The organism is Limnobacter humi (genome assembly GCF_024518835.1).
In the GTDB taxonomy this organism is placed as follows: domain Bacteria; phylum Pseudomonadota; class Gammaproteobacteria; order Burkholderiales; family Burkholderiaceae_B; genus Limnobacter; species Limnobacter humi.
Window position 1 is genome coordinate 626,940 of sequence record NZ_JANIGO010000001.1, and the last position, 115,343, is coordinate 742,282.

The 115,343-nt window shown below is 57.1% G+C and carries 100 protein-coding genes (2 of these 100 cut by a window edge); 38 read left to right on the forward strand and 62 right to left on the reverse strand.

Going from position 1 to position 115,343, the window contains the following annotated elements:
- Both NQT62_RS03040 and NQT62_RS03045 read right to left on the reverse strand, forming a co-directional pair.
- Positions 1-927: the 5' end (the start) of a response regulator gene (locus NQT62_RS03040; RefSeq protein ID WP_256763092.1), read on the reverse strand. 2,190 nt of this gene lie to the left of the window's left edge; only the first 927 of its 3,117 coding nucleotides appear in the window; it begins with the start codon at positions 925-927; the stop codon falls past the left edge of the window.
- Positions 927-1,265: an STAS domain-containing protein gene (locus NQT62_RS03045; protein ID WP_256763093.1), complete on the reverse strand. Its 339-nt coding sequence runs from the start codon at positions 1,263-1,265 to the stop codon at positions 927-929. Before NQT62_RS03045 ends, NQT62_RS03040 begins: the two co-directional genes overlap by 1 nt.
- A gap of 243 nt (positions 1,266-1,508) precedes the next feature.
- Between NQT62_RS03045 and bcsB the strand changes: the two genes are divergently transcribed.
- The 9 genes from bcsB to bcsR are packed head-to-tail and all read left to right on the forward strand — an operon-like array spanning position 1,509 to position 14,114.
- Positions 1,509-3,773 (forward strand): cellulose biosynthesis cyclic di-GMP-binding regulatory protein BcsB, encoded by a 2,265-nt coding sequence (gene bcsB, locus NQT62_RS03050; protein ID WP_256763094.1) that lies wholly within the window; start codon positions 1,509-1,511, stop codon positions 3,771-3,773.
- A gap of 3 nt (positions 3,774-3,776) precedes the next feature.
- Positions 3,777-4,922 (forward strand): cellulose synthase complex periplasmic endoglucanase BcsZ, encoded by a 1,146-nt coding sequence (gene bcsZ / locus NQT62_RS03055; protein ID WP_256763095.1) that lies wholly within the window; start codon positions 3,777-3,779, stop codon positions 4,920-4,922.
- Positions 4,913-7,312, forward strand: coding sequence for a cellulose synthase subunit BcsC-related outer membrane protein (locus tag NQT62_RS03060; protein WP_256763096.1), 2,400 nt, complete (start codon positions 4,913-4,915; stop codon positions 7,310-7,312). Before bcsZ ends, NQT62_RS03060 begins: the two co-directional genes overlap by 10 nt.
- Before the next feature lie 11 nt (positions 7,313-7,323).
- On the forward strand, positions 7,324-8,718 hold the full coding sequence (locus NQT62_RS03065; RefSeq protein ID WP_256763097.1) for a hypothetical protein: 1,395 nt from the start codon (positions 7,324-7,326) through the stop codon (positions 8,716-8,718).
- A complete protein-coding gene (locus NQT62_RS03070) occupies positions 8,715-8,927 on the forward strand; it encodes a hypothetical protein (protein WP_256763098.1) in 213 nt (70 codons plus the stop codon). The genes NQT62_RS03065 and NQT62_RS03070 overlap by 4 nt, the downstream gene beginning before the upstream one ends.
- Positions 8,924-9,661, forward strand: a complete 738-nt coding sequence (gene bcsQ, locus NQT62_RS03075) for a cellulose biosynthesis protein BcsQ (protein ID WP_256763099.1) — start codon at positions 8,924-8,926, stop codon at positions 9,659-9,661. The genes NQT62_RS03070 and bcsQ overlap by 4 nt, the downstream gene beginning before the upstream one ends.
- Positions 9,658-12,159 (forward strand): UDP-forming cellulose synthase catalytic subunit, encoded by a 2,502-nt coding sequence (gene bcsA, locus NQT62_RS03080; RefSeq protein WP_256763100.1) that lies wholly within the window; start codon positions 9,658-9,660, stop codon positions 12,157-12,159. Before bcsQ ends, bcsA begins: the two co-directional genes overlap by 4 nt.
- Positions 12,160-13,893, forward strand: coding sequence for a cellulose biosynthesis protein BcsG (gene bcsG / locus NQT62_RS03085; protein WP_256763101.1), 1,734 nt, complete (start codon positions 12,160-12,162; stop codon positions 13,891-13,893).
- A gap of 17 nt (positions 13,894-13,910) precedes the next feature.
- The gene (gene bcsR, locus NQT62_RS03090; protein WP_256763102.1) at positions 13,911-14,114 is read left to right on the forward strand and encodes a BcsR/BcsP family cellulose biosynthesis protein; all 204 of its coding nucleotides are present in this window, start codon (positions 13,911-13,913) and stop codon (positions 14,112-14,114) included.
- A 22-nt stretch (positions 14,115-14,136) separates the two neighbouring features.
- Here the strand turns inward: bcsR and NQT62_RS03095 are convergent, their stop codons facing one another.
- On the reverse strand, positions 14,137-15,567 hold the full coding sequence (locus NQT62_RS03095; protein WP_256763103.1) for a WS/DGAT/MGAT family O-acyltransferase: 1,431 nt from the start codon (positions 15,565-15,567) through the stop codon (positions 14,137-14,139).
- A gap of 82 nt (positions 15,568-15,649) precedes the next feature.
- Positions 15,650-16,459, reverse strand: a complete 810-nt coding sequence (locus NQT62_RS03100; RefSeq protein ID WP_256763104.1) for a crotonase/enoyl-CoA hydratase family protein — start codon at positions 16,457-16,459, stop codon at positions 15,650-15,652.
- A 92-nt stretch (positions 16,460-16,551) separates the two neighbouring features.
- On the opposite strand from NQT62_RS03100, the gene NQT62_RS03105 reads away from it, so the two are divergent.
- From NQT62_RS03105 to NQT62_RS03115, 3 genes are all read left to right on the forward strand, one after another.
- Entirely contained in the window at positions 16,552-17,166 is a 615-nt protein-coding gene (locus NQT62_RS03105) for a thermonuclease family protein (protein WP_256763105.1), read from the forward strand.
- Between the two features lie 17 nt (positions 17,167-17,183).
- Complete coding sequence (locus NQT62_RS03110) at positions 17,184-17,615, forward strand: acyl-CoA thioesterase (RefSeq protein WP_256763106.1); 432 nt, start codon at positions 17,184-17,186, stop codon at positions 17,613-17,615.
- Positions 17,616-17,733: 118 nt separating this feature from the next.
- Positions 17,734-18,645 (forward strand): metal-dependent hydrolase, encoded by a 912-nt coding sequence (locus NQT62_RS03115; protein WP_370569133.1) that lies wholly within the window; start codon positions 17,734-17,736, stop codon positions 18,643-18,645.
- 34 nt (positions 18,646-18,679) lie between these two features.
- Here NQT62_RS03115 and NQT62_RS03120 read toward each other — a convergent pair whose 3' ends face one another.
- Both NQT62_RS03120 and NQT62_RS03125 read right to left on the reverse strand, forming a co-directional pair.
- The gene (locus tag NQT62_RS03120) at positions 18,680-19,807 is read right to left on the reverse strand and encodes an AI-2E family transporter (RefSeq protein WP_256763108.1); all 1,128 of its coding nucleotides are present in this window, start codon (positions 19,805-19,807) and stop codon (positions 18,680-18,682) included.
- Positions 19,808-19,835: 28 nt separating this feature from the next.
- Positions 19,836-20,720, reverse strand: a complete 885-nt coding sequence (locus tag NQT62_RS03125; RefSeq protein WP_256763109.1) for a DMT family transporter — start codon at positions 20,718-20,720, stop codon at positions 19,836-19,838.
- A gap of 56 nt (positions 20,721-20,776) precedes the next feature.
- Here NQT62_RS03125 and NQT62_RS03130 point away from each other — a divergent pair, with 56 nt between their 5' ends.
- Positions 20,777-22,015, forward strand: a complete 1,239-nt coding sequence (locus NQT62_RS03130) for an NADH:flavin oxidoreductase/NADH oxidase family protein (RefSeq protein ID WP_256763110.1) — start codon at positions 20,777-20,779, stop codon at positions 22,013-22,015.
- 481 nt (positions 22,016-22,496) lie between these two features.
- On the opposite strand, the gene NQT62_RS03135 is transcribed toward NQT62_RS03130, so the two are convergent.
- On the reverse strand, positions 22,497-23,270 hold the full coding sequence (locus NQT62_RS03135; RefSeq protein WP_256763111.1) for a class II aldolase/adducin family protein: 774 nt from the start codon (positions 23,268-23,270) through the stop codon (positions 22,497-22,499).
- Positions 23,271-23,423: 153 nt separating this feature from the next.
- Between NQT62_RS03135 and NQT62_RS03140 the strand changes: the two genes are divergently transcribed.
- Positions 23,424-24,104 carry a fatty acid hydroxylase family protein gene (locus tag NQT62_RS03140; protein ID WP_256763112.1) on the forward strand — a complete coding sequence of 227 codons (681 nt, stop codon included), beginning with the start codon at positions 23,424-23,426 and terminating at the stop codon, positions 24,102-24,104.
- A gap of 18 nt (positions 24,105-24,122) precedes the next feature.
- Here NQT62_RS03140 and NQT62_RS03145 read toward each other — a convergent pair whose 3' ends face one another.
- From NQT62_RS03145 to NQT62_RS03155, 3 genes are all read right to left on the reverse strand, one after another.
- Entirely contained in the window at positions 24,123-24,647 is a 525-nt protein-coding gene (locus NQT62_RS03145) for a porin family protein (protein ID WP_256763113.1), read from the reverse strand.
- Positions 24,648-24,744: 97 nt separating this feature from the next.
- Positions 24,745-25,629: a DMT family transporter gene (locus NQT62_RS03150; protein ID WP_256763114.1), complete on the reverse strand. Its 885-nt coding sequence runs from the start codon at positions 25,627-25,629 to the stop codon at positions 24,745-24,747.
- A 16-nt stretch (positions 25,630-25,645) separates the two neighbouring features.
- A complete protein-coding gene (locus tag NQT62_RS03155) occupies positions 25,646-26,656 on the reverse strand; it encodes an MDR family oxidoreductase (RefSeq protein WP_256763115.1) in 1,011 nt (336 codons plus the stop codon).
- A 113-nt stretch (positions 26,657-26,769) separates the two neighbouring features.
- On the opposite strand from NQT62_RS03155, the gene NQT62_RS03160 reads away from it, so the two are divergent.
- Complete coding sequence (locus NQT62_RS03160) at positions 26,770-27,561, forward strand: PaaX family transcriptional regulator C-terminal domain-containing protein (protein ID WP_256763116.1); 792 nt, start codon at positions 26,770-26,772, stop codon at positions 27,559-27,561.
- Between the two features lie 84 nt (positions 27,562-27,645).
- Positions 27,646-28,893 carry an alpha/beta fold hydrolase gene (locus NQT62_RS03165; RefSeq protein ID WP_256763117.1) on the forward strand — a complete coding sequence of 416 codons (1,248 nt, stop codon included), beginning with the start codon at positions 27,646-27,648 and terminating at the stop codon, positions 28,891-28,893.
- Between the two features lie 509 nt (positions 28,894-29,402).
- On the opposite strand, the gene pstS is transcribed toward NQT62_RS03165, so the two are convergent.
- The 7 genes from pstS to NQT62_RS03200 form a co-directional block, all read right to left on the reverse strand.
- Complete coding sequence (pstS, locus tag NQT62_RS03170; RefSeq protein ID WP_370569134.1) at positions 29,403-30,434, reverse strand: phosphate ABC transporter substrate-binding protein PstS; 1,032 nt, start codon at positions 30,432-30,434, stop codon at positions 29,403-29,405.
- A gap of 167 nt (positions 30,435-30,601) precedes the next feature.
- Positions 30,602-31,378 (reverse strand): phosphate ABC transporter ATP-binding protein PstB, encoded by a 777-nt coding sequence (pstB, locus tag NQT62_RS03175; protein ID WP_256763120.1) that lies wholly within the window; start codon positions 31,376-31,378, stop codon positions 30,602-30,604.
- 21 nt (positions 31,379-31,399) lie between these two features.
- A complete protein-coding gene (gene pstA / locus NQT62_RS03180) occupies positions 31,400-32,266 on the reverse strand; it encodes a phosphate ABC transporter permease PstA (protein ID WP_370569135.1) in 867 nt (288 codons plus the stop codon).
- Positions 32,267-32,320: 54 nt separating this feature from the next.
- Complete coding sequence (gene pstC / locus NQT62_RS03185; RefSeq protein WP_256763121.1) at positions 32,321-33,271, reverse strand: phosphate ABC transporter permease PstC; 951 nt, start codon at positions 33,269-33,271, stop codon at positions 32,321-32,323.
- A 115-nt stretch (positions 33,272-33,386) separates the two neighbouring features.
- Entirely contained in the window at positions 33,387-35,399 is a 2,013-nt protein-coding gene (locus NQT62_RS03190) for a peptidase U32 family protein (RefSeq protein ID WP_256763122.1), read from the reverse strand.
- Between the two features lie 96 nt (positions 35,400-35,495).
- Positions 35,496-36,368, reverse strand: a complete 873-nt coding sequence (locus NQT62_RS03195) for an AEC family transporter (RefSeq protein ID WP_256763123.1) — start codon at positions 36,366-36,368, stop codon at positions 35,496-35,498.
- Between the two features lie 109 nt (positions 36,369-36,477).
- Positions 36,478-37,368, reverse strand: coding sequence for a LysR family transcriptional regulator (locus NQT62_RS03200; RefSeq protein ID WP_256763124.1), 891 nt, complete (start codon positions 37,366-37,368; stop codon positions 36,478-36,480).
- Between the two features lie 119 nt (positions 37,369-37,487).
- On the opposite strand from NQT62_RS03200, the gene htpX reads away from it, so the two are divergent.
- On the forward strand, positions 37,488-38,360 hold the full coding sequence (gene htpX / locus NQT62_RS03205) for a protease HtpX (RefSeq protein ID WP_256763125.1): 873 nt from the start codon (positions 37,488-37,490) through the stop codon (positions 38,358-38,360).
- Positions 38,361-38,453: 93 nt separating this feature from the next.
- Here the strand turns inward: htpX and NQT62_RS03210 are convergent, their stop codons facing one another.
- A complete protein-coding gene (locus tag NQT62_RS03210; RefSeq protein ID WP_256763126.1) occupies positions 38,454-38,960 on the reverse strand; it encodes an NlpC/P60 family protein in 507 nt (168 codons plus the stop codon).
- Positions 38,961-39,004: 44 nt separating this feature from the next.
- On the reverse strand, positions 39,005-39,352 hold the full coding sequence (locus NQT62_RS03215) for a DUF4870 family protein (RefSeq protein ID WP_256763127.1): 348 nt from the start codon (positions 39,350-39,352) through the stop codon (positions 39,005-39,007).
- A 438-nt stretch (positions 39,353-39,790) separates the two neighbouring features.
- Here NQT62_RS03215 and NQT62_RS03220 point away from each other — a divergent pair, with 438 nt between their 5' ends.
- The 6 genes from NQT62_RS03220 (at position 39,791) to NQT62_RS03245 (ending at position 47,582) form a co-directional block, all read left to right on the forward strand.
- Positions 39,791-42,262 (forward strand): hypothetical protein, encoded by a 2,472-nt coding sequence (locus NQT62_RS03220; RefSeq protein ID WP_256763128.1) that lies wholly within the window; start codon positions 39,791-39,793, stop codon positions 42,260-42,262.
- 2 nt (positions 42,263-42,264) lie between these two features.
- The gene (locus NQT62_RS03225) at positions 42,265-44,043 is read left to right on the forward strand and encodes a hypothetical protein (protein ID WP_256763129.1); all 1,779 of its coding nucleotides are present in this window, start codon (positions 42,265-42,267) and stop codon (positions 44,041-44,043) included.
- A gap of 19 nt (positions 44,044-44,062) precedes the next feature.
- Complete coding sequence (locus NQT62_RS03230) at positions 44,063-44,851, forward strand: hypothetical protein (protein ID WP_256763130.1); 789 nt, start codon at positions 44,063-44,065, stop codon at positions 44,849-44,851.
- A 22-nt stretch (positions 44,852-44,873) separates the two neighbouring features.
- Positions 44,874-45,794 carry an Aq_1264-related membrane protein gene (locus NQT62_RS03235; RefSeq protein WP_256763131.1) on the forward strand — a complete coding sequence of 307 codons (921 nt, stop codon included), beginning with the start codon at positions 44,874-44,876 and terminating at the stop codon, positions 45,792-45,794.
- An 89-nt stretch (positions 45,795-45,883) separates the two neighbouring features.
- Positions 45,884-46,402 carry a DUF6795 domain-containing protein gene (locus tag NQT62_RS03240; RefSeq protein WP_256763132.1) on the forward strand — a complete coding sequence of 173 codons (519 nt, stop codon included), beginning with the start codon at positions 45,884-45,886 and terminating at the stop codon, positions 46,400-46,402.
- Complete coding sequence (locus tag NQT62_RS03245; protein ID WP_256763133.1) at positions 46,395-47,582, forward strand: lipase family protein; 1,188 nt, start codon at positions 46,395-46,397, stop codon at positions 47,580-47,582. Before NQT62_RS03240 ends, NQT62_RS03245 begins: the two co-directional genes overlap by 8 nt.
- Before the next feature lie 17 nt (positions 47,583-47,599).
- Here NQT62_RS03245 and NQT62_RS03250 read toward each other — a convergent pair whose 3' ends face one another.
- The 9 genes from NQT62_RS03250 to NQT62_RS03290 all read right to left on the reverse strand — a co-directional run bounded on the left by NQT62_RS03250 (position 47,600) and on the right by NQT62_RS03290 (position 61,522).
- Positions 47,600-48,013, reverse strand: a complete 414-nt coding sequence (locus NQT62_RS03250) for an MAPEG family protein (protein WP_256763134.1) — start codon at positions 48,011-48,013, stop codon at positions 47,600-47,602.
- A 55-nt stretch (positions 48,014-48,068) separates the two neighbouring features.
- Positions 48,069-52,565 (reverse strand): two-partner secretion domain-containing protein, encoded by a 4,497-nt coding sequence (locus NQT62_RS03255; RefSeq protein WP_256763135.1) that lies wholly within the window; start codon positions 52,563-52,565, stop codon positions 48,069-48,071.
- Positions 52,566-52,580: 15 nt separating this feature from the next.
- Positions 52,581-54,284: a ShlB/FhaC/HecB family hemolysin secretion/activation protein gene (locus NQT62_RS03260; RefSeq protein ID WP_256763136.1), complete on the reverse strand. Its 1,704-nt coding sequence runs from the start codon at positions 54,282-54,284 to the stop codon at positions 52,581-52,583.
- A 108-nt stretch (positions 54,285-54,392) separates the two neighbouring features.
- Positions 54,393-55,160, reverse strand: coding sequence for a PP2C family protein-serine/threonine phosphatase (locus NQT62_RS03265; RefSeq protein WP_256763137.1), 768 nt, complete (start codon positions 55,158-55,160; stop codon positions 54,393-54,395).
- Entirely contained in the window at positions 55,161-56,315 is a 1,155-nt protein-coding gene (locus NQT62_RS03270; RefSeq protein WP_256763138.1) for a type VI secretion system-associated FHA domain protein, read from the reverse strand. It abuts the gene before it with no gap.
- 4 nt (positions 56,316-56,319) lie between these two features.
- Positions 56,320-57,090, reverse strand: coding sequence for a hypothetical protein (locus NQT62_RS03275; protein ID WP_256763139.1), 771 nt, complete (start codon positions 57,088-57,090; stop codon positions 56,320-56,322).
- Positions 57,083-58,957 carry a hypothetical protein gene (locus NQT62_RS03280; protein ID WP_256763140.1) on the reverse strand — a complete coding sequence of 625 codons (1,875 nt, stop codon included), beginning with the start codon at positions 58,955-58,957 and terminating at the stop codon, positions 57,083-57,085. Before NQT62_RS03280 ends, NQT62_RS03275 begins: the two co-directional genes overlap by 8 nt.
- Positions 58,954-61,023, reverse strand: a complete 2,070-nt coding sequence (locus tag NQT62_RS03285) for a type VI secretion system Vgr family protein (protein WP_256763141.1) — start codon at positions 61,021-61,023, stop codon at positions 58,954-58,956. Before NQT62_RS03285 ends, NQT62_RS03280 begins: the two co-directional genes overlap by 4 nt.
- Before the next feature lie 4 nt (positions 61,024-61,027).
- The gene (locus NQT62_RS03290) at positions 61,028-61,522 is read right to left on the reverse strand and encodes an OmpA family protein (RefSeq protein WP_256763535.1); all 495 of its coding nucleotides are present in this window, start codon (positions 61,520-61,522) and stop codon (positions 61,028-61,030) included.
- Positions 61,523-61,724: 202 nt separating this feature from the next.
- On the opposite strand from NQT62_RS03290, the gene tssK reads away from it, so the two are divergent.
- The 6 genes from tssK (at position 61,725) to NQT62_RS03320 (ending at position 70,983) form a co-directional block, all read left to right on the forward strand.
- The gene (tssK, locus tag NQT62_RS03295) at positions 61,725-63,068 is read left to right on the forward strand and encodes a type VI secretion system baseplate subunit TssK (RefSeq protein WP_256763142.1); all 1,344 of its coding nucleotides are present in this window, start codon (positions 61,725-61,727) and stop codon (positions 63,066-63,068) included.
- A complete protein-coding gene (gene tssL / locus NQT62_RS03300) occupies positions 63,065-64,441 on the forward strand; it encodes a type VI secretion system protein TssL, long form (RefSeq protein ID WP_256763143.1) in 1,377 nt (458 codons plus the stop codon). Before tssK ends, tssL begins: the two co-directional genes overlap by 4 nt.
- A 7-nt stretch (positions 64,442-64,448) precedes the next feature.
- On the forward strand, positions 64,449-67,925 hold the full coding sequence (gene tssM / locus NQT62_RS03305; RefSeq protein ID WP_256763144.1) for a type VI secretion system membrane subunit TssM: 3,477 nt from the start codon (positions 64,449-64,451) through the stop codon (positions 67,923-67,925).
- A gap of 8 nt (positions 67,926-67,933) precedes the next feature.
- Positions 67,934-68,461 (forward strand): type VI secretion system-associated protein TagF, encoded by a 528-nt coding sequence (gene tagF / locus NQT62_RS03310; protein WP_256763536.1) that lies wholly within the window; start codon positions 67,934-67,936, stop codon positions 68,459-68,461.
- Positions 68,452-70,095, forward strand: coding sequence for a serine/threonine protein kinase (locus NQT62_RS03315; protein ID WP_256763145.1), 1,644 nt, complete (start codon positions 68,452-68,454; stop codon positions 70,093-70,095). Before tagF ends, NQT62_RS03315 begins: the two co-directional genes overlap by 10 nt.
- A gap of 66 nt (positions 70,096-70,161) precedes the next feature.
- Complete coding sequence (locus tag NQT62_RS03320; protein WP_256763146.1) at positions 70,162-70,983, forward strand: MBL fold metallo-hydrolase; 822 nt, start codon at positions 70,162-70,164, stop codon at positions 70,981-70,983.
- A 14-nt stretch (positions 70,984-70,997) separates the two neighbouring features.
- Here the strand turns inward: NQT62_RS03320 and lipA are convergent, their stop codons facing one another.
- Positions 70,998-71,945 carry a lipoyl synthase gene (lipA, locus tag NQT62_RS03325; protein WP_256763537.1) on the reverse strand — a complete coding sequence of 316 codons (948 nt, stop codon included), beginning with the start codon at positions 71,943-71,945 and terminating at the stop codon, positions 70,998-71,000.
- Positions 71,946-72,016: 71 nt separating this feature from the next.
- Positions 72,017-72,673 (reverse strand): lipoyl(octanoyl) transferase LipB, encoded by a 657-nt coding sequence (gene lipB / locus NQT62_RS03330; protein WP_256763147.1) that lies wholly within the window; start codon positions 72,671-72,673, stop codon positions 72,017-72,019.
- A gap of 71 nt (positions 72,674-72,744) precedes the next feature.
- Between lipB and NQT62_RS03335 the strand changes: the two genes are divergently transcribed.
- Both NQT62_RS03335 and NQT62_RS03340 read left to right on the forward strand, forming a co-directional pair.
- Entirely contained in the window at positions 72,745-73,446 is a 702-nt protein-coding gene (locus NQT62_RS03335; RefSeq protein WP_256763148.1) for a GNAT family N-acetyltransferase, read from the forward strand.
- Complete coding sequence (locus tag NQT62_RS03340; protein WP_256763149.1) at positions 73,446-74,114, forward strand: cupin domain-containing protein; 669 nt, start codon at positions 73,446-73,448, stop codon at positions 74,112-74,114. The genes NQT62_RS03335 and NQT62_RS03340 overlap by 1 nt, the downstream gene beginning before the upstream one ends.
- On the opposite strand, the gene icmF is transcribed toward NQT62_RS03340, so the two are convergent.
- From icmF to NQT62_RS03400, 12 genes are all read right to left on the reverse strand, one after another.
- On the reverse strand, positions 74,107-77,421 hold the full coding sequence (gene icmF, locus NQT62_RS03345) for a fused isobutyryl-CoA mutase/GTPase IcmF (protein WP_256763150.1): 3,315 nt from the start codon (positions 77,419-77,421) through the stop codon (positions 74,107-74,109). The genes NQT62_RS03340 and icmF overlap by 8 nt on opposite strands.
- Positions 77,381-77,728 (reverse strand): DUF4212 domain-containing protein, encoded by a 348-nt coding sequence (locus tag NQT62_RS03350; RefSeq protein WP_256763151.1) that lies wholly within the window; start codon positions 77,726-77,728, stop codon positions 77,381-77,383. Before NQT62_RS03350 ends, icmF begins: the two co-directional genes overlap by 41 nt.
- Positions 77,729-77,740: 12 nt before the next feature.
- Complete coding sequence (metW, locus tag NQT62_RS03355; protein WP_256763152.1) at positions 77,741-78,358, reverse strand: methionine biosynthesis protein MetW; 618 nt, start codon at positions 78,356-78,358, stop codon at positions 77,741-77,743.
- Entirely contained in the window at positions 78,355-79,512 is a 1,158-nt protein-coding gene (gene metX / locus NQT62_RS03360; RefSeq protein ID WP_256763538.1) for a homoserine O-succinyltransferase MetX, read from the reverse strand. Before metX ends, metW begins: the two co-directional genes overlap by 4 nt.
- A 67-nt stretch (positions 79,513-79,579) precedes the next feature.
- Positions 79,580-81,328: a phosphoenolpyruvate--protein phosphotransferase gene (gene ptsP / locus NQT62_RS03365; RefSeq protein ID WP_256763153.1), complete on the reverse strand. Its 1,749-nt coding sequence runs from the start codon at positions 81,326-81,328 to the stop codon at positions 79,580-79,582.
- Positions 81,329-81,381: 53 nt separating this feature from the next.
- Positions 81,382-81,651, reverse strand: a complete 270-nt coding sequence (locus NQT62_RS03370; RefSeq protein ID WP_256763154.1) for an HPr family phosphocarrier protein — start codon at positions 81,649-81,651, stop codon at positions 81,382-81,384.
- A complete protein-coding gene (locus tag NQT62_RS03375) occupies positions 81,620-82,081 on the reverse strand; it encodes a PTS sugar transporter subunit IIA (protein ID WP_256763155.1) in 462 nt (153 codons plus the stop codon). Before NQT62_RS03375 ends, NQT62_RS03370 begins: the two co-directional genes overlap by 32 nt.
- Complete coding sequence (gene gshB, locus NQT62_RS03380) at positions 82,075-83,040, reverse strand: glutathione synthase (protein WP_256763156.1); 966 nt, start codon at positions 83,038-83,040, stop codon at positions 82,075-82,077. Before gshB ends, NQT62_RS03375 begins: the two co-directional genes overlap by 7 nt.
- Positions 83,037-84,326, reverse strand: a complete 1,290-nt coding sequence (gshA, locus tag NQT62_RS03385; RefSeq protein ID WP_256763157.1) for a glutamate--cysteine ligase — start codon at positions 84,324-84,326, stop codon at positions 83,037-83,039. Before gshA ends, gshB begins: the two co-directional genes overlap by 4 nt.
- A gap of 560 nt (positions 84,327-84,886) precedes the next feature.
- Positions 84,887-86,440 (reverse strand): ammonium transporter, encoded by a 1,554-nt coding sequence (locus NQT62_RS03390; protein WP_256763158.1) that lies wholly within the window; start codon positions 86,438-86,440, stop codon positions 84,887-84,889.
- Positions 86,441-86,455: 15 nt separating this feature from the next.
- Positions 86,456-86,794, reverse strand: a complete 339-nt coding sequence (locus tag NQT62_RS03395) for a P-II family nitrogen regulator (RefSeq protein ID WP_256763159.1) — start codon at positions 86,792-86,794, stop codon at positions 86,456-86,458.
- A 72-nt stretch (positions 86,795-86,866) separates the two neighbouring features.
- On the reverse strand, positions 86,867-87,664 hold the full coding sequence (locus NQT62_RS03400) for a TorF family putative porin (protein ID WP_256763160.1): 798 nt from the start codon (positions 87,662-87,664) through the stop codon (positions 86,867-86,869).
- 207 nt (positions 87,665-87,871) lie between these two features.
- Here NQT62_RS03400 and NQT62_RS03405 point away from each other — a divergent pair, with 207 nt between their 5' ends.
- Positions 87,872-88,105, forward strand: coding sequence for an accessory factor UbiK family protein (locus NQT62_RS03405; RefSeq protein WP_256763161.1), 234 nt, complete (start codon positions 87,872-87,874; stop codon positions 88,103-88,105).
- A 128-nt stretch (positions 88,106-88,233) separates the two neighbouring features.
- Positions 88,234-89,826: a YifB family Mg chelatase-like AAA ATPase gene (locus NQT62_RS03410; protein ID WP_256763162.1), complete on the forward strand. Its 1,593-nt coding sequence runs from the start codon at positions 88,234-88,236 to the stop codon at positions 89,824-89,826.
- Here the strand turns inward: NQT62_RS03410 and NQT62_RS03415 are convergent.
- The 5 genes from NQT62_RS03415 to NQT62_RS03435 all read right to left on the reverse strand — a co-directional run bounded on the left by NQT62_RS03415 (position 89,823) and on the right by NQT62_RS03435 (position 94,357).
- On the reverse strand, positions 89,823-90,407 hold the full coding sequence (locus tag NQT62_RS03415) for a DUF3501 family protein (protein WP_256763539.1): 585 nt from the start codon (positions 90,405-90,407) through the stop codon (positions 89,823-89,825). The genes NQT62_RS03410 and NQT62_RS03415 overlap by 4 nt on opposite strands.
- A gap of 29 nt (positions 90,408-90,436) precedes the next feature.
- Positions 90,437-91,819 carry a heterodisulfide reductase-related iron-sulfur binding cluster gene (locus NQT62_RS03420; RefSeq protein ID WP_256763163.1) on the reverse strand — a complete coding sequence of 461 codons (1,383 nt, stop codon included), beginning with the start codon at positions 91,817-91,819 and terminating at the stop codon, positions 90,437-90,439.
- Positions 91,820-91,915: 96 nt separating this feature from the next.
- Positions 91,916-92,335, reverse strand: a complete 420-nt coding sequence (locus NQT62_RS03425; RefSeq protein WP_256763164.1) for a rubrerythrin family protein — start codon at positions 92,333-92,335, stop codon at positions 91,916-91,918.
- A gap of 168 nt (positions 92,336-92,503) precedes the next feature.
- A complete protein-coding gene (locus tag NQT62_RS03430) occupies positions 92,504-93,793 on the reverse strand; it encodes an MFS transporter (protein WP_256763165.1) in 1,290 nt (429 codons plus the stop codon).
- Between the two features lie 3 nt (positions 93,794-93,796).
- Complete coding sequence (locus NQT62_RS03435; RefSeq protein ID WP_256763166.1) at positions 93,797-94,357, reverse strand: hypothetical protein; 561 nt, start codon at positions 94,355-94,357, stop codon at positions 93,797-93,799.
- Between the two features lie 109 nt (positions 94,358-94,466).
- On the opposite strand from NQT62_RS03435, the gene NQT62_RS03440 reads away from it, so the two are divergent.
- A complete protein-coding gene (locus NQT62_RS03440; protein WP_256763167.1) occupies positions 94,467-94,802 on the forward strand; it encodes a DUF1840 domain-containing protein in 336 nt (111 codons plus the stop codon).
- Positions 94,803-94,818: 16 nt separating this feature from the next.
- Here the strand turns inward: NQT62_RS03440 and NQT62_RS03445 are convergent, their stop codons facing one another.
- Positions 94,819-95,337 (reverse strand): Mpo1 family 2-hydroxy fatty acid dioxygenase, encoded by a 519-nt coding sequence (locus NQT62_RS03445; RefSeq protein ID WP_256763168.1) that lies wholly within the window; start codon positions 95,335-95,337, stop codon positions 94,819-94,821.
- 150 nt (positions 95,338-95,487) lie between these two features.
- Between NQT62_RS03445 and NQT62_RS03450 the strand changes: the two genes are divergently transcribed.
- Positions 95,488-96,198 (forward strand): Crp/Fnr family transcriptional regulator, encoded by a 711-nt coding sequence (locus NQT62_RS03450; protein WP_256763169.1) that lies wholly within the window; start codon positions 95,488-95,490, stop codon positions 96,196-96,198.
- Positions 96,199-96,201: 3 nt separating this feature from the next.
- On the opposite strand, the gene NQT62_RS03455 is transcribed toward NQT62_RS03450, so the two are convergent.
- From NQT62_RS03455 to NQT62_RS03470, 4 genes are all read right to left on the reverse strand, one after another.
- Positions 96,202-96,915 (reverse strand): anti-sigma factor, encoded by a 714-nt coding sequence (locus tag NQT62_RS03455; protein WP_256763171.1) that lies wholly within the window; start codon positions 96,913-96,915, stop codon positions 96,202-96,204.
- Complete coding sequence (locus NQT62_RS03460; RefSeq protein ID WP_256763172.1) at positions 96,912-97,457, reverse strand: sigma-70 family RNA polymerase sigma factor; 546 nt, start codon at positions 97,455-97,457, stop codon at positions 96,912-96,914. Before NQT62_RS03460 ends, NQT62_RS03455 begins: the two co-directional genes overlap by 4 nt.
- A gap of 87 nt (positions 97,458-97,544) precedes the next feature.
- Entirely contained in the window at positions 97,545-98,078 is a 534-nt protein-coding gene (locus tag NQT62_RS03465; RefSeq protein ID WP_370569119.1) for a Dps family protein, read from the reverse strand.
- Positions 98,079-98,091: 13 nt separating this feature from the next.
- Positions 98,092-99,279, reverse strand: a complete 1,188-nt coding sequence (locus NQT62_RS03470) for an SMP-30/gluconolactonase/LRE family protein (protein WP_256763173.1) — start codon at positions 99,277-99,279, stop codon at positions 98,092-98,094.
- 31 nt (positions 99,280-99,310) lie between these two features.
- Between NQT62_RS03470 and NQT62_RS03475 the strand changes: the two genes are divergently transcribed.
- The 3 genes from NQT62_RS03475 to NQT62_RS03485 are packed head-to-tail and all read left to right on the forward strand — an operon-like array spanning position 99,311 to position 102,374.
- Positions 99,311-100,543, forward strand: coding sequence for an acyl-CoA dehydrogenase family protein (locus NQT62_RS03475; RefSeq protein WP_256763175.1), 1,233 nt, complete (start codon positions 99,311-99,313; stop codon positions 100,541-100,543).
- Positions 100,540-101,604 carry a phosphotransferase family protein gene (locus tag NQT62_RS03480; protein WP_256763176.1) on the forward strand — a complete coding sequence of 355 codons (1,065 nt, stop codon included), beginning with the start codon at positions 100,540-100,542 and terminating at the stop codon, positions 101,602-101,604. Before NQT62_RS03475 ends, NQT62_RS03480 begins: the two co-directional genes overlap by 4 nt.
- A gap of 2 nt (positions 101,605-101,606) precedes the next feature.
- The gene (locus NQT62_RS03485; protein ID WP_256763178.1) at positions 101,607-102,374 is read left to right on the forward strand and encodes a histidine phosphatase family protein; all 768 of its coding nucleotides are present in this window, start codon (positions 101,607-101,609) and stop codon (positions 102,372-102,374) included.
- A 19-nt stretch (positions 102,375-102,393) separates the two neighbouring features.
- Here the strand turns inward: NQT62_RS03485 and NQT62_RS03490 are convergent, their stop codons facing one another.
- The 10 genes from NQT62_RS03490 to NQT62_RS03535 form a co-directional block, all read right to left on the reverse strand.
- Positions 102,394-102,744, reverse strand: a complete 351-nt coding sequence (locus tag NQT62_RS03490) for a copper-binding protein (RefSeq protein ID WP_256763179.1) — start codon at positions 102,742-102,744, stop codon at positions 102,394-102,396.
- A gap of 33 nt (positions 102,745-102,777) precedes the next feature.
- Entirely contained in the window at positions 102,778-104,208 is a 1,431-nt protein-coding gene (locus tag NQT62_RS03495; RefSeq protein ID WP_256763180.1) for a multicopper oxidase family protein, read from the reverse strand.
- A 21-nt stretch (positions 104,209-104,229) separates the two neighbouring features.
- Positions 104,230-105,666 (reverse strand): TolC family protein, encoded by a 1,437-nt coding sequence (locus tag NQT62_RS03500; protein WP_256763181.1) that lies wholly within the window; start codon positions 105,664-105,666, stop codon positions 104,230-104,232.
- Positions 105,663-105,974, reverse strand: coding sequence for a hypothetical protein (locus tag NQT62_RS03505; RefSeq protein WP_256763182.1), 312 nt, complete (start codon positions 105,972-105,974; stop codon positions 105,663-105,665). Before NQT62_RS03505 ends, NQT62_RS03500 begins: the two co-directional genes overlap by 4 nt.
- A gap of 80 nt (positions 105,975-106,054) precedes the next feature.
- Positions 106,055-106,417, reverse strand: a complete 363-nt coding sequence (locus NQT62_RS03510) for a hypothetical protein (protein ID WP_256763184.1) — start codon at positions 106,415-106,417, stop codon at positions 106,055-106,057.
- Positions 106,418-106,449: 32 nt separating this feature from the next.
- Positions 106,450-108,615, reverse strand: coding sequence for an acetyl-CoA hydrolase/transferase C-terminal domain-containing protein (locus NQT62_RS03515; RefSeq protein WP_256763185.1), 2,166 nt, complete (start codon positions 108,613-108,615; stop codon positions 106,450-106,452).
- On the reverse strand, positions 108,615-109,628 hold the full coding sequence (locus NQT62_RS03520) for a metal-dependent hydrolase (RefSeq protein WP_256763186.1): 1,014 nt from the start codon (positions 109,626-109,628) through the stop codon (positions 108,615-108,617). The genes NQT62_RS03515 and NQT62_RS03520 overlap by 1 nt, the downstream gene beginning before the upstream one ends.
- Positions 109,629-109,834: 206 nt before the next feature.
- Positions 109,835-111,286: an efflux transporter outer membrane subunit gene (locus NQT62_RS03525; RefSeq protein ID WP_256763188.1), complete on the reverse strand. Its 1,452-nt coding sequence runs from the start codon at positions 111,284-111,286 to the stop codon at positions 109,835-109,837.
- 21 nt (positions 111,287-111,307) lie between these two features.
- A complete protein-coding gene (locus NQT62_RS03530; RefSeq protein WP_256763189.1) occupies positions 111,308-114,436 on the reverse strand; it encodes an efflux RND transporter permease subunit in 3,129 nt (1,042 codons plus the stop codon).
- Positions 114,437-114,461: 25 nt separating this feature from the next.
- Positions 114,462-115,343, reverse strand: the 3' portion of a protein-coding gene (locus NQT62_RS03535) for an efflux RND transporter periplasmic adaptor subunit (protein WP_256763190.1). It continues 276 nt past the right edge of the window; 882 of the gene's 1,158 nt are visible here — the last part of the coding sequence; the start codon falls outside the window, past its right edge; its stop codon occupies positions 114,462-114,464.

Sequence of the window (115,343 nt, forward strand, 5' to 3'; positions counted from 1 at the left end):
GACTCGGCCATCCGATTTGATCAACAGCGGCGAAGGGTGTCCTGCCTGACACAGGGAAACCTTGCGGGTTCGACTGTCCATCAGGCCATAAATCATGGTGAAGTAGGACAGGTCAGTGTCTGTCTGCTGGAAGAGGCGGTTCAAACGGGCAACCACCCGTGACGGTTGAGCCACGGTGCGGGCAGTGGCGTGTCCGCCACCCTGGTCATAGAGCAAACTGGATGCAGATTGATCCGCAAACATTTGAACCAGTTGCATCGATTTGACCGCAGCTGGCACCCCATGGCCCGACACATCCAGCAGGTAAAAGCCATAAACGTCCGGCTCCAGCTGAAACACATGCAGGTGGTCCCCAGACACATACATGGATGGCGCTGACAGCCATTGATAATGCAGTTGGGGAAACGGCGACACCGCCGGGGGCAGATAACTGCGCTGCAAGACCGAGACTGTTTTGAGGTCGTCGGCAATGGCCTTGTGCGCCTGTGCCAAAGCGTCGGTTTGGTGCTTCAGTTGGGCCTGCAATTCAATGCGGCGAACAGCCGATTGCAAACGGGCTTCCAGCTCATTGCCATCAATCGGCTTGCTGAGAACGTCATCGGCTCCGGCATCCAGCGCTTTGATGAGAAACTCCTCATCCGACTGGGCCGACATCAAAATAACGTAGGTGTATTGTTCCAGCGCCATGTCGCGAAGCTGCTGGCACAGTTCCGTGCCCTGCATGCCCGGCATTTGCCAGTCTGCAAGCACCAGTTGGAATTTGTCGTGTTGAATGCGAGAGAGTGCTTCTTGGCCACTGGAGGCCACTTCAACGCCGTAACCCCATTTGGAGACCATGTGGACAAACAAGCTCCGCTCCACCACGGAGTCGTCCACCACCAGTATTCGGGGAAGTGCCCGGTCAACCATCGGGCTGTTTGCAGACATCAGCTTTTGCGCAGCGCTTCCAGCGCTTTGGGGATGTCATCCACCAACAGGAATTGGCGGTCCATCCGGGAGAGTTCAAACATCATTCGAACCGATTTGTGCATGCCCACCAACGCCAGTTTGCCTTGATGGCTCATGACGTTTTTCAGCAGCGCCACCAATGCACCCAGGCCACCGGAATCCACCAATTTAACTTGGCTGATGTCAACAGCAATTTTATTTTGGACGTCAATCTTGGACACCACGGTGTTGCGAATGATGGTGCCCACCGCGCTGTCCAGCCGGACGGCTTCAACCCGTACCACCAGTGCGCCATCCAGCTCTTCAGTTGAAATCATGATTATTGTTCCTTGATGAAGGCCCGCCCATGTGCGTTGCCAGAATCATCCAAACGCCTGCTTTGTCATGAATAAATGACATTTGAACCTTAGCATACGGCGAATATTAAGATATCGTGTGAAAAGAGGGTTAAATTGCGGTGTAGTTTTCAGAAACATCGACAAAAACAGTGGGTTTCCGGCCTGTGCATGCCTGTCAACCCCACAAAAAAACCCATCCGCTTGACCAACCGATTGAACGCTATGCGCCCATTGCTCCCGATTGCCTTGTTCACAGTAACCGCTTTCGCTGTTTCAGCCCAGGCTCAACCCGTGACCCTGCAACCCGCTGCAACCGCAACAGCGGTCATCAACGCTGCAGCCACATTGCCGCCCACGGCACCAGCGGGTTCTGAGCGTACCTTAACACTGGCCAACATGGGTCAGCCAGGCGGCATCAAGCTCACGGGCGTGAACAAATCGATTGAATTGAATTCAGGTGTTCGACTGGATGAACTGGTCAAACGGGCCAGCCTGAACCTGAAAATGATGTACCCGTCGGGCATGCGGCACGACCAGTCATTCATTCGGGTGTATGTGAACAACCAGTTGGCCGCCATCTCCCCCTTGACCGAGAGCAAGGCTGGCGTTTTGCACGCCACACGCATCGACCTGGACCCCACGCTGTTCACGGATTTCTCAGGCATCCGGATTGAACTGGACGCAACCTACGACACGACTTGCCGCGACCCCAACAACCCCACCTTGCGGGTGGACATTCGCCCCGACAGCACATTGACCCTGGCCACAGACCCGCTGACCCTGGTGGACGACCTGGCAGTGCTGCCGGCGCCTTTCTTTGACCCGCGTGACAACCGGAAACTGAGCTTGCCCCTGGTACTGCCTTCGACCATTGATGCCAACAGCCTGAAAGCTGCTGGCATATTGGCGTCCTGGATGGGGGCACAGGCCTTTTATCGCCAAGCCGAGTTTGAGGTGCTGACTGCACCCGATGACAGCCGCCACAGCGTGATCCTGAATGTGACGGATCGGCTGCCAGAGTCGCTGGGTGGTCAGGCCCTCCAAGGGCCGACCCTGGCCATGGGGTCCACCGCTGAGAAACCCTGGGTCAAACAATTGTATGTGTTGGGTCGCACCGACGATGAGCTGCTGCAGGCGGTGTATGGCTTGGTGGTTGAGGGCCAGGTGCTCAGTGGCAAGGTGGCTGTGGTGAAACAGGTGAACCTGGGTGCGCCGCGCAGGGCTTACGATGCGCCGCGTTATGTGGCGACTGACCGCCCCGTGCGCTTTGCAGAACTCATGGACTACCCCACGCAACTGGAAGCCAGTGTGGAAAATCCAAAAGTTCGGCTGAACCTTCGCCTGCCGCCAGACTTGTTTAGCTGGGCGGGTCGCAACGTGCCCATGGCGTTGAAATATCGCTACACGGCCCCCTCCAAATGGAATGACTCCCTGCTGAATGTGGAAATCAACAACGCGCTGGTGCAGTCATTCAGGCTGGCCCCCCGCTCGGAACAGGGCCAAAACAGGCTGAACATTGACTTGCTGGGCCAGGCGGAACTGGCCAGCGAAACCGCCTTCCAGATTCCTGCATTCCGGGTTGGCGGCAACAATGAATTGTCATTCGGGTTTGGCTTCATGCCGGAGGGCGGAAGCGCCTGTGTGACGCAAAACCAGACGGCTCGCGGTGCCATCGACCCGGAATCCACGGTGGACTTTTCCGAATTGCCGCACTACACCAAAATGCCCAACCTGACCGCATTTGCCAACGGCGGCTACCCCTTTTCCATCTTTGCCGACCTGTCCGACAGCGCCGTGGTGCTGCCCCAGCAGCCCAACAGCGCGGAAATTCGGGCTTATCTCAACCTGATGGGTTTGTTTGGCCAGTGGACTGGTTTGCCGGCCAACCGGGTGGCGGTGATCACCGGCGATCCGAAAGTCTCGGTGGGCACCAAGCACTGGATTGCACTGGGCCGCAGCGACCGCTTGCCGTGGCTGGCGGCTCAGCAGATGAGCCTGCCGATGGTGCTGAGCGACACAGAACGCAGCCTGGGGCTGTCGCCTGTGCTGGGCTGGTTCGACCGGATTTGGTCCAACCGCGAGGACATGCCACCGTCTGAGCAGACTCGCGCGTTGATTCAAAGCGGCGGCAGTCTGGGGGCCATTGTGGGCTTTGAGTCCCCCTGGGGCAGTCAGAAAACTGGCTTGGTGATTACCGGAACGGACGAAACCGGCTTTGAGCGGGCTGTGTCGGCGTTTGGAAACTACACCGACATTGCCAAGGTGCGGGGCAGCGTCACCCTGGTGCGGGGAGAGGAGCTGCAGGCTTATCACATCGGAAAAACCTTTGTGAGTGGCAACCTGCCCTGGTGGCTGCGGATTCGCATCGCCTTCTCGGAGCACCCGGTGCTCATTGCCCTGGGCGGCGCACTGGCTGGCATGGCCTTGGCTCTGATTGCTTACGGCTGGCTGTCTCGAAGGGCGTCGCGTCGCATCAAAGGCGGTTAAGGCATGGGCATTCGGCGCTTTCTGGGCTTGGTGTGCGGATTGACCACGGTTTGTGCACTGACCACGGCCTGTCAGGCGGCCAACCGCTGGCCAGCCTGGGAGGGCTACCAGGCGGCATTCATCAGCGACGATGGGCGTGTCATCGACCGCAGCCAGGAGGACCTCCGCACGGTGTCTGAAGGGCAGGCCTATGCTATGTTCTTTGCACTGGTGGCTGGCGACCAAACGCGATTCAACCAGTTGCTGAAATGGACAGAGGACAACCTGGCCAAAGGAGATATCCGCCGCAACCTGCCAGCCTGGATTTGGGGACGGCAGGCCGAACAGTGGGGGGTGTTGGATGCCAACAGTGCCTCGGATGCTGATTTGTGGATTACTTACGTGCTCTGGGAAGCAGGCCGGCTGTGGTGCAACCCGGGTTATCAAGCCAAAGCGCAGGCTTTGGGCCAGCGCATTCTCCAACAAGAAACCTTGACCGTGGAAGGCCTGGGTTTGAGTGTTTTGCCGGGTCCCCAGGGCTTTGTGGCTGACAATGGCACCGTTCGACTCAACCCCAGCTATGTGCCTCCTTTCCTGATGATGCGTCTGGCACAAGTCTGGCCCGATGATGCACGCTGGGCGCAACTCTACCTGGGCAGCCAGCAACTGCTGCTGGCGTCGGTTCGACAAGGGGCTTTCCCAGACTGGGCCGAGGTTCGACAGGGGCAAGTGGTGTGGGCAGGCGATGATCTGCGAGGGGATTACGATGCCATTCGAACCTACCTGTGGATCGGCTTGACCCCAGCCACGGACCCCATACAAGGCACGCTGAAACAGCAAACTCGACCAGTCCTGAACCTGGTCAAGGCACGTGGCAATATGCCGGAGTGGTTTACCGGGACTGACACGGTGTTGCCAGCCGATCATCCCGGCCCAGCCGGATTTCAAGTGGCCACAGCCCCGTTTGCAGCCAGCCAGGGAGAACCTGCATTGGCCCAGGCCCTGTTGAAACAGGGGCTGCAACAAGCGCCCCGTGAACAATGGGTGGCTTACGGTTATTACAATGCATCATTGACCCTGTTTGGGGAAGCCGCCATGAACAAGCGCTTCAATATTGGACCGCAAGGCGAATTGTTGCCCGCCTGGAAGGGGAACCAGTCATGCAGCTGACACCGACACGGAAAAAGCCAGTCCTGATCGCCGTGCATTGCCTGCTGACGGCCATGGCCTGGTCGCCCAGTGCTCAGGCTGCACCGGCCACCGCCGCTGTTGAGCCCAGCAATTTGCAGGTGCTGGAAGACAAAGGCCAGTACTGGTTGGCCCGCAACCGTTACGACCTGGCCAGCCAGATGTTCAACAAAATGTTGCTGGTGGACCCCGACAATGCGGCTGCCCTGCGGTGGCAAGGGTTGGTGGAACTGCGAAAAGGGGAAGTCCAAGCCGCTGGCATCTGGGCCAAACGGCTTCAGGGCCTGGTGGGTGCCAACCACCCCCTGGCACTGGAGTTAAACCAGGCCATTGAACTGGCTGGCAACAAGCGACAGGCCTTCGCCGAACTGAAATATTTGGCCAATAGCGAACGGGTGCCAGCCGACCTGCCCACCCGACTTCAAGGCCTGTTGGACAAACCACCCGTGGGGGAAGCTGCGCTGCAGATTTATGGTCAGATGGCCAGAACGCCCGAAGGTCGGGCCTTGGCCCGCCAGCGCCTGAACAGCCTGAGTCTTCAGTTTCCGAACGACCAGCGTTACCGCGCCGCATTGGCCGAGTTGGGGGGTGGTGGAGCAGCCGTGGCTGCAAACCCGGCCGCAACACCATCCAGCCGCGCCACGGCCAAACCTGGGGCATTGCCCGTCAACAAGGCCAACGGTGGTGATGCCCCGGGTGAGCTTGCCGCTGGCAACACGGTGGTGGCCCCCGTCAACACCCTCGGTAATTTTGAGCAAGGCCAACAACTCAGCGACCAGGCTCAGCAGGCCAGGCAGCAGGGTGATTTGGCCAGCGCCATGGCCCTGCTGAAAAAAGCGATTTCGCTGAACCCAGACTACGCCTGGTTCCGGTTTGAGCTGGCTGGCCTGCAAAATGATTTGGAGACCCGGGAAGGACGGATCGCTGCACAGCAGACGATGCAGGACGGCTTGGCAATTAAAGCGGACCCCGACATGCGCTTTGCGTCAGCACTCATTGCAGCCCGCCAAAACCGAAACACCGACGCGCTGACCTTGCTGGAGCCCATCGCCCCAGCCGATCGAACCGACGGCATGAACGCCTTGGTTCAGCGCATTCAGCTGGGCGAGTTCCGGGCTCAAATGGCGAGCCTGGAAGACGCCGGGCGGTACAACGACCTCGCCACCCTGCTGAGCCAACCCAACCCCTGGCGTGCCGAACCCACGGTATTTGCCAAACAGGAAGAACTCCAGGAGCGGCTTCGCCCGCGTGTGCGCATGGGCTATGAAGACAGCGCCATTGACGGCAGCCCGGGGGTGTCGGGCATTCGAAGCACCGAAGTGCCCATCCAGGTGGACCTGCCACTGGATTTTGAAAAACGGCTGTTTGTCCGCTTGGACCAATTGCAGGCCAAGGCCGGGCAAGTGGATGTGCCCAATGCCACCAATTTCGCCCAATTGGGCACCACGGTGGCCAACGACCCGGCGATCCAGTCACGTTTTCTGACTCAAAACTACCGCGGACAAGTGCTGGGCGTGGGTCTGCAGACAGACACCTGGCGAGTCGACCTGGGCAGCACGGCGGGTGATCTGCCCGTGAACAGTTGGGTGGGTGGCCTGCAATGGAAAACCCCCGTGGGGGACAATGGATCACTGCGCCTGGATATTGCCCGCCGCATGGTCGGCGGCAGCGTACTGTCCTCCACAGGTGCCATCGACCCGCTCACCGGCCAACGGTGGGGTGCTGCACGTCGCAATGGGGTTTCAGCGGTGTATTACACGCCGCTGTCACCCACGGTTGATTTTGTCGGCATCGGCAAGGCCAATCTGATCACCGGTGAGCACATGCCCGACAACACGGAACTCAATCTGCAAGGCATTCTGAGCAAAGCGGTGTACCAAAACCAGGGCCAGAAAGTTGAAGTGGGCGCCTCCTTGTACCTGTGGTCTTTCCAGAAAAATCTGCGCTTCTATACCTACGGGCAGGGCGGCTACTACAGCCCACAAGCCTTTGGCTCATTCACCATTCCGGTGACCTGGACGGGTCGACGCAACCACTGGTCATGGCGCTTACAAGCCAGCATTGGTGCCAGCGAATCGAAAGAAGATGCCACCGATCTTTATCCATTGGACCCCCAATTGGCCGCAGCCGCCGCAGCGCGCGGCAACGCCACACGGGACGCCGGCGGGCCTGGTGGTGGCACCAGCACAGGGCTGCGAGCCCAAATCGAGCATCGGTTGATGCGCAACCTGGTGGTTGGTGCCTTGCTGGAAATTGACCGCTCTGAAGGCTACAACCCAGACCGGGCACAGGTTTACCTCAAGTACTCGTTCGGTGGTCTGTTTGATCTGAGTGTGCCACCCGAGGGCATCACGCCCTACTCGAGATTCTGAGCGGGGCTGGCATGCTACAGGCAACACTTGCGGGCGTTTACGCCATTCGCTCCGCCAACGCACAAGGAACAGCCCAGGCCATGGTACAAAGCTGGCTGCGACAGGACGCACTGTGGACCGACATCCGTGGTTGCCTCTGGATGACGGCCAGCCCCCAAAGCCATGTTCGTCAATTTCTACAGCCCTACCTGCAGCGCCGCGCTGCCGCACCGAAGGGTCTGGATGTGGTGTCCGTGCGGCATTTGTGGTCACGCGGTGGCGGTGAGGATGGCGTTCAGCAACTTTGCCGCTCACTCCATGGCCTGGTGGTGTTAAAGCCGGGCTTGGTGATTCTGGAACACCCGTCTTTGTGGTTTGATCATGGCCAAGCCGCGCTGTCCGAACTGAACCCGTTGTTTCAGATGCGCCTGATGCAACGCTGGGCCCGGTATGCCAACTGTCGGGTGTTGTTGTGTATCGAAGGCGAAATTCCCCACTGGTGCGCATTTGCCGATGGCCTTGCTGAACTGGATGAACGCGGAGAGCCCGAGTTTCTGCCCTGGTGGCCAAGTGCCAGTGAAACCTTGAAATCGGCACTGTGGAACCCCAGCGAGCCTGCTGAGGATCTACCCAGCCTGCAGGTTCGTGAGCGAGATTGCGGCAGCCTTCAACAATTGGGGCATACAGTGCACAGCGCACGGTTCAACGCCCATCATGCCCTGCGGATTGTGGTTTACCTGAACAATCCGGAGACCCTGGCCGACGCGTCGGTATTGCTCAGGCTCGGTGCCGATGAAGTGCGTCTGGTACAGACCGTGTCGCCCAGCGAGGATGCTGCAGCCACACTGGTAACGCCTGCATTGGTGGACGATGCGCAGGGCCTGTTGTTCAGTCGAGATCTGCATGAGATTTTCATGCCGGGGCAGCTTTCTCTGCTGTCAAACCATGCATTTGCCAGACTGGGGCTCATGATGCTGGAAGTGGCCACCCATTGGGGCATGCAGTGCACGATCACGCGGTTGTCCTTGCAGGGGCATGTCACGGCACAAACCGCCATGAAGCTGGTCAATTTCGGCGACGCGGCCTGTATGTTCACCGCCACCCGGGAAGCGATTTACCTCATGAAGCTATGGTCCCACAAGCCCACAGACGGCAGTCTGGATGAATGGCTGGCACAGTGCTTCCGGGAGCGGATTCCCGTCATTGCCAGTGGCCATGTTCATGTGCAGGACAACGACAGCCAGGCCGATCTGCTGATGGATCTGGAGGGAGAACTGGAGCCGATTGCGCCGGAAGTCCTCATGACGGACCCGCTGCATGCACCAGCACAACTGGCAGAGGTTTGGTTTGACCCAGAGGCCATCGGCCATCAACGCCCCTGGGGACAACGATTGCAGGGATGGTCACAAAAACAGGTGAATGCATGATGAATTGGCTGATCTTGGGCGGTTTGGGCCTGCTGTTGGGTATCCTGCTGTCGGTTTGGCTCATCAACCGATTGTTGAAGGTGCCCACCACCCGCGTGTGGTTGTCGGATTGGGCCAATTGGAGCAACAACCAGATTCCGGACGGTTGCTACCAAATGGTTCGACACGGCAAGTGGGTAGCCCACGCCGATCACAGCGAGGATGCATGATCACCATTGCCCTCATTTCCAGTGTGGGTGGCGCAGGCCGAACCAGTTTGGCCACCGCACTTGCACACCACCTGAGCCAATTGGGTCGCCCAGTTCGGTTGGTGCAACTCGACCCGAAAAACAATTTGCCTTTTCAACTGGGTTTGAACACGGCGGCTGACCGTGGCGTGTTTCAAGCTGCACAGCAACAACTGTCCATGCTGGACATTCAGTTGCCGCTGAACGCACCGTTTCAGGCAGTGCCTTTCGGCAGTGCGGTGTTGTCGCAGCTCTGCGGATTTGAACATCAGTTGGTAGACAACCCACAGACCTTGACCACCACCCTGTTTCGGGACGCCCAAGCCGGCCTGATTCAACTGCTGGATCTACCAGCCTGGCCCAGCGCCTTGGCCAATGCAGCCCTTTCTTTCACCGACCTGAACCTGGTTTTGCTCACCCCGGATACCCATGCTGTGCTGGGCATTGACCCCTTGCTGCCCCAGTTGTTGCGCAGCCGCGGTGCCTCCTATTTTTTAATGAATCGCTTCGATTCCACCAAGGTGTTGCACCTGGACCTGTGGACACTGTGCAAAACCAAGCTGGGCCACCGCCTGTTGCCCTTTTATCTGCATGAAGACCAGGGCTTGCCGGAAAGCACGGCTGCCGGTGTCTCGCTGGGTGAATACGCCCCCAAATCGCAGTTGCTGGAGGACCACCAGAAACTGGCGAACTGGATTGATGCGGAGCTGTCATGAAGGCCGTGCACCACCCGCTAGAACGGCTCCTGGTTCAGATTGAACGTCTGCTGGACCTGCGGACCTATCCCAATCTGGGCGCGCCACAGCGTTTCAAACGCATATTTCTGTCCATGTGGCTTCGCCCAAACAGCCTGAATGCGTTGCCAGGTCATGTTGGCAGCACCAGAACACCCCAAGCCGACCAGTTAGTCAGGCGTGTGGTGAACGCGGCCATTCATGATTTGTTTTCACCGGGCATCCAGCTGTTCAACACCCTGCTTCGACAGCCGTACCGCTTTTTGCGCAACAAAACCGGGCGTGGGGTGGACTGGTTGGCCGAAAAAATTCAGATCGAGCGGCGAGTTGACAACATCAGCGCTGTTGTCCAAACCTCTGGGCCCATCCGCTGGTTGCTGGGCTTCAGCGCGCTGGTGTCCTTCCTGTTCACAGCGCAGGCTTCGCTGCCTTTGGCCGGGCAGTGGATGTTCATTCTGGTGTGTTACCTGTTGGCCATGGCATTCAAGCGTTTGCCAGAACGCTTCTCACACCTGTGCCTAATGGCACTGACCATTCTGGTGTTGGCGCGCTATGTGTTTTGGCGCTTTACCAGTTCGCTCGACCTCAACAGCGGCGTGGAGCTGTTTTTGGGGTACACACTGGTGGCGGCGGAAGCCTACACCTGGATCATCCTGATTTTTGGATTCATCCAGACAGCCTGGCCCTTGAAGCGCCGCCCCTTGCCATTGGACCTGAATTTTGCGGAATGGCCCACGGTGGACATTTACATTCCGACGTACAACGAACCACTGTCCGTGGTGCGTCCCACCGTGTACGCCGCCAAAGGCATCGACTGGCCAGTGGACAAAGTGACGGTCTACATTCTGGATGATGGCCACCGCCCCGCCTTTGAAGAATTTGCACGACAGGCTGGGGTGGAATACATTTCACGGCCCGATAATTCGCATGCCAAAGCAGGGAATATCAACTATGCACTGCGCCAAACCCACGGCCAGTACATCGCCATTTTCGACTGCGATCACATACCCACCCGCTCCTTCCTGCAGACCAGCATGGGCTGGTTTCGCCGCGATCCAAAGTGCGTGCTGGTGCAAACACCCCACCATTTTTTCTCAGCCGACCCCTTCGAACGCAATTTCAATTTCTTCCGGCAAATGCCCAATGAAGGCTCGTTGTTTTACGGCTTGATCCAAGACGGCAACGACTACTGGAATGCCTCGTTTTTTTGCGGCAGCTGCGCCGTGATTGAGCGCAAAGCCCTGTTGGAAGTGGGTGGCATTGCAGTGGAGACAGTTACCGAAGATGCGCACACAGCCCTCAAGCTGCACTCGCTGGGTTACCACAGCGTGTACCTCAACAACATTCAGGCGGCTGGCTTGGCCACCGAAACCCTGTCGGGGCACATTGGCCAGCGCATCCGCTGGGCGCGTGGCATGGCGCAAATCTTCAGGCTGGACAACCCGATGTTCAAGAAAGGGCTCAGCTTTTTCCAGCGCATCTGTTACTCCAATGCCATGCTGCATTTTTTCTATGGCATCCCGCGGCTGATCTTCCTCATCATGCCGCTGGCCTATTTGTTCTTTGAGTTTCACCTCATCAATTCCGCAGCAGTGACCATCCTCAGCTATGCGCTACCCCAGTTGATGATTGCCAGTTACACCAATTCAATTATTCAAGGCAAATACCGGCGCAGCTTTTGGTCGGAAGTGTATGAAACCGTGCTGTCGTATTACATTGTGCTGCCCACCACGTTGGCCTTCATCAACCCACGCTTGGGCAAATTCAACGTGACAGCCAAAGGCGGTCTCATCGACAAAAGCTACTTCGACGCCAACATTGCAAAACCCTATCTGGTGCTGCTGCTGCTCAACCTGATCGGATTTGCAGTCGGTTTGGTGCGACTGTTCTTTTTCAACACCCATGAAGTGGGTACCGTGCTGATGAACCTGTTGTGGTGCGGCTTCAACCTCGCCATTTTGGGTGCAGCAGTGGGCGTGGCCACCGAGTCCATCCAAAAGCATGTTCACCACCGGGTGCGCATGATCATGCCAGCCTTTTTGCGCTTGCCTGGCGGGTACACCTTAAGCTGCCACACCGAGGAGTATTCGGCGGCAGGCCTGACCCTGGCTGTGGGTGAAACCGGCAGCCTTCGGGCATTCAGCGATGTGCAAGTGGGCCTGCACCGTGGTGATCGCGAATTTCTATTTCCTGCCAAGCTGATTCCAGTCGACGACTCACGGGTGGAAGCCCAGTTCAGCAACTTGACCCCGGAACAAGAGGCCCAACTGATCCAGTGCACCTTTGGGCGGGCTGATGCATGGCTCAACTGGCAGGAAGACGAAACACGAGACCGCGCCTTGGGTGGGTTGAAAGATGTATTGAAGAAAGGGGGCATTGGGTATGTGCGCCTGTTTACCTGGCTCCATGAAATTGGTCGCATGGTCACCAACCGACTACTGGGCAACAAAGACCAGGCTGAACACTGGGAGCGACGTTAAATGCTGCCGTGGAACCTGTACTTTCTGATTAAACTGGGCCTGCACTTGGGCAGCGTGCTGCAGTTGGAGGGCTGGTTGAACCTGGCCCTGTTTGCAGCCTTGGTGCTCACCAACCCACTCAAACGGTTTGCTGGCCGATGGATGGGGTTGCTGCGGGACATCCTGTTTGCAGGCCCGGCCATTGCACTGCTGCTGCATGAATTGGGTTTGGTGGTGTCGTGGGCTTTGCTGGACCAAATCCGACAACTGTTTGGCTTCTCGGTGGGGTATCTGTGGGAACTGGTTCGGCGGTCGATTGCGCCGTGGATGTTGTGGGGCGCCTTGGGTGCCTATCTGGCTGTGCGTGTGCTGGATCGATACATCCGCACCAGCACCTGGGTATTTTGTGGATTGATCGCCATCAGTGCCCACCAGGTGCTGTGGCTGGGGAACGACGGCGACGATGGCACGGACGGCTCACAGACCGTGAAAGCTGGCAGCTGGCTGGCCCGTGAAAACCTGTCACCCGCTGAACTACTGGCTTTGGGCCAATTGGATTACCAGCGCCTGAAAGTAGCCCGACATGAAGAACGCATTGCAAAAATGCGGGACAGCACGAACAACGCCGATGGGCCTGACGCGATCCTGAATGGTTTTTTTGAACGGCAAAAAGCCCTGTTGCCTGGGGCACTGAGTGCAACACCGGTACCGCCCGACTTCGATTTGGTGTTCCTGCAAATCTGCTCACTCTCCTGGGCCGACATGCAAGTGGCCCGCCAAACCCAGCATCCGGCCTTGCGAAATGCGGACTTCATTTTCGAGAACTTCAACTCGGCCACCAGCTATTCAGGACCGGCAGCCATTCGCCTGCTGCGGGGCCGCTGTGGGCAGCCCCGTCACGATGCGCTGTATCAACCAACCGAGGACAGTTGCTACCTCTTTGGTCAGCTTCGCAACGCCGGTTTCTCCATTGAAGTGGGCTTTAACCACAACGCCCTGTTTGAGAATTTCAGCAAGGTGGTGTTGAACAACCTGGGTAGCCAGGCCGACCAGCCCGTGCCTTACAACAGTGTGCCCACCGGCGTGGTGGCGTTTGACGGCAGCAGCGTGGGGCGGGATGTCGACTACCTGCGAACGTGGTGGATGAAACGGCAGGAAAGCGGGAAACCCGCCGTTGCGCTGTATTACAACACCATCACGCTGCACGATGGCAACCGCATCCCTGGCAACGACCAAAACAGCCTGGCCACCTATCCACTTCGGCTGGAGCGTTTGTTGAACGACATACAAAGCATGGTGGGCGACATTCGCAAAAGTGGCCGAAAAGCCTTGGTGATGGTGGTGCCAGAACACGGTGCCGGTTTATCCGGCGAATACGGTCAACTGGTGGGGCTGCGTGAACTGCCCACACCGGCCATTACCAAAGTGCCTGTGTTTGGCTATTGGGTTGCCCCCAAGACAGGCGGCGACATTCCCCAAAAAACAGCCGACCCCACGGCCCCCCGGGGCCCCGCACTGGTGCGCCAGCCATCCAGTTACACCGCGCTCAGCGAGTTGCTCAACCGCTGGGTCAACGCCACGCCGGAGCAACGGCAAAACCCGAACTGGGGTTTGTTAACCGCGGATTTGCCCACAACCCGCCTGGTGTCCCAACAAGGCAACATCACGGTGATGGAAAGCAAAGACAGCTATTGGCTGAAAGCACCGGGCGTTGAATGGCGCACACTGGGCCCGGTCAACAGGCTCACACCGTGAGCCCGAGGAAAATCACCATGGCGGAATTTGACCCCGATTCACCCCCAGCGCTGTTCATGCCCCCAGTGGACATGGCCCATGACATTTACGCCTTGTCGGCCCAATTGGAAGGCTTTGACCACAACCTGTACCAGGACATTCAGCAGGATCAAGCCGTGTACGATTCCTTTCAGCGTTGGCCCTACCTGTTCACGCTGGCGCTGGCCAACCGGGACGAATAAAGCCCCGGTGGCCCCGGCTTGATCAAGCCGCTTGTTGGCGCCCCACCGGTTGTGGCACCCTGCTGGGAATGCCGGCAGCCACCTCCAACTCCACCAACCCCTGTTCCAGAAAGTGCAGCAACCGCTGCATCGAGGGCATGGTGCGCCGGCAGGCAATCAAACCGAACTCCAGCTTGCCGTTGTAGCTGTTGAGCGTGATGTTCAGCGCATGGCCGTCCAGCACAATCGACACCGGGTAAACGCCATCCACCTCGGCGCCGTTGTAATACAGGGTGTGCTTGGGGCCCGGTACATTCGAAATCACGATGTTGAACGCCTGCAATTTGGGCGCAATCCCGGTCAGCAGGTTCACACCGCTGATGCCCATCATGGTGGCCACATAATTCATGATTTCGGTTTGCGTCATGTTGGCAAACCGCTCCTTGGAGTGGTTCACCGAGCGTGCAATTTTTTCAATGCGCTCCACCGGGTCTTCGGTGTCCGTCCCCAGGTTGGCCAACAGCAGGGCAACGTGGTTACCGGTGGCGGAATCGTCCTTGCGCAGCGACACCGGCACCATGGCCACCAATGGGCGGGCCGGCAGGGCATTCAGTTCGCTGAGGTAAGCGCGCAACGCCGAGCCACACATGGCCAGCACCACATCATTCAAGGTCATGCTCAGGCCTTCCGCACAGGCCTTGATGCGTTCCATCGACCAACTTTGCGCGGCAAAGCGGCGCGACGCCGTGATTCGCCGGTTCAGTACACTGCGCGGGGCCTGAATCACCGAGACGAAATCGGGATCGGCCACACTGGTTTGCCACAGCGAACGGCCCACTTCCTTCAGCACTTTGGGCAAGCTGCCCAATTGCGAGGTGGCACCTTGCAGGGCTTGCCGCGCAGCCGTCAGCAGATTTTCAGTCGAAGCGGATCGGTTGCCCTGCGTTCCATGAGGTCTCAAATTGCCATTGGCCCAAAATGGCGGCAAATCCATGATTTCCGCATTCTCTGCCATAGAGCGTTGCAGCATCTTCATGCAGGCCACCCCATCCACCAGGGCATGGTGCACCTTCATGTAAAACGCCACGCGGCCATCTTCCAGACCATCAATCACGTAGGCCTCCCACAGAGGTTTGGCCCGGTCCATCATGTTGGCATGCAGCTTAGACACCAATTCCAGCAACTCGCGAATGCGGCCTGGTTTGGGCAGCGACATGTGAATGAAGTGCGCCTCCAGGTCGAAGTCTTCGTCCTCGGTCCAGAACCACATGCCCAGCCGGCTCACCAAACGCTGGTTGAACGGCGCCACCGGCTGGGTGTGCTCACGCATGCCAGCCACCACCCGCGCCACATAGTCCGATGCTTTTTCGGTCTTGGGGGGTTTGAGCAAAATCAGTCCACCCACATGCATGGGTTGGTTGCGGCGTTCCAGCCACAAAAAGAGCTGGTCGTTGGGGGTGAGGGCTTTCATCATGTCTCCGCGCAAATCGTTGTTGTTGTCGGTTTAATGGGGTACTTCACCGGGGGGCGGTTTGGATGCAAGCACCCCACCAGCCTCAACGAATTTGGCGCTGCGCAAACGGCATGGCGGCAGCCTCGCGCTTGCTGTGTTTGGCCACCGAAATGCGCTGGTTTTTGAATCCCAGCAATCGGCGTTGCCAACGGCGCTCTTGCGTCAGGTTAGCCGCTTGGTCGATGCCCCAAATGCGCTGCAGCATGAACTTGCTCGCCGCCACCGAATCGGGTGAGCGGCTCAAAATTTCTGCAATCAGTGCGTCTGCTCGGGCTTGGGGATCCGCCTCCACATGGGTGACCAAGCCCAGTTTTTTTGCATCATCGCCGTTGAGCATTCGCCCGGTCATGGTCAATTCCTTGGCCACATCCAGGGGCAGCAACTCCCGCAGCAGAGCACCACCGCCCATGTCGGGCACCAAACCCCACTTGGCTTCCAGAATCGACAACACCGCATCGGGCTGGCACACCCGAATGTCAGCCCCCAAGGCCAGTTGCAAACCGGCTCCAAAACAGTTGCCGTGGATGACTGCAATCACCGGCACACCGAGGTCGCGCCAACCCGTGCTCCAGCTTTGGAAAATGTTGCGGGTGGGAAGCCACAGGTTGGCGTACATCACCGCCGCTGTTTTGGGGTCGGAAATCACCGACTTCACATCCAGGCCCGCGCAAAACGACGGGCCTTCGCCCTTCAGCACAATGGCCCGCAAGGTTTTCACGGCGGCCAAATCCTTCTGTGCCTTGCGCATGGCCTTGAGCATGGGCCAGTCCACGCCATTGTGTTTCTCGGGCCGGTTGAGCAGCACCGTTGCCACGGTGCGTTCGGCGTTAAAATTGATCAGAATTCGGTCCATGCGGCTGTTGGCTCCTCGGTTTTGTCGTAGGCTTGCTGCCCTTTGTTGTTGAGCACAGTTTAACCCTGGCCTTGCCCGCCTTCCAGCCTCTCATGAAGTCACCCCTGAAACAATTTGCCACCCCAGCCAATGCAGCCAAACTGATCGCCATCGTCCTGGCCTTGGCGGGCTATTCCATCAGCCCCATCGGCCCGCTGTCGGGTGCACAGGCTCAACGAGAGCAAGCCGACAAAGGCACGGTGTATGAGGGCCGGGTGGTGCGTGTGGCTGACGGCGACACGCTGAGCGTGGTGGACACCCATGGCGCCCAGCACAAAATCCGACTGTTCGCGGTTGATGCTCCGGAGTTGAAACAGGCCCATGGCATTCAGTCTCAGGGCTGGCTTGCCGATCAGGTATTAAACGAGACTGTCAAGGTGAAGGTGATGGACCGCGACCGCTATGGCCGCGAGGTGGGAACACTATTCAAGGTCACGGAGCCCTGTGATAATCCACTGTGCCCTGGCGACATCGACCTCAACCTGCAACTGGTTCAAGAAGGCCATGCCTGGTGGTACCGCGATTACGCCAAACACCAAACCCGGGAGGACCGGCAGCGGTACAATCGCGCAGAAGACGACGCCCGAGAACAACACCTGGGCCTTTGGGCAAGGCCCAACCCCCAGGAGCCCTGGACTTGGCGCGCTGAACACCGCCGAACCGATTGACGACCAACCCATTGACCATGACCACCCCACGCCACACCGATGCCCACGGACGCCCCTTGCTGTACACCAGCCAAATACAACTGCGCTGGGGCGATGTGGACCAACTGGGCCACATCAACAACACGGTGTACTTCCGGTGTTATGAGCAAGCCCGGGTGGAGTGGATCGACCTGTATCCGCAAGCCTTGGACGGCAACCCCGCCTATGTGGTCATCGTGCACACCGAGTGCAGCTTCCTGAAAGAGCTTAAAGCACCGGGCACGGCCGAAGTCCGCATTTTTGCAGGCGACTTGGGGCGCAGCAGCCTGCTTCAACACTACGAACTGCGCCGCACGGACGACCCCGCCACGGTATACGCCACCGGCAGCGCCAAAATGGTGTGGGTCAGCCCCGAAACGGGCCGCTCAACCCCGGTGCCCGAGCGCTTCCGCCAACTCATTACAACTTAGAACGCATCTTCAGTTTTGTGTATTGTCACCTGCCGCTTTTATTGTTACATTGAAAACTGTCACCTTTAACCGTGGCAAACAACAAAAGAACATGTGTAGGAGTCAAACCATGAAGAACATCATCCCTGTACGCCGCGACGTGAAGGTCAACCTGCCGGAAGACAAAGTGACCGACTGGCACGAGAAAGGTCGCCACGTGACCCATTTCATGAATGCCCTGTCGATCTTTTTCCCAGCCGGTGAACGCATGTTCATGGACGCCGTGCGCGCCTACCGCGACGACATCACCGACCCCGAACTGAAAAAAGCCGTGGTGGCCTTCATCGGCCAGGAAGCCATGCACAGCCGCGAACATGTGGAATACAACGAAATTCTGGACCGTGCCGGCTTGCCAGCCTCCAAGCTCGACAGCTTCCTGTGGAGCTTCCTGGCCTTCATCAAAAAACGCCTGGGCCGCAAACTGACATTGGCTGGCACCATTGCCCTGGAGCACTACACCGCGCTGATGGCAGACCAGTTGCTGCGCAACCCCGAAGTATTGGGTACGAAGTCTGAACAGGCTTACAAAGACATGTGGACCTGGCATGCCCTGGAAGAGACTGAACACAAGGCCGTGGCCTATGACGTGTGGAACCATGTGATTCCCAACACCGTGTTCAACCGCTTCCTGCGCCGCTTTGCCATGGTGCTGGCCACCGCCATCTTCTGGCCCTTGGTGGGCTACTTCCACACTCGCCTCGTGTTTGCCGACAAGGCCACCAAAGGCACTCACCTGAAAGGTTTCTGGACGGTAACCACCATGCTGTGGGGCAAACGGATTGGCGTGTTGCGCAACCCGGTGACCAGTGGTGAGTTCACTGACTACTTCAAGGCAGACTTCCACCCCTGGATGCACGACAACAGCCAGTTCCTGGAGCGCATCGACGGCTTCGTGAAACAGGTGGAAGGCTCAGGCCGTGCGCCCAATGAAGAACTGCAACAGGCCATTCGCAGCCGGATGAACAGCCAGTTGAAGGCCAGCGCAGCCTAATCGTCGAGCAGGCAGGCGCAACAGGGGCGAAGGTTCATCGTCCCTGTTCGTCTTTGTTCAAACCCTGCTGGTAATAGGCACTGGCTTGATAGGCCGCCAGTGTGTGCTGATAAACCACCTTGGCAATGGCCGCCAATGGCAGGGCCAAAAATACCCCCACCAAGCCAAACAGCGCGCCGAAAAACGCCAAGGCGAAAATGACCGCCAAGGCCGACAGCCCGATTTTATCGCCCACCACCATGGGTGTGAGCACAAAACCTTCAATCAGCTGGCCTGACACAAACACCAGCAGCACCCAGGCGATTGGCCACACCCCCTGCAACTCCAGCGCGGACGTCAACACCGCCACCACCATGGCCACGGTTAAACCCAGGTAAGGCACGATCGACAACAGGCCCGCCAAGATGCCAATCGCCCAACCGCTTTTCAAACCCGCCAGGCTCAAACCCACCGAGTAATACACGCTCAGGAAGGCAATCACAATCACCACACCCTTCACGTATTCACCCAACACCTCATCCATTTCCCGCAGCAGCGGCGAGAACCGTTTCCACACATGGGGCGGAAAAAATTGCTTGGCATTGCTCGACATTTGCAACCAGCCCGGCAAGATAAAGAGGGTGGAAATCACCGTCAACGACACAAAGCCGGTAATACCCAACACCGAGGCAGAGCCTGAACGCACCAGCGCCGTACTCAATTCCGCCAGCGAATCCCGGTTTTCTTTCATCAGCAAGGCCACTTTGGCGCGGAAGGTTTCGGAATCCATGGCCCAATTCCATCCAAAGGTTTGCTGCAACCAAGGCAACACGGTTTGCTTGATGTTCAACAGCAACTGCGGCAGGTTGTTTTCAATCAATTCCAGCTGCGTGTTCACCACCGGGATGAAGAGCAAACCAAAGCTGAGCAACACCACCACCAACAGCACAAAAGTGAGCACCGCACACAACGACAACGGCAACCGCCCACGCAGTTTTTTGTAAACCCACCGGCTGGGGTTGGCCATAAGGTAAGCCAGAAAGAAGGCCGCCACAAAAGGCGCCAGCACACTCCACAAGGCAACCAACCCAGCCAGCACCAAGGCAAGGGTCAGCAACAGGCCCCAGTGGCGCTGGTAAAACTGCCGCACCAAGTCAGACAGGGCAATCTTGGGGTTTGTCATGCACGCGGCTCCATCATCGGAAAGTTATTCAGGCCCTGGCCCGCAGCACCAGGCCGATTCCGGCCAGGGTCAACACCATGGCCACCCACACATGGGCTTCAAAAGGCTCGTTCAACAACACAATGCCCGCCACGGCAGCCAACACGGGCACCGAGAGCTGCACGCTGGCCGCTGAGCTGGTGGGCAAACGGGGCAATACCTTGTACCACACCGCATAGCCTACACCGCTGGCCAGGCAACCCGATGCCAGCGCCAGCACCAGTCCGCCCCAGGTGGGCGGCAGACCACTGGAAACGGATCCTGCATCATGCAAGGCCCACAACAGCGCCACCAACAAGGCCGACCGCCAAAAATTTCCACCCGTGTCGGCCAAGGGGAAACGCGAGCCCCGGCCGACGATGGAATACACTCCCCAGCACAGGCCAGCGCCTGCCATGGACAGCACAGCCCACACCGAGTCGGGGTGCTGGGCCTTGGGTGCCAGCAACACCACCAAACCGACCGCAGCCAAGCCAGCCCCCACCGCGCGCCAACCCCGAAGGCGGTCACCGTAGAACGCCGCATACACCAACATGCAAAACTGCACCGCGGCAAACTGAATCAACGCGCCAGTGGCCGTGTTCAATTGAACATAGGCCAGAGAAAACAGAACGGCATACGCAAACAGCGACACTGCACCAGCCCAGGAGCCTGCCCGCCACACCGTTGGCGCAGCCGGTGAACCACCAGGCACGCCCCACAGACCCAGCAACACCACCAGCGTGACGGCACCACTAATCAAGCGGACGGCGGTAAACGTGAACGGATCAATCTGACCCATGCCCAAGGCAGCGCGGCACAACAAGGAATTGGAGGCAAAGGCCAGCAGAACAAACAGCAGCCAGATTAGTGTGGATACTTCAATTTTTTTCATGCCCACAAGTTACCATCCTTTCACACAATTCCAACATCGAGACTGAAGGATTTCCCATGCAGATTCAATTGCGCGACCCCCTGGTGTTGCCCTGTGGTTCAACCCTGCCCAACCGCCTGGTGAAGGCTGCCATGAGCGAAGCCCTGGGCACCACCGACAACCGGGTGACCGAGAAACTGGTGCGCGTGTATGAACGCTGGTCTGCTGGTGGCATTGGCATGAACATCACCGGCAACGTGATGATTGACCGCCGCGCGCGCGCTGAACCGGGTAACGTCGTGATTGAAGACGACCGCGACATGCCCCTATTGAAAGCCTGGGCCAAAGCCGGCCAGTCCCACGGCGGGAAAATCTGGGTGCAAATCAACCACCCGGGCAAGCAGTGCCCCAAGGGCATGAACAAAGAGACCGTGTCTCCATCTGCGGTGCCCTTTCGCAAAGACCTGCAAATGATGTTTGCCACCCCGCGGGCGCTGGAAGAGTCTGAAATCCTGGACTTGATTCAACGCTGGGGCCGCACCGCCCGCATTTGCAAGGAGGCGGGTTTTGACGGCGTGCAAATTCACGGCGCTCACGGCTACCTCATCAGCCAGTTTTTGAGCCCGCTCACCAACCAGCGCACCGATGCCTGGGGTGGCAGTTCTGAAAACCGCCGCCGTTTTGTTTTGGCCGTGTATGACGAAGTTCGCAAACAAGTGGGCCCCGACTTCCCCGTGGGCATCAAGTTAAACTCTGCCGACTTTCAGCGCGGTGGCTTTAGCGAAAAAGAATCGCTGGCGGTGATCGAAGAACTGACCGAACGCGGCATCGACCTGGTGGAAGTATCTGGTGGCACCTATGAGGCGCCTGTAATGACCGGTGCCACGCAACCCAAAAAAGACAGCACGGTACAACGCGAAGCCTATTTCATCGACTTCACCGAAAAAGTGCGGGCGCGCTGCAGAGTGCCGCTCATGCTGACCGGTGGATTCCGCACAGTGGGCGGCATGAAGCAAGCCCTGAACACCGGTGCAGTGGATGTGATTGGCTTAGCCCGGTCCATCGCCATTGAACCCGAACTGCCCAACCGCTTGCTGGCCGATCAAGAGGCGCAATACCCAGTCAAGCCGCTGATTACCGGGGTGAAAGCCGTGGACAATTCTGGCCTGCTGGAAATTCAATGGTACACCCGCCAGATTCACCGCATGGGCAAAGGCAAAAACCCCGTACCCAACGAGCATCCACTGAAGGTGCTGTTTTTCTACTTGATTGAGAGCAGCTGGGGATTGTTCAAATCCCGTCGCTTACGGGCTTGATGTGGTTGACCGGGCTCACAGCGTGAGCCTGGTTTTAATCATTTCTCCCTAGCAACGCAGTTAGTCATTGCCTGCTTGAGGCTGCCGGCAACACCGGTCGGCCGATTTTCTATTGCCCCTCGCAACACCGGCAGCCCGGTCCGAACGCCCCCCGAAGAGTAAAGGTTGCCCCGCGCCTTCGAACGGTCCCGAGAACTCGCCACTGCGTGGCTCAAACATCTCGGTCCGTGTGTTCGAATGCTGTGCGGTTCAAACCGATCGGGTGGCTGACTGTTCGGTGCCGGACATGCCGGTATTGCTAGGTGCGCGGCCTGCGCGGTTCACCTCTCCGGCAGCGACATTCAGGGCCATTGGCCCGAGCGTGCTGAACAGGCGCAGTGGGCTCAGCGAGGGAAACACCAATGGACCGTCGCAAAGGGGTGTGGCCGCGCAGTTTCGCGAGAAGACGCATCAAAAAGATCTGTGAGGCTAAACAACGACTTCAATCCTTGTAATCTGCCGCCACCCGATCCAGTTTCCGCAGCAACGCAGGCCATGCAATATTGCCGCCGGCCTGCAGGGTTACTTTGTCGGCTGCCGCCTGAATACCCGCCACAATCCGTGGGTCCACCTGAATCAATGCACCGCCACTGCTTTGTGCTTTCACCTGGATTTCACAGGACCGCTGCAGGAAAAACATGCGCAAAAATGCATCGGCCACCGTGTGTGCGCAAGTCAGTAAACCGTGGTTGCGCAAGATCATGCTGCAGGTCTTGCCCAAATCTGCCACCAATCGGACCTTTTCTTCCGGGTTCAAGGCCACACCTTCGTAGTCGTGGTAACTCAGGCCTGACATGGGAAACAGCGAGTGTTGGGAAATCGGCAGCAAGCCATCCTTTTGCGTGGACACCGCCACGCCATCCACCGTGTGGAGGTGGATCACGCAATTGGCATCTTCACGGGCCTCGTGAATGGCGCTGTGGATGGTGAAACCGGCTGGGTTGATCTCATAGGGGCTGTCCATCACCTTCTGGCCCTGCAGGTCCACCTTCACCAGGCTACTGGCAGTGATTTCTTCAAACAACAAACCATATGGATTGATCAGGAAATGGTGCTCGGGCCCAGGCACCCGCGCTGAGATGTGCGTGAACACCAGGTCATCCCAACCATACATCGCCACCAAGCGATAGCAGGCCGCCAGATCTACCCGCATGCGCCATTCATCGGCGCTCACACGCTCACGAAGTGAAGCAGAATTGGGCATTGGTGCGTTCATGGTGTCTCCTGATTCATGGGTTTGATGTCAGTGTACCAGCCCTCCACAAACCCAAAAACCGGTCAGGTGACACACCAAACTTTTCGGATTGATTCTGTGACCAATTCAGCGCAATCTTGGCATCACAGGTTTCATCCACACGAGGTCCACCGCATGCATGCCAAGGTCAAGCAATTTCCCAGCGACCGTGCAGTCGACAATGCGCGACAACAGTTCAGAAACGATCAGATTTCCCCCACCTATCGAGGTGAATGGCACCTGGCCTTTACCTGCACACTGGCCCTGGCGGTGATCATCGGCAGCAGCATGGCATTGCATGCTGTGCAGGCACTGGAATGGCTCGCTGTACCGGTCACCTGGTTGTACGCAAATTTCGCAGAATGGGCTGGCCATCGCTTTGTCATGCACCGCCCGGTCAAGGGCTTGGGGCTGGTTTACCGGCGTCATGCCTTGCAGCACCACCGGTTTTTCACCCACGACCACATGGAAATCGACGATGCGCGCGACTTCAAGGCGGTGCTGTTCCCGCCGGTGCTGGTGAGCTTTTTCGTGTGTGCGTTTTTTGCACCCATTTTCGCAGTGCTCGCCTGGTCCATCAGCTTGAATGTGGCGCTGCTGTTTTTGCTCACTGGCATGGTGTATTTCGTGAACTATGAATTGTTCCACCTGGCCTACCACTTGAAAGAAGACCACTGGGTGCACCGCTTGCCCGGGTTTCACCGACTGGCCCAGTTGCACACCACCCACCACGACCCGCGGTTGATGGCGCACAAAAACTTCAACATCAGCTACCCGTTTACGGACTGGCTGATGCGAACCTGGGACAGACGGTGAAAATTGACCGCGAGAGAATCAGAACGCGTAGGTGGCGGTGAGTGCAAAACCATCGGCCTGGCTGTTGCCGCGGTCATACAGCGCCTCATAGCCAGCACGTACACTGTAGGGTCCGGTTGAATACATCACGCCGGCACCGTAATTCAGCGATCCCTTGTCATCTTTGAAACCCACGCCATTGGCGCGCCCCTTGAATGAGGCATAGCCGTAACCCAGGGTGCCGTACAGTGACCAGTTGTGGGCGCTCAGCGGTAGCGTACCCAGCACATTGGCACCCATGTAAGAGTCGACTTCCAGGCTTGAAGCACCGAAGGTGTCGTCATTCACGCCAGCACCAATGCGGCCTTCAACAGCCAGGTTCGGGTTGATCTTGTAACCGAGAATGGCCGACAACAGGTCCACATTGGCTTTAAAGCCGGGGGCAGACTCGGAGGTGAGGTCGAGGTTGTTGTAGCCAACGCCGGCGTAAATGCCGTCGGCCATGGACGGTGTGCTGAAAGCCATGGTCGCCAGCGCAGCCGTGCACAGTGCAATCTTCTTCATGCGTGCTCCTTGAAGTGGATGATTGGAGCACTGACAACGTGATACACCGGGATCGGTTTACAAGTCAGGGGATTTCCACACCGTGACCAGCAACCGATCAGGTGTGGCCGGCCGAGTCATCCAGCGCACTGAAACCAGCCGCCAGCAAAATGAGAGCACCGCCAGCAGCCACTTGCAGGGTCAGGCTTTCGCCTGCAAAAAGAATGGCGCTGGCCGTGGCAAACACCACTTCCGACAACATCACCACGGCCGACACATTGGCGGGCAGTCGGGAGGCACCATACTGCAAACCATGGTTGGCCAACAGCAGGGAAGCCGCAAAGCCCAGCAACACCCACAGCCCGCTGACACCGGGCCACTGCGGGGCAGGAATGGCTGCCACAGACCCGCTGGGCAACAGGCCCAGGCCCATGGCCACTGCGGCTGGCACCAAAACACCACCGACAAACATGCCCAGCAAACGGGCCTGTGCACTGGCGGCCTGCTGATGGCGCAACAGAGTATTGTTCAGCGCAAAGGCAGCACCCCCCATCAAACCCAACCATTCGCCCAATGTGCTTGGCCAGGGAAAACCAATTTGCCCAGGTGGACTGAGCACCAGGGCAGCACCGGCCAAGGCCATGCCAATTCGCAACACCACGCGCAGGGTTAACGGTTCATCCAACACGAAACGGGCTAGCAGAGCGGCCCACACCGGCATGAGGTAAAACAGCAGCACCACCCGGATAACCTCGGCAATGGTGACGCCCCAATTAAAGCCCACCATGGTGGTACCCGCCGCCACACCCAACAACCACAGGGCCGGGTTGCCTGCATATTCTTTCAACACAGTCGGTGACACCATCGCGATGGCAACGGTTCCCAACAGATACGTGGCAGCCGATGCCCACAGTGCATGCAAACCCAAGTCTTGCAGGGTGCGCAAGGGCCACCAGGAGCAACCCCACACCAACGCATTCAATACCAAGGCCAAGTACGGCATGGCACTGCGCCGGTGTTCAACCACAGTTCACCACCACGCGCCCCTGCAACTGGTTGGCCAGCACCTGGCGGGCACTGTCCATGGCATGGTGCAAGCTCACTTCCCGAATCATGAAGTCCAGGTCATGTTCACCCAAGGCCTCGGCCAGCAAACTCCAGGCGCGGTCACGTTCAGCATGGGTCCGGTATACACAATTGATGCCACGCAGCGTTATTCCACGCAGAATGAACGGGGCCACCGTTGCATTGAAGTCCATGCCTTGGGCCAAACCACAAGCAGCCACCACGCCCCCATACCGGGTTTGCGCGCAGGCATTCACCAAGGTGTGGCTGCCCACGCTGTCCACCACAGCGGCAAATTGCTCTTTCTGCAGGGGTTTGCCCGGGCGGGACATGGACTCCCGATGAATCAAATGGGTGGAATTCAGGCCCAGGCGGGCAAAGTGTGCCGCCGCAGAGTCGGAGACCGGCGCACCGGTGGCATCAATAGACCCCGTCAGCCCCACCACCTCATAGCCCAGGTGATTCAGCAACAGCGTGGCCACGGTGCCCACACCGCCACTGACGCCGGTCACCAGCACCGGCCCATCGCCAGGTTTCACCGGATGGTCCTGCAACGCCATGACGCACAAAGCGGCGGTGTAACCCGCCGTGCCCAGCGCGGCCGCCCAGCGGGCACTGCGCCCCTCGGGGATGGGGGATATCCAGGCGGCTGGCACGGCCAACCGCTCGGCCAAACCACCCCAGTGGGTCTCCCCAAGCCCCCAGTCGTTGACCTGGCAAATGGTGCCCACGGGCCATTGCGGCGTGGTTGATTCCACGACACGGCCCACCGCGTCAATGCCATGCACCATGGGGTAGGTGCGGGCAATCGGCGCTGTGTGGGTCAAGGCCAAGGCATCTTTGTAGTTCAGGCAGCTGTACAACACCTCCAGCACCACCTCCTGGCCGGCCAGCATTGCATCATCCAACGCCAACAATTCTGCTTCGGTTTGTTCTTTGTTGTGAGATATCCAACCTCGGGTCATGCCGTTTGTCTCCTTGCGCAAGCACCGCAATGATCGCACAAACCCGACCCCTCATTTGCAGGCTGCGGCCAGCTTCAATACACTGGCGGTTTATCCAGATCCAACCTGCAGCCGTGCGCAAACCCACTGCCAAAAGCCTTATTCTCGACCTTCTCCTGGCCAATCAGGGCAAACCGATTTCCGCCAAACAGGCCATTGCTGCATGCGGTATTTTTGACATCAGCGTGAACAACACCCGGGTTGCCCTGGTGCGCCTGTCGGCCGAAGGCTTGGTGGAGTCGGCTGGCAGGGCCATGTACCAGCTCACGGAAGATGCACACACCCTGGCCGATGATGTGGCCACCTGGCGCACGCGGTCCAAGCGCATCAGGGCCTGGGACGGCAGTTTTATCGTGGTGCAAGCCGATAAGCTGTCGCGCAACGAGGCCAAACAACAGCGGGCCCGTGCGCGGGCGCTGCTCATGCTGGGCTTCCAGCCCCTGAACGAGCACTTGTTCATTCGCCCCAACAACATCGAAGACAGCCTGGCCGCTGTGCGGAAAAGGCTTTACAAGCTGGGCCTGGAAAAAGATGCGCCCGTGTTTGGTGCCCAACAATTTGACGCCGACACTGCGAAACGAATCACCAAGCTCTGGAATCCGCGGGAACTTGAGCAAACCTACAGCGCTCAAACCAAGAAAATACGCACCTGGCTGGACCGTTACCAAGACCTGGAAACCGAAGAAGCCGCTCGCGAAAGCTTCTTGTTGGGTGGGGCCGCCATCAAGCACGTGGTCTATGATCCGTTTTTGCCGGCTGAATGGCTGGACACCAGCGCCCGGGAGGAGTTTCTGGCCACGGTGGACGAACTGGACCGGGTTGGCATGGGCATTTGGACAACCCTGTGGGACAGCCAGTCGATCTAGAGTAAATGCTCATCCGAAAACCAGCCCTGGGCGTATAAACTCCATCCACACCATTTACTGCTACGCAACATCGGGCCGGGCATCGTGAAACAGCTTTTTAAAACAGCACTCAAGATCAATGAAATTGCTGCCAACACCGCAACCAATGCTGCGGACTGGCTGTTTCGCAAAGACATTCTGATCCAGTCAGGCAAAACCGAATACCAGGTGATCGCTGAAGAAATGCCCATGCGAGTGCGCTATTACGCGCCCGATGCCAACACACCGCACGCCAGCCTGGTGGACGGCGAAGAAGAAACACCACCACAACGGCAACACCCCATTCCATTGGTGCTGGTGCCGCCACTGGGCGTAACCACCGAAACCTTCGACCTGATGCCCGACCGCAGCCTGGTCAAGCACATGGTGCAGGCGGGCTTCCGGGTCTACCTCATCGACTGGGGCAAGCCAGAGCGCAAACATGCTCACCTGGGCCTGTACGACTACAGCCACGACATGATGGGCTCGGCCCTGCAACGCATTCGCCAGCACAGCGGCTCAGAGGAAGTGTCCCTGTTTGGCTGGTGCATGGGCGGCCTGCTGTGCTTGCTGTATGCGGGTTACGGTGAAGACAAGGCCATTCGCAACCTGGTGACGGTGGCCAGCCCCATCGACCTGCGCAACGGCAAAAACATCATGAGCTATGCCTCCAACACGCTCAATGTGATTGCACGCTTTATCCGCAAATACAGCGAATTCCGCTTGGACAATATCAACCCCGCCCTGTTCAGTCCACCCGGCTGGATGGTCAGCCTCGGTTTCAAGCTCACCGCACCGGTGGCCAGCATCACCACCTACTGGGACTTGCTGACCCGCCTGTCCGACCGAGATTATGTGGAGCAGCACACCACCACGGCCGACTACCTGAACAACATGATGCTGTACCCAGGCGGCGTGGTGCGCGACTTCATGGTCCGATTCACCGTGGACAACAAACTGGCCAAAGGCGCCATGAAAATTGGTGACAAGCAGACCGGTTTGTCCAACATTCAATCCAATTTTTTGGTGTTTGCAGGGGAAACCGACCATTTGGTGCCTGCCAGCATGGCCAAGCAAAGTCTGAAACTGGTGGCGTCCAAAGACAAAACCTTCATGTTGGCCCCGGGTGGGCACATGGGGGTTATTTTGGGCAGCAAGGCTGTTTCGCATGTGTGGCAACTGTCTGCTGAGTGGCTGCGCGCCCGGTCGCAGGTGCCCTTGGCGGCGGTCAAAACTGCCCCGGCTGCAGATGCTGTTTCAGCGAAGGCAAAACCCAAAAGCCGCAAGCGGGCAGACAGTCAAAAAGCGGCTTGAGCGACCCCTGTGGTATTGGCACCCGGTGCTTGTTGAATACCCCCAGCAACACCGGTAGCCCGGATTCGCTGATCGCCCCCAGCAACACCGGTAGCCCGGTCCGAACGCCCCCCGAAAGCAAAGGTTGCCCCGCGCATGTCGAACCGTCCCGAGAACTCGCCACTGCGTGGCTCAAACATCTCGGTCCGTGTGTTCGAATGCTGTGCGGTTCACCTCCCCTGCTGCGACAGTCAGGGCCATTGGCCCGAGCGTGCCAAACAGGCACGGTGGGCACAGCCGGTAGGCTGGCCCAGAGGTCGATCCCGACTCGCTTTTTGGAGGGGCGGCCTCAGCGATCGTGAGGCTCAGCGAGGGGAATACCAATGGACCGTCGCCAAGGGGAGTGACCGTGCAGTGCCGCAGTCAACTTACTCGCTAATCTGGACGCAACTCCAATAGTGACAAAACCACGCGCAAAAAAACAAAACCCTCCACGTGGGAGGGTTTTGTACTTCAGCATTACTGACCGATTATTTCACAGCAATCGCCTTGCCATCCGCTGTTTTGATGCCTTTCCAGGAATCATGAATCAGCTTCACAGTGGCGTCCGGCAGTGGAACGTAGTCCAGTTCTGCAGCCAGCTTGTCGCCCTTGGCGTAAGCCCAGTTGAAGAACTTCAGCACTTCAGCCGCCTTGGCACCATCGGTCTGCACTTTGTGCATCAGGATGAAAGTCGCACCGCTGATGGGCCAGGCGCTTTTACCAGGCTGGTTGGTCAGGATTTCGTAGAACTGCTTGCTCCAGTCGGCACCCGCAGCAGCGGCCTTGAAGTGCTCGTCATCTGGCTGCAGGTACACGCCATCCTTGTTCTGCATTTGTGTGAATGTCAGCTTGTTTTGTTTGGCGTAGGCATATTCCACGTAGCCAATGGAGCCGGGCAAGCGCTGTACAAAAGCGGACACGCCTTCGTTGCCTTTGCCACCCAAGCCCACAGGCCACTTCACGGCCGTGCCTTCACCCACGGTGTCGGCCCAGTCTTTGCTCACTTTGCTCAGGTAGTTGGTGAAAATGAAGGTTGTGCCGGAACCATCCGCACGGCGAATCACGCCGATGGCTTGGTCAGGCAATTTCACACCAGGGTTCAGGGCCACAATCGCGGGGTCATCCCACTTGGTGATTTTACCCAGGTAAATATTGGCGAGCACTTCACCATTCAGCTTCATCTGCCCGGGGGCGATGCCCGCCAGGTTGACCACGGGCACCACACCACCAATCACGGTGGGGAACTGCTGCAGGCCTTTGGCCTCCAGGTCAGCGGGTTTCAGCGGCATGTCGGAAGCGCCAAAATCCACGGTTTTGGCATCAATCTGCTTGATGCCACCGCCGGAACCAATCGACTGATAATTGAGTTTGTTGCCGGTTTCCTTGCTGTAAGCGTCGGCCCACTTGGAATAAACCGGTGCGGGGAATGATGCGCCAGCGCCGGTAATCTCGGCAGCTTGTACGGAGGCGAAGCCCAGCGCCAATGCGCTTGCAGCTACGACTGTGGATACTGTTTTCAAGTTGAACATAATGACCTCTCTTTTGAAAGTACGCCCATGATGCATTCGCAATATTTCAACTGTGTGACAAACATAATATTTTCATGAATGCAACAAAGCCACACCAGTGTGCCCGAAAAGGCGCTGATGTGGCTTTGACATGTCAGCCTTGTTATACAGGGCAAGAATCAGCCGAAACGGCCTGTGATGTAGTTCTCCGTCTCTTGCTTGCGGGGCTTCAGGAAGATCTGGTCGGTCACCCCAAACTCCACCAACTCACCCAGGTACATGTAGGCGGTGTAGTCCGAAACGCGCGCGGCCTGCTGCATGTTGTGGGTCACAATCACCACGGTGTAGTCTTCTTTCAGCTCGGTGATCAACTCTTCAATACTGGCCGTGGAAATCGGGTCCAGCGCCGAGCAAGGCTCGTCCAGCAACAACACCTCCGGCTTGATCGCAATTCCACGCGCAATACACAGGCGCTGCTGCTGACCACCCGACAAACCATTGCCGCTCTGGTGCAATTTGCTTTTCACTTCTTTCCACAGCGCTGCCTTGGTCAGTGCCCATTCCACGCGCTCATCCATTTCGCCTTTGGACAGCTTTTCAAACAAGCGCACACCAAAAGCAATGTTTTCATAAATGCTCATGGGGAAGGGCGTGGGCTTCTGAAACACCATGCCGATTTTTGAGCGGATCAACGCAATGTCTTTTTTGGTGGTCAGCAGGTTCTCGCCGTCCAGCAGGATTTCGCCCTCGGCGCGCTGCTCCGGGTACAAGGCATACATCTTGTTGAAAATACGCAGCAGGGTGGACTTCCCACAACCCGATGGGCCAATGAAGGCCGTCACTTTCTTTTCGGGAATTTTCAGGTTCACGTTCTTGAGCGCCTGAAAATCGCCGTAGTAAAAGTTCAGGTTGTTCACTTCCAGCTTGATGCGCTCAAGGGTGGGGGTGTTCATCATCGCAATTCGCCTAAGACAGGATTATTTGGAGTTCTTCAACAAGGCCCGAGCCACCACATTCAACGCCAGTACGCCCAAAGTGATCAGGAACACGCCAGCCCACGCCAGCTGCTGCCATTCGACAAACGGGCTCAACGCAAAATTGAAAATGGTCACCGGCAAACTGGCCATGGGCTTGCTCATGTCGGTGTTCCAGAACTGGTTCGACAAGGCGGTAAACAGCAACGGGGCTGTCTCGCCAGCGATGCGCGCCACCGACAACAACACGCCCGTCAAGATGCCGGCATACGATGCCCGCACGGTAATGGACATCACCATTTTCCATTTGGGCGTGCCCAAGGCATAGGCCGCTTCGCGCAATGCGGCAGGCACCAGCTTCAACATATTCTCGGTGGTGCGGATCACAATCGGGATCTGAAGCAGCGCCAAAGCCACCACACCGGCCCAGGCTGAGAAGTGGCCCATGCGCGAAACAAGAACCGCGTACACAAACAAGCCAATCACGATGGACGGGGCTGACAACAAAATGTCGTTGATGAAACGAACCACGGAGGACAGCTTGTCGTCTTTGCGGCTTTCAGCCAGGTGAATACCCGCCAGAATGCCCAGCGGTGTACCCAGCAACGTGGCAAAACCCACCATCAACAAGGTACCGGTGATGGCATTGGCCAAACCACCGCCGGCGGTGCCGGGGGGCGGTGTCATTTCCGTGAACAAGTTGAGCGACAAACCGCCAATGCCCAAGGTAACGGTGGTGTACAAAATCCAGATCAGCCAGAACAGGCCAAAGGCCATGGCCAACAGGGAAAGGCTCAATGCAAGCAGGTTGATCATGCGACGCTTGCTCTGCATGCGGGACTTTTGCTGGTCACGCTTGCTGAGCTTCATATCGGGCTCGGCGAGTTTGGATTGTTTCATCGGGTCTATTGTGGAGGCCATGGTTCACCGCCCATTGCTGGACAGGCGGGCCAGCAAAATTTTAGACGCCACCAGCACCAGGAAAGTGATCAGGAACAAAATCAAGCCCAGCTCCATCAGCGCCGAGGTGTGCAAACCCGGGGCAGCTTCAGCAAATTCGTTGGCCAGGGCCGATGTGATGCTGTTGCCGGGCGAAAAGAGCGAAATGTCGTTGAGGTAATTGGTGTTGCCAATCACAAAAGTGACCGCCATGGTTTCACCGAGCGCACGGCCCAAACCCAGCATCACGCCACCAATCACGCCCACTTTGGTGTGGGGCAAAATGATTTTCCAGATCACTTCCCAAGTGGTGCAACCCATGCCGTAACCGGCTTCTTTTAGCATCACGGGCGTGACTTCAAACACGTCGCGCATCACCGCGGAAATGTAGGGAATGATCATGATGGCCAGAATAACCCCCGCGCAGAGCAGGCCAATGCCAATGGGCGGGCCAGCAAACAGGTTACCAATCACCGGCACCTTGCCCAGGGTGGCACCCAGCGGGGCCTGCACATACTTCCCGAAAATGGGGGCGAACACGAGCAAACCCCACATGCCATACACAATCGACGGCACCGCCGCCAGCAATTCGATCGCGGTGCCCAATGGGCGGCGCAGCCAGGGTGGGGCCAACTCGGTGAGAAACAACGCGATGCCAAAGCTGACCGGCACAGCGATGATGAGCGCAATCAGGGAGGTCACCAAGGTGCCGTAAATAGGAACCAAAGCACCGTAGCTGTCATTGGGGGGGTCCCAATCGGCCGTCAGCAGGAATTGCAGGCCAAAAGCCTTGATGGTGGGCCAGCTGGCGACAAACAACGACACAATAATTCCACCCAGCAGCAACAGGGTCAACGCGGCTGAACCGGCTGTCAAGATCCCGAACAGCGTGTCTCCACGTTTGCTGGGCGGGCGAATGGTCGAAGTGTTGGACATGTTGTAAACCAGAAATTGGGGGGATTCTGTCGCAGGTTGCCAAGCATACCCCAGCTTTGTGACAGAACCATGACACAAAAAAGACAGAAATGTAAACCGGCTTTGCCCCCGAATTTTAAGCCTTGTTCGGTTTCATGAATGTGATGGGAAACACCGATGGGGGCGGACTTTGAAAAATATCTCGCCGCATCTTGCCCATCACATGCATTTCGCAGGGCTTACAATCAAAGCGCAGCGTGTATTGTTGGTCACCATTGACCAACACCATGGGCTCGGCTTTGACCTGCCCTTGCACGCCCTTCACGCCTTTGGCCTGCTTGGGGCACAGGTTGAATGAAAACCGCAAGCAGTGCTTGGTGATCATCACCGGCACCTCGCCCGGCTCCTCGTGGGCCTCATAAGCCGCCGCAATCATCTCGACCCCGTGCTCGCGGTAAAACGCCCGGGCCTTGTCGTTGTACACATTGGCCAAAAAGCTCAGCGACTTTTCCGGATATTGGACCGGTGGTTGCACCGGCGCCTTGCGGGCCGGCCGAACCCAGGCGGCGACACGGGCGGCGTCGAGACGTTCGATGGCGGTGCGGCGCAGCTGGTTAATCACCGAGGCTTGCACAAACCAGGGCTGTGACAATTCCACGTCCAAGCCCAACGCGGTGTAGTGGGTGTTGCCCAGCTTGCCCAACTGGGTGCGCAGGCTGTCCACCGCCCGCTCGGCCTGCTGTGCCATCACCAACTCGGCAGGTTGTTCCACCGTCACGGCGATACCGTCCTCATCGGTCAGTGCCAAGGTTAAACCGGTCACGGCTCCAGCGGCATCGCGAAGTTCACCCAGGCGCATCCACAAGCCCATGCGCCGCTCGGCGCTGTCCTTGGTGAGGGCCATGTCCCAGGCATGGTCCCGGTTGCGGTGAACTGGCAAACCCGCCTTCAAACCGGTGTAAGTGGCTGTCGGGTCTTTGGGGAATATGCGGTATACCGACACGCCATCGCCCTGCTGGGTTTTCCCGCCACGTCCCGCTGTTGCACTCAGCAACTCGGCCCGGTTCACCTGTACCCCCACCACCTCACGTTTGTGCATGAAATTCAGCCCGTCGCCGTTGTTCAAGGTATCCCGGGTTTCCACGTCAAAACTTTTGTCGCCCACAGCCACCACATGACCAACCGGCAGTCCAATGTATTTGGGCGAATCAAAGGCCCCAATGTCGACTTTGCGCCCGCTGGCAAAATAATCGGTCGAGCCCCGGTGGAAATTGCGGTCCGGGTCAGGTCGGAAGTAGTGGCGGGTGGTCCCGCTGGACGAGCGCACAAACTCGCCCCGGCTTTCCATGATTTCATCGAGCAGAATGCGGTAATGGGCGGTGATGTTCTTGACATAGGCCATGTCTTTGTAGCGGCCTTCAATCTTGAACGAGCGCACACCCGCATCAATCAGGTGCTCCAGGTTGCCACTTTGGTTGTTGTCTTTCATCGACAACAAATGCTTGTCAAAAGCCACCACGGCACCGCTTGAATCCGTCAATGTGTAAGGCAGTCGGCAGGCCTGGGAACAATCGCCACGGTTTGCGCTGCGGCCCGTCTCGGCATGGCTGATGTAGCACTGGCCTGAAAAGGCCACGCACAGCGCACCATGAATGAAGTACTCGATGGTGGCAGAGTCGCCCACAGCGGCGTGCACTGCAGCCACTTCAGGCACGGTCAACTCGCGGGCCAACACCAACTGGGAAAAACCACTGTCTGCCAAAAACCGGGCCTTCTCTGCGGTGCGGATATCGCACTGCGTGCTGGCATGCAACTGAATGGGGGGCAGGTCCATCTGCAGCAGCCCCATGTCCTGAATAATCAGCGCGTCCACACCCGCGTCGTACAACAGCCAAATCAGCTTGCGGGCCTCTTCCAGTTCTGCATCGTGCAAAATGGTGTTCAGCGTGGTGAAAATCCGCACGCGGTACTGGTGGGCAAACTCCACCAGCTTGGCAATGTCGCTCACGCTATTGGACGCATTGTGACGAGCACCAAAGGTGGGACCACCGATATACACGGCGTCTGCGCCATGCACAATCGCCTGGCGACCAATCTCGATGTCGCGTGCGGGCGACAGCAGTTCCAGCTCGTGTGGCAACAAACTCATGATTTTGTGAAGAATTTTCGGGAAGGGTGCCCATTATTCCAAAAACAGGCCCCCAGGGAAAGCAAAACCGTTGAATGCCCCTTCAAAGCACCCGCACTACAGCACCCAGTAAAGCGCCATGGGCACGAACAGCAGGCTCATGAGGTTACCCACCATCACCATGGACGCCACCTGGTGCGGATTCTGACCGTACTGCTCGGCAAACACATAGTTGAGAACAGCCGGAGGCAACGCACCAAACACAATCAGCATGGCTGCATGCCCTGCAGACAGCGGCAACAACCACACGCACAGGCCCGCAAACAGCAAGCCGGTGAGCGGACACACCACCCCGGCAATCAAGCCAAGGCGAACATCCGAGAAGTCCGCCTGCACCAGTCGAACCCCCAGTGAAAACAACAGCAGGGGTATAGACACATCACCCGTCATCTTGATGGCGAAGTACAGGGGCTCCCACACCTGCACCTGGAAAACACTCACAGCAAAACCAGCCAGCGAGGCCAAAATCACTGGCTCTTTCCACAAAGTCCACAAGCGGGCATGGGGGCTCAACATCCAGGTGCCCAACGAGTAGTGGAGGGTATTACTCACCAAAAACATCATCACCGCAGCCGGCAATGCCTCATTGCCAAAGGCCAAAATAGCCAAGGGCAAGCCCATGTTGCCGCTGTTGTTGAACATCACCGGTGGCACGAATGTTTTCCAGTTCACCCCCAACAGACGCGCCACGGGCCAGGCCAGCAGGCCCGAGCCCAGCACCACCATGGCGGCCCCCACGGCCAGCACGCTGTAGGCTTGCAGGTCGAAGGTTTTGCTGGCCAGTGCGGAAAACACCAGGGCTGGCACAAACACATCCATGTTCAACTGGTTCGCAAATCGCATGTCAGGCCGTTTGGCCCGTCCATACCAATAGCCCAGGGCCACAACGGCAAACACCGGAAAGATCACGGAAACGATGCGGATGAACATGGCGCAGGCGAGGCTGATGCGTGAGTCGAAGAACCAAAGCGCGCAGTGTACTTCAAGCGCCCCTGGAAAACGATCGGGGTTTTCAGTGTGTGGGCGCTGCTCGCAACTGTCAGGCTACAGCCGTGGCAAACAATGCCTTGATGGCTGGGTGCTCCATGTTGCGGGGATGGGTGAAAGCGTAATACTCCTCCAGCACACCCTCCACATCGCCCAAATATTCCACCGAAGTTCCACGGGCATAGTCTTCCATCAGCAGGGCAGGCACAGCAAACAGGCCCAGACCTGCTCGGCCAAAGGTGTCCAGCAAGGCTAGGTCATCGAACTCGCCAACCACACGCACGGATATACCCTCGGTTTCCAGCCAGTGTTCCAGCTTCATGCGCAACACGTTGTTGCGCGAGGGCATGAGGAAGGGCGCGCCTTGCAGGCTTTTGGGGAAATCGGCCCGTTTGTCGGCACACAAGGCCGCACTGCCAAAAATGCGCACCGGGTAAGCCAGCAGCTTGGCCACCTGCAGGTTGGCGGTTCCCTGCCCGCCGGGCCGCTCAGCCAGCACCAGGTCAATGTTGTGTTGAATCAGCTCGGCACACAGGGCCTCAAACCGCCCCTCGGTACACACCAGCCGCACAGGGCGTTTCAAGGCCAGCACCGGCTCAATCATGTGAAAGCTCACGGTTTTGGGCAATGCATCGGCAATCCCCACCGACAAACGCAGGGTGTAATCCAGCTCCTCGTCTTCCAGGCTGTCGGTCAACTGCTCGCCCAACTGGAAAATTTGGTCGGCATAGCGCAGGGCCACGCGACCCGCCTCCGTCAGCCCCAGGCCACGCCCCACCGGCTGAAACAGCGACCGCCCCAGCGACTGCTCCAACTGTGCAATCTGGCTTGATAAGGTTTGCGCCCGCAAACCCAAACGTTCAGCTGCGGCCGTCAGGCTGCCAGTTTTGGCCACCATCCAAAAATACCGCAAGTGGTGAAAGTTTAAGTCCGTCAGTTTCATGCCCAAACCCTTCGATTAAATCGATAATTTCTTCACTTTTTATTCTATTTATTCTGGCTAATTCGTCAACTAGACTCAAATCTCATTGTTCCGTTCTCCAGAAGGATCGCTCCAACACCATGAAACGCATTGTTTTGTTCCTGGCCACCAACATCGCCATCATGTTGGTCCTTGGCATCACCGTCCACCTGCTGGGCCTGAACCAATTCATGGCCGGCGGGCAACTCAACCTCACCATGCTGCTGGGCTTTTCAGCTGTATTGGGTTTTGGCGGCTCATTCATCAGTTTGTGGATGAGCAAAACCATTGCCAAATGGAGCACAGGCGCCCAGGTCATTCAGCAGCCCCGCAACGACACAGAACGCTGGCTGTTTCAGACAGTAGACCGCTTGGCACGCCGGGCCAACATCCCGATGCCTGAAGTCGCCATTTACGAGGGTGCCCCCAATGCGTTTGCAACAGGACCCAGCAAATCCAACAGCCTGGTAGCCGTCAGCACAGGGTTGTTGCAAAGCATGTCCCGCGAGGAAGCAGAAGCCGTGCTGGCACACGAAGTTGCCCACGTGGCCAACGGCGACATGGTAACCCTCACATTGATTCAAGGCGTGGTCAACACATTTGTGTTCTTCATTGCCCGCGTGGTGGGCTTTGTGGTTGACCAGGCTTTGCGCAAAGACGATGAAGAGTCGAGCGGTCAGGGCATGGGCTACTTCATCACCGTCATCGTGATGGAAATCACGCTGGGTATTTTGGCTTCCATCATCGTGATGTATTTCTCGCGCAAACGGGAATTCCGGGCCGACGCGGGTGCCGCGCAACTGATGGGCCAACGCCAACCCATGATTAACGCCTTGAAGCGCCTGGGTGGTCTGCAGTCAGGTGAACTGCCATCGCAAATGGCTGCCTCGGGCATTTCAGGCAAAGGTGGTGTGATGGCCCTGTTCAGCAGTCACCCCCCGATTGAAGAACGCATTGCCGCCTTGAGCCGATAAGCAGAAACGCGAACAAACACTGTTGGTTTTGCCCTTTGCCGTGGTGGGTTGCCGGACCTGCCGCGGCGCTTTTTTTTACATGGCTCAAGGGCTTTAAAACAACACCCGGCGCGCGGTCCAGTAATGCCGCTTCCAATAGGCTTCGTCCAGGCTGTTCAGCGTGACACCTTCGCTGGTGGACGCATGCAAAAACCAGCGTGAGCCCAGGTAAATGCCCACATGGTTGCTGCGGCGTCCTGTCCTGAAAAATACCAAATCGCCGGGTTGCATGGCCTCTTGAGCCACATCAAAACCCACATCGGCTTGTTGCTCGGTGGTGCGGGGCAGGTTAAGGCTCAGCCGTTGAGCCAGGGTGATTTGTGTAAATGCCGAACAATCCACGCCCTGGCGGCTGCTGCCGCCCAAGCGGTAAGGTGTGCCCTGCCAAGCTTTCAATTGGTCCAGCAAGGCTTCCTGAACTGTTTTGAGTGACCCGTCTGCTGGAGCGATCCGAGCTCCCTTGGGCAAGCGCTCGCCATCCAGTGTCATAGCGGGTTGTAAGCTGGAGCAGGCCGGCAACACCATTGCCACCGCCAACACCCATGCCAACCCACCCGTCAAACCCCAACTGCACCCCGTGATCCGCCAACGGGAGAAACGCCCAATCAAACCACAGCCCTGCGCTCGGAAAACCGCAGTAGACCTTTGGCAAACCGGTACACCAGCCACACACACAACACCCAATACAGCAGAAACCCAACCCCCACCACAAACAAGACCAGCGCGGCTGCAAACCAGGCCATGCCAATCCAGAAGGTTGAAATGAGCCAGCGGTAGTGGCTTTCATAAATGGTGCCAGCAGCCTCGGTCCTCTTGATGTAACAAATCACCAATGCAATCAGGATGGGAACAAAGGCCGTGAAAATACCCAGGGCACCCAACAGGTAGGCGACCAACACCGTGGTGCGGTTGCTGTCTTCACGGGGGTCTATCAAGTTGTTCGGAGTGTTCATGCCAAGGCTCGGTGGTTGCATACACCGGATGGTAATTCAAGCTGGGCCCAGTGATGAAACCAAGCCACCGCTCCGGTGGATTTCGGGCTTGTCACGCGCTTAAATTGGAATAAACACTCCAATCGAAACGATTGTTAACATGCTGATTTACAAGCATTTTATTGACATCGGAGACTGTCAGGGTTTAAATCAACCGTTACTCCGCAGTAACATTAAGCAAATGATTTGATTGTCGAATTCCCTGCTTTGAAAATCCCGCTTGCCAGTTTGGACACCCATTCAAATTCGTCCAACCCCTGTCAAAGACACCTCAAAATTCAGTGATTTAGGTTTTTTACCACGCTTGTCAGGGCTAACCCGCTCCCCTACACTGCACTGAGCAGTCCGTCGATTTACACCACTTACAACAACATTTACCCCTTTCGGGAGACAGTTGACATGCGTCTCGTTTCATCCGGCTTCATCCCCGGCTTCGCTGCAGCAACCCTGCTGGCAGCCTTGGTTTGGGCACCTGTGACCCAAGCTCAAACCGCCGCCTCCACAGCAGCCCCCAAGATTGAGAAAAAAACCGGCCTGGTGGACGTGAGCAAAGAATACTGGCCCGAAGCCGGCAAATACCCGGTGCCCAATACGCCCTACCAACACACCCTGCGTTCGGTGTCGCTGGAAGACCTGGCCAAGCGCAATGTGCTGCCACTGGGCATTTACCAAGGCACCCCGCAACTGAATGCCAACAAAGACTGGTACGAGAAAAACTTCTACGCCACCCTGGCTGCCAAAAAGGTGTGGAACCCAGGCACAGGCCCAAAAACGCATGAATTCCAGGGCCCGATCACCTGGAAATACGAGCCCATTCCCCAACTGCCGCCACCACCTTGCGATCAACCCCAACCCACCGGCTACGACGCCGAGGGTTGCCGCTATGTGAACACCCTGTTCAAGGATGTGGAAGCCAAAGACCCCGCCAAAGCCAAACAGCTGCGTGAACAGGTCCGCCGCGGCCGTGACGTGTGGTTCAAGGGCACCTTCGGCAACCAGGACGAGCCCTACCTGCACTTTGCCCGCGCTGCGGGTGGACAAAACAAAATCTGGTACCCGTGGCTGGACACCCGTGAACGCAAACACCGCTTCACCAAGTACGGCCTGGTCAACGACCCGGATTGCACCGAAGGCGACGCCTCCACCAACTGGTGGGACAAGTGCCCAGACCCGCACAGCAGTGGTGTATTGGGTTACCGCCGCTACTACGCCGACCCGGTCAAGGACGACAAAACAGGCAAGGTGGTGTTTGATCCCCAAACCTCCCCGTATCGCAAAGACGAGTTGCAGAAAAACATGCGCTACGTGGTCGGCCACCCCTGCGTGCAATGCCACGTGGGCATTGACCCCACCAACCCACCGAAAGACCCCAACCAGCCTCGTTGGGAAAACCTGTCCGCCACCATTGGCAACCAGCACATTGTTCAGCCGCTGATGTTCTTCCAGGGCACCGACCATGACGCCGTGGTTCGCCAGGTATTGAAGGCTGGCCGCCCCGGAACGATTGACACCTCGCTGGTGGCCAACGACTTCCAGAACAACCCGGGCACCCAGAACAACATCATGGACTTCCAAAACCGCCGGGTGTTTGAACATGTCATGAAGGATCCAGTGACCGGGGAAATCAAGAAGGGCCTGACCCAACACGTGCTCAAAGGCGGTGAAGACTCCGTGGGTGATCGCCTAGCGCTGATACGTGTGTACGTCAACATCGGCATGTGCACTGAAGAATGCTGGGCCCCCAACTTCCCGACACCGGGCAAACTGTTCGGCAAGAAGGCCAGCCAAAGCCCATTTTCCATCAAGCAGTGCGCCGCCGAATGCGAGCCCTGGAATTATGCCGATGCGAAAATGGAAGACTTGGCTGCATTCCTCATCACCGGTGGCCCCACTTACCTGGGCAACGCCAAGGACGTGGATGGCTCTGCAGGCCTGAAGTATGTGGACTTCAGCAAAGTACCTCAGGGCCGCAAGGTGTTTGCCCGTGAGTGCGCCAGCTGCCACTCGTCCAAGGTGGCCCCTGAAAACATTCGTCGCGACAAAGCTGCACTGGAACGTTTCTATGACGGTCATGTGTTCGGTTCAGAGCAATTCTGGAAATACGAATTCACCGATGAAGAACGCAACTCTGCCAAGTTTGTGGCGCAATACATGGCCAAGGACGACAAGGGCAACCTGCGACCCAAACAATTCGCCAAAGACGGTGTGTTTGGTCAGGACTGGTTGGGCAACGATGAACTGACGCCCTTCCACGAAATTGGTACCAACATGTGCCGTGCCCTGCACGACAACCACAACAAGGGTCACATCTGGGAGGAGTTTTCATCGGAAACTTACAAACAGCGCAAGAGCCCCGGCAAAGTGGATGTAACCCTCAACCGCATGGTGCCAGGCTTGGGCGGCACCAAAGTGGGCGAGCGTGAAATCACCGGTGGCCCTGGTTACCTGCGCAACATCAGCCTGCTGTCGGTGTGGGCCACAGCCCCCTTCCTGCACAACAACGCCATTGGTGAAATGCCCGTGCAAAAGGACGGCACACCCGACGCCACGGTTGCAGGCCGCATCAAGGCCTTTGAGCAATCCTTTGATGAACTGATGATGAGCGACGACCCGAAAGTGAAGCCATCGCGTCCGGTGAAAATTTCCACCACCGACACCGACATCAAACTGGCCCTGCAGGAAGACCAGGGTGGATTGGTCAAGCTACCCGTGAAGAAAGGCACAGAAATCGGCAAGTTCACCAGCAGCGACCCGCACCATCCGCTCACACAAAAGTGCGATGATTTGGTGGAGAACAAAGGCCATCAGTTTGGTGTTTCACTCTCAAAGGACGAAAAGCGCGCCCTGCGTGAATTCTTGAAGTTGATGTAAACATGGCAAAACGAACACGGGTTTGGGTGGCCTTGGCCACCATGGTGGCTGTGGCCGCTGGGTGGAACTGGATGCGGGACAATGAAGCCCGCAGCCAGGCCAGTGTGACAGCACTGGCCAAGGTGGTCGACAAAGCCGACCCGCACCTGGCGCTCAGCGCCACCGTGCTGGCCGATGGCGACTTGCCACCGGAAGGCACCCGATCCCTGTTCGACCATGTGGCCGCCCAAAACGGCGGCGTGCCATACCCCTTTCCCAAACTGATTGAAGCCCTTCAAAAAATGAACCCAGAGGGCGCACCACCTGTGGCGGTGATGCTACCGCACGGGCGCTCTTTGTTGAAAGGCCAGGCCGATGACGCACACCCGCGTGTGCTGCTCGCGGCTGACTTCCAAGCCCCCAACACGCCCGCTGCATTGGGTGTTAACGCACGGGGCCAGCTGTTTCTGGGCTTTGTGGAAAACGCCAATGAAATTGAAGTGCTCAGCTACAACGAAGCAGCGGGCCGTTATGAATTCCAATTGGTGCAAGACTATTCAGCAATCGGGGCACGCAAGTTGGTGTACGCCCGGCGGCAAATTTGCCTAACCTGCCACCAGGGCGGGGCACCCATTTTTCCGCAACGCCCCTGGAACGAGACCAACGCCGCCCCCGACACGGTGGAAGCCATGCTGCGCGCCCGCACCAAGGCCGGCCTTGACACACAGACCTACCTCGGCTTGCCATTGCAGAACACGCTAAGCTCACCCGAACGTTTTGATGAACTGACCGATGTCGGCAACTTCTTTGCCACCACCCAACAGCTGTGGCTGGATGGCTGTGGCAATCAGGGCAACACATCGGTGGATTGTCGTAAAACCATGCTCAAGCTGGCGTTGCAATACAAAGTGCGCCCTGGCGATTTCAAGGAAGAGGGCGTTCAAGTGGAACGCTTGAAAACCCTTCAGGCCAAGGCCCTGAGTGACCGCACGATTGCGGTGGCTGAATCTGACCTGACCAATCGAGATCCAGTGGCGGAGCAAAAGGGCATCAAGGGTTGGTGGCGCAGCTTGACCACCGCGCGCATTCAACTGGGTGACGGTGCCAAAAACAACGAAGACCTGGAGGCTTTTGACAAGCTACCCAAGCTGCCCCTGGCGCTGGACCCGCTGACCAAACGCGCCCCAAAACGCATTCTGACGGCAGCCAATGTCGACGGGGTTTATGGCTTGGCCAGCCTGTTGACAGAGAGCGACATCAACACCTTGATGGAAGCCGCCAACTGGCAATTCGACAACCTGGCCAAGGCAGTCGACAAGCTGCCCGACCCCCTGTTTGATGCCAAACCCTTTGAACGGGTCAAGACCGTTCAGGCCTTGATGAAAAGCACTGAACTGCCCAAGGTACGCAGCGGCGGCCCAGTTCAATTGGCGTATTTGTTCACCGATGTCAGCGACATGTCACCCCCAATCGCCACTGGCGTACCCCCATTGCAATTAAAAACAGGCTCATCGCTTGAGCCTTTTGAAACCTATTGCTTTTCATGTCACCGCGGCAACCCTGCCAAGCGGCTCAATTTCATGGGTGCCGACAGTGAAGACAAGGTTCTCGCCCAAATGCGCGACAAAACGGAAATTCGGGATGCGTTGGATTGGGAGCGCTATGAAGGCACCGACAAGGCGTCCATGTTGATGCCGCCGCGCGACTCCAAACAATACGCGTTGATGGTTGAAGATCAGAAAAAAAATCCAAAGCTGAGAGAACAAATGCGGGCGGTTGTCCCGAGCCTGTTCGGCTTTTGAAAACACACAAGGAGCCTGGATGTTTGCACAACCCATCACCAACCGGATGCGCTGTTTGCACGTTGCAGTGCTGCTGGCCCTGTCGGCCACTGCAGCGCAAGCGCAACCTCTGTTTGCCAATCTGTACAAGCAACAATACGGTTATTCCCCTGCCTGCACCGCCTGTCACCGGGACGGTGGCGGTTCGCCGTTGAACAATTTCGGCAAACAGTTCAAAGACGCGGGCGAAAGCCTGGCTGCCTTTACCAAAATTGGCGACCTGGATGCCGATGGCGATGGGTTTAAAAACGTTGTGGAAGCCATGGCCAAAGCCAACCCGGGCGTGAAGGAGTCTACCCCCAACAACAAGGGTGCGTGGCTGGACATTTCCAGCTTGATTCCCAAAGAGGTGCAGGAGCAGTTCCCGGATGTGAAGGAATACCTGCCGCGCGATGCCTTCCTGACTCCGCAGGATATTGAACGAGCCAAAGGCATGGGAGCCACCCTCAGTCAAAAAGATGACAACACCATTTACATTCCCCTGAAAGACAAACGCCCAGCCGGTGCGGCTCTGATTTTTCCGGCGGAGTACCAAGGCAAAGCATTCTTCTTGATGCTGGTCACCGATCGGCAATTGACCATCACCAGCGTACAACCCATCAACACCCGCCAGGTGAAAGAAGCGGCCAACCCCGCTTTGTACGGCGCCTTCAAAGGCATGGCATTGGACAAACTCACCGCCGGTTCTGGCCAGGACTTGAAAGCAGCAGTGGCCAACGCAGTGAAAAAGGCGGGTACCTTGGTGTTTGTTCGATTAAAAACCGCCTGAAAATGCGGCAGGGGGCTGTAGCGTGCTGAAGTGGATTCGACAAGCTGGGTTGATGGTGGTGCTGGGCTTAAGCCTTGGCGTGGGGTTAAACCTTGGCCAGCATTGGCTGGGGTGGGCGACCAACACGCAACTGATTCAATCTGCTGACGCCCAAACCTCTACGGCCCAAACAGCGGCATCTGAATCAGGCTCAAGCAGTGAGCCTGCGGGCACAGGCCCTGCCACCGCCAGTGGTGATGCCAATTTTGATTTCTTCAGCGACAAGCCGGTTGAAAGCACCGATGTGGTGGTAATACCTCCCGAACAATCGCCATGGATTACCGTGGGTGGCCCCATCGCACTGCTGATGTTCGGGGGTTTTATTTTGTGGGTCACCAAACTGCTTATCCCATTCGACAAGCATTCGGTGGACATCAACCTGCGCAACTTTCCACCTGCTGCCAAGCGGGGCATGGCCATTGCCGTGGTGCTGTTTGGTATTGCGTTTGCGTTTGGTGCGAGCGAGATTTGGTATCAAATGCAGTTCTTCGGCAGCTCGGCTGAGTTCATTAAAGCCATGTCGTTGGGGAAACTGATCGTGATGACCCACGCCCACCTGTTTGGCTTTACCACCGCCTTTTTTATTGTGGGTATTCCGTTTTCCATGCAGTTCAATCACATTCGCCTGTACCAGTGGATTTTTCCGATTGGCCTGACGGCATCGCTGGTTGACGTGATGAGCTGGTGGGGCATCAAGTACATTGCCAACTCGTTTGAGATGGTGTCCATGGTGTGCGCGTTGCTGTTCTCCGGCAGCTACCTGTGGATGCTGATCGGCTTGCTGCGCACCCTGGCCTTCCCTGAAGTGATTTGGGCATCAGACAAAGACCGCGCCTTGCGCGCCGAAGAACTGAAGCGCAAACGAACAGCCAAACGCGAATTCCGGAAGTTCTTCAACGGATAAGGGCAGGGTGATAACACCCAGCACCCACTTCTCACCCGGATATCCGCACTGGTAACCTTTGTCTCCCACGATGAGGAGTGAGGTTGCCCATGCACCCTGCATCCCAATATTCAACAGCCCGACTTTCATGGGTGCTCGCGCTCACAAGCCTGGTGCTGCTGGCACTTCCATTTCGTTCTGCGGAGGCCTTCTTGTTTAAAAAATATGTGTATTGCTCTCCAATGATTGGCAAGGTTCATTGGGCTGGAAAACCTCTGCAAGGTTTAACCATCAAGCGCAACCTGAAAAGTGGTGGATTTAAAGGGGGACGATATGACGATGAAACCATCACTGATTCAGCAGGGCACTTTGAGTTGCCTGTTGTCGAACACCGCAGACTTGCTACTCCCGACTTTTTTTCGGCCAATCCTCAAGTCTCACAAAGCCTTAAGACCACGCTGGATGGCATGGATTATTACCTGTGGTCTTGGTCAATCAACCAATTTGAATTGGGCGCTGAAGGCTTTGGAAATCCGATGACATTTGATTGCGATCTATCTGTCTACGAACTGATCGGTGGATCCCCCATGGTGAAGTGCACCGTATCCGGAAAAAAGTCCTATGAATGAACTCAATCCGGCATCGGTTTATGAGTTGGCACGTCTGGCCTACGAAGCAAAAACGCAGGATGAGGACAGTTTGGCGCGGCAGCTTCGCACCTTCCCGCATTTGAAATTGAAAACCAATTCAACAAGAATTCTCACTGGAACTGCAGGGTTCAAATCATCCACCCTGAGCGGGTTCGGTTTCTGGGTTGAATTGGGTGGTGCTCGTCAAGGGGAAGTAGTCCTCACTACCCGTGGCACCATGACAAGCTGGTCCGATATTGAAACCGACATGGATTTTCCGTGTGTGTTGGGCCCCACGGGTCATCCGGTACACCAAGGGTTTCAAAACACGTTCCAAAGCTATGTCAACCAGGTTCAACAACTCGTGGAGCAATGCGGGCGAGCCTTCAGACCGAAGGTCATCCACTGCGTTGGTCACAGTTTGGGCGGGGCTTTGGCCAACCTCAATGCTGCAGCCTTCAACGCGTTGGGTCTGACCACCTACCTGTACTCGCTGGCAGCACCCCGGGTGGGCCGCTGGGCCTATGCAGAGCACCTCAGCAACACACTCCATGAAGCGCGGGTGAAGCGAGTGGCCAATCAATCCGACATCGTCACCATGGTGCCCTGCTTTCCCTTCATGCATGCCCCCCATTCCCACGGGCATATATTGCTGGACGGCAGCATGTTTAAAATCAGCATTAACCAACACCGTCTGGGTGTCGGTTATTCCAGTATGAAAAATCGAAGCTGGGATCAACTGATTCGCGACACGCGTGGCAAGCAAGACAAACTCAAACAAAAGCTTAACAAAGCCCTGACGGATGGCGATGGTTTCTTGAGCGGGCTGAGCCAATACACTGGTGCCATGTATTCAGCCGATCTGCTCAATGTTCTCAGCAATGCATTACACCTGTTGATGAAGCGCGCGGGTGTGGGTGGTTTGATCTCGGTCGAGTATTTTGGCACAGGGGCATTCACCACGTTGGATCAAATTGCCGAAATACTGTCCCAGTACGCCCGTGGGGCTGTAAAGGCGGGAGAACAAGTGATGCTGTGGTTAAACGGCGTGATGGCGTTCTTGGGACGAATGGGACAGAAGGTGGCCGATGCATCCATCGGCACCATCCGATATGTGTTCAACCTGCTTTGCAATGCCTTGGAACAATTGGCGAAGCAGGCCGTTCAAAAAGCAGAGTAATACGCTCATGAGGGAGCTCAGTGGCTGAGCCCGGCGAACTGAACCACCCAGTACGCCGCGATACCCCACTGAACCACGAAGAAGGCAAAACGCGCCTGCACGGCAATATTGCTGGTTGAAATCAGGTGCACAGTGGACTGCAGCACACGAGCCCCCAACAGGATACAGGCCAGACCATCGGTCACGCTGGTGTTGCCTGTGGCCAAAGCCAACAGCAAAGGGCCCGCCAGGTAGGGAAAGCCTTCGTACATGTTGGCGTGTGCGCGGCACAAGCGCTGGGAGAACGGGCTGACATCAGCACCGTCAGGGCTGTAACTGTTGGCTGGGCGTTTGGTGAACGTGGTCAGCCCAGCGCGGATCAACCAAATCATGCCCAGCAAAATCAAATACCAGGCAATCAAACCATTCAATGCCAACGCTGTGTTGCTCATGCTGTCTCCTTGTTGTGTGTTGAGCAAAAATTAACAGCCTGTAGCATAGCGGTTTTCAGGGTGAACAGGTCAAATGACCGTCCCCTCCTTCGCATGATGCAGGCCGCATCAATTCTCCAGTACCTTCAGTGGCCGGTCGCCCAGGCCCCACTTCGACCACCACCCCGTTGATGACTCGGCTGGCCACGTTTTCTGTGCGGACCACCGACATGGTCTGTTCTTGCCGTGCCAGCACCAAGGCACCTTGAGCAGAGGTTAGGGCTGCAGCCTCCTGCGGGGAAAGCAACAACGAGCCGTTGTAACTCACCGGTATGCGCGTCAAGTCACGGGCACCATCGTAAAAGAATGCGTACACACCCGGGTTGTCCGGACCGGACAAAAACACCACTTGCCCCGGCAGTTGCTTGGCACCATCCACTGGCAACACAGTGACATAACCCCCCAAGCCCTTGCGAGTGGTTTCACCCACCGCCACGGCGATTGCCCCGCCACCGGCATTGGCGCCAACACCACCAGCGCCAAAGGGGTAGACCTGGCTGTCGCCCACTCGACTGCCCTGGGTGCTTGGAATGGACAATGTCAAGCCCGGAAACGAGGCCCGCTCACCAGCTGCGGTGTCGTTGTAGGGCAGGCGAGCACGGATTTGGCGTCCAGCTTCGGTTCGCAAGCCTGCGGATGCAATCGCCACCATGTCACCCTCGATACCCCCACCCCCGACAACCAACGGCGCTGCGTTTTGAACGCTCACCAAACTCAAGCCTTGATCGGCCCGGTAGGTGTAGGCCTGGCTACTGGCTGACCCTGCCAACACGCCCAATGTACCTTCGACTTGGTTTTGTTGGTTCAAGAACACGGAACCATTGCCCAAGCTGCTGAAATTCAACCGACTGACGGCCTGGGTTCGAATGCTGCCACCGGTCTGCTCAATCATTGGCGCTGCGATCTCGATTCGACCCAAACCTGTGGTGGGCTCCACGGCCTCTTTTGCAGAATACACATCCAGCGAAGCAGGCAACTTCAGAGCTACATCGGCCGACGACAAAGGCTTGGGGATACCACGCGCCACAAAGTCCAGTTGGCCGGCCCCCAACTCCACAACACCATTGAGCAGCAGCTTGCGCTCAACCTCCACGGTACCCCCAGCGTCCAGCGTGAGTTGTGCGAGATTCAGATCACCACGGGCTTTCAAATCAAGCCGATTGGCCACCACGCTGACGCTGGATCCAAACTGATTGTTGGGTCCGGTCAGCTCAACCTGACCTCCCAATGCTGCAATCGCTGTTTGTCCAGATACCTCAAGACTGCCGACCTGGCTCACCGATTGAGCCTGAATATCCAGAAAACCTTGAACGACAGTGTCACCCAGTGTCAGTGCGTTGGATGTCAGGCGCGCATCGCCTTGCGTATGGACACTCAACGGACCGCTCCATGAAGTTGTATCCACGGTCAACGACGGCCGGTTGGTGATGCTGGCCACCCCATTGCCCACCAGGGTCAGATCACCCTGAATGGCATTCTGTGCGTGATCCAGATCAATTTGAGAAGCCTGAATACGGGCATTGCCCCAATGCACGACATCGCCGGGTGTGGAGGTTTGTTCCACACGATCGGCAAACAGGTCCACAGCACCCTGCACGGTGCTGCCGGCCAGGGTCAGTCGATCAGCATGCACCACCAGTGCACCGCCGATTTGCCCACCCAAAGTCAGGTCGGTGCCCTGCACTTGCAAATCATTCCGGTCGCTCAGGGTCGCCACTGACTGGCCCCCTGCGGGATTGCTGACCGTGACCGTCTGCTTGAAATCATTCTGATGGTTGCTCAGGTTGACCAGCGCCGCATTCAGCGTCGCGTTGTTGACAGTCAACGCATTTTTCTGCGACATAAAATCGGCCTTCGCAGTCAAGTCATCCATGCCGCCAACACTGTCGAACACAATGCCATGGGCATCCAACACAGCCGTCTGTAGGCCATCCGAGTGCAAGGTCAACACGCCATCCGTCCGGGCATTCAGGCCGCCAACCTGCGTACTTCGCAAATCCACATCACCCCGTGCTGTCAGCGTCACCGACTGTCCACGAACCTCCACGGTTTTGGCCTGGGTTTGCAACACCAGATTGTTTTGGTCCGAGATTTGAAGCTGCTCAGCGGTCACATCCACCACCCCGCCAAAATCATTGTGCGTGTCCGCCAAGGTCACTGTGTTGGCCTTCAAATGGACACGATCTTCCACCACAACAGGGGCTGCTTGAACAATGCTGCTGGCCGTCACATCCAGTGTTTGAAGCGGACCTGTGGCCAAAGTGGCCTGGTCCGCTGTGCTCAGCGTGAGTGCATCAACCTGGCCCAGTACAGTCAGGCTGCGCTGTGAATGAAGTGCAGCGGTGTTTCCGTGCACGGTGACTGTGCTGCCCAACAGGTTTTCGCCATGCCGCAAGTCGATATTCCGGGCTTCAAACTGACTGGGGCCATCCACCTTCAAAGCACCCACTTGCTCAATGGATTGCGGTGCATTGACAGCCAAAGTGCCGGTAACCTGGCTTTGGCCCAGGGTGATCCGTTCATCACCGGTCAACTGCACATTGGCCGCACGCACAGCGACCGTTCCACCCCAGTGGTTGTCAGTGTGTGTCAGCTCAATGGATCGACCATTGAAATCTGCAGGCCCTGCGGACCGGATGGCACCCGATTGGGTCACTGTCCCCGGGGTTTGTACTGTCCACGCATCGGACTGACCACTCAATATCAGGTCAGACTTGGCCGCCAATGCCAGCGTGCCTGCATCCACCGAGACTGGTCCGGTCAACTGATTTTTCGCATTGAACAAGTCCACTTGTGCGGCCTGTAAATGCAAGGGGCCAGCCACCATCAATGCGCCATCTTGCGCCAAGCGTTGGGCAACCAGGCTTGTTTCGCCTTGGGTGCTCAAACCCGCTGCCCCCACGGTTAATGTCTTCCCGGAATGGGCATCCAGACTGTCGGTAGAACCGGTGATTGAATAAGAAGCGGCGCTGTCTATTCGGGCTTCCTGGGCTTGCAGTTGAACATTGCCCAGCCACTGATTGCTGCGGTCTTGAAGCACTATTGAATCCGCCTGCAAATCACTGTTTCCGCTGACCTGCAATGCACCGTGTTGATCAATCCCTTGCGAGGTTTTAACCGTCAGGCTACCCAGTGCACTGGCATTCAGGTGTACAGCACCCGTGGACTGCATAGTCAGGGAATCCGCCTGAACACCCAGCTGCAGCGCATCCTTGGCCACCACCTGCACTTGATCAGCCTGCATGGTCAAGGCACCCCGCACAGCGGGATTCAGCAACCGAAGGGTACCAGTGACAGCCAAGTCCGCCTCGTGGGCGGTGAGATTGATGGTTCCAGACACGGCATTTTTGGTGTTGCGCAGGCCAACTTGGTCTGCCGACACGGTGAGGTCACCCCCAACCGACAGGGTAGTACTGCCTGACGACGACTGGGCCACGCCCGTGGCGATAAACACCGCATCGCGATTGACCCGCATACCGGATTGGGCAATCTGCAGATGTTGCGCGCTGACCATCAAATGATCCGCCGTCCCGGCCAGTTGAACATCGCCTTGAGTCTTCAATTGTGCATCGCCTGCTGCAATACGAACCACACCTTGAAACTGGTTTTGCGCATGGTCCAGCGTGAGCATATTGGCTACCAAATCTGCAGATCCACGCACGTTGACGGCTTGGGCCTGACTCACATGGTCAGCCCGAACAGACAGTGCACCATCGACCGTACCAGCCAGTACAACCTGATCCCCCTGTGCAATTAACGACTGTGCCTGCACCAACCCCCCAGTGTTCAGCACACTGGGGTTGCCACTGCCGGTGCTGCGGGCCACCAGTATCACCGTGCCATCGGGCGCATTGATCTGGCCCAATTGCTGAATCAACGCTTGTTCATGCCCGGCATCCACTTGAAATGCAATGAAGTCGCCCTGGACATTGGCTGTCACCGCACTGGCAGCCAAGAAGTCAACCTGTCCACCTGACGTGGCTCGCAAGGTGCCTGCATGCGAAATGCTGGGTGCAATAAAGGCCAATTGTTGACCTTCAATCACCCCATTTAGTTGAATATCACCAGTATTTTTATCGGCTGCCAGCGGCACCGCCCCCTGCTTGACTGGCCCTTGAAGATCGAGGGTAGAAGCCACCAGTGCCCCCACATTGACTTGGGCATTGGTTCCAAACACGATGCCGTTGGGGTTGATCAAAAACAGTCGGCCATTCGATTTCAATTGGCCGAGAATGTCAGATCCTTCACGGCCTGTGACCCGATTCAGCAATACAGCGTGGGAATCTGGTTGGACAAACTGGACTGTTTCGCCACTGCCCACCGAGAAATTCTTCCACAACACAGTCGCCACCGGTGTATTGGATGTCTGATTCACCACCAGCGTTTTATTGACCGAGGTATCGAGTGTGACGCCACCGCCCGGGTTGGCCTGAAATTCCGGCAGTGCCAGTGCGGCACCAGAGCAAATCCACAAGACAGCAGCCGCCAGCGGCTTGAGCTTGAAAGCGCGCACGATAGGTCTCTCCAATCAGAAGTTGTAAGTGAGGGTGGCGAACAGGCGAGGGGTTTGAATCTTGGGATCGGACTTGGGCTGCCCCTGAAGCGCCCAGGCCACGCTGAGGTTGAATGCAAACCGCTGATCCATCTCCCATGACAAGGAAAGACCATAGCCCGCCAGTTCAGTCAGATTATTAAAACTGGATGGTCGACCTGATGCGTCGTTCCTCAGATGTACCCGACCCTGGTCATAAAACAGGTTCAGCGACATATTGAGACCTGCATTGCCCAGCCACGCATTGTTCAACACATGCCGAAGCTCAAGCGTGGCCAAGGTGCAAGTATCACCAGCGGCCTCCCCTTGCGCAAATGCACGCACTGCTGTTGAGCCCCCCAGCGCACATTGATCACTGCTGTCCAGGTTGTCATAGGCATCCTGGCCCCGCACATTCGCCCACAACATCCATTGCCCTGGCACCAGCGTCTGCAAACGTGCAAAGCTGTATTGGCTGCGCAATGATCGAGGCTCATCGTCCAGACCAAAAGGTCGACCAGCGGGGTAAAAGGTTTTGCTTTGCTCCAGTGTCCAGTTGAAAAAATTCAAACCGCCGCCCAGAGCAGCATCGCGTGCATCGCCGGAGAGGGCCAATCGCACACTGTCGATGGTTTTGCGGGTCTCTAGGCCCGCCAGCGACTGGCGATCCGTCAAGTTGCGGTGGTCTTGACCCGCCAACACAAATAAGTTCAAGTTTCGGGAACGGACCAGTGGATACAGTCCAAACACACCCACAGTGGTGGCCTCTCCATTCAAGTCCAATGGAAAATCATTGTTGTTCAGCCGATAGTGCACGGTGGATGAATTCAGTCCCAATTTGAAACCATCTGACCCAACCGGCACTGTGTATCCCAACAGCGAAAACGCCAGCCCGCCAGTGTCGGAGCGCAGGTGACTGAGCGACAGGGAATCACCCAAGCCCAGAGGGCTTTCCCAATAGGCTGACACAGTGGTCCGATTGCTGCCAGCAAAGCGGGAGCCATTGGCATCCAGCGACACGCTTCCCGATAGAACATCACCCTGAGAAGGCATGGCCACCAGGACCGCACTGCCGGGCTGGTCACCTGGCTTGACGGCAAAGCGCACATGAATTCCACGCAGATCGTTGAGCAAAAACACCACCCGCTCAATCTCGGATACCCGAATGATTTGACCCGGCTTCAACGCACTCAAGTGTGATTCAATCACGCTGCGCTTGACCCGCAGGTCTTCAGTCGGCCACTGCACTTCCACCCTGTCCAACACGCCGGGTAACACCTGAATACGGACCACACCGTTGCTCACATGTTGCGCAGGCAGGTAGGCATACGCCAGGTAAAGCCCAAGGTCGCGTTGCAAATAGGCGGTCACCACCTGAACCGCATTGGACAGGTCCTCAAAATGTCGGCCTGCCCCGGTGTAGGCTTTGAGTTGTTGCTGCAATGCCGCCGTGTCCGCAGGTGCGTAGCCCTCAATGGCATAGCGCTCCACATCGACGGATAAATCGCTCAGGGGTTTGACCAGTTCAGGGGTAACACCGGAGGGCAGTGCTTGCGCATGATCTGCCTCAAGCGGACGGTTGCGCTGCTCCTGCATCGGTGTCGACTCGTTTAGCAGCGGCGTGGGCGTGTTCACCTGCGCACTAACCATGGACATCAACCCCATGGCTGCACACCCCAAGACCCACTTCAATCCAAGCATTGCTCAGTTCCTGAAAAACGCAAAAAACGCATTGAACAACAACATGGTCAAAACCACGAATGGCGTCGTTGAACCAGCATCAACCTGCGGAACTAACCCATACCCCGTTTATGCCAACAACCGAACCAGCAAGGTGGTCATGTTGTCGGCGCGTCCAGCAGCGCGTTTTCGGGCCACAGCGTGTAAATGCATCACAGCCTCTTGGGCAGAGGCCGTACAGGCCACAATAGCGGCCATTTCGTCGTCGGTCACCTGTTCCCACACTCCATCCGAACACAGCGCAAACCAATCGCCCGCTTGCAGGGGGGAGATGCACGCATCGACCTGGCAAACCATGTCCTTCGTCGGCTGGCCCAGAGCGCTATACAGGGTGTTGCGGCCCACCGATGGCCAGTTGCCCGGATGATCCGCCTGCCACTGCAGCACACTGTGATCGCGAGTCCTGAACACCATTCGACCGGCCCGCCCCTGGTACAGCCGTGTATCACCCACATGAACCCAGGCAGCCGATCGGCAATGCACATCGATGACCAACAAACACGCGGTGGAATGCATGTCAGACAAGGCTGGATTGAGGGCTTGCTGATTCAGAATCTGTTGGTTGCAATCCTCAAGCCAGGTTCTCAACGCCGCTTGCGCTGGTAACGCGTGCAGGCTGTGCAGGTGCTGAAGGGTCGACTCGATGATCAGACGTGACGCCACTTCACCGCCACGATGTCCGCCTGCACCGTCAGCCACCACCCCCACAAATTGACCAGACTGCAAGTGCCAGACAACAGCGTCCTGGTTGCTGGGTCGGTTGCCTTGCTCACTGACGGCGGACACATCAAGTTCCAGCAGTGGACCCGGAGTCCACTGCACCGTTCGTTCTGCCATTCAAGTGTCCTGTCGGGGCCCAGGTGCGTCTCGCAGCACATCCTCCAGAAGGCTGGCAAACGGCAGTGATCGCTCACCGCGCAACCATTGAAACTGCTGGCAATAGAGATCCCACATCCGGGCTTTGCGATGGACACCGATGGGCAATGTGATGCCACTCATGCGCTCCAACTGACGCTCAATGTGCCGGGGTGCCAAATGTTGATCCAGCTTTGCCATGACGTGACGGATACCATTGAGCAAATGACCCGATTCATTGAGCAGATCGCTGGACAATTCTTCAAACGCCTGCTCGGTGGACAGGTAAGCCTCCGAATCGGGATGGATCAACTGGGCCAACGCTTGCGGAACACTGACTGCCACCTTCAATGGATTGTTTGAACGAGCTCGAATGGTGGTTTGATGGCCACCCAACTCCTGTCTCACCAATCGGCGAGCCTCCAGCAATGACAACAGCAGCGCCAAACTTTGGTGTATCACCACCTTGAGACGTTCGGTGTGCATTGGATCCCAGGGTTGAACAAATCGCAGTCCCAAGGCATCGACCCAATCCGCGGACGCTGTCGGCTGTAGCCCCTGCGGCTCGGATTGCAATGCAGGCGACGGTGCATCCAGATCATCCAGCCATAGGCGATGCGATTGCACCGGCGTTCGAACTGGCAGCGGCGTGGGCTCGACAGGCAGGGGGGATGCAATGGGCTCAGGCACTGAGCCCAGCACTGCATCAATTGACCAGGTGCTTCGCGCCAAAGGGTCTTGCAGCCAGACTGGATCGGCGTCAGGTGACAACGGCAGCGGCGATAACTCAAACGGCTTTGATTCACGCGCTACAAAATACACTTGATAAGGCCCCAATTCCAGCACATCACCAGGCACCAACGGATGGCGTTTTCCAGACTGCAACACTTCTCCCCGGCGCTGAGTTGGATTGGAACCACGAGGGGTCCAGTAGACCTCATCCTGATGCCGTTCGATCAATGCATGCTCCCGGGAAATAACCCGACTCGGATCGGGCACCGAATATCGGCAACCCGGTGCGCGACCGAATATCCCACTGCCCGCACCCACGGTCAACACCTGGGCTGCAGGCAGGGACGGGTTACTGGGGTCCATGTCATGGTCCTTCACAATCCGAAATTCAAATTCAGCCTGCATACCATCACCTCAGGATATAAACATCGTCCGGCAACACAGCGAGGTGATGTGGCCACACCCACGTTCCGTCACCAGCGGTCGAAACAAAACGCAGCAAGTCATCGCCCTGGGCATTGCAAACCCGATGAAGTGCTGATTTGCGCTGGGACTGAAATACCCACTGTGTTGGCTCTCGTGCCGCATCATCCAGGGCATGGGTACTCATCAGGGTTTGCAGATGAACACCAAACTGATGCTGCTGCGAGGAATGATCCTGGCCATATGCCAGGGACAATTCCCGATTTCGCCGGGTGTAGCGTGGTAACAAAAAATCGAGGTCACGTGCGTCCCAAGCAGCAATCCAGCGGAACAGAAAATCCTCAAGCCGGTCTTGAAGATTATCCAGGACCAGCGGTGGCGGCACATTCAAAAAATCCCAAACGGGAAAGCGCACCGGCAGATCAAAGGCCACATCCAGCGCGCGCTGGCGGTCCAAGCGCTCACCCATGGCCCGATTCGTGGTGAACTCGTACAGCACTTCGGGTTCAACCCAATGCTGATCGCCGCGGTGTTTGTTCAACACCAAGCGACAATTCAATTCCAGCGGCCTGCCCAGTCGGTGCTGGTGATTGCTGGGTACCGTGATGCACAAACGGTTTTCACCAGCACGCACGAATTCATGAATGGGCCTGGAATAAGGCGAACCCGCCGGAACACTACCAACAACCACACCATTGAGTTGGAGCTCCACCCGCTGATCGAGCGGTTCAAGCATCAGACACAACAATTTATCCATGTGGGGACTCCCATTGCTGCAAGGTCTGCTCCTGGCCCAGCACGATGCGACGGGATAAGATTCCCTGCCATGCGCACCAGCCCGTCATTTGCACCACAGGTGGTTGATAATCCAGACTTGCGCTGGCTTGAAGATGATCGGCAAGGTCACGCCACAAGCGCACCCGAAGCGCCACGCAGCCAGACTGTATCTCCGACAATTGCCACTCAGGCCAGCCCGGCTTTCGCACAGACACCAGCGCTATCAACAAAGGCCATGTCAGGGTTTGTGACCAAAACGGCTGACCGGTCAGCAAATGCTCGGTACTGCACAGGGTGGACCCCGACTCATGGGCTGCAACCGGGGGCTGTATTCGAACCCGCAGTTCAACAGACTGGGGACCAACCATGCCATGAAGGGTGACCCATTCATGCCCGTTATCCGATAACGTGGGCTCTGCATGGAGCTGGTGTTCAACATGCCACTGCCAAACCATGCCATGGCTTCCAGGCGTCTGCATCCACCAGCCTTGAAGTTCTGCACGGGCATGCAGCATGGCGCCAAGAATCAAACCTTGATCCCGCTCAGTGTTAGCGGCAGGCAAGGGTACCAACCATGAATCAAACCACAGGGCAGTGTCCAGCGGATACTCTGCAATACGATTCAATTGAATACGCTCTGCTTTGTCAGCTGGACCACACGACAACACCGGGGCGCCCCCTTGCCAATCGAATTGCACATGCAACACACGGTCATCGCGCACACGCAGGGTTTTCAAGGGGTATTGCGCCTGTGAATCACTGGGCACACACACTGACCACTGTGCCAACTCAGGGCTTCCAGGCAGGTAACGGGGCGATGCAGCCTGTTTCAGCACCCACAGGGCATCTGCAGGAATGCTGGGCAAGGTCGACAAATCGGCACGTGGCCATTGGTCACTGCCGGCAAAGCCCAATGTCATGGGTCCAATGGGGGAGCCCGACTGATCATCCGCATTCAACAGCCATTCAGCCCAATTTACAGAACGGCCACCTGTGCCCAACACATCCAGGGCCATGCCCATACCGGCAAATTGTTGGTGTACCGCATGCAGGCCATTCAAAAGCGCTTCGGTTTTGGTCGCACGCGCGGCATCCCCTGGCGGTGTCGTCAACGCCTGGTGAACCAACAGCGGGTTCCACAGGCGCAACGCGGTTTCGCAACGCATCAATCCCTGGAAGTAAATGCTGCACAGCAAACTGGCAGCCACATCATGGGCAGTTGCCGATGGATGATCAAGCGCCAGGCCTAACCAGTGCGTACCCAAAAGCCCTGCATCCTCGGGTATTGGCACACCAGCGGCCGCCATCACCGACGACAAAGCCTTTGCATGCAAGCGGGCAGACAATGCATGCAAAGAATCTTCAATCAATGAACCCTGGCAGACAGTCAGTCTCGAATGCTCCATTGGCTGCACACGATCAATGGGGGTTGCCCAATCGGCCGGTCGATACTGTGTCTCCCAGACATGCTGACGACACAGACTAATCGCTTCAACACCCAGCCACCAGGCTGATGACTGTGGCGACTGCAAACACAGCGCCAAGTAATCGGGCACATACCATGGGGACCACACCGTATTTCCGTTGGCAGATTTCGCACGGTTCAAGCGACGCAACCTATTTTTCGCTGACACAGTGTCGTCGTTCAACCACAACACCACTGCATCTTGCGCAGCCGACCATGGAAGCGCCAACGAATGGGGGTCGATTTTGTTGGCAGGCAGACACCAGGCTTGCAGATGCTCAGCCAGCCAGACCTTCTCGGTGGGCGGTCGCAGACTTAGTGTCCAATCGGCTTGTCGTTGACTGCCCACCTCCAGCGGGGCAAGCACCCAGGCCTGAATCATGAGCCAACGCCCGCCAATGGATCAACGGGTGGTGATACAGGGGCTGGCTTTTCAGGCTCATCGGGTGAGCCTGGCTTGGCTGTGCTGGCTACTGATACCGATCCGCCAGCGTTGACAAGTACGGCACGGCCATTCAAAAACACGCCTGCCGGGGACACCAGCAACGAGGAGGCACCACAAGTAAAACTCAGACCTGCACCAGCTGTGAGGTGGAGTGCAGAGCCTGCATGCAGGTTGATGCTGGCTGGGCTGCTGGCATTCAATCCCTGCCCAGCCCTTACCTCAAGACTGCCAGTGGATTCAAGCGATCCGGTTCCACCGGTGTTCACCGTCATGTCGCTTTGCACGCCGAGATCCAGCGCACCCTGGACTTGTATCCGAACATCGTCGTTGACACGCACATTCAACATGCCCTCGATCTGTGCCATGACTTTGCCCAGAACATGCCTGGACACATCCTGCTTGATCTGTTCGATCAGGTGCCCGTTGACCAGCAGATGGGAGTCCGCGCCAATTTCCACCTGGCTGTGATGTTTGATCAATGCGCGGTAATCCCTCTCCGCCTGAAACCAGACATATTCTTCGCCCCGCTTGTCGTCAAAGCGCAGCTCATTGAAGTTACTGGCCGTGCCATGCTCGGTTGAGCGGGTTCGCCAACCCGACACTGTTTTTTGATCTGGCAGGGGGTAAGGCACGGGTTGTTCCGCGTTATAGAGCACACCCGTCACCAGGGGGCGATCGGGATCACCATCTTCGAACGACACCCACACTTCCTGTCCGATCCTGGGAACCGTCACAAATCCCCAACCCTTGCCTGCCGCAGGAAAGGCCACACGCACCCAACAAGAACTGTGCGCATTGCGCTGACCATAACGATCCCAATAAAACTGGACTTTGATCCGTCCAAACTCGTCGGTGTAGATTTCCTGACCTTCCGGCCCGACGACAAGCGCGGGCAAGGGGCCTTTGGCCAGGGGTTTGCGGGCTTTGCGCACAGCCCGGAAAGGCGTCGCATGGGGAATGGCCTCGAAGTCACACTGAAAGATGGACATTCCGCCCCCGTGCCCTTCGACAGGTGCCTCCCGAAGGCCAATCTGGGTGCGTGTGAGCAACACGGTGTCCGTCAACACCGGGTTGTCAGGACACGCAATTGAACACACCCGACCAACCCTCAAACCTCGCGCATTGCTGTGCCCGGAAAAAACCCAAGCCTGCGCAGCAGACTCTTGCTGTCGCAATTGACTGTAGGCAGTGCCCTCGGTTGCAGTGTCATATTCGCCGGGGTATTCAAACAATTCGAAGGGCTGGTTGTACGGCAAGACCTGACCAGCTTGCTGGGTCAGCAACGCGGCGGAAGGCGTGGTGAAGTTGTAATCGCTGTGGGCATGGCGATGGGCTTGAATGCGTTTCGTCGCAGTCCAGCGCTGAACCACCTCTTGTTCCGTCAAGCGACCACCGTGTGCAATTGAATTCACCGTCAGGCTTGGGCAATCCTCACTGGGCCTGTGTGCAGCCATGTCGTCCACCAGCACCAGCGTGTGGCCCTGCTCGGAATGCTCAAAATAAAAATACAAGCCCTCTTGTTCAAACAGTCGCGATAAAAAATGGTAATCGCTCTCCCCAAACTGAACGCAATAGTCCCAAACCCGGTGCTGCTGTCGAGTCTCATCGCGCCATTGAACAGCCGGGTGTGCATGCCTGGCCAACACGGATTTGGCAATGTCCACCACGGACTGTTGCTGGTACACGCGAAAGTCCTGATTGCGGGTGAGCAACCAGGTCCACGAGCGAAGTTCAAATTGGTACAGGCATGCCCCTTGGGACGCCATGTCCCCAAGCTGCATTTGAACAACCACCCCCTGGAAGTGCCGGTGTTGTTGATCGCGCGTTTCAAAACTGAAAGCCAGTGTTTTTCCCAAATAGAGATCGGGATCCAGACGGGCACTTTCAGCATGGCACAGAAGCGTTGCGCAGGCATGCTCAGACAGCCCCTCCAGCAGTGTGGCTGAATGAAACACCAGTGGCTCGTGCGGCGCTGAGCCGCTGAACTGGATCATTCGATTCATGGCGTCAGGGTGCTCGGCCAATTTCAACACGTCGATTGGCCGATGAGAACGGATTATCCACGTCAGCCAGTTGCTGGGCTCCCTTGCCCTCAACGGTCAGCAAGCCGGGCGACACCCCTTTGCCGATCAGGTAATCCTTGACCGCCTTGGCCCGTGCTTGAGACAGGGCGAGATTGAACGCTGCATCACCACTGGCATCGGCATGTCCCGTCACCACAATCGCAGGGGAGCCAGCAGGTCGGGTCACCAACACCTCGGCAAACACATCCAGTTGCCTGCGCAATGCATCGGGCAGATCCGCGGAGCCCAAGCGAAAGTGCGCATTCGGAATTGAAAAGCGAACAGCCGGTTTGAAACCCATGCACTGAAAGCCGTTGCGTTTCAGCTCCTCGCACGCGTCTTCGGGAAATAACCCCTCCCGAACATCCGCTGCCTTCGGTACTCGACGACCCAAATCAATCACGGCTGAATCGGCCAAGGCATCCAACCCACAAACCATACCAAACACGAAAAAACACCACTTAAATGCCCTGATGCACGTCATAGCTACTCCTTTGTGGGTACGTCAATGCAGAAACAATCACCCCGAAACGCTTTCTGCTACGCTTTTCTTGGCAAGTTGCGGAGTCTAGTCGTTCTGATTTTTTTCCGTCTTCGAGTGATACTCGCCACCCATCGAATCACGCAAAGCATCCCCCGACATGACTAAAAACAATCCAGTGCTGTGGACTGAAGGTTTGTTTCTGCTGCCACAACATTTCCAGCAACAGGAACGTTACTTGCTGACTCAGATCCAGAGCAGACTGCGCGACTTTCAGGCCCATGTGCACGGCTTCACAGACCTTGAACTGGACAACGCGGCACTTCAAGCGGGGCAAATCAGCATTCTTCGTGCCACCGGCTACTTTGCCGATGGCACGCGGTTCGACATTCCATCTGAAGCGGCAGCGCCAGCCAGTCTGGAGCTTCCAGATCACCTTCCATCGCAAATCATTTGGTTGGCCCTACCATCACCGCACCCCCTGGAAAGCCACTTGGCTGTGGACAACCAGACAGGCCGCTACAACATGGTTCAGGCGGATGTTCGAAATGTGTCGGCGCCGGATGGCCTGTTGGACACTCTAGAACTGGGTCAACTATGCCTACGGCTGATGCGGGACGATGAACCACGACAGGGGTATATTTGCCTGCCGGTGGTTCTGGTGAAATCGGTGGAAGACCGCCATGTTCATTTGGACACCACCTACATTGCCCCCCACCTGAACTGCCGCACGCAGCCCAACATTCAGCGTTACTGCAACAGTGTGTTGGGTTTGCTGGGCAATCGGATCGAGCACCTCAAAAACCGCAGCTTCCGGACAAACAGCCACAGCAGCAGTGAATTGGGGGACTTCCTGTTGTTACAGTCCTGCATGGCTCATCACTTAAGCCTGTCGCATTTAATTCAAAGACCCACACTGCATCCTGAATTGCTGTACCTTCATTTTCTGCAGTGCCTGGGCAGCTTGTGTGTACATAGCCACGTTCAAATTGGTCTGAACTTCCAGCCGCACTATCTCCACGATGACTTGGCGCTGAGTTTCCAGCAATTGGTGGACGCCATCTCGGAGGCACTGTCTGTCACGCATGACCAGCGAGTCCACGCCATTCCCCTGCAAGCAAAGGGCAATGGCGTGTATCTCGCCAACATCACGGACCCAGGGCTGATTTCAACTGCGCATTTTGTTCTGACCATTCGGGCCGATGTACCCGACGCGCTGATCCGGGAACGATTTCCAAGCACTGTCAAAATTGGTCCTGCGGATCGGCTGCGCGATTTGGTCAATCTCAATTTGCCGGGTGTGCGCCTCAAGCATCTGAATAGCGCACCGCCAGCACTGCCGTATTACGCAGATCATTTGTATTACCAACTGGAAACCCGAAGCGATGTGCTGTGGAAGCAATTGCCGGAAACAGGTCACCTGGCGCTACACTGCGCTGGTGAATTTCCGGGGCTTCGGCTGGAATTGTGGGCGATCCAAGCGCCAGGGGAGCAATCCACATGACAGACGACCCACTGTTCAGCCTGGGTGGTGAACGCACGGTGATCAAACCGCGCCTAGCCCGCGCAGCCAATACTGCAAAACAGCCCGCCACCGATGCACTGGACAACCTTCTGGGTTGTTCAATGGAGGCCCGCCCTGGAAGCACTGCGGCCAATACAGACCCTGATTGGGCCTACGCGCTGCGGCGATTTGCTGGTGGAGCACCCAGCTTTACAAACAATGTTTTACTGCAGCACAGCATTGGCCTGCTTCGGCTTGGCCACAGCATACAGACGCAAGCGGCGTTAACCCGACCAGATCTGCTGGCTGACACCTGCATGGCTGGCCTGAAAGCTTTGGATAGCCATCTGCAACGGCTGAATCGTCCCCAGGCCGAACGCGTATCCGTTCGGTATTTGCTGTGCAGCATGCTGGACGAGTTTGCCGCAAATACGCCATGGGGCGGTTCAGGCCTGTGGGCCAAGCACAGCTTGCTGCTGCATTTTTTTCAGGAAACCTGGGGGGGTGAAAAATGCTTTTCGCTGCTGCAGCGTTTCATGCAAACACCGGCTGAACATCGGGATTTGCTGGAATTGATGCTGTGGATTCTGGCCAGTGGATTCAAAGGAAAATACCACGTCGAGGCCCAAGGCGACTGGGCCATTGCCCAGCTGCTTGGACAGGTTTACCGTCTACTTGGTCAAACCCGAAATCCCAACCAGGTGTTCAACAATACAGCGTGGACCAGCAAGGCCCCTGCGCTCAAACAGGGTTTGAAAATCCTGCCGATTTCCCTGCCTGTCGGTGCGGCGCTGTTGGTGATGGCAATGCTATTTGCCGTGTTGCGAGGCCTGTTGAACATTGAATCCGATGCAACCCAACAGGCTTTTGATCGACTGACCTGGCCGGAAACTGCTCGAAGTTCCACAGCCGCGCCGTTGTCCATGACAGCCCAGTTTCCCGAGCAACTCAGCCTAGTTCGTCAATTGCAAGACGATATTGTGAACGGATACCTAACCCTTCGCGAGCAGGGGTCTCGTTCCACCGTTATCCTGACCAGTGACCACCTGTTTGATTCTGGTCGTGCAGACATCCATCCTGCGGCAATACCCCTGCTAGTCCGAGTCGCTCAGGCGATGGCCACCCACCCAGGCCACATCACCATCACTGGTTACACCGACGATCAACCCATCCGTTCTTTGCGCTATCCCTCGAATTGGCAATTGTCAGAGGACCGTGCGCGCCACGTGCGCGCATTGGTGGCCCCCCACTTGCCCAATGTGGAGATGGTCAGCGAGGGTGCTGGTTCGGCCAACCCACTCGTCAGCAACGCAACACCGGAAGGCCGAGCAAAAAACAGGCGTGTGGAAATCACGCTGAACCACAAACCCTGAATTCACCATGACACTTCGTATTGCTCTGTCCGGTCTGGCGTTGACCCTCCTATTGGCGTTGATTTGGTGGTTTGGACCACTCATCTCGGTCAGTGGCCACATACCACTGGAGACGGTGGTGTCGCGGGTGTTGCTCATGACGCTGGTCAGCCTGTGCGTACTAGCCCCCTTGGCCTGGCAGCTCATTCAGCGCTTGCGCTCAGAAATGGGATTGAAGCGTGGCTTGACCCGACAACAAGAGGAAGCCCGCGATGAGGAACGTGTGGTGGCGGAGCGTTTTTCAGCCGCTATTCAAACGCTACGGCAACACCAACACCGCCGCAAATGGCGACTGACACGCCCCGGCTTGTATGGTTTGCCCTGGTATGTGTTGATCGGCCCGCCTGGCAGTGGAAAAACCACGGCACTGATGCATTCCGGTTTGCGTTTTCCGCTGCAAGCCACCTTGGGAGTAGGCTCCATTCAGGGCGTGGGTGGTACGCGACATTGCGATTGGTGGTTCACGGACGACGCTGTGCTGATTGACACCGCTGGGCGTTTCACCACGCAGGATTCCAATCAGCAATCCGATGCTGCAGCCTGGTCGCAGTTTCTCAACCTCTTGAAACGTCACCGCCCCCGCCAGGCGCTCAATGGTGTTCTATTGGTGATTAGCGTGGCCGATTTGAACGGACCATCGAGTCATCGAGACATTCTTGCGTCCAACATTGCACGGCGCCTTCAGGAGCTGACCACGCAGTTGGGGGCATGTCCTCCAGTGTATGTCCTGGTCACCAAACTTGATTTGCTGCCCGGTTTTATCGACACCTGTGCACCCCTGTCAGAAGCAGACCGCCAAAAGGGTTTGGGCATCAATTTGCCGCACCCGTTGCCCGCGGATTGGCGCATGGCCCTTCAACAAGGGTTTTCACAAATCCAACTGGATTTGCAGGAAGGCTTGCATGCCCGGCTGGATGCTGCAACCTCTGGCATCCGTAAAATCCGTTTGATGGAATTCTTGCCGGAATTCGCCAACCTGCAAACGCCGCTGATGACGCTGCTGGAGAACAGTGTACGGACCGAGAGCACATTCGAAAAAAACATCGATTTGCGAGGTGTGTATTTCACCAGCGGGACCCAGGACGGTGGTTCACTGGATCGAATTCTGAGTGGGCTGAACCGCTTGGCTGGACAGGATCCATCTGCGGGCAGTCCGCGCGAAGCTCGCAGCTATTTCATTCAACGATTGCTCACGGAGGTGGTGTTTGCCGAACAGCACCTGGCTGGCGTCAATTGGCGGCAGGTTCATCGGGAACGAACGCTGCGCATGCTTGCATGGTGTGCACTGATGTTTTTTAGCGTGATATACGGCTTACTGAGCTGGGTCAGTTATACCAATAATCGCAACTGGCTGGGCGCTCAGTCCGCCACAGCAGGAGCGCTTCAGGGTGAACTGGACAAAGCCCACATCCAGAACCTGCGTGATTTGCCCGCGGTGGTGCATGCACTGAATGTGTTTACTGAACCTTCTGAAGCAGACACGCCATTCAAAGACCTCGGTCTGAATCAAACTGACAAAGTGAACCACGCCCGTGAGCAGGCCTATCGCCGGGGCCTTCAACACACCTTGGCACCGTTGGTGGAACAGCAACTGGCGAAAGCCCTTGAAGATAGTATTCAACGGGGCAGGCCAGACATGGCTGTCTATGAGCAGTTGAAAGCACTGGTGATGTGGCATGACCCTGTTCATCGCGACACCCATGCACTGATGAAAATCCTGTGGATGAATTGGTCCGCGCAGATCCTGCCCACCTTTCCGCAAATCAACCCCGATGATGTGAAGGCCCACCTGGTTGCGTTGCTCGCGATGGGTCCAGAAGCAAGCCCTGCCGATTCGAATGCTCGGTTGATCGAATCTGCCAGACGGTTATTGCAAAGCCAGTCCACCGCACAGCGTATTTACCAATCATTGAAAAACGGTTTTATAGCACCGCCAGGGTCGATGACGTCGATTACCCAGGTGGTGGGTGCCTCATCTGCGCATTTGTTCAAACGACAGGATGGAGGCTCATTGAGTGAGCCTCTGTCCGCGCTGTTCACCAAATCGGCAGCCATCACCTACATCATCCCGGAATCCATCAAACAGGCGCAACTGCTCGCCGGGGAATCCCAATGGGTTCTGGGCCAGGACAGTACACCTGTGCATGACAGCCCCACTGAGATTGAGCGTCAAAGTCGTCAAGTGCGTGAACTGTACGTGGCAGACTACATCCAGTACTGGGATTCACTGCTTCGGCAAGTTCAACTGGACAAGCCCGGCAATCTCGACGAGGCGGTCAACGGCGCACGGACATTGGCGCAAACCGAATCACCGTTGAAGACATGGTGGACGTGGGTTTGGAAACAAACCCGTTTGGGTGCCGATGCCATGACAGCACTTCAAGCCGGTCAGGCGGTGCTGCCCCAACAGGTGCATCAAGGCCTGCCAGGTAAGGCATTGTCGGGTGGTGCGAACCTGCTGAAGGCAGATGGCCCATCCCGTTTCATCGAACAGCAAGTGGATGATCACTTTCGAACGTTCCATGATTTGTTTGCCGGGCAGGCTGAGGGCTATGCGCGTGTGGGCGCCCTGCTCAATGATGTGTATGCACAACTGGCAGCGGTTGCGGCAGCCCAACGAGGAAAAACTGCGCCGCCTGCATCAGGTAATCTCGACACACTGAAGGTGAGTGCGGGTTTGCTGCCCGACCCCGTGCGCCTGACCATATTGCCCTTGATCAACATGGCAGGCCAGCAGGGCGACAAGGCTGAGCGGGCCAACATGGCCGATGCACTGAAACCTCTGCGAGACTTGTGCCTGCGCACCGTGGCCAATCGCTATCCCTTTCAAACAGCGTCAGGGCTGGATGTGCTCAGTGATGACTTTGTTCGGCTATTTGCGCCAGGCGGGCAGATGGATCAGTTTTTCCAGACACACCTGCAGGCCGTGGTTGACAGGGGTAGCAATCCCTGGCGATTCAAACCCGCCGTGGATGGCGCAAGCCGAACAGGGGGCGCTTATCTGGCTGAGTTTCAGCGGGCCGCCCGTATTCGCGATGTGTTGTTTGCAGAGGGCGGACAACGAGCTGGTTTTGAGCTTGATCTGAAACTGGTGTCAGCCTCATCACCCAACGATGTTTTTTACCTCGACAACAACGGCAAGTTGCTCATGTTCTCGATGCAATGGGATCCCCGACACACGCTGCAATGGACTGCTGGAGGCCCGACCAGCTTCATCAAATACAGGGTCAGCAACATGACAGAGCGACTCATTCAGGGTCCGTGGGCCCTGTTTCGATGGATGGATTTGGCATCGATTCAAACCACAGATCGACCCGAGTTGTTCAAAGCGGCTTTTGTGGTTGACGGGAAACGGTTTGAATTTGAAGTGCTGGCCCACTCTGCCATACACCCGCTGCGTCTGACCGAACTGCGCAAATTCTCATGTCCCGGGACTCGTGGATGATTCGCCGGATGTGTCTGGGAAAAATTCCGGGTGTGGGAGACTTTGTATCTCGCGGAATAACACCCACGATGGCTCGAGATTGGTACGACTGCCTGTCTCACTGGATGCAGTCTGGCCAAGTCCGACGCGGTGCTGACTGGCCGACAGCCTTCTTGGGCGCTGCAGCGTTGGGCTTTCATGGACCAGACAGCCTAGCGCAGGACCGTCTGCCGCTTGGCCATTGGCTGGGCGTTGTCTTGCCGTCGGTGGACCGGGTGGGGCGACTTTTCCCCTGGCTGGTCATGGAATACCATACCGGGCCGCTGTCCGCCCACCACCTGTCACTGCACCTTCAACAATGTTTTGACATGGGTATTGCGGCCATTCGCGACAATTGGAACACCAGACAACTGGATGCCCTTTTCTCCCAGCCATGGCATGGGGACACCAATCTTCCCATCACCACCGGGCCCTGGTATTTGTGGTCACTGGATCATGGTCAGCCTCCCAGTCGTCAGGGTGCCGTGGCCCGCTTGCTGGATGTCTCATGGCCATGACGTCAACACCCCAGGCACTGCGCCACGGATTCCAGCTGAATGAATACACCATCCGCGACGTGGTAGGAATGGGGGGATTCGGTGTGGTGTACCGGGCTTGGGATTGCCAACTGGAACGTGAGGTGGCGATCAAGGAATACCTGCCTTGTGCATTGGCGCATCGGGCAGTTGATGACCAGGTGAAGGTTCTGGCACCCAAGCATCAGGCACTCTTCGATGCTGGAATGCGCAGCTTTATCAACGAAGCACGGCTACTGGCCCAGTTTGATCACCCAGCCCTGGTCAAGGTTTACCGGTTTTGGGAGGCACACGGCACGGCTTACATGGTGATGCCCTTGTACCACGGCGTGCCGTTGAAAACCTGGTGGTCCAGCGTACCATTGACTGCCCGAGAGGCCGAACTGAAACGATTGATCACCGTGCTGTGCAGTGCGCTGGACATGCTCCATCAGCAACAGTGTTTTCACAGAGACATTTCCCCCGACAATATTCTGGTGTTGAACAACACCGGGCAACCGGTGCTCCTCGACTTTGGTGCAGCCCGCCGTCAGATTGGGAGCAGCACCCAGGCCTTCACCGTGGTGCTCAAGGCCAGCTATGCTCCAATTGAACAGTATGCGGAGGATCCTGATTTGCAGCAGGGCCCATGGACGGACATATATGCCTTGGGTGCTGTCATGCATGACCTGATGGCAGGTAAACCGCCACCGTCTGCTGTTACTCGAATGATTCAGGACCCCTATCAACCCCTGACTGATCAAACTTGCTTATACAGTGCGGAACTGTGTGACTGCGTTAACCAGTGCTTACAGTTGCTGCCAGCACAACGGCCACAGCATGTGCAAGACCTGCAGATGAAACTCAGCAACATGCAGGATTCCCCAGGCTCAGCAGGTGAGCCCACTCAGATTCTTCCAAAGCGACCATACCAAAAACCCAGTCATGGGAAAAAAATCCATCCACTGTTGTCCACACGCGTCACGGCGATTGTAGGCACTGCACTGTTTTCTACAGTGGGGCTGTTAACCAGCATTGATTGGGGCATGCGTGAGCAAAAAGCCCAGGGGTCAGTATCCAATCAGATCCAGGCTGCTGTTTCAAATCCAGTGCAACGCCTTGACGTGGATGCCCTGATCGAAGTTGCCTGGAGAACTGTTCAACAACAGGGTGGTTTCCAGCCATTGCAGTTGAACGCACCAAACCCGGTTTTGAAGATTGGAAGGGATTTGTTATCTGTTGAGGTGAACACACCGCAGTCTGGCTGGTTGAGCGTATATGCGCTTACCACCGGGGGGCAATTCATTCGACTGTTTCCCAACCGCCGGTTTTCTGAATTGCGTGCAACAGCAGGAAAAACCCTGGTTTTTCCGCCGACCGCAGAGCCCATTCAATCGACAGGCCCAGCCGGCACCAACCGCTTGTGGTTTGTGGTGTCGCATCGGCCGCCCGTGGACACGGACCTGCACTGGACAGACCAGGCGGGTTATGACCAGTTGACCCTGAATGTTTATCAGAACCGAAGCGACGGGGGCCTGTTGTTGGGGCAACAACTGCTGCGTGCTGTCGGCTGTGGCAGCAACTCCTGCACAGACATCGGCGCCATTGGCACGCTACGCATTGAAGAAGTTGAATAATCACCCGCGGTCACCCGGCAAACAAGCTGCAAGGTATGATCAAGCGATTGATTTTGGAGACAACACATGACCTTTCGAATTCACCACATGAACTGCGGCACCATGTGCCCCCTGTGTGCACGTCTCATCAACGGCAGTGGTGGCTGGACCACCCGTGCCAAACTGGTGTGCCATTGCCTGTTGATCGAGAGTGACCACGGCTTGATTTTGGTGGACACCGGTGTGGGCACTGGTGATGTGAAAGAGCCCAAACGTCGGCTGGGTGGTGGCTTTCTGGCCATGACAAACCCGAAGTTGGACCTTTCCGAAACTGCCTTTGTGCAAATCAAGGCCAAGGGACTAAACCCGGCCGACGTGACCCACATTGTGCCCACGCACCTTGACCTTGACCACGCGGGTGGCTTGAGTGACTTCCCGGACGCGCAAGTGCATGTGCTGGGGGTTGAACTGAAACACGCCATTCAGCCCAGCAAAAAAGATAGCCTGCGCTTTCGCAAGGCACAGTTTGAACACGGCCCACGGTGGGTTGAACACAACCACACGCCCTTGAACTGGTTTGGTTTCGAGGCCCTGGCACCCATTCCCGAACTGGCCGACCAGCTGCTGATGGTGCCATTGATTGGACACACCCGTGGGCATGTGGGCGTTGCGGTGCGCAACGACCAGAAGTGGCTGTTGCATGCAGGTGATGCGTACTTCCACCGCACGCAGGTGGCGGCCACGCTGGCCATGCCTGCTGGTTTAAAGGTGTTTGAACAACTGGTCCAAACCTTGCCCGAACCCCGCAAGCGAACCACGGCCCGCCTGCGTGAACTGGCTTTGAAGCACCCCAACGATGTCGAGCTGTTTTGCGCGCACGACCCGGTGGAGTTTGAACGTTACCAGTAAAGCACGTGCCGGGCTTACACCAGCCCGTGCGCCTGTTGGTCTGCGTGGTAACTGGACCGCACCATGGCACCCACCGCAGCGTGGGTGAAACCCATCGCATAGGCCTTTTGCTCGAATACCTTGAACTGGTCCGGATGCACATAGCGGCGCACCGGCAGGTGGTGGCCGCTGGGTGCGAGGTATTGACCAATGGTCAGCATGTCGACGTGGTGGTCCCTCAGGTCTTGCATGACCGCCAGAATTTCATCATCGGTTTCACCCAAGCCCAGCATCAAACCACTTTTGGTGGGCGTGTTGGGGTGCAAGGCCTTGAAATCTTTCAGCAGCTTCAGGCTATGGTGGTAATCCGAGCCTGGACGTGCTTCTTTGTACAAGCGAGGCACCGTCTCCAGATTGTGGTTCATCACATCGGGCGGCGCGGCATTCAAAATCCCCAAAGCACGGTCCAGTCGACCACGGAAATCGGGCACCAGAATTTCAATTTTGGTGTTGGGTGACCATTCGCGGGTTTTCTCAATGCACGACACAAAGTGCGCAGCCCCGCCATCCCGTAGGTCGTCCCGGTCCACACTGGTGATGACCACATAATTCAAGCGCAAGGCAGCGATGGTTTTGGCCAGGTTCAGTGGTTCATCCACGTCCAGCGGATCGGGCCGGCCATGGCCCACATCGCAGAAGGGGCAGCGGCGGGTGCATTTGTCACCCATGATCATGAAGGTGGCAGTGCCTTTTCCGAAGCATTCACCGATGTTGGGGCAAGAAGCCTCTTCGCACACAGTGTGCAACTTGTGCTCGCGCAAAATCTCTTTGATTTCGTAAAAACGGCTGGATGGCGACGCGGCCTTGACCCGGATCCACTCGGGTTTTTTGAGCTGTTCCACCGGCACAATCTTGATGGGAATGCGCGCGGTTTTGGCCGCCGCCTTTTGCTTGATGGTGGGATCGGCCTTTTGGTTGGCCATGAGGTCGGCATTGCGAACCACGTCGTTTTTATCGCTCACATCATTCTCCATCAGCCCGTGGTGTGGGCTTTCTATCCGGATGCCGGTGGGTTCACAGGCGGGGACCCCGCGGATCGCGCTGAGTCCAATGCCTTCTGAAGATTTTTCACCAGAAGGAGTTGCATTTCACTGAGTGAAATTTTAACACCAATTGTTCGCAAATCCACCGTTTCCAGTCCGGCATAGCCACAGGGGTTGATGTGGGTGAATGGGGTGAGGTCCATGTCGACATTCAGTGACAGCCCATGGTACGTACAGCCCTTGCGTATTTTGATGCCCAAAGCCGCCACTTTGGCCAACTGGCCATGCCGCCAGGTGTACACGCCCGGCGCGCCCGGCTTGCGCTGCGCATCCGGCACGCCCACCGCGACCAGCGAGTCGATGATGACTTGCTCCAGCAAACTGACGTATTCCCGAACCTTCAACCCGTAATCATGCAGATTCAACAAGGGGTAAACAACAATCTGACCCGGCCCGTGATAGGTGATTTGCCCTCCGCGGTCGGTTTGAACCACGGGAATGTTGCTGCGCTGCAACAAATGTACTGGGTCGCCCGCCAAACCCAGGGTAAACACGGGTGTATGTTCACAGACCCATATTTCATCCGGTTGACCGGCCTGCCGCGCTTCAGTGAATGCTTTCATGGCCAGAAAAACAGGCGAATAATCGACCAAACCCCATGATTTCACTGGAATGAACCCTCCACTTTCAGTGGTTGTGTATTGCGGTGCGGAGGGATCTTGATGGATCATGGGCCTGTTTGAAACACGCCACCCGGGTGGCCTTGGTTGGTGAAATGTCTTCAGAAGCCATTGAATGGTTTGATGTGCCCAGCGTGCTGGGCCGGCGTGCCGCTGCACTGTTGGGCTTGTCCAAAGTACCGATTGTGGAGCTGGACAACAGCCACCGCCCCTTGATTTTGGCACATTTGCTGGCATTGGACGCGCAGGACCGTCGCATGCGTTTCAGTTACGCACTGGGCGATGGTGCAATTGCCAAATATGTGGCCAAGATCGACTTCGAGTCCGACTCCGTGTTTGGCATTTTCGGCAAGGACAACCACTTGCTGGGTGTGGTGCATTTGGGCATGCTGACGCCACCGGCTGAATCCAAAGCCCCCAAGGGTGCGGAGCTGGGCTTGTCCCTGAACGCAGACATGCGCGGCCACGGCTTGGGCACCTTGCTGTTTAAGCGGGCCCTGCAACGGGCCCGAAATGAGGGTGTTGAACGGCTGTTCATTTTCACCTTGATGGACAATGATGCCATGCTGGCCATTGCGCACAAGCTGGACATGCGCATCAGCACGGCCGATGGTCAGTGCGAGGCCCACTTGGACATCCGCCCCAGCAGCACATCGTCGGTAATTCGTGAGTTTGTGGATGAGCACCTGGCCGATCTGGATTATTTGTTTAAGGGCAGCCTGAACCAGTTCAAGCGCTGGACAGAGGAACTGACACCCTGATGTTGTTACACGCTGATTTATCCATTCGCGCCGTGGTGAACACCGGCGAGCTTCCATGGGTCGACTCGCCCACACCGGGCATTCAACGAAAGATGATCGAACGCGATGGCGATGAAATCGCCCGCTGTACGTCGATTGTCCGCTATGCCCCCAAGTCACAATTTCCAGCCCATTTGCACGGCGGGGGCGAGGAGATTTTGGTACTCGACGGCGTGTTTGAAGATGATTACGGCAGTTACCCCGCCGGCACTTACATCAAAAACCCGCCAGGCTCATCCCATGCGCCTGGCAGCACCACGGGCTGCACTTTACTGGTGAAGTTGCGCCACATGCAGCCCAGCGACACAGAACGGGTGGTGAAATCAACCGGGGAAGAAGTGTGGCACCCAGGCCTGGTGCACGGCTTGCAGGTGATGCCACTGGACAGTGTGGAAACACGGCACACTGCATTGGTGCGCTGGGCGCCCGGCACCCAGTTTCAAGCCCACCGCCACTGGGGCGGTGAGGAAATTTTTGTACTGGACGGTGTGTTTGAAGACGAACTGGGCAGCTATCCTGCGGGAACATGGATTCGCAGCCCGCACTTCAGCCAGCACAAACCGCGAAGCACCACAGGTTGCCTGATTTTTGTGAAAACAGGCCACCTCAACATTCCAGCACTTACATAGAACGCCGGTACTGCCCACCCACTTCAAACAAGGCACGGGTGATTTGCCCCAGCGAGCACACCCGCACCGCATCCACCAACACGTCAAACACATTGCCACCTTCCATGGCCGTGTGTTGCAAGCGCTTGAGCATGGGCCCTGCAGCATCGGCATGGCGTTGCTGGAAGTCGGCCAGGCGTTTCAACTGGCTTTGCTTTTCCTCTTCAGTGGCGCGGGCCAGTTCCAGGGCGTTGAGCGCCTCAACGTCTTCGTGCGGATTCAAGAAGGTATTCACACCGATGATGGGCAAGGTGCCGTCATGCTTCTGGATTTCATAGTGCATGGACTCTTCCTGGATTTTGCTGCGCTGGTAGCCGGTTTCCATGGCCCCCAACACGCCACCCCGTTCGCTGATGCGTTCCAGTTCTGACAACACGGCCTCTTCCACCAATTCAGTCAGTTCTTCGATGACGAAGGAACCCTGGTTGGGATTTTCGTTTTTCGCCAATCCCCATTCCTTGTTGATGATGAGCTGAATGGCCATGGCACGGCGAACGCTTTCTTCAGTGGGTGTGGTCACGGCCTCGTCATAGGCATTGGTGTGCAGGCTGTTGCAGTTGTCGTACACGGCAATCAGCGCCTGCAGGGTGGTGCGAATGTCGTTGAATGAAATTTCCTGTGCATGCAGGCTGCGACCACTGGTTTGAATGTGGTACTTCAGCTTCTGGCTGCGTTCGCTGGCGCCATAGCGCTCACGCATGGCCACCGCCCAAATGCGGCGCGCCACGCGGCCCAGCACGGTGTATTCCGGGTCCATGCCGTTGGAAAAGAAGAAGCTCAAGTTGGGCGCAAATTCATCAATCTGCATGCCGCGGGCCAAGTAGGCTTCCACGAAGGTGAAACCATTGCTGAGCGTGAAGGCCAACTGGGAAATGGGGTTGGCCCCAGCTTCGGCAATGTGATAACCCGAGATGGACACCGAATAGAAATTGCGGATTTCATGGTCGATGAAGTACTGCTGAATGTCGCCCATCACCCGCAAGCTGAATTCGGTGGAGAAGATGCAGGTGTTTTGGCCCTGGTCTTCTTTCAAAATATCGGCCTGAACCGTGCCGCGCACCGCCTTCAGGGTATTGGCCTTGATGTGGGCATATTCGTCGGCAGACGGCGCACGCTTGTGCTCCGCAGTGAATTTATCCACTTGCTGGTCAATGGCCGTGTTCAGGAACATGGCCAGAATGGTGGGGGCTGGTCCGTTGATGGTCATGGACACACTGGTGCTGGGTGCGCACAAGTCGAAACCGCTATACAACACCTTCATGTCATCCAGCGTGGCCACGCTCACACCACTGGTGCCCACCTTGCCGTAGATGTCGGGGCGTAGGTCGGGGTCGAAACCATACAGGGTGACTGAGTCGAATGCGGTGGACAGGCGCTTGGCCTGGCTGGTGGCCGACAGCATTTTGAACCGCTTGTTGGTGCGGGCTGGATCACCTTCACCGGCAAACATGCGGGTGGGGTCTTCACCCTCGCGCTTGACCGGAAAAACACCCGCGGTGTAAGGAAAATAACCGGGCAGGTTTTCCAGCATCACAAACCGCAACAGGTCCGCCTGACTGGTGAAGCGGGGCAAGCTGACGCGGTTTACTTTCAAGCCGCAGAGGGTGGTCGCGGTGAGTGGCGCTTGCAACGCCTTGCCGCGCACTTCATAGGTGAGTACATCACCGGCATAGCCCGCTGCAATGGCTTGATACTGCTGCATGGCCTGCTTGGCCATGGGGCTGAGCTGGTTGCTGGCCGTGGTGACAAGGTCACCGAGCGCGTCCACAGCTTTGTCTTTGTCAGGTTTGGCGGCAATCAACAACTGCTGTGCGCGCTGCAGGCTTTCCAGGTCAAACAGGGCGGACACATCGCGCGCCACCTGTTTTTTGTAACCGCGAATGGTGGATGCGATATCCGACAAATACCGCACACGGTCCGATGGCACCAGCGACTTGAGTGTGGTGGAATGCTTGGTGTCGATGTGGTTGAACAGGCCCCGAGCAGGCTTTTCGATGGGTAACAATGCGCGCAGGGCTTTGTAGAGGGCACTCACACCATCGTCATTAAAACGGCTGGCCAGTGTGCCGTACACCGGCATGGTGTCGGGCATGCTGGTAAAGGCCATGCGGTTGCGTTGTACCTGTTTGCACACATCACGCAGTGCATCCAGCGCGCCTTTGCGATCAAATTTGTTGACGGCCACCAAATCGGCAAAATCCAGCATGTCGATTTTTTCGAGTTGGCTGGCCGCGCCATATTCCGGCGTCATCACATACAGGCTGAAATCCACATGCGGCACAATCGCAGCGTCGCCCTGGCCAATGCCCGGGGTTTCCACCATCACCAAGTCAAAACCAGTGGCACGGCACAACGCGATGATGTCGGGCAGCGTGGCGGGCACTTCTTGGGCAGAGTCTCGTGTGGCCAGCGAGCGCATGAAAACGCGGGCCTTGGGTGCCTCACCTGTCGTGGTTTGCCAAGGGCCGATGGCATTCATGCGAATGCGATCGCCCAGCAATGCACCACCGGTTTTTCGGCGAGACGGGTCGACACACACCACGGCGATGTTCAATTCATCGCCATGGTCCATGCGCAGGCGGCGTATCAGCTCATCGGTCAGGCTGGACTTGCCGGCACCGCCTGTGCCCGTGATACCCAACACCGGGGTTTTGGATTGCTTGGCCAAATCTCGCAAGGCAAGCAGAGCAGGCTCACTGAATGAGCCCCGTTCCAACTGGGTAATGACTTGGGTGAGTGTGGGCCAGCTGCCAGCCAACTTGCACAAGCCCTCTGGCGTAAAAGCCACAGAAGGTGCAGCGCGCTTGGCCCGGTGCTCGGCGGCCCGGGCAATCATGTCGCCGATCATGCCTTCCAGACCCATTTTTTGACCATCCTGCGGGCTGTAAATGCGGTTCACGCCATACGCCTGCAGTTCATCAATTTCAGCTGGAAGAATAACGCCACCGCCACCGCCAAACACCTGAATGTGCCCGGCACCCCGGCGGCGAAGCTCATCCACCGTGTACTTGAAAAATTCGTTGTGGCCGCCCTGGTAGGAGCTAACCGCCAGGCCATCGGCGTCTTCGTCGATGGCAGCATCGACCAATTCCTGCACTGAGCGGTTGTGGCCCAAATGAACCACTTCAGCGCCTTGACTTTGCAGCAGGCGGCGAATCATGTTGATGGCGGCATCGTGGCCGTCGAACAGGCTGGAGCCCGTGACAAACCGCAGTGGTGTGGAGGTGTTAGTGCCGGCTTGCGTCACTTCCCCTGAGCTGATTTTCATGTGTGTCTCCTGCTTCTGCGCGATTGTTGGTCATCGCTTTCGTGGGTGTTGAATTCTGTTGTCCGTCCAAGCGGTCCATGGTCCAAGCATAGCAAACCACCAGGCCCAGAAAACTGACAAGAAGGGCGCCCGAGATGATCCAATAGGACAACGGCACGCCAAACAAGACGGCCTCGGACACCGGGGCAAACAACACAGCACCCAGAATGAGGACAATCCAGACCCCCAAAATGCGCCAGGTCAACCGTTTAACCGCCTGCCAATACGCGTATTGCTGCGGACTGAGAAGGGGCTCCGGTGCACGCATGGTGTAGATGCCTTACACAAACCGGGGTTTGAAGCGATACACGGCCAGGGTACTGCGCAGTGCACCGAGGAAGTCCACAGCCTGCCCGTCCAGAAACAGCCGTTTGCCCAGTACGGTAAAGCCAATTTGCGCCACCAGCGCTTCAAAGTCTTTGACGGTGCACAGGTGGATGTTGGGGGTGTCGTACCACTGGTACGGCATTTGTTTGGACACAGGCATGCGACCCAAGGCAATGGACCACACATGAAACCAGTGACCAAAATTGGGAAAAGACACAATGCCCTCACGACCCACCCGGCCAATTTCCTTCAAAATAATTTCGGTGTTCCGCATGGCCTGCAGGGTTTGAGAGAGGATGACCACATCGAAGGTCTGGTCATCGAACATCGCCAAACCAGCCTCGAGGTCCTGCTGAATCACATTGACCCCGTTCTGAATGGACTGCTGCACCTTCAGATCATCAATTTCCACACCATAACCGGTCACGTTCCGGGTGTGTTTCAAGCGGGCCAGAAAAGAACCATCGCCGCAACCAAGGTCGAGCACGCGTGCGCCCTCGGGAACCCAGGACTCAATGAGATCAAGGTCGGCCCGAGGCACCACAATGGGCAAGCTTTGAGTGCCTTTCATGACAGCTCCTTGGCAATGCGCTCGAAATACCGGCGCACCACCGTGTGGTAACGCTCGTCGGTCAACAGAAACGCGTCATGCCCGTGGGGCGCGTCAATTTCGGCATAGCTGACGTCCCGGTGGTTGGCCATCAGGGCCTCCACAATTTCACGGGTGCGTTCGGGCGCAAAACGCCAGTCGGTGGTGAAACTCACCAACAGGAAGCGAGCTTTGGCTGCCTCCAGGGCCTTGGCCAGGTCACCCCCTGTGTGGCGCGCCGGGTCAAAATAATCCAAGGCTTTGGTGATCAGCAAATAGGTGTTGGCATCAAAGTAATCCGCAAATTTGTCGCCCTGGTAGCGCAGGTAACTTTCTACCTGGAAATCCACATCCAGACCGTAGTTGTAATCGCCATTGCGCAGGTTTCGGCCAAACTTTTCGGACATGTCGTCGCCCGACAGGTAGGTGATGTGGCCAATCATGCGGGCCAAGCGCAGGCCCCGCTTGGGCACCACCCCATGTTCGTAATAATTGCCGCCGTGGAAATCGGGGTCGGACACAATGGCCTGGCGGGCCACCTCATTGAACGCGATGTTTTGTGCACTCAGCTTGGGGGTGGACGCAATCACCATGCAATGGGCCACGCGGTCCGGGTAACTCAGGCTCCATTGCAGCGCCTGCATGCCCCCCAAGCTGCCCCCCATCACCGCCGCAAAGCGCTGAATGCCCATGCGGTCGGCCAAGCGGGCTTGGGCATTCACCCAGTCTTGAACGGTGACAAACGGAAATGCAGCGCCATAGGGTTTGCCAGTGGCCGGGTTGACTGAACTGGGGCCAGTGGACCCGAAGCAAGAGCCCAGGTTATTCACGCCAATCACGAAAAAGCGGTTGGTATCCAGGGGCTTGCCGGGGCCAATCATGTTGTCCCACCAACCAGTGCTTTTGTCTTCGCCCTCGTACAAGCCCGCCACATGGTGGGATGCATTCAGCGCATGGCAAATCAATACCGCATTGGATTTGTCTGCATTCAAGGTGCCATAGGTTTCTACCATCAAGCTGTATTGCTGGATGGTTTTGCCGCATTCAAGCAAGAGCGGCTCATCAAAGTGAAATTCGGTGGGGGTGACATACCCCACGGATTGTGGATCAGGCACGGTGAATCGAACTAAAAACAGGTGGGCAACGGCGGTTGCAAGCCTTTGAGTATAAATCGCTTATTGAAAATTTTTGCCGGGTTGGGCGTCACTCTTCATGCAGATGGCGCATCAATGCGTCAATTTTATCAATCTCGAAGCCGCGGGCCATTCGCTTGACCAATTTCTGAGTGGCCTCAAAATCCGTTTTTAAGAGCAGCTCCTTCACATCCAGCAACTGGGAGGGGTGCATGGAATACTGCGTCAACCCCATGCCCAAGAGCAGGCGTGTTAGACGGATATCACCCGCCATTTCCCCGCACACACTGACCTCGGCACCCGCCTTTTCTGCGCTCTGAATGACCTCATACACCAAGCGCAAAACAGCCGGATGCAGCGGGTCGTACAGGTGCGCCACCTGATTATCAACACGGTCAACCGCCAGGGTGTACTGGATGAGGTCGTTGGTGCCGATCGACACGTAATCCAGGTATTTCAAAAACTGAGGAACGCTCAGCGCCGCCGCTGGCACTTCGATCATCCCACCAATCGGCACAGCCTGGTTGGCCTGAATGCGCCGCTCGGCCAACTGCTCACGGGCCAGATCGATGTAGGCCAGCGCCTGCTTGGTTTCCCGAATATTGGTCAGCATGGGCAGCAAAATTTTGACAGGTCCATACTTGGCAGCCCGCAGCACGGCACGAATTTGCGTGAGAAAAATAGCGGGTTCAGCCAAGCTGAAACGGATGGAACGCAAGCCCAGGGCCGTGGAGCTGGAGGTGGGTGGCGCCCCGCTACCGCCTTCCAACTGCAGGGTTTTGTCCGCGCCCAAATCCAGGGTTCGCACCGTCACCGGGCGCCCTTTCATGGCCTTGATTACTTTGCGATAGGCTTCAAATTGCTCGTCTTCAGATGGCCAGTCTTTCCGGTTCATGAACAGAAACTCGGAACGGAAAAGCCCGACACCGTCAGCATTGGATTCAACCACCCGCTCAACATCATTGGGCAGTTCAATGTTGGCCATGAGGTGAATGCGACGGCCACACTGGGTTTTGGCCTCGGTGGTGATGAGGCGTTTGAGACGTTGGCGGGACAATGCCAGAATGGCTTGCTTGCGTTGGTACTCGTCGATCACGGCTTGGGCCGGATCCAGAAACACCGCACCCACTTTGCCATCCACAACGACCAAGTCACCGTTGTGGACAAATTCAAGCGCACGAGGCACCCCAACCACCGCTGGAATTCCCAAACTACGCGCCACGATGGCGGTGTGGGACGTTGCGCCGCCCAACTCGGTGACAAATGCACCCACGCGCCGCCCTTTCAACTGAACCATGTCCGCCGGGGAAATGTCATGGGCCACAATCAGCCAGGGGTCCTCATTTTCGCCTTCAGGCGGCAGCGGCAGGGATGTGGCATGACCGCGCAGGGCTTTCAATACCCGCTCCACCACCTGCCGCACGTCGGCATTGCGTTCCCGAAAGTAGTCGTCCTCAATGGCGGCGAACTGCGCCAACAACACGTCCATTTGCTCAACCAGCGCCCACTCGGCATTGATCAGCTTGCTGGCAATCAACTCCTTGGGAACTTCAGACAGGATCGGATCCTGCAGGATCAAGCTGTGAAGATTGAGCAGCGCATCGAATTCTGCCGGGGAATCCGCGCCAATCTGCGCGCGAATATCGGTGAGTTCCACCATCACACGCTTGACGGCAAGCTCAAATCGCTTTTTCTCGAACCGCACCGACTTTTTGTCGATGCGGTTGCGGGGAATATCGCGCATGGCCGTGTCCCACACCAGGGCTCGGCTCACCGCAATTCCGCGTGACACTGCAATGCCATGCAAGGCCAGGGTCATGTCTGCTCCATCTTCTGAGAGGCGAGCCTGAAGGGTCGCCTTCTAATTGTTGTTTACTCGCCTTCGCCAAACTTGTCGTTGATAAGGGCCACCAAAGCGGAGATTGCATCGGCCTCATCATTGCCCTCGGCCTCCAGCACCACATCGTGGCCCTTGCCAGCTGCCAACATCATGACGCCCATGATGCTTTTTGCGTTGACACGCCGCCCAGCCTTTGAGATCCACACGTCCGACTGAAAACGGCTGGCAGTTTGCGTCAACTTGACAGAGGCCCGGGCATGCAGGCCCAACTTATTGCTGATGGTGATCTCTTGCTGAATCATGGTGCGGTGCAGGGTTATTGGTTTGTCGTTGCGGTGTGGTTGGGCCGGTGCTCACAATCCCATTGCGCCCCCCCATCACCAGTTTCTCAGCCACGTCGTGAATCGGCAAGCTGCGGTAGCTCAGGGCTCGGATCAACATGGGTACACTGCAGCCAGCGACCAACACCGATGGAAAACCCAACCCGTCGCTGGCCTTAACCGCAGCATTGGACGGTGTTGCGCCAAAAAGGTCCGTGAGAAACACCACCCCATCACCTTCCTGGACATCCTTGGCAGCCTGCTGAATTCGGAGAACCGTGTACTCCAGTGCATCGTCAGCACCCACATCCACCACGGCAATGCCAGTGGGTACTTGACCCAGAATGTGGTTCATGACATCCACCGTGGCCTGCCCCAGCGGTGCATGGCCCACCAAAACAAGGCCTAACATGGGGCCACCTCAAGCTTTCGCTCAATGGCTTGCACGAACATCTCGGCGACATTAAACCCGGTTTGATCCATGATTTCCCGGAAACAGGTCGGACTGGTGACATTGACTTCGGTCAGGTTCCGGCCAATGACGTCCAAACCGACCAACAACAAGCCGCGGTCTTTCAGAATGGGCCCCAGTGTCTCGGCAATCTGGCGATCTGTGTCCGACAGTGGCTGGGCTCGGCCTGTGCCGCCTGCAGCCAGGTTGCCACGGTGCTCTCCTTCTTTCGGCAGGCGTGCCAGGCAATACGGCACCGGCTCACCATCAATCAGCAACACCCGTTTGTCGCCATCCACAATCTCGGGAATATAGCGTTGAATCATCGCGGTTTTGCGGCCATGCTCGGTGAGTGTCTCTAATATCACACCGGTATTGGGGTCTCCCTTGGTCATTCGGAAAATAGAGGAACCTCCCATGCCATCCAGCGGCTTGGCAATCGCATCGGGGTGCTCTTCCAAAAAGCCGCGCAGCTGGTCAGCATTGCGAGAGACCAGGGTGGGCACCACAAACTGTGAAAATTGCGCAATCGTGAACTTCTCGTTGTGGTCCCGAATGGCCGACGGTTTGTTAAAGACTCGCGCACCTTCACGCTCGGCCTGTTCCAACAACCAGGTGGATGTCACAAATTCGGCATCAAATGGCGGATCTTTGCGCATCACCACTGCGGTCAGTTCCTTCAAGGCCACCGTGCTGGTGCTCTGAACGGTGTACCACGGTTTCTGACTGCGATCCATGGCGATCCAGCTTACCGTGGCCCGTACACATTCGCCGTGCTTCCACCACAGGGCACCATCTTCAATAACACCGATGCGCCAGCCCCTGGCCTGCGCTGCCTCCATCATGGCGATGGATGAGTCTTTCTTGGGATTGAGCGAGGTCAGTGGGTCGATGACACAGACGAAAGTTTTCAGGCTCATGCGATGAGCTCCGTGGGGATGGTGGCCTCAATTTCCTGGGAGGCAGCCAGCGCAGCCAGGCGGCCAATCACACCATAAGCATAGAAGCGGTTGACTGCTGCATCGGGACGATCTGCACAATCGGGGGTGTTGCAAGGGGATTCAAACGCCAAGGGTACGAAGTGCATGCCGGGTGCGTTCAAGTTTTCATCGCGGCCACGTCCGGTGTGAACGCGGTAAAAACCACCCACGACGTATTTGTCGATCATGTATACCACGGGTTCTGCAACCGCCTCATCAATATTTTCGAAGGTGTGGACACCCTCTTGGATCAAGACATCGGACACTTCCAAACCTTCTTTCACCACCGACATTTTGTTGCGCTGTTTGCGATTCAGCCCCACCACTTCGGCCGCATCTTTGACGGTCATGATGCCCATGCCATAGGTGCCTGCATCGGCTTTCACCACCACATAAGGCTGCTCGGCAATGCCATATTCAGCGTATTTAATGCGGGTCTTGGCTAGAATCTCGTTGACCGCCTCGGCCAGCGACTCTTCTCCAACGCGTTCATGAAAATTCAACTGACCGCGCTGTGTGAAATACGGATTGATCAACCAGGGATCGATTTCGAGCATTTCAGCAAAGGAATCCACCACATGGTTGTAGCACTGGAAATGGGTGCTTTTCCGGCGCGTGGCCCAGCCAGCATGCACAGGTGGGACCACAATTTGACCATTGAGGCCCTGCAACACCGGCGGCACACCAGCCGACAGGTCATTGTTGAGAAGCACGGCACAGGGCTCCATCCCATCCACACCCACGCGATTGCCTTTGCGTTGCAGGGGCTCAATCAACAAGCTCTGCCCGTCGGGCAGATCGAATCGGGTGGGCTCGGTGATGTCCTCAGACACCGACCCCAGGCGAATGTCCAACCCGGTTTGTTTCAAAATGGCAGCCAGGCGCGCCACGTTGGTGAGATAAAACGTGTTTCGGGTATGGCGCTCTGGCACCAGCACCATGCTTCTGGCCTCCGGGCAGATGCGCTCAATGGCGCTCAGCGCTGCCTGAATGGCCAAGGGCATCATTTCCGGGGCGAGGTTGTTGAAGCCACCCGGGAACAGGTTGGTATCAACCGGGGCAAGCTTGAAGCCCGAATTGCGCACATCCACCGAACTGTAGAAAGGGGGGGTGTTGTCATTCCAGGCCATGCGGAACCACCGTTCGATTTCGGTGGTTTTGTCCAGAAAGCGTTTTTCGAGGTCCTGCAAAGGACCGCTGAGCGCGGTGACCAGGTGGGGAACCATTGTCTTTCCAAAGTAATGCACTGTTGGCAAGTGTAATGCGCTTTGGGCTTGCGTGGCGTTGTGCACCGCAACTCGGGATCAGGATTAGCCCTAGCTTGGGGTTGGTGGCCGGTGCCTGTTGATTGCCCCCAGCAATACCGGTAACCCGGTCCGAACGCCCCCCGAAAAATAAAGGTTGCCCCGCGCATGTCGAACCAATCGGGTGGCTGAATGTTCTGAGCCGGGCACACCGGCATTGCCGGGGGCGCGACCTGCGCGGCTCACCTCCCCTGCAGCGACAATCAGGACAATCTGCAAAACCGTGACAAGCAGGCGCGGTGGGCCAAGCTCAACGAGCTGGCCCAGAGGTCGATTCCCGACCGTCCTTTTTGGAGGGTCGACCTCAGCGATCGCGAGGCTCAGGTTTTGAACAACAGATTGGCCGTCGCTAAGGGGTGTGACCGTGCGGGCCGCTATTGAGCCATTAACCACAGTGCGACAAACAAAAAAGCCACCCGAAGGTGGCTTTGAGTGCCCCGACTTGCGGCGGGGCGATTCCAACTTTCGCTGGAGAGTGAACCTTACTTCACGTAGGCCTGTTCGCCATGTGAACTGATGTCCAGACCTTCGCGCTCGGCTTCTTCCGAAACCCGCAAACCGATGATCAGGTCAACCAGCTTGTAAGCAATGACCGACACCACTGCGGACCACACCACGGTGATCAGCACAGCTTTGGCCTGAACCAGTACCTGTGCACCGATGGAGAAGTCGCCGGGTGCAATCATGGCCACGGTCGTCCAGTCAGCCACAGCCGATGGGCCGCCCAGGTTGGGGCTGTTGAACACACCGGTCAACAGGGCACCCAGGATACCACCCACACCGTGCACGCCGAACACGTCCAGTGTGTCGTCAGCGCCCAGCAGCTTCTTCAGGCCAGTCACACCCCACAAACAGGCCAGACCAGCGATCAGGCCGATGATGAGCGCACCACCGATGCCGACGTTGCCGGCAGCCGGGGTAATGGCCACCAGACCAGCAACGGCGCCAGAGGCTGCACCCAACATGGAGGCCTTGCCTTTCAGCAGGGCTTCACCAGCACACCAGGCCAACACGGCACCCGCGGTGGCTACAAAGGTGTTGGCAAAGGCCAGGGCAGCGAAACCGTTGGCTTCCAGTGCAGAACCTGCGTTGAAACCAAACCAGCCCACCCACAGCAGCGAAGCGCCCACCATGGTCAGTGTCAGGCTGTGAGGCGCCATGGACTCTTTGCCGTAACCCACACGCTTGCCCACCATGAATGCGCCCACCAGGCCAGCCACAGCAGCATTGATGTGAACAACGGTACCACCGGCGAAGTCAAGCGCACCCATTTGCCAGATGAAACCAGCTTTGGCGTTCATCGCATCGACCACGTCAGCGCCGGTGTAGGCATCGGGACCCATCCAGAACCACACCATGTGTGCAACGGGGATGTAGCTGAATGTGAACCACAGCACCATGAACAGCAATACAGCAGAAAACTTGATCCGCTCGGCAAAGGCACCCACGATCAGGGCACAGGTAATGCCAGCAAATGTGGCTTGGAATGCGGCAAACACGATCTCGGGAATGACCACGCCCTTGCTGAAGGTCGCAGCGTTGGCAAATGTTCCGGCGACGTTGTCCCAAATGCCGGCCATCATCACGCGGTCAAAGCCACCCACAAAGGCATTGCCTTCAGTAAAGGCCAGGCTGTAACCATAGATGAACCACAGCACCACGATCAGGCTGAAAGTCACCATGACTTGCATGAGCACCGACAGCATGTTCTTGCTGCGGACCAAGCCGCCATAGAACAAGGCCAAGCCGGGCACGGTCATCAAAATGACCAGCAGTGTGGCCACCATCATCCAGGTGGTGTCGCCTTTGTTGGGCACAGGGGCAGGGGCTGCTTCAGCAGGGGCTGGCGCAGCGGCAGCAGCTGGCGCAGCCGCTGGAGCAGGGGCCGCAGCAGGCGCTTCGGCAGCGGGGGCTGCAGCTGGCGCAGCCTCGGTCACGGCGGGTGTTGCCGGCTTGTCTTCGGCGTACGCGCCGGTGCTTAGCGCAGCCACACCCAAGGTGGCGGCGGCAAGCCAGACAGTCAGGAATTTTTTCATGGTGTCCTCACTCGATTAAAGTGCGTCTTTACCGGTTTCGCCTGTGCGAATACGGGTAACACTCAACAGGTCGAAAACGAAAATTTTGCCGTCACCGATCTTGCCGGTTTTGGCGGCTGTTTCGATGGCTTCACAGGCTTGGTCGACCAAACTGTCGTCCACGGCTGCTTCAATTTTCACCTTGGGCAGAAAATCCACCACATATTCGGCACCGCGATACAACTCGGTGTGGCCTTTCTGGCGACCAAAGCCCTTGACCTCGGTCACTGTAATGCCTTGAACACCAATGGCAGACAGCGCCTCGCGGACTTCATCCAGCTTGAAAGGCTTAATGACGGCTGAAATAAGCTTCATTACGCACTCCTGAAAGAAATTGATTGAAGAGGGTTGAACAGCGCCCCTCTTCAGAGCGCTGTCAAATCACGATCAGAACGCTTTGGAAACAGACAGAATCAAAGCGGACTTGTACAAGTTTTGATTGTCGCCACGACCATCGGTCGCGCGGTAGAACTGCTTGCCGCCAGCAGCAGCGGTGCCGTTTTCCAAACCAGACACTTTGTGGAATGTGAGGCCAACCGTGGTTCCCAACACAGGCTTGGTCACGCCCAGTGTGTAGTGGTTGTAGCTGATTTCATCGGAGCCAGAGAAGTCATTGTCAATGTCAACAATGCCCACGCGTGCGTTCAATGTCAGGTCATAAAATGGCAGGGCGTCGGTGTAGCCGAGGTCCAGGTAAGTGGTGCCCTTGGCATCTGTTTTACCAGCACCAGCACCGCGATAGCCAAAGTAGCCGTCGCTCACGGTGTAAAAGAGTTTGCCGGACAATGGGCCATAGCTCACACCACCATAAATTTCTGTGGTGTCGTAACCCAAGGCGCTTGGGTAGTAGTAACGAATGGCACCCACGTCATAGCCAAGGCCGGAGTACTCGCCCTTGTAACCACCGTAGAGGTCCATTTCAAGGTTGGCACCGGCAGCGGCTGCCGCATTTCCGAAATCCACGTTGGAGTTCCAGTTGCCCACATAGAAGCCACTGGAGTGGGCATAGTCAAAACCACCCTGCAGGGCTGGGCCATTCAGGGTTTGGGAAATGCCGCGGAACCGGTAATCGGTGGCCACAGTGACGTTGGCTGTGATGGGATTGTCAGCAGCGGATACAGCGGAAACAGCCCCGAATGTGCTCAATGCAGCGACAACAGCGTGGGCCAGCAATGCTTTTTTCATCTCACTCTCCTAAAAATAGATGAATGCCGTGTGATTTTTTGGCAAAGGGGTAATAGCGAGAACTGTGCCAACCCGGCTTTCGTCGGTAAACTCACGTGAACAGGCCTGTTTTAGGGCAGAATCCAGGGTTTGAACAGCCTGAAATTTGTCAGACCGCCCACCGATTGCACCACATTGGTGCACCCAAAACCTGCAGGAGAGAATGCTGTGGCCAACAATCCGTTTGATGCAATACAAAGCCGTGTTGGAGACTTTCTGGGCAGCAAGGGCTTGTCTGGTCTCGAAAACCCCATCACGCAATTGATCCGGCAAAGTCTTCAAGACATGGAATTTGTAACGCTGGAAGACTTTGAGATTCAAAAGGAAGTGATTCAGCGTTTGCGTGAACGTGTTCATGCCCTTGAACAGCGCGTGGAATTCCTCGAAAAACGGGCAATGTGAGCCAAGTCGGTGCGCGAGGACCAAATCGGTGCATCAACTCTTTGGGGTGAATTAACGCAAGGGATCCCTTTCGGCACTTGAAAGCCCATCGGGATAATGGATTGTTTGCAGCCCTGCACCCCTGATTCATGCCCCTCGCCACTCTACACAGCCTGACTTTTGTCGGCCTGCGCGCCATGCCGGTGCGCATTGAAGTCCACCTCTCATCCGGCTTGCCGTCCTTCGCCATTGTCGGGTTGCCAGATGCCGAAATCCGGGAATCCAAGGAACGGGTGCGTTCAGCATTGATCAACAGCGGATTTGAATTCCCGGCCCAACGGATCACTGTCAACCTCGCGCCCGCCGATCTGCCCAAGGGCAGTGCTTCTTTTGACCTGGCCATAGCCTTGGGAATCGCCAGTGCTTCCGGCCAATTGGCCAAGGCGAAGCTGGATGAGTGGTTATTCGCCGGTGAATTGTCACTGAGCGGCGCATTGACTGGCGTGCGAAGCCCGTTTGCAATGGCCGTGGCCTTGCGGCGTGAAAACACCCAAACAGCCACACGGCAGCGCTTGATGCTGCCGCAGGCCGAGGCGGCCAAGGCGGCCTGTGTGCCGGATGTGGTGGTGTATGGTGCGAACACACTGTTTGAGGTGGCGGCCCATTTGGTTGGCCACGGGGAGCCACTGCAGGCGCTGGAAGCCCCGGCGCAAAGCCACCTCACACCACCCAAACCCATCGCAGATTTCAGTGAGGTGATTGGTCACGCCACCGCCAAACACGCGCTGGTGACCGCCGCAGCCGGGCATCACCACATTCGCTTGATGGGCCCACCGGGCAGCGGAAAGTCCATGTTGGCTCAGCGCATGGCCGGCCTGCTTCCCCAACTGCCGTTGGATGAGGCACTGGAATTGTCTGCGATTCGGAGCCTGAAAGGCGAGGGCGATCAACTGGTGATGCAACGTCCTTTCCGAAACCCACATCCTGGCTGCAGCCCCGTTTCCCTAATAGGGGGCGGCAACCCACCGGCGCCGGGCGAAATTACGCTGGCACACCAGGGCATTTTGTTCACCGATGAGGTGCTGGAATTTGAGCGTCGCTGCCTGGAAGCCTTGCGAGAGCCCCTGGAAACAGGGCGCGTGAATATTTCACGGGCAGGTCACCAGGCCAGCTTCCCGGCCCGCTTTCTGTGGGTGTGCGCACACAACCCTTGCCCATGCGGCTGGCTGGGGCATCCCCACAAGGAATGCCGTTGCTCCCCGGAGCAGGTGCGGCGCTACCAGGCGAAATTGTCGGGCCCCTTGGCCGACCGCTTGGACATCTCCATTGAAGTTCACCCCGTTCAGCACGACACCCTGTTGAACACGGAAGGACGAGTCGCCGAACTGCGCAGCAGCACCGAGTACCTGAGCCTGGTTCAAGCCTGCCGCACAGTGCAGCTCACTCGCCAGGGTTGCCTCAATGGTGAGCTAACGCCGGGCCAAATCCAGCAGCAATGCAAACCCAGCGTCGAGGCGGAAAAACTCTTGCTGGGGTTTGCCCAGAGACATCACCTGTCGGCCCGAGCCCTGCACCGCATACTGCGGGTAGCCCGGACGTTGGCCGACCTGGACACAACGCCGCAAATCAGCAAAACCCACATGGCCACCGCCATTCAATACCGGCGCAACCTGAACACCTTGGGGAATTCAGCCGCCGGTACACAGGCGCTTCAAACCCGGCAACCGACCGCAGCCGCCTAGGAAAGGTCCTTGACCAAAGCAGCCTGGGTTTGTGGAGCAACTTCATCCACCGCGTGGCTGTAGTGGGCATGGTCGATACCCACACCCAAGGCCGCTCCAGCCTTTAAGGCAGCGCACATGGCTGGGCTCAATTCAAAACGCAAAAAATGCACAGCCGAGGTTTTCTCCGCGTTTTCGCGTTCCAGGTCTTCATCGGCAATGGCAAACACTTTGTCAAAACCGTCCACGCGCACCCAGGTTACATCCTCAATGCCTTTGAGCAGGCGCAACTGCTGAGCACGAAGCTCGGGGTCGCCATATTCAATCATCATGGTCGCCTTGAAGTTGCTGCCGTCGGGCACCAAAGGCCCATACGCTTCCAACTCATCCAGAATGCCTTCTTCCTCGAAGGTTTTTTCAATGCGCAGCATTTCCTGGATTTGATAGCGAATGGTGAACTCATCCTCAAAAATCAGTGTGACATGGTTGCCCACATGCAGGGTGCGCGCCTTTTTGTGAGGAATGATTTTTTCTTTCCATGCTTTGCGCTGTTTGGAATAACTTTCCAGGGACAGCAGGCTTTCACGGGTAATCACAGGCATCACGACCTACTCCTTGTCCGTCCATGACATCACAGACCATAAGCGATTCGAATCAAACTGATGGGGTGGGCCAGTTCGGGCGTTTTGCTCAAGCCTGCCGACTCACCCAGTTCGGCCAACCCCTGCATGATGTGGTGGCCTGCCAACTGGCAATCGGAACTCACATAGTCGGGGGCTTTGGCGGCCACCTGCTTGAACACGGGTTTGCCAATTTTCATGGCCATGCCGTGAAATTCCTTTTTCACACCCCAAGTGCCAGAGTGGCCTGAACAACGCTCCACCGTGTTCACCGCCGTGTCGGGCACCAACTTCAGCATTTCCTCGGTTTTTTTACCCACATTCTGCACTCGGCTATGGCAAGGCACCTGGTAACTCACATTGCCCAGTCCGTGTTTAAAATCTGTGTTGAGCAAGCCGTCCTTGTTACGCGCAATCAGGTATTCAAACGGGTCCCACATGGCTTTTTTCACAGCCTGCACGTCGGCATCGTCGGGAAACATCAAGGGCAATTCCTGCTTGAACATCAAGGTGCAAGACGGAATGGCCGTGAGGATGGCATAGCCTTCCTTGGCCAACTTGGCCAGCGCAGGGATGTTTTTCTCCGCCAGTTTGGCCACAGAGTCCAGATCACCCAGCTCCAGCTTGGGCATGCCACAGCAGGCTTCTTTCTCGGCCAACACATACGGAATGTTGTTGTGTTGCAAAATCTTGACGAGGTCTTGGCCAATGCCAGGCTCGTTGTAATTCACGTAGCAGGTGGAAAAAATGGCCACTTTGCCAGGTGTACGCTCACCATTGACCACATCAACCGGTGCAGCGATTTTGTCGGCGCGGTGGGCTTTTTCAATGCTGCGGAATTTCTTGGGTGCATAGCTGGGAATCCAGGCTTTTTTGTCCACGCCGAGGGCGCTGTCCATGGCCGACCGCATGGCTGCCGTGCCATTCACGGCATTCACGGTTTGGGTCACGATGGGAATACCGGCAAAACTGCCCAGCGCATCGGTGCTGCTGAGGAATTTGTCACGGAATGAGGCACCCCCTTTCTTGAATTTGATGGCCTTGGCCCGCAACATGGTGTGTGGAAAGTCCAGATTCCACTCATGCGGCGGCACATAGGGACACTTGCTCATGTAGCACATGTCGCAGAGGTAGCACTGGTCAACAACGTCCCAGTATTTTTCTTTGGGTACCCCATCGAGCTCCATGGTAGGGCCTTCATCGATGAGGTCGAACAACACGGGGAACGAGCCGCAGAGGCTGACGCAGCGGCGGCAACCATGGCAAATGTCGAAGATGCGCTCCATCTCGTTGAAGCAAGCCTCTTCGTTGTAAAACTCGGGATTTTTCCAGTCGATGGGGTGGCGCGTGGGCGCCTGGGTACTGCCTTCACGTATGGTTCCGACAACTGACACATCAACCTCCTGTGTTTGTGGCGGGCCCTGTGCTGTCTGGGCAAGCCTTCTCAAAAAGCCGCCAGGCTTTGCGCGCTGGCGGCTGATGCCCAGGGTTTAGGCAGCCATGGTGTCCAGGGTTTTCTGGAACTTGTTGGCGTGGGAACGCTCTGCTTTGGCCAGGGTTTCAAACCAGTCTGCGATTTCGTCAAAGCCTTCATCGCGGGCTGTTTTGGCCATGCCAGGGTACATGTCGGTGTACTCGTGGGTTTCGCCGGCGATGGCCGACTTCAGGTTGTCAGCCGTGGGGCCAAACGGCATGCCGGTGGCCGGGTCGCCGCACTTTTCCAAGTATTCCAGGTGGCCATGGGCATGGCCTGTTTCACCTTCTGCAGTGGAACGGAACACCGCGGCCACGTCGTTGTAGCCTTCCACGTCCGCTTTGGCCGCGAAGTACAAGTAGCGACGGTTGGCCTGCGACTCGCCAGCAAATGCATCTTTCAAGTTCTGTTCTGTCTTGGATCCCTTCAATTCCATTTTCATTGCCTCCAAATCAAGCATTGAACCATGAGGAATTTTCATTCTTAAAAATGTCCAAGACAGCTGTCAAATAAGACTTGCCAATTTTCTCGATAGATCAGGGCTATTTGAGTGCACGGCTTGATATCCGTCGATAATGATTCGCATTCAGACCATCGAAGCGGTTCACCCCAAGGCAATCAGGTGGCTTTGTCGGCGCCCCGGCCGGACAAACCACAACCACGAGACCACCTGCAGGGCACACAACACACCCAACGACGCGCGCATGGCGGAGGCCCGTTCCAAACCCAGGTACTGACAGAAATCAATGCCCAGACCAATGCCCCACTGCACACTAAAAGCGCCCGCAAAAATCAGCAAGTTCAATGCGGTGCTGGACCGCCCGGTGAGATGCCGTGGAAACGGTTTGTTGCAGGTTGCGTAGGTCATGATGCCGGTTGCCACAGTAAAACCATGAAGCAACCACCCATAAACATGGCTTGCGCCACCCATCCACAACTGGCTGCCAAAAATCACAATGGCTGCGCCCAAACCAATCACCAAAATAAGGTCTTCATCCGCACCGCGGCGGGTTAAGGTGCGCGTACCCTGCCCCACCAGAAAATAACCAACCAGCATGGCGGCTGAAATCCAGAACATGTTTTGCGCAGCCTGCGCATTGCTGTAGCCCACCACATCGGTGAACCAAGGCCCAACCCACAAACCGTGAAAGGCCATAAAACCGCCTTGCGTGAGGGTGGCCAATGGCGCCACTCGCCAAAAGTGGGGGTGGCGAAACACGACCTTGAATGCTTTGGCCATATCACCCACAGACTCGGCTTTTTGAGGTTTGAACAGTGTGGGCATGACAAACCACAGGGTGAGGCTGGCAGCCAGGCACAATGCAGCGGCCGCCACAAACACACCGCGCCAGCCCAACATCGGCAACAAGGCTTCCACTGGCGTGGTAACGGACAAGGCGCCCAGCGAGCCCGCCATCAGCATCCAGGAGGACATACTCGCCTGAAGGTGTGGTTTGAAATAAAGCGCATAGGCTTTGATCGACGCCATGAGACAGGCCGATACACCCACGCCAATCAGGGCCCGCCCCATCCAAAGGCCCGCAAAGGAATTGGCCGAGGCAAACCACAGCGCCCCGATGGCCGCAAAAATCATGAGCGTGGCTTCCACTCGCCGTGGGCCGTATCGATCCAGCATCAGCCCCACCGGCAGCTGCATGAGGCCGAATGACAGAAAATAGGCCGACGCCAACAGCCCCAATTGGGATGCGCTGAGGCCCAGTTCCTGGACCAAGGGCTTGGCAATGACCGCATTGATGGCTCGAAACGCATACGACAACATGTATGCCGAAGCGAAAATCACAAAGACCCGAATGGCCAAAGGGCCCACCACCCACAAGCGTTCAGTGCCATCGGCTTGGGTTTCACGCACCAAATGGGGATGGTTTTCAAGCATGGCCTAGCGCCCACCCACAGAAAAGCCGTTGAACCACTGGGCCACCACACTGGGGTCGGGCTGCTCGGCTTCTCCCATCACGATGACTTCAAACAACCGGCCTTTGTGTTCGAAGAAGCGGGCTTTCACAAAGGCAGCGCCACCCTTGGCGGTTTTGCCACGGCTGTCCATGTCGAGCACGGGCAAACCGAGCCAAGTGGTGTTGGCCAAGGCCGGTTTTCCAGCTTGAATGTTGTTGGCCAGTGCCAAAGACAAGGCCTCCACCAGCAAGGTTTGCTGGGTTTTCAGGTTGCCTTCCAGCGGCACCGTGCCCACGGCGAAGTACAGGCCGTTGACCTGCGCCGCTTGCAACGTGAGGGGCACCTTGAGGTTGGCCAGGTCGAGCGTGCGGGTTACCAGCGCTGGTTTGTCGGGAAAGGTGGCGGTGTACCCGCTGTCTGGATTGGGGACCACGCGCCAATTGAAGGCAGGTGAGCAAGCCGACAACAAGAACATGCTCGCCGCGCAAACCCAGACGGACAGTTGCAAAAAAATACGGTGCAGAGGAACGCCAGTGAACATCATGAACAACCTTTCACGCGACAATATGGGAATAGCGGTGTTTGCATTGTAGTGCGCCCGCCTGCCATCAAACCCAATGCAACCCGCAATTACCAAGGACGATTCAACGACCATGGCCATCGTCAAATTCAAGTCCAAAGCCGCTGGCGACATCGTGATGTTCAAGGAACATGCCGACAAACTGTTCCGCATCATGGGCATTGAAGCATCCGCCCGTGGGGTGATTGAACCCGCAGACCTGGCACACGCCCATGCACAGCTCGTGGCGGCGGTGAACATGGAGCGGATGGCCAAAGCCGAGCAGGCGCCAGTCGACGAGACTGATTTAAGCCCGGAAGAACGCGTGGCCATGCAAAACCACGTCAGCCTGGAACAGCGGGCTTACCCGCTGCTGAAAATGCTGGAGGTTGCGCAGCGCAAGCAAGTGGATGTGCACTGGGGGTTTTGAAACGGCATGAACCTGTTCAGGCTTGAACCATGCGGCGGCGAACCGGACCTGCAATCGCCTCAACATCGGCCTGAACCTGTTTGCCCAGGCCAAGCAAAAAGCCGAATTCAGCCACCACGAACAGTGGCCCAATGGCCAGACCAATCAAGTCGTCCACAAAAGCCGGCTTGCGGCCTTCGTAATAGTGGCCAATAAACTGAATAATCCAACCAACCACAAAAATGCCCACACCGGCGGACAACCAAGCCAAGGTCGTTAATCCCGCAAAATAGCCGGCCAGCAGCATCAAAAAACCGTGCACGACAAACATCACCAGCCCATACACGGCGCTTAGACGAAAATAAAAGATGCTGGACGCCAGAAAAGCCAGCAAGGCCGGGCTGACAGCGATCCCCGCCACATCCACATGCACCCGCGACAGCAAAATGAACACAGACAGCACGATAATAGGCACACCGACAAAATGTGTGGCAATGTTGCGGGGGTCGCGGTGGTAAGCGGCGTATTTGGCGAGTTGATCAACCAGTGAATTCATGGCAAGTCTCCGAGCTGCGTGGGCCCATGGGTGTGAATGGCCACATGGTTGCAAAGCTTGGCGGAAGGGTCTGTCAATTGCCTGACATTGCCTGATCATTTAACATCAGATTCCAGTCATATCCACACCAAAAGGGCCAGGGCGCACCCCATGCAAGCTGAAAACATACAACTCATCCTGAGCCGGGGTCGCTGGTTTGCCAATTTGCCGGCCAGTTTGCAGCAGTGGCTGGTGGAGTTTGGTCAAGTCAAACACCTGACCGCAGGGCAACGGCTTTTTTGCCGGGGCGACTGTACCGATGGTATTTATGCCGTGCTGAAAGGCAGCATGCAAATTGTGGGGGCCAGCAAATTCGGCTCCGATGACAAGCAAGTCATTCTAACCCTGGTGGACCCGCCTGACTGGTTCGGGGAAATTTGCCTGTTTGACAAACAGATGCGAACCCATGACGCCATTGCCGATGGCGTGGTGACCTTGCTGCATGTGAAACAAAACCAGCTGGAGCAACTGTGCAACGACCACCCCCGCTACTGGCGGGAATTTGGCCTGTTGCTCACCCAGAAGGTGCGATTGATTTTTGGTGCGATTGAGGATGCAGCGTTGTTGCCAACGCCCATTCGATTGGCCCGGCGCCTGCTGATGATGTCGGAAGGTTATGGCATTCGTGCCGACAGTGGACAAGCCAGCAGCCGCATTTTGCATGTATCGCAAGACAAGCTCTCCGACATGCTGGCAGTGTCTCGTCAGACCATCAACCAAATGCTCAAGGAAATGGAATCCGAAGGCATTCTGGAACTGGGACGCGGCAGTATTGAAATCGTCAACAGCGACGCTCTCAAAACCAAAGCCCACATCAAATAGGTTTTAGTTCAAGGCCACCGTTTTGCCAATCAGCACCACCGGCCCCGTGGGCTTGTCTTTGTAAGGCGAGCCCGTGTGGGGCTCCAGGCTGACCTCAAACAGTTGTTCTTCGACCAAACGGGGCAAGGCGCTGGCTGGAAGCTCCATGGGTTTGCCCAGCTCCATCAAGCCCAGCGAAGTTGGCCCTGCATCCTGGGGAGCCTTGGTCCACAACTGAAGGGCCTTGCCGTCCAAACTGGCGTTATCAGGCAGTGAGAGCTGGCCGATGGGATAGACCTTGACCGTGCCTTTGGGCGTGGCTTCCACCAACCACTCGGTTTTGTGGTCAGGGCTGTTCATCACCGCCACAAAACGCGGGCCCGTGTTGGCGGATTGCACACCCAACAATTGAACAGCCAACACCACCGCCGCAGCGCTGGCTGCAAACGACCACCCTTTCCAAAACCAGCCGAACGCGCCGCCATCGGCTACTTTGGCGGGCGCGCGCTCGGTTGCAACCGACCGGCGAATGTTGTCCCACACCACCGGTCGAACAGGCTGGAGCGGTAATTTTCGCGACATGGCCGACAGTTGCTCGGTCCAGAACTGAACCTCCGTGGCCAGCGCAGCATCTTGTGCCATGCGGGTTTCAAAATCGGACTTTTCAGCGTCGGTCATGACGCCCAGCACGTACTCACCGGCGAGCATCACGCGGTCTTCGGCCTGCAACTCACTCATGACAAACACTCCTTCAATTTCAACAGGCCCCGACGAATCCAGGACTTCACGCTGCCCAAGGGCGAATTGAGGCGTTGGGCAATCTGTTCATGCGTATAGCCTTCCACAAAGGCCAGCACGATGGCATTGCGTTTCACCTCATCCAGATGCCCCAAACAGTGGTGCATGCGGGTGGCCTCATCAGCCAGATGCTCATTCTCATCCACCGACAATTCCGGCAAATTCAGGTCTTCGGTCGATAGTTCCTGTTTGCCACGGCGAATCATGTTGAGCGCCTGGTTTCGAACCACTGTGTAGACCCAACCCCGGGCTGACCCCAACGCTGGCGAATACAACTTGGACCGCTTCCAGACCTTGATCATGGCATCGTGCAACACCTCTTCCGCCAATTCGGCCCGTTTGGTGATACGCAAAGCCACGGAGAACAGCCAGCGTCCATCCCGGGCGTAGATGGCCTGCAGGGCAAATTGCTCCCCCCGCGCGCACGCCAGCAAGGCGGCTTCGTAGTCAAAGTCGTCCGGTTCCGGTTCCTGGTAGTCCATGCAAGTACAACCCGAAGTGGTATGGTTTTGGATGCAGCGCAAAACGGGGTAGCCCGCTGCGCTGCGTTCATGGGAGCGAGAGGCGCGTCAATCTTCCAGCAAGGCGCGCAGCATCCAGGCGGTTTTTTCGTGAATGTCCATCCGCTGGGTGAGCACATCGGCCGAGGGTTGGTCGTCAGCCGCATCCACCACCGGAAAAATTTCGCGGGCTGTTCGGGCCAGCGCTTCATGACCTTTGGCCAACAACTCCACCATCTCCATGGCCTTGGGCGGTTTGGCGGGTGCATCGGGCAGGGTACTCAGCTTGGCAAACTCAGCGTACGAGCCCGGTGCATGAAAGCCCAGGGCACGAATCCGCTCGGCGATGGGGTCCACCGCATTCCACATTTCCGTGTATTGGTCCATGAACATGGTGTGCAAGGTGTTGAACATCTTGCCCGTGACGTTCCAATGGAAATTGTGTGTGGTGAGGTACAGCGTGTAGGTTTCGGCCAGCAGGCGGCTTAAACCCTGGGCAATGGCGGCGCGTTGCTCGGCTGGAATACCGATGTTGATGCTGGCCATGTCGGGTTTAGGCGCAGCCTTTGAGCCTGCTTTCTTGGGGGCGGCGGTTTTTGCCATGGTGCTTCTCCTTTCACTTCATCAACGGATTGGGGTAGGTGGCCAAACCTGGCACCTGCACAGAACTCAAAAACAGGGTATTGCCCACCGGCGTGACCTGGGTCACGTAGTAGTAACCATTGGCTTTGGGTGCCTGCAGATTGGCCACCACCTTGCCCTCCGGACTAAAGGCGACCGTCATGGCCACTGGCTTGACCGGAAACTGGATCACTTCCAGGAAACGCCCCATGGCCTTCCTCAACCCAGGATGTTCGGCCATGCTGTCCACCAGCTTGTCGCGCGGGCTGGGAAATGCCACCCAGAAATTGCCCTGCGCATCGCGGCGAATGTTGTCGGGAAAGCCGGGCAAATTGTCGACAAAAACCTCGTCCTTGCCCGCTTTGGGGCCTTTCAGCCAGACCTTTCGAATTTGATAGGCACCCGTCTCGTTGATCAAGACATAGTCCCCATCGGCGGACACCGCCACGCCATTGGCAAACTGCAAACCGGCCAGCAGGACACGGGCACTGCCTGTCTCAAAGTCATATTGGATCAAGCGGCCATGACCACCATGCTCCAGAATGTCGAGCGACACTTCTTTGAGACCAAACTTGGTGGACGCATCGGAATAGTAAGCATACCGACCATCGGGGCTGACGGCGACATCGTCTACAAACTTGTAGGGCACGCCATCCACCATGCCACTCAACACTTTCACACTGGTGCTGGGGTTGGAAATGCCGGCAATGTCAACCCGCACCAGGCCCTTCACACCATCGGCAATCACCAAAAAACCCTGCGGGTGAAAAGTCAGCCCCAGTGGACGGCCACCGGTGTTGGCCACCAACTCAATGGGCACCGCCTTGGGGTTGTCAGTGGCCTGCAGCACATCGGGCTTGAAGCGCACAATGTCGCCGTTCTCCAGCCCCGTGTACACAAGGCCATCTGGGCCCACCGCCAGGGACTCCGGCTTTTTCAGGTTGGCTGTACCCACCACTTGGGCCGATTCCAACAAGGTATTGGTTTGATAGGGACCGCTGTCGCGGCTGGGTGGTGAAGGTGGCTGCCAAGCCACCGGCTCTACCCGCGTTTCACCAAACAGGCCAATGCCAGCCACCACCACCACGGGCAGCAGGATGACTGGCCCAATCACTTTGCGCCACACACTCATAAGCACCACATTGAGTTTTTCCGATACGATGGATGATATCGGAGGAAACATTCCGAACCCAACAACAACGAGGAGACTGGCGGTGAATTTTGAGCCCAGCGCGAAGGCCAAGGACTTCGCTGCGCGCGTGCGCGCTTTCATTGACCAACACATTGCCCCCATTGAAGCCAACTACTGGCACAGCATGGATGCCCAATGCCATGGCGGTGACTGGACCCGCTGGCGCATACCGCCCGTGATGGAAGAACTGAAAGCCAAGGCCCGTGCGCAAGGGCTGTGGAACCTGTTTTTACCGGATGAGAAATTGGGTGCTGGGCTGAGCACACTCGAATACGCCTTGGTGGCCGAAGAAACCGGCCGCAGCCTGATGGCCCCGGAGGTGTTCAACTGTAACGCGCCCGACACGGGCAACATGGAAGTGTTGTGGAAATACGGAAACCCTGAACAGCAGGCGCAGTGGCTGCTTCCCTTGCTCAACGGCGACATTCGCTCGGTGTTTTGCATGACAGAACCCGATGTGGCCAGCAGCGATGCCACCAACATGCAAGCCACCGCCACTTTGCAAGGGAACACCGTGGTGATTGATGGTCGCAAGTGGTGGAGCAGCGGCATTGGTGACCCACGGGCCAAAATTGCCATCGTGATGGCCCGCACAGCGGATGACGACAAAGGCCGACATGCCCAGCACAGCATGGTGCTGGTGCCACTGGACACACCGGGTGTGACCATTCACCGCATGCTGCCGGTGTTTGGTGCCTATGACGAGCCCCATGGCCATGGTGAAGTGGAATTCAAGCAAGTGCGCGTGCCTGCCGGCAACGTGATTGCCGGGCTGGGCCGCGGGTTTGAAATTGCCCAAGGCCGCTTGGGACCAGGCCGTATTCACCACTGCATGCGCTGCATTGGCGCTGCCGAAAAGGCGCTGGAATTGATGATTGAACGCGGCATGAGTCGGGTGGCGTTTGGCAAGCCTTTGATGAACCTGGGCGGCAATCGCGAACGCGTGGCACAAGCCAGATTGGCGATTGACCAGGCGCGGCTTTTGACCTTGTATGCCGCATGGAAACTGGACAAGGCCGGTGCGCTGGGGGCAATGACGGAGATTTCTGCCATCAAGGTGGTGGCCCCCAATGTGCTGCAGCAGGTGGTGGACATGGCCATCCAGATTCACGGTGGGGCCGGCATGAGCCACGATACACCCTTGTCAGCCTTTTTTGCACAAGCCCGCAGCCTGCGCCTGGCCGACGGACCGGATGAAGTTCACATGGGCCTGATTGCCAAGTTGGAGATCGCCAAACGAGGTTTCGCAAAATGAGTACTGCAGGCATTCGCGCAGGCGAAGAACTGAATGTTCAGGCAGTCACCACCTGGCTACAGGCTCAAGGCGTGAGCCTGACTGGAAACCCCGTGGTGACGCAGTTTCAAGGGGGTGCCTCCAACTGGACATACCGATTGCAGTACGACAATGCTGACTTGGTACTGCGTCGCCCCCCGGCGGGTACCAAAGCCAAGGGTGCCCACGACATGGGGCGTGAGTTTCGCATTCAGAACCTGCTGAAACCAGTGTACCCGGCGGTGCCCACCCTGGTGGCGTACTGCAACAATCCGGAGGTACTGGGCTGCGAGTTTTACGTGATGGTGCATGTGAGTGGTTTAATACCCCGCAAACACTTACCCAGGGGCATGAAACTGACACCCGCCGAGACCAGGGCTCTTTGCCTGTCTTGCTGGGACAAGCTCATTGAATTGCACCAAGTGGATGTGAAAGCCAGCGGGCTGGATGTGCTGCACAAGGGCGATGGTTACACGCGCCGGCAAGTGGAGGGTTGGAGCCAACGTTACGAAAAAGCAAAAACCTGGAATGTCAGCAGCTTCAAGGCGGTACGACAGTGGCTGCACCTGAACTGCCCTGACGACGTGAAGTCCTGCATGATCCACAACGACTGGCGATTGGACAACCTCATTTTCTCGCCCGACAACCCAACCCAAGTGGTTGGCGTACTGGACTGGGAACTGGCCACTGTGGGTGATCCCTTGATGGACTTGGGCAGTGCACTGGCCTATTGGGTAGAGTCTGGTGATGGGTTTTTGATGAAACTGCTGCAACGCCAACCATCAAGCCTGCCAGGCATGTTGACGCGGCGTGAGATTGTGGACTATTACCTCCAGAAGACAGGCCTGAAAACCAGCAACTGGACCTTCTATGAGGTGTTTGGCCTGTTCCGTTTGGCGGTGATTGCGCAACAAATTTATTACCGTTACCACCACAAACAAACCCGCAATCCTGCCTTCAAGCATTTCTGGATTTTGGTGAATTACTTTGACTGGCGCTGCAAACGCTTGATTGCGCGAGCCGCCACATCGCCAGGGCAATAACCATGGGCAGCATATACCTGATTCGGCACGGCCAGGCCTCATTTTACAGCGCCGACTACGACCAGTTGTCAGACTTGGGCGACGTTCAAAGCCGGCAGTTGGGTGCCTGGTTTAGGGCCAGGAAAGTTCCCATCCATGCGGTGTATTCGGGCGGCATGAAGCGGCATCGTCAAACAGCCCAGGCATTTGAACAGCAGTATGGTGGACTGCCAGAGCCCGTGATTCACATGGGCTTTAATGAATACGACCATGAAGCCATTCTGACGGCCTTTGTCGGTCAATTTGAAGACTCAGACGCATTTGACCGGCACATGGCCAGCAGCACCAACCCCAAAAAAGCCTTCCAGGCCATTTTTGAAAAGGCCGTGGCCCGTTGGGTGAGTGGCGAGCATGACAGCGATTACCCGGAAAGTTGGACCGCCTTCAAAAGCCGCGTGATGGCGGGCTTGGGCCATGTTGTGGCCAACAGCCTGAGACTGGACACCGGCGATGAGTCCGCCAGTATTGTGGTGTTTACGTCGGGCGGGGCGATTACGTGTATCGCACAGCAGTTGTTGAATGTGCCCGATGTACAGGCCTTCAACCTGAACTGGACCATCACCAACTGCAGTGTGAGCAAACTGCTCTTCAATACACGTGGCGGCGTCACACTGGCCAGCTTCAACGAGCAAGCGCATTTTGAGGGCCATGTTCAAGGGTTGCTGAATGAGCAAGCCCAGGGGCTGGATACATTTGCCCACCGGCAAAACGGGCTGCTCACCTATCGATGAACAGCCCCATTCCCAGTGCTTAGCGCTGAATCTCCGTCACCGTGAGTTTCGAGCCATCCTGCCTGGCTTTGAATTTGATCTTGTCACCTTCTTTCACGCTGTCCAGCATGGCTTTGTCGGCCACCTCAAACACCATGGTCATGGGCGGCATCTGGATATTCTTGATTTCGCCATGTTTGATGGTGAGCTTGCCGGTGGACTTGTTCACTTTCCGAATTTCACCCTCGGTGAAATCGGCTGCTGCAGGTGCTCCCTGTTGGGCGCTTGCGCCGTGGCTGTGCTGATGATCGCCAGCCGCCTGAACAAGCAACGGCAAGGCCGAGGCAGACAGTGCAAGCGCTGTGAAACAAATGGATTGTCGAATATTCATGGGATTCTCCTTGAGGAAACAGGGTACTTGGGCCTAGTGGCCCTGGTGCCCCTGGGGTTTGCGAACTTGCAATTCAATGGTGTTGGTGGGCCGGTTGCTCTGCTGCATGGACACACCGCCAGCCTGGCTCTGGCGTCTCGGTGCAGTCAACGGAGCGCCTGTATATTCGTAGGCCTGCGTGCCTGTTGGCTGCGGGTACCAGCCGGGGTCTGAATAATCGCCCGCTTTCTGATTCTTGCGCACCTTCAGCATGCTGAACATGCCCCCCATTTCGACCGAGCCATAAGGACCGTCACCGGTCATCATCGGCACAGTGTTATCGGGCAAGGGCATCTGCATTTCGCTCATGTCGCTCATGCCCCGTTCGCCCATCACCATGTAGTCAGGAATGAGCTGATTGATTTTGCCGGCCAGACCGCGGTGGTCCACACCAATCATGGTGGGTACGTTGTGGCCCATCGCGTTCATGGTGTGGTGGCTTTTGTGGCAGTGGAATGCCCAGTCGCCTTCTTCGTCGGCAATGAATTCCATTTGCCGCATTTGGCCGACCGCCACATCCACCGTGACCTCGGGCCATCGGGCGCCTTTGGGTGTTGGCCCACCGTCTGTGCCTGTCACTTCGAATTCATGTCCATGAATGTGGATGGGGTGGTTGGTCATGGTGAGATTGCCCACGCGGATGCGAACCCGGTCGCCCTTGCGCGCCACCAGCGGCGAAATACCCGGGAACACCCGGCTGTTCCAGGTCCACAAATTGAAGTCCAGCATGGTCATGATTTTGGGGGTGTAGGCACCTGGGTCAATGTCGTAGGCATTGAGCAAGAAGCAATAGTCCCTGTCTGCTTCCTCGATCAGCGGGTGTTTGCCCTTGGGGTGGGTTACCCAAAATCCCATCATGCCCATGGCCATCTGCGTCATTTCATCGGCATGAGGGTGGTACATGAAGGTGCCTGGCCGTCGTGCCACAAACTCATAGACAAAGGTTTTGCCTGGCGCGATACCCGGCTGATTAAGACCCGTCACCCCATCCATGCCATTGGGCAGTCGCTGCCCGTGCCAGTGCACACTGGTGTGTTCTGGCAATTTGTTGGTCACAAAAATCCGCACCCGGTCGCCCTCCACCACTTCAATGGTGGGGCCTGGCGACTGCCCGTTGTAGCCCCACAGGTGAGCCACCATACCGGGTGCCATTTCGCGAACCACGGGTTCGGCCACCAAGTGAAACTCCTTCACGCCGGCATTCATGCGCCACGGTAAGGTCCAACCGTTGAGGGTCACCACCGGGTTGTAGGGGCGCCCGGTGTTGGGCATCAGTGGGGGCATTGTATCGGGCGAAGTTTGAAGCACAGGCTCTGGCAAAGCAGCCATGGCCACCTTGCTAACCGCCGTGCTGGCCACTGCACTGAATGCAGCCAACCCACCGGCCTGTCCAACTCGCTTGAAAAAACTGCGTCGCGTTATCATTTTGAATTCCTTATGCTGTGTTCAGTGGCCTGCGGGCTCTGCACTGGCAGATGCGCGCAAGGGCGACGACAGGGCAGTGTCCATGGGTTTACCGACCAGCGCAGCCTTGAGCGCAGCATCGGCCCGCCAGAAATCGGCTTGCGCTTGCAGTGCGCCCATCACCGCATTGATTTGCTCGCGACTGTCGGCCAACAGTTCGAATACGCCAATCAACATGCCGTTGTAACGCAACAGGTTTTCATCGGAAATGATTTTCTTGAGTGGCACCACTTCGGTCTGGTAGTGATGGGCAATATCCCAGGCTGTGCGGTAGTTGGCATATTGCTCGCGCAGGCTGGAGTTACTGGCACGCAAAGTGGCATCCAACGTATTGAGGGTTGCCAGGGTTGTTGCGGAATAGGCCGCCCGCTTCTGGTCACCCCAATCCAGGAGAGGTAAACGCAAATCCAGCTCATAACCTTTGCGGGTGGCCGATGTTCCGGCCGCATTGTCGAAAACCGAGTCACGCCGGATGCCCGCATCCACATCCAGAAATGACCCAATCAGGCTCACTGTTTGAGCCTGGTTCAATTCTTTCAAACGAAGCCGAGCCATTTGCACATCCAGCCGGTTGTCCTGCTGGACATTCATCGCAGCGGGCATCAGGGGTTGCGTCGGAATATCGGGCAATCGATCGGGCAGGCTCAGTTGTTGCGCCTGCTGATCAGTCAAACCCAACAGGCGCACCAGTTGCTCACGGGCTGCCGTGGCTTTTTGCTCAGCCAAAGCGAGGCTGGACACAGCATCGGCGTAATAGGCCTGCTGACGGGCCCGTGTCAAGCGGTTGAAATTGCCCACTTCCTGCATTCGTTTGGCCAGCTCAGCACTGGCCTTCGCGCTGTCAGCCACCTGACGGGCGTAGGCCGCTTGCTGCCGGGCCGCCACAGCATTGACCCAGGTTTGCCGAACCTGGGTGACCTGCTCAACCACCGAATTGGCCATGGCCAATTCACTGCGCTCGATGGCGGTTGCGGCAACACCCTGCCGGGCAGGCAGACTTAACAGGTCAATCAGACCAAACGTCAACAGTCGGCCGATTTCCAGTTCATCCAGCAAGGTGGTGCGTTCAAAGGTAAAAACTGGATTGCCAGGCCGACCCGTCTGTGCGGCCTGTGCACCGTCAGCCCAGTGGCGAGCCAGCAATGCCTGAAAGGCTGGGCTGTTGACCAGTAGCAGGTTGACGGCCGTGGTTTGATTAACAGGCTGTTGCAACAGTGCGTCGGCTTTTTCACGCATGGCCTTGCGTTGCCCAGGGGTTTGAGCCAATTGCAAAAGGTCCTGGGTGAATTCAACGTGGCGAGAGTTAATGCGTTCCATGCTTCGATTGACGTCCATGGATGCACAACTGCTCAGGAATAGCGCCAAGGCAGGCATAACCCACACACGGGCAGGCAAATGAAAATGAAGTCGTTCCGTCATGGTTTGACCTCCTGCTGGGTACCCATACCCTGCGTATGTGACGCCTCATCGTGGCCTTCCGCCGCTTCGCGGGCATAACTGCGCCAACCACCCACGGTGCGCACGGTATCGTTTACTGCGGGCCAGGGTGCAATATTGGGCTCTACCCAAGGGGTGTATTGCTCAAACGCCGAGGTGTAGGGCATGGCCTCTTGGGCTGTTGTGCGTGTCTGCTCGGCCGTGGCTGCATGGGCTGCCGTCAGTGCAGACAACACTGCCCACACGGCCAGCACCACGCCAAGACGTCTTTTGAAAAGGGTAAATGACATAATTCACGCTCACTGAATACGATGACAGGAAGACTAAACCTTCCCATGTTGGCAAGGTCAAGCCGATTGAAAGCGATTGATCAGAGCGTGAAGGATCGGGGCGGCCTGTCGGGTGGGACTGGAGCCTGGGTGGGCACAAGGGGGGTGAATTCAGTGGCCACCGGCACATGCTGGATAACAGGGGCGATGTGCGCCACTGCAACGGGCAATGCCATCACCGTACAGGCCACTGCACAGGTGCAGCAGGCCTTCTTGCCGGGGTCGGCCTTGGCAGCTGCGTGTTGGTCCATGGTCTCATGGTCCATGGTCATGTGCGCCATGCCATCGTGCTGCGCAGTGTCCATCTGCCCCATGTGGCATGACAAATACCCCACCTGTGCAAAACCTTGCAAGGGCAGGGCCAACAATATCAGCCAGAAAATGATTCGGGTGGTCTGCTTCATGCCAAAACCTTAACACGTCATCGAATGACCGCTCAAGTTCTGGAAAGTTTCAATTGTTCAATCAGCAGCATGCGAACCACCCTGTCTTTCAAAGACCTGGGTTTGTCGAGCTGCATGCGGGCCAGCTCCTCATCAAATTCTTTCCCAGCATGGCGGTACACCAGGGCCTTTAGCGCCAGTTTCCAGGCCGGGGTTGCATCGGCCACCCTTTTTATCCCCTTCAGTGCGTGCGCCAGGTTCAGTTCCATGGGGGTTAGGTCGGTACCAAATGGCATGGCAGGAAACAGACCCTTGTGAATAAAAGGGCTTAAGGCCTGAGCCAGGCGCTCGGGTGTGTTGTGTTGGTGTTCTGCCGGGATGTGGTAACTGGTGTGCACTTTGCCTGCCGCTTTCAACTGCGCCAGCAAGGTGGGCTGAAAGCGGCTGTCCGTGATGTTCAACAACGCCTTGGCAACTTCTTCATCGGTTTTGCCGCGCAGGTCTGCCACGCCGTACTCGGTCACCACGATATCCCGCAAATGCCGCGGAATGGTGCAATGCCCATAGTTGAACACGACATTGCTCGAAGGTTCCGCAGTCTTGCCTTCCTTGTCGCGCACTGCACGGATCATGAGGATGCTTCGGCCTGTGTCCAATTGCTGGGCCATGGCCACAAAGTTGTATTGGCCACCCACACCGGAAATCACGCGGCCGTCGGCCAAGCCGTCGGACACCACCGCCCCGTTGCTGGTCACCATCACACCCGTGTTCACAAAACGCGCATGCACCCGTTGGGCGCGGTAAAGCGTTGGGTTCAAGTCCAGTTGGTTTACATGCTCAACGCCGGTCATGGCGATGCGGGCACGTTCGACATCCGGTAAGTCATGGAGAAACTGATAAAGACTGCGCGGCCCCAGAAAGAAACCTGCATGCAACACCACGCCATTGAGCAGGCGTGAACCCAAGTGCTGTGCCAACACCCGTCGGGCTTGCCGATCGGCCAGATTGGCCAGTACCCGCTCACCGCCTTCCAACACAACATGCACGCCCTCATGCTTCAGATTGGGTTTGAAGACACCATGAAACTGCAGTTGCCGGAACTGAAAGGGGGTGATTTCACGCAGACCATGGCGATTGAGGTGGTCCAGGATATCCGGCGGAATGCTGCCCTTGGGGCATGCCCCCTGATGAACGACAGCCTGCAAAGCGGCATGCGTGTATACCTCCCGCTTCAAGATGCCCGCTTTGTAAAGTTCCATGAACCCATCGACCAGCATTTCGGTGGCGCCGTATAAACCGTGCTCAAACGGTTCAAACCCACCCACAGCATCGGCCAAGGTGCGCTGCGCTGCCGTTTGCCCCAATACGCTGAGTGCTGCCTTGAACACAGCGGGTTTTTGATGGCGCAGTAGGGTGGCGTACACCACCGCGTCACCCAATGCACCGATGCCCACTTGCAAGGTTCCACCATCACGTATCAAGGCGGCCACGTGCAAACCCAGGGCGTAATCGACCACACCCACGGGCAGTTTTGGCGTTGAAAACAGGGTGGAGTAAAAACGCGGATTGTCGACGATGGCATCAAACAATTCCACGGGCACCTCAGCGTCGTGCACCATGTAAGGCAGCTGCTGGTTGACCACGCCAATGACCCGGTGCGTGCGCTTGCTGTCTTTCAATAGCCGAATCAGCTCGACCGAGGTGTCGGGATTGCAGGACAACGACAGGCGATGCGAGTCACCATCGGCCGGTTTGCACACCAGCTGCACGGCCACATTGCAGCCTTGCAAAAACACATCCCGTGCAGCCATGGTGTAATTGGTGCTGATGTAATCCATCTGCGCCTGCGGGTGCTGAAGCCGACTACCCGGCTTAAAGAAAAACTCCTTCACACGCACATTGGGCGGCAACTTGCCGTTCGTTGCATCCACCGCATACTGCAAATCCGGGCAGTTGCCCCACACCCGCTCTACAAACGGCTGCATGAAGCGCGCCTCCAGGTCACTGGACGGCAAGGGCTTCTCCAGCGAGAGCGCGGTCAGAAAAGTGAGTTGTATGGAGGGATCGCGACGTGCACGGGCATACAGTGCATTCACAAACTCGATGGGCTTGCCCAAGCCCAGAGGCAGAGCCACGTGGAGGTCTTTCCCCACCTGCTCGATGAGTGCATCGATGCAGGGGGTGAATTCCGTGTAACGGTCCGGTTGATGTGTGTGCATCAAGCCATTGTAACGGCCTGGGGTGCGCTGTGGCGCTTGCCACCGTGTGCAGCAGCAGCGACTGAGGTGGCTGCTTTCGCCGCTGGCGACCTGGTCAGATATTCAGCGGCCAGTTCAGTAGACCCTTCATGGCTGGGGTCATACCAGGGGCTGAAATAGGGCAAGGTGCGGTAGGCCAACCACAGCGGACTGGGTAGCAAGCCCCGGCGGGATTCCTTGAACCAGTTCACCCACACCCACGGTTTGTAGAATGCGGGCTTGTGCTTGGCCAGGCGTTGATCCTGGCTCATCAAATTGGCAGCACCATCCACCCAAATGCCAAAGATCATGGGAAAGACCAAGAGGGTCATGTAATAGCGGGAGAAATAGCTGCCACCCAAATGTTGATACAGGTCAAACGCCACGCTTCGGTGTTCCACTTCCTCGGCGCCATGCCAGCGAATGAGGTCGAGCAACACAGGGTCTGCCCCCAGCTTGTCCCACTCTTTGTTCTCCAAGGCATACATGCCCAGCACACAGGTCAGGTGCTCAATGGTGGCGATCAAACCGAGGCGCGCCAACAGCCATTGCTTTTCAGCCCATTTGGGCAGGGTTTTCCCAAACGGCTTGTCGTCCAGAATCACATTGAACAGGTGTTTCATCACCGCCCGGTTGCGTTCCGGGTTGATGCCCCGCTGTGCGAGGTATTCATCGGTAGCGGTGTTGTGGCCACGGGCATGCATGGCTTCCTGTTTGATGAAGCCGCGCACATCCTCACGCAGTTTTTCATCGGTGATCATCGGCAGCGCCTTGTTGTACAGGCGGCAAAACCAAAACTCGCCCTCAGGCAAAATCAGGTTGATCTCGTTGATGAAGTAACTGGAGAAAGGCTCGTTGGGCAACCAGTCGATGGGCGTTTGTTTCCAGTCAAATTTGACCGCACGCTGCTTCAGTTCAATCTCGGTTTTGGAGGCGGGCCTGGGTTCACGCCCCCGCCCCCGCAGGGCATTGACGACATTGGCAATCGCATTCATGACAGGTCTCCCGAGGCGAGCTGGCGGTGCCGCACACCTTACTTGTTTTACAAACATTGGTGACATTGAGTAATGTCACCGTTTGATCATAGCCTGTCCATGCTGCGCCGAAAAGTCCGGGTTTTCGAGGGCTTGCTCTAAATTGTTATGTTGCGAGGCAACATATATTTAACAAACAAACCCTCTTCTTGACCGCATTCGCGGGGTCAATTGGATGCGGTTTGCTCGGCCTCACGCTTGAAACCACCACCCAGCGCCCGGACCATCAGCAGAGTGGCACCCTGCTGCTGCTGCCAGGCTGAGGCCCAGCTCAATTGTGCAGCCAACAAATTGCGTTGTGCATCCAGCAATTCGAGCTGGTTGGCCACCCCGTTGTCCACACGCAATTGCGCCAACCGCACAACCTCGGTCAGTGTTTCAACCTGTTTTTGGCGAGCCGTCAGGCGTTCACGGGCCTCCCGTTGGGCCACGATGGCGTCGTACACCTCCTGGAAGGCCGTGCGAATGCTGGCCTCGTACTGCAGCACCGCTTGATTGCGGCGGGCCACGGCAGCATCGCGGGCATCAAACAAAGCACCTGCCTGGAAAATGGGCTGGGTAATTTGTGCCTGGAAGTTCCACACCTTGGCTGGGCCAGTAAACAAGTTTTCAAGCGCGAAGCTTTCACGCCCTGCAAATGCACTGAGGCCAATCGACGGGAAAAACGCCTTGCGCGCCACATTGAGGTTGGCATCGGCTGCGGCCAACTGCTGCTCAGCGGCCGACAAATCGGGCCTGCGCAAGAGCAATTCGGACGGGGTGTTTTCCGGCAGGATAAACAGTTTGGTGAGCTGCAGGTTTTCAACCTTCAGCGGCTGAAGCGCTGGGGGGTTGCCTGCCACAATCACAGCCAGCGCGTTCATGGCACGCGACAGCTGCTCCCGGGTATCGGGCAACTGGGCCCGCACTGACTGGTATTCGGCTTCGGTTTGGCGCAACTGCAGTTCGTTGCTCAAACCCACGTCATAACGCTGCTGGGCCAGCTTGTAAGCGGCCTCACGGCTTTGCAGGGTTTGCTCCAACACTTTCACTTGAAGGTCAAGCACGCGGATTTGGGTGTACAGCGATGCTGCGGTGGCTGCCACGCTGAGGCGCACACCCCGCATGTTGTAGCCCTGCTGCATGAAACTGGCGCGGGCTGCATCTTCCTGCGCAGAAATTTTGCCCCACAGGTCAAGCTCCCACGTGGCACCAATGCCCAGGCGGGTGCTTTCTGTCAGGTTATTGTTCACAAAGGGGCTGTTGGTGGACCGGCTGGTGCGCGCACGGTTCTCGGTAATCTGCCCAAAAATAGCTGGGTATTTGGCAGATTTGGCCAGGCCAAGCACCGCGCCAGCTTCATTCAGACGCTCGTTGGCCAGGCGCACATCGGTGTTGTTTTTCAAGGCCTGTTCAACCACCTGGGTCAGCACCGGGTCGTTCAACAGCAGCCACCAGCGTTCCTGGTCAACGCCATTCATGCCCACACCGGTTGTGCCCTCGGGCTGTTGCACCACCACTTTTTCAGGCTGTGCTTGGGGCTTGAACGTATTCAGCAACGGAATGTTGGATGCGCAGGCGGACAGCAGGGTCGCCACGCCCAGTGCAACCATTGTTTTGGGAAGGGTTGTTAACTTCATCTGGATCCCCTTGGTTTGGTATCAGGTTTCAATGATTTGTTCGTCTTCGCTGTCATGGTGACGACCGCCCTTCTTGCTGCGGTCGATCAGCCGGTAAAACAGCGGCACAAAGAAAATGGCCAGCAATGTGGCGGCGGTCATGCCACCCATCACCCCGGTGCCCACGGCGGTTCGTGCACCGGCGCCAGCCCCATGAGAAAACGCCAACGGAACCACGCCGAGAATGAAGGCCAGCGAGGTCATCAAAATCGGACGGAAACGCAAACGAGCCGCCTCCAGGGCAGCATCCATGGCGCTCATGCCCTCCGTGCGTTTCAACACCGCGTACTCCACAATCAAAATGGCATTCTTGGCAGCCAGGCCTAGCAACGTCACCAGGCCAATCTGGAAGTACACATCGTTGGGCATGCCCCGCAGCCACACGGCCAACAGCGCGCCAAACAGGCCAAATGGCATGGCCAGCAGCACCGACAACGGCAAGCTCCACTTTTCGTACTGCGCTGCCAGAATCAGGAACACCATGAGGGCGCCCAACACCAACGAGAAGCTCGACGAACCAGCTGACCGCTTTTCCTGGAACGATGCACCCGAAAAGTCGTAGGTGAAATCTGCGGGCAGCGTTTCCTTCGCAATCTCTTCAACCGCCTTCAATGCTTCGCCGGAACTAACACCCGGCGCACCACTGCCCAGCAACTTCACCGCCGGCAAATTGTTGAACCGTTCCAGCGTTTCAGGGCCCTGAGAGTACTCCACTTTGGAGAAGGCGGATATTGGGATCATCTCCCCCTTGTTGGAGCGAACATACAGGTTGCCGATGTCTTCCGGGTTGCTGCGGTATTGCTTGTCAGCCGACATCAACACCTGCCAGGTGCGGCCAAACTTGTTGAAGTCATTCACGTAATACGTGCCGAGGCTGGCCGCCAAGGTGTCAAACACCTCGTTGACATTCACGCCCATGGCGAGTGCACGCTCGCGATCCACATCCACAAAAAGCTGCGGGGTACCGGGCCGCCACAGGGTTTGCACACCGGCCAGGCGCGGGTCTTTGTTGGCCTTGGCCAAAAACGCACCCATCACCTGGGCCAGTTTTTCAGGGCCGCCTTCGCCCTTGTTCTGAATGTAAAACTCAAAACCACCGGCCGTGCCCAAACCAAAAATGGGGGGTGGCGCAAAGGCCAATACCAAACCTTCCTGTTCACCCGCTGTGCGGCCAAACAATTCGCCCACCAGTTGCTTGGTGTCCTGTTTGCGCTCATCCCAATGGCGCTGGGTAATGAACATGGTGGCGGCGTTGTTTTTAAAGCTGCCACCCAAGAAGTCAAAGCCTGTGAATGCCACGGAGTATTCATTGGCCGGGTTGGCCTGGGTAGCATCCAGCACACGCTTCACCACATTGTCGGTGCGCTGCAGGGTGGCACCGTCGGGCAAGAACACCGCCGCAATGTAATAACCCTGGTCTTCATCGGGCACCAGTGAACCGGGCGTGGCCTTGAACAAACCTGCGGTCAGCACCAGCATCACGCCGAACAACACAATGCCCAACACCGGCCGAACACTCAGGAATTTCACACCACCCACATACCGGTTGGTGAGGCGCGCAAAGCCGTTGTTGAATGCATCAAAAAAGCGGTTGGGGCGCTTGTGTTCCGACTTCAAAATAAGCACACACAAGGCCGGGGTGAGTGTCAGCGCCACAATGCCGGAAATGATCACGGCAATTGCAATCGTGATCGCAAACTGCCGATACAGTTCGCCGGTCAGGCCACCCAAAAATGCAATTGGCACAAACACGGCCGACAACACCAGCACAATCGCAATCACGGGGCCGGTCACTTCCTGCATGGCCTTGATGGCAGCAGCGCGGGCTCTCAAGCCCTCTTCGTGCATGATGCGCTCCACGTTTTCCAACACCACAATGGCGTCGTCCACCACAATACCGATGGCCAGCACCATGCCAAACAAGGTCAGCGTATTGATGGAGTAGCCCAGCATGTACAAGCCTGCAAAGGTACCGATGAGCGACACAGGCACCGCCAAAATCGGAATGAGCGTGGCACGCCAGTTTTGCAGAAACACAAACACCACGATGAACACCAGAATCATGGCTTCAGCCAGTGTTTTTACCACCTCACGGATGGACACTTTCACAAAGCGGGTGGTGTCATACGGCACCGCGTAGCTCAACCCTTCCGGAAAGCTCTTGGCAATGTCCTGCAGGGTGGCGTTTACATTGTCGGCCACGTCCAGCGCATTGGCACCCGGCTGCAAGAAGATACCCATCAGCGTGGCGGGTTTGCCATTGATGCGCCCCATGAAATCATAGTCTTTCGAGCCCAACTCCACGCGGGCCACGTCCTTCAGGCGCAGCGATGAGCCATCCGGATTCACGCGGATCAGGATGTTTTCAAACTCGGCCGGGTCAGCCAATCGCCCTTTGGTGGTGATGGTGTAGACCAGTTCCTGGTTGCTGGGGTTGGGGTTTTGGCCCACCTTGCCCGCCGCAAACTGGGCATTCTGCTCATTGATGGCCTGCGCAATGTCGCTGGCGGTGAGCTTCAACTGGGCCATGCGGTCGGGTTTGATCCAGATGCGCATGGCGTAGTCTTTCGCGCCAAAAATTTGTACGTTGGTGGTCCCGGGAATCCGCTTGATGCGGTCCAGCACGTTCAAGGTCACGTAGTTGGAGGTGTAAAAGTCATCAAACCGTCCATCATCGGAATAAAACGCCACCACCTGCAAGAAGGCCGATGAACCCTTGTTGACCGTCACCCCCTGCCGGCGCACTTCCTGCGGCAAAATATTTTCGACCTGCTTCACACGGTTGTTCACGTTCAGCGCGGCCTGGTCAGGGTCGGTGCCAATTTCGAAGGTCACCTGAATTTCCACCACGCCGCTGGAGGCGGAAGTGGAGCTCATGTACATCATGTTCTCCACACCATTGATGGCATTCTCGATGGGCGCTGCCACGGTGTCGGCAATCACACGGGCCGAGGCACCGGGGTACACCGCACGCACGGTGACCACCGGTGGCGCAATTTCCGGGTATTGGGCGATGGGCAACCCACGCATGGCGGCCAAACCCGCCAGCACGATAAAAATCGACAGCACAGCCGCAAACACAGGCCGGTCGATGAAGAAACGAGAAAACATGAATCAATTCCTTCCAGGCTGTGGCTTATTTAGCGTCAGGTTTTGCATCGGCAGATTTGCCTTTGGCTGCTTGGGGCTCATTGTTTGAGCCCGCCACCACCGGCTTCACGGGTGTGCCGGGTGGCGCTTTCATAAAGCCATCGGTGATCACCTTGTCGCCTGCATTCAAGCCACTTTGAACCACCCACTGGTCGCCACTCCACTGCGCAACCTGCACAGGGCGGGGGGCCACTTTGTTGTCAGGCCCGACCGTCATCACGATCTTGCCGCCCATGGGGCTTTCCAGCACAGCACGCTGTGGCAACAGCACCGCATTGGGTTGCACAGCGCCGCTCACACGCACCCGAACAAATTGCCCGGGGCTCAATATTTCTTTTCGGTTGTCGATCACGGCCCGTGCGTCCACCGTGCCGGTGGAAGGGTTCACACGCACATCCTTAAAGCTGAGCTTGGCGTTGAACTCAGTGGGTTTACCGTCTTTGCCCAGCACTTCAACCCGCAGCGCACCATCCTTGATATTGGCAGTACCGTTGGCCAATGCCGTGCGCAAAGCTTCCTGATCTTTCTCTGGAATACCGAAATTCACATACACCTGGTCCACCTGCGTCACGGTGGTCAACAACTCAGCCGGGCCTGACACCAAACTGCCTTCCGACTTCAGCGAGCGGCTGGCAAAACCTGTCACCGGCGACTCAACCCGGGCATAAGCCAGGTTCAAGCGGGCTTCACGCACGGCAGCACTGGCCACACCCAAATCCGCTTTGGCCACATCCATGGCCGATCGAGCCGCTTCAAGTTCTGACTGAGACACCGCTTTGCTTTCGCTCAGCGGTTGCACCCGCTTGTAATCCCGCTCGGTTTGTTCAGCGCGCACACGGGCTGCATTTTCGGTGGCCAGGGCACGGTT

What these genes read in the sequence shown, in the direction of transcription:
- NQT62_RS03400 (WP_256763160.1), bottom strand. Translation starts at nt 87,664, where the DNA reads ATGAAAAAAGCATTGCTGGCCCACGCTGTTGTCGCTGCATTGAGCACA.
- NQT62_RS03230 (WP_256763130.1), top strand. Translation starts at nt 44,063, where the DNA reads ATGTTTGCACAACCCATCACCAACCGGATGCGCTGTTTGCACGTTGCA.
- NQT62_RS03450 (WP_256763169.1), top strand. Translation starts at nt 95,488, where the DNA reads ATGCAAGCTGAAAACATACAACTCATCCTGAGCCGGGGTCGCTGGTTT.
- bcsB (WP_256763094.1), top strand. Translation starts at nt 1,509, where the DNA reads ATGCGCCCATTGCTCCCGATTGCCTTGTTCACAGTAACCGCTTTCGCT.
- NQT62_RS03100 (WP_256763104.1), bottom strand. Translation starts at nt 16,459, where the DNA reads ATGGACCGAATTCTGATCAATTTTAACGCCGAACGCACCGTGGCAACG.
- NQT62_RS03480 (WP_256763176.1), top strand. Translation starts at nt 100,540, where the DNA reads ATGAGTACTGCAGGCATTCGCGCAGGCGAAGAACTGAATGTTCAGGCA.
- NQT62_RS03070 (WP_256763098.1), top strand. Translation starts at nt 8,715, where the DNA reads ATGATGAATTGGCTGATCTTGGGCGGTTTGGGCCTGCTGTTGGGTATC.
- NQT62_RS03065 (WP_256763097.1), top strand. Translation starts at nt 7,324, where the DNA reads ATGCTACAGGCAACACTTGCGGGCGTTTACGCCATTCGCTCCGCCAAC.
- NQT62_RS03285 (WP_256763141.1), bottom strand. Translation starts at nt 61,023, where the DNA reads ATGAATCGAATGATCCAGTTCAGCGGCTCAGCGCCGCACGAGCCACTG.
- NQT62_RS03110 (WP_256763106.1), top strand. Translation starts at nt 17,184, where the DNA reads ATGACCACCCCACGCCACACCGATGCCCACGGACGCCCCTTGCTGTAC.
- NQT62_RS03440 (WP_256763167.1), top strand. Translation starts at nt 94,467, where the DNA reads ATGGCCATCGTCAAATTCAAGTCCAAAGCCGCTGGCGACATCGTGATG.
- NQT62_RS03515 (WP_256763185.1), bottom strand. Translation starts at nt 108,615, where the DNA reads ATGCACACACATCAACCGGACCGTTACACGGAATTCACCCCCTGCATC.
- NQT62_RS03145 (WP_256763113.1), bottom strand. Translation starts at nt 24,647, where the DNA reads ATGAAGAAGATTGCACTGTGCACGGCTGCGCTGGCGACCATGGCTTTC.
- NQT62_RS03245 (WP_256763133.1), top strand. Translation starts at nt 46,395, where the DNA reads ATGAATGAACTCAATCCGGCATCGGTTTATGAGTTGGCACGTCTGGCC.
- NQT62_RS03225 (WP_256763129.1), top strand. Translation starts at nt 42,265, where the DNA reads ATGGCAAAACGAACACGGGTTTGGGTGGCCTTGGCCACCATGGTGGCT.
- NQT62_RS03500 (WP_256763181.1), bottom strand. Translation starts at nt 105,666, where the DNA reads ATGACGGAACGACTTCATTTTCATTTGCCTGCCCGTGTGTGGGTTATG.
- NQT62_RS03060 (WP_256763096.1), top strand. Translation starts at nt 4,913, where the DNA reads ATGCAGCTGACACCGACACGGAAAAAGCCAGTCCTGATCGCCGTGCAT.
- bcsR (WP_256763102.1), top strand. Translation starts at nt 13,911, where the DNA reads ATGGCGGAATTTGACCCCGATTCACCCCCAGCGCTGTTCATGCCCCCA.
- bcsQ (WP_256763099.1), top strand. Translation starts at nt 8,924, where the DNA reads ATGATCACCATTGCCCTCATTTCCAGTGTGGGTGGCGCAGGCCGAACC.
- NQT62_RS03510 (WP_256763184.1), bottom strand. Translation starts at nt 106,417, where the DNA reads ATGAAGCAGACCACCCGAATCATTTTCTGGCTGATATTGTTGGCCCTG.
- NQT62_RS03275 (WP_256763139.1), bottom strand. Translation starts at nt 57,090, where the DNA reads ATGGATAAATTGTTGTGTCTGATGCTTGAACCGCTCGATCAGCGGGTG.
- NQT62_RS03390 (WP_256763158.1), bottom strand. Translation starts at nt 86,440, where the DNA reads ATGAAAAAATTCCTGACTGTCTGGCTTGCCGCCGCCACCTTGGGTGTG.
- icmF (WP_256763150.1), bottom strand. Translation starts at nt 77,421, where the DNA reads ATGAAAATCAGCTCAGGGGAAGTGACGCAAGCCGGCACTAACACCTCC.
- NQT62_RS03460 (WP_256763172.1), bottom strand. Translation starts at nt 97,457, where the DNA reads ATGGACTACCAGGAACCGGAACCGGACGACTTTGACTACGAAGCCGCC.
- tagF (WP_256763536.1), top strand. Translation starts at nt 67,934, where the DNA reads ATGTGTCTGGGAAAAATTCCGGGTGTGGGAGACTTTGTATCTCGCGGA.
- NQT62_RS03465 (WP_370569119.1), bottom strand. Translation starts at nt 98,078, where the DNA reads ATGGCAAAAACCGCCGCCCCCAAGAAAGCAGGCTCAAAGGCTGCGCCT.
- NQT62_RS03200 (WP_256763124.1), bottom strand. Translation starts at nt 37,368, where the DNA reads ATGAAACTGACGGACTTAAACTTTCACCACTTGCGGTATTTTTGGATG.
- gshA (WP_256763157.1), bottom strand. Translation starts at nt 84,326, where the DNA reads ATGGTTCCCCACCTGGTCACCGCGCTCAGCGGTCCTTTGCAGGACCTC.
- NQT62_RS03495 (WP_256763180.1), bottom strand. Translation starts at nt 104,208, where the DNA reads ATGATAACGCGACGCAGTTTTTTCAAGCGAGTTGGACAGGCCGGTGGG.
- NQT62_RS03430 (WP_256763165.1), bottom strand. Translation starts at nt 93,793, where the DNA reads ATGCTTGAAAACCATCCCCATTTGGTGCGTGAAACCCAAGCCGATGGC.
- NQT62_RS03280 (WP_256763140.1), bottom strand. Translation starts at nt 58,957, where the DNA reads ATGATTCAGGCCTGGGTGCTTGCCCCGCTGGAGGTGGGCAGTCAACGA.
- NQT62_RS03190 (WP_256763122.1), bottom strand. Translation starts at nt 35,399, where the DNA reads ATGAGTTTGTTGCCACACGAGCTGGAACTGCTGTCGCCCGCACGCGAC.
- NQT62_RS03375 (WP_256763155.1), bottom strand. Translation starts at nt 82,081, where the DNA reads ATGTTAGGCCTTGTTTTGGTGGGCCATGCACCGCTGGGGCAGGCCACG.
- NQT62_RS03520 (WP_256763186.1), bottom strand. Translation starts at nt 109,628, where the DNA reads ATGAATGCGATTGCCAATGTCGTCAATGCCCTGCGGGGGCGGGGGCGT.
- NQT62_RS03425 (WP_256763164.1), bottom strand. Translation starts at nt 92,335, where the DNA reads ATGGAATTGAAGGGATCCAAGACAGAACAGAACTTGAAAGATGCATTT.
- NQT62_RS03220 (WP_256763128.1), top strand. Translation starts at nt 39,791, where the DNA reads ATGCGTCTCGTTTCATCCGGCTTCATCCCCGGCTTCGCTGCAGCAACC.
- lipA (WP_256763537.1), bottom strand. Translation starts at nt 71,945, where the DNA reads ATGGCCAACCAAAAGGCCGATCCCACCATCAAGCAAAAGGCGGCGGCC.
- NQT62_RS03250 (WP_256763134.1), bottom strand. Translation starts at nt 48,013, where the DNA reads ATGAGCAACACAGCGTTGGCATTGAATGGTTTGATTGCCTGGTATTTG.
- pstC (WP_256763121.1), bottom strand. Translation starts at nt 33,271, where the DNA reads ATGTCCAACACTTCGACCATTCGCCCGCCCAGCAAACGTGGAGACACG.
- tssM (WP_256763144.1), top strand. Translation starts at nt 64,449, where the DNA reads ATGACACTTCGTATTGCTCTGTCCGGTCTGGCGTTGACCCTCCTATTG.
- NQT62_RS03270 (WP_256763138.1), bottom strand. Translation starts at nt 56,315, where the DNA reads ATGCAGGCTGAATTTGAATTTCGGATTGTGAAGGACCATGACATGGAC.
- NQT62_RS03290 (WP_256763535.1), bottom strand. Translation starts at nt 61,522, where the DNA reads ATGGTTTGTGGGTTGGATGCCTTGGCCGATTCAGCCGTGATTGATTTG.
- metW (WP_256763152.1), bottom strand. Translation starts at nt 78,358, where the DNA reads ATGAAAGGCACTCAAAGCTTGCCCATTGTGGTGCCTCGGGCCGACCTT.
- NQT62_RS03395 (WP_256763159.1), bottom strand. Translation starts at nt 86,794, where the DNA reads ATGAAGCTTATTTCAGCCGTCATTAAGCCTTTCAAGCTGGATGAAGTC.
- htpX (WP_256763125.1), top strand. Translation starts at nt 37,488, where the DNA reads ATGAAACGCATTGTTTTGTTCCTGGCCACCAACATCGCCATCATGTTG.
- NQT62_RS03265 (WP_256763137.1), bottom strand. Translation starts at nt 55,160, where the DNA reads ATGGCAGAACGAACGGTGCAGTGGACTCCGGGTCCACTGCTGGAACTT.
- NQT62_RS03240 (WP_256763132.1), top strand. Translation starts at nt 45,884, where the DNA reads ATGCACCCTGCATCCCAATATTCAACAGCCCGACTTTCATGGGTGCTC.
- NQT62_RS03530 (WP_256763189.1), bottom strand. Translation starts at nt 114,436, where the DNA reads ATGTTTTCTCGTTTCTTCATCGACCGGCCTGTGTTTGCGGCTGTGCTG.
- NQT62_RS03120 (WP_256763108.1), bottom strand. Translation starts at nt 19,807, where the DNA reads ATGACAAACCCCAAGATTGCCCTGTCTGACTTGGTGCGGCAGTTTTAC.
- pstA (WP_370569135.1), bottom strand. Translation starts at nt 32,266, where the DNA reads ATGAAGCTCAGCAAGCGTGACCAGCAAAAGTCCCGCATGCAGAGCAAG.
- NQT62_RS03135 (WP_256763111.1), bottom strand. Translation starts at nt 23,270, where the DNA reads ATGAACGCACCAATGCCCAATTCTGCTTCACTTCGTGAGCGTGTGAGC.
- tssK (WP_256763142.1), top strand. Translation starts at nt 61,725, where the DNA reads ATGACTAAAAACAATCCAGTGCTGTGGACTGAAGGTTTGTTTCTGCTG.
- NQT62_RS03410 (WP_256763162.1), top strand. Translation starts at nt 88,234, where the DNA reads ATGCCCCTCGCCACTCTACACAGCCTGACTTTTGTCGGCCTGCGCGCC.
- bcsZ (WP_256763095.1), top strand. Translation starts at nt 3,777, where the DNA reads ATGGGCATTCGGCGCTTTCTGGGCTTGGTGTGCGGATTGACCACGGTT.
- NQT62_RS03470 (WP_256763173.1), bottom strand. Translation starts at nt 99,279, where the DNA reads ATGTTTCCTCCGATATCATCCATCGTATCGGAAAAACTCAATGTGGTG.
- ptsP (WP_256763153.1), bottom strand. Translation starts at nt 81,328, where the DNA reads ATGACCCTGGCCTTGCATGGCATTGCAGTGTCACGCGGAATTGCGGTG.
- gshB (WP_256763156.1), bottom strand. Translation starts at nt 83,040, where the DNA reads ATGAGCCTGAAAACTTTCGTCTGTGTCATCGACCCACTGACCTCGCTC.
- NQT62_RS03415 (WP_256763539.1), bottom strand. Translation starts at nt 90,407, where the DNA reads ATGCCTGTGATTACCCGTGAAAGCCTGCTGTCCCTGGAAAGTTATTCC.
- NQT62_RS03315 (WP_256763145.1), top strand. Translation starts at nt 68,452, where the DNA reads ATGGCCATGACGTCAACACCCCAGGCACTGCGCCACGGATTCCAGCTG.
- NQT62_RS03130 (WP_256763110.1), top strand. Translation starts at nt 20,777, where the DNA reads ATGCAGATTCAATTGCGCGACCCCCTGGTGTTGCCCTGTGGTTCAACC.
- NQT62_RS03320 (WP_256763146.1), top strand. Translation starts at nt 70,162, where the DNA reads ATGACCTTTCGAATTCACCACATGAACTGCGGCACCATGTGCCCCCTG.
- NQT62_RS03095 (WP_256763103.1), bottom strand. Translation starts at nt 15,567, where the DNA reads ATGATGAAAGCCCTCACCCCCAACGACCAGCTCTTTTTGTGGCTGGAA.
- NQT62_RS03105 (WP_256763105.1), top strand. Translation starts at nt 16,552, where the DNA reads ATGAAGTCACCCCTGAAACAATTTGCCACCCCAGCCAATGCAGCCAAA.
- NQT62_RS03260 (WP_256763136.1), bottom strand. Translation starts at nt 54,284, where the DNA reads ATGCTTGGATTGAAGTGGGTCTTGGGGTGTGCAGCCATGGGGTTGATG.
- bcsG (WP_256763101.1), top strand. Translation starts at nt 12,160, where the DNA reads ATGCTGCCGTGGAACCTGTACTTTCTGATTAAACTGGGCCTGCACTTG.
- NQT62_RS03485 (WP_256763178.1), top strand. Translation starts at nt 101,607, where the DNA reads ATGGGCAGCATATACCTGATTCGGCACGGCCAGGCCTCATTTTACAGC.
- NQT62_RS03370 (WP_256763154.1), bottom strand. Translation starts at nt 81,651, where the DNA reads ATGATTCAGCAAGAGATCACCATCAGCAATAAGTTGGGCCTGCATGCC.
- NQT62_RS03490 (WP_256763179.1), bottom strand. Translation starts at nt 102,744, where the DNA reads ATGAATATTCGACAATCCATTTGTTTCACAGCGCTTGCACTGTCTGCC.
- NQT62_RS03525 (WP_256763188.1), bottom strand. Translation starts at nt 111,286, where the DNA reads ATGAAGTTAACAACCCTTCCCAAAACAATGGTTGCACTGGGCGTGGCG.
- NQT62_RS03435 (WP_256763166.1), bottom strand. Translation starts at nt 94,357, where the DNA reads ATGATGTTCACTGGCGTTCCTCTGCACCGTATTTTTTTGCAACTGTCC.
- NQT62_RS03045 (WP_256763093.1), bottom strand. Translation starts at nt 1,265, where the DNA reads ATGATTTCAACTGAAGAGCTGGATGGCGCACTGGTGGTACGGGTTGAA.
- NQT62_RS03350 (WP_256763151.1), bottom strand. Translation starts at nt 77,728, where the DNA reads ATGCGTGCACCGGAGCCCCTTCTCAGTCCGCAGCAATACGCGTATTGG.
- NQT62_RS03140 (WP_256763112.1), top strand. Translation starts at nt 23,424, where the DNA reads ATGCATGCCAAGGTCAAGCAATTTCCCAGCGACCGTGCAGTCGACAAT.
- pstB (WP_256763120.1), bottom strand. Translation starts at nt 31,378, where the DNA reads ATGATGAACACCCCCACCCTTGAGCGCATCAAGCTGGAAGTGAACAAC.
- NQT62_RS03455 (WP_256763171.1), bottom strand. Translation starts at nt 96,915, where the DNA reads ATGAGTGAGTTGCAGGCCGAAGACCGCGTGATGCTCGCCGGTGAGTAC.
- tssL (WP_256763143.1), top strand. Translation starts at nt 63,065, where the DNA reads ATGACAGACGACCCACTGTTCAGCCTGGGTGGTGAACGCACGGTGATC.
- NQT62_RS03155 (WP_256763115.1), bottom strand. Translation starts at nt 26,656, where the DNA reads ATGACCCGAGGTTGGATATCTCACAACAAAGAACAAACCGAAGCAGAA.
- NQT62_RS03340 (WP_256763149.1), top strand. Translation starts at nt 73,446, where the DNA reads ATGTTGTTACACGCTGATTTATCCATTCGCGCCGTGGTGAACACCGGC.
- NQT62_RS03150 (WP_256763114.1), bottom strand. Translation starts at nt 25,629, where the DNA reads ATGCCGTACTTGGCCTTGGTATTGAATGCGTTGGTGTGGGGTTGCTCC.
- NQT62_RS03125 (WP_256763109.1), bottom strand. Translation starts at nt 20,720, where the DNA reads ATGAAAAAAATTGAAGTATCCACACTAATCTGGCTGCTGTTTGTTCTG.
- NQT62_RS03215 (WP_256763127.1), bottom strand. Translation starts at nt 39,352, where the DNA reads ATGAACACTCCGAACAACTTGATAGACCCCCGTGAAGACAGCAACCGC.
- NQT62_RS03195 (WP_256763123.1), bottom strand. Translation starts at nt 36,368, where the DNA reads ATGTTCATCCGCATCGTTTCCGTGATCTTTCCGGTGTTTGCCGTTGTG.
- bcsA (WP_256763100.1), top strand. Translation starts at nt 9,658, where the DNA reads ATGAAGGCCGTGCACCACCCGCTAGAACGGCTCCTGGTTCAGATTGAA.
- NQT62_RS03505 (WP_256763182.1), bottom strand. Translation starts at nt 105,974, where the DNA reads ATGTCATTTACCCTTTTCAAAAGACGTCTTGGCGTGGTGCTGGCCGTG.
- NQT62_RS03445 (WP_256763168.1), bottom strand. Translation starts at nt 95,337, where the DNA reads ATGAATTCACTGGTTGATCAACTCGCCAAATACGCCGCTTACCACCGC.